Raw genomic sequence first — 115,343 nt, forward strand, 5'->3', positions numbered from 1 at the left:
GGCCGTGGAAGCGCTCATGGAGAAGAAAAAGTAACAGTACTCAATATCCTAAGCTAAAAGAGGCAGCCTGTACAACACGGGCTGCCTCTCTATTTTTACAGGTACTACTACTTTTCCAGCGCTTTGCTCAGGTGCTCTTTGAATAGCGGGAAGTTCTCGATGTGGGGGAGGTGACCAATTCCTTCCAGCTCGAGGAGGCGGCTGTTGGGTATCTCCTGAGCTACCTCCTGGTCCAGCGTGGCATAGTTGCCCATAGTTTTGGCTACGGCTTCACTGACCAGATCCTTGCCCAGCGCTGTCTTGTCCCGCTGCCCTATGATGAGTACGGTAGGTACCTTCAGGAACCTGAATTCGTGCCGTACCGGCTGTGTAAAGATCATATCGTAGGTGAGGGCGGCGTTCCAGGCGTAGCGGGGGTAGTCGGGGCTATCAAGTACCGCGGCCGATAGGTTTAGCCAGGGGTCGTACTCCGGCCTCCATTTGTTATCGTAGTAGCTGGTCAGCATGTACTTTTTGAGGCCTTCGTAGGTTTTTTTGAGCTCGCTCCTATACCAGCTCTCCACGGGCTGATAGGGTACCTTCAGTTTCCAGTCTTCCAGGCCGATGGGATTTTCCAGAATCAGCTTCTCTACCTGCTCTGGAAACATCAGCGCGTATCGCGTAGCCAGCATACCGCCCATGGAGTGTCCAAGTACTACCACTTTTCTGATGCCCAGCGAATCAATAATGCTCTTGGTGTTGAGGGCCAGCTGCTGAAAGGTGTAGTGGTAGTGATCCGGCTTGGTAGACTTGCCAAAGCCGATCTGATCTGGTACAAATACGTCGTAGCCGCTATCCAGCAGGTACTTCATGGTTTCGCCCCAGTAGGCCCCATTGAAGTTCTTGCCGTGCATCAGCACTACCGTTCCCTTACGCGCTTTGGACGTTTTCTGATGCATATACGCCATGCGCAGCGGCTGTCCCTGCGACTCCAAAAGGTGGAAATGTACGGGGTAAGGGTAGGAGTACCCTTCCAGATTGATACCCAGCGCAGGTACCTTGTTGTTTTGATTGGTCTGAGCCCCGGCGGTGAGGCTTATGCCTAGTAGGAGCAGAATTACTGTTTTCATGGGGTTGAATCGCTCGTTTGGTAGTACTGATCAGGCCCAGCGGCCCGGACAGCAGAGAGATTCAACAAAATGGTGCCAGCGCCGCCTACTCCACGAATAGCTCGCTGGTAACCCGGTCCGCGAATAGCTTGCCGGATTCGGTCAGCAGGAGGGTCTCGTCGTGGAGGTAGAGCCAGCCGCTTTCGATCAGACGGAATATCTCCTTGCCCTGGCGCGACAGGAAGCTTCCTTCCGAAAGTTCGCTGAGCATGTCCAGACGGCAGCCCCACTTGGTACGCAGGCCGGTGAGCAGGTACTCATTGACCTGGTCGGCCGGGCTGAGCTGCTCGTAGGTAGCGGGTATCTGATCCTTCTGCAGGGCCGTAAGGTACTGCGCGTTATTATTGATATTGTATTGCCGGCTCGCGCCATCGTACGAGTGAGCGCTGGGGCCCACGCCCAGGTAAGGTCGCCGTTGCCAGTAGGCGCTGTTGTGGCGGCTGTAGTGGCTGTTGCGGGCAAAGTTGGAGATCTCGTACTGCTCATAGCCTCCTTCCGCCAGCGATTCGACGACGTATTCAAATTGTCGAGCCGCGTATTCCTCGTCAATGGGCTTGATCTTTCCTTTTTTGAGCCAGTTGCCAAATACCGTCTGTGGCTCTACCGTAAGGCAATAGGCCGAAATATGAGGTACATCCAGAGCCAGTACCTTTTCTACATCTGTTTTCAGAATAGCATGGTCGGGGGCCGGTATGGCGTAGATCAAGTCTACTGAAATATTGGTAATGCCCAGGTCCTGCGCCCGCTTTACACTGTCACCCGCTTCCACGGCGGTGTGTATACGATGCAGGTGTTTCAGGTGTGCTTCGTCGAACGACTGTATCCCAATGCTCAGCCGGTTGATCCCCGCTTTCTGCAATTGTTCCAGTTTCGGGGCCGTCAGGTCGTCCGGGTTAGCCTCGAGAGTAATCTCGGCGGTAGACCGTACCGAGAAGTGCGTATGGATGGTATTCAGCAGGAGGGAGAGCTCTTCTTCATCAAGTAGGGAAGGAGTGCCACCACCAAAGTAGATCGTTTGTAGCTCGGGGGTAGGCAGGTACTCTTTCCGCAGAACAATCTCCCGGGCTATGGCTTCAGTGATTTCCCGTTTCTGTTTGGTATTGGTACTGAAATGGAAATCACAGTAGTGGCAGGCTTGTCGGCAGAAAGGAATATGAATGTACAGATGCATCGGTACTTACGAACATTTGACTGAGGAAATACGGGCAGTATGTATCTGCCAGTAACAAAGTAACAGCTTTCTTCTCAGGAGTTGTTCCTGAATGGCGATTTTTCACCAATAAAAAATAGCAACCCGGTAGGGGTTGCTATTAATACGTGTTACTTCAAAGAAAGTACTACTCTTCAGCAGGTACTACGTTGATGGTAACGTTATGCTTTACTTCTTTGTGCAGGTCGATCACGGCAGTATAAGTACCAACGCTCTTCACGTCGTCTACTGTGATTTTCTTGCGGTCGATGTCGAAACCTTTAGCTTTCAGAGCATCAGCAACCTGCGTGTTGGTAACACGACCGAAGATACGGCCGCTTTCACCTACTACTGCAGGAATATCGATGGTCATGTTGCCAATGCCGGCAGCAATCGCTGCTGCGTCATTCTTAAGTTTCTCAGCTTTGTGAGAGGCCTGACGAATGTTCTCGTTAGCAATCTTGCGATTGGTTTCGTTGGCCAGCACAGCGTAGCCCTGTGGGATCAGATAGTTACGACCATATCCAGCTTTTACGCTTACGATGTCGTTCTTGTATCCTACTCCGGCTATATCTGTCAATAGTATGATTTCCATGTGTTAGACTACCTCCTTCCTTTATTATTTCAATTGATCGGTTACGAACGGTAGCAGCGCCAGTTGACGTGACCGCTTAATGGCCTGCGATACTTTACGCTGGTACTTAAGGCTAGTACCGGTAAGGCGGCGAGGCAGGATCTTACCTTGCTCGTTCACGAGCTTCAGCAGGAAGTTAGGATCTTTGTAATCGATGTATTTGATGCCGGACTTCTTAAAGCGGCAATATTTTTTGCGGTTGACGTTCTTTTCAACCGGTTCGTTCACGAGTGTCATAGCTTAGGCTTGTTCGTTTTCGGTTTTTGTTTCAGTTGCTTCTTCCTTCTTTCTACCTACCAGGCCCTTGCGCTTCTTCTCGTTATAGGCGATAGCGTGCTTATCAAGTGCAATGGTCAAGAAACGCATAACGCGCTCATCACGGCGGAACTCAGTTTCGAGCGTATCAATCACCGGACCTTCGGCTGTGTACTCAAATAACTGGTAGTATCCAGTGTTTTTCTTTTGGATCGGGTAGGCCAGCTTGCGCAATCCCCAGTTTTCCTCATGCACCAGCTTCGCTCCATTGTTGGTGAGGATATCGCGAAACTTGTCAACGGCGTCCCTCATCTGGGCCTCAGATAAGATGGGAGTTAAAATGAACACCGTTTCATACTGCTTAGACATACGGTAATTGTTTGAAAGTAAAATAATTATACTTGTGTCTCAAAATGAGGGTGCAAAAATAGGGCTTGGAATGCATAATTCCAAGCCCTGCTCGTACTATTATTAGCTGAAACTGATCGAATTACCTGATGGTGAAGTCGCTCTGACCAATTTTGAAGCCTTCGCTGTATAGTTCTACGGTGTATTTGCCTTCTTTCAGCGGTGTACCACCCCGACCGTACAGGATATCAACGGCCTGGCGGCTGTTGGTATAGTTTACGGCTCCCTTAGAGCTATATAGGATTTCGCGGCCGTTGTGCATGAAGGCGCCCGAGCCGGTAGCCATATCCGACAGCACCGCTCCGTTGGGATCCAGGATACGCAGGTATATTTCTTTTTGATTCTGCTGGGCAATGGGGTTTTCACCCAGGCGGAAGTTTACCTTGATCTTGTCCACCCGGCGGGCCCTGAAGCTGCCGCCTTCGCGCTCCTTGCCTTTGGTCGTAATGGCATTGACCGAAATCTCTTCCGCCCGTAGGGCTGAGGCCAGGCTTACCTTTTCGCTTAGCTCCCGGTTACGGCTCGAGTAGGTAGTGACCGAGTCGCTAAGGGCCTGACGTTCGCTCTGCAGGCCGGTTACCTTCTGGCTAAGCTCTTCGTTGCGGCTGGTGACTATACCCAGTTCCTCCCGTAGTTTACGGATATCCTGGTCTTTCTGGGCCAGTACGGCTTCGTAGGAGCGGATCTTGCCCTCGTACTGTTTTATGGACGAAGCGTTACTAATTCTTAAGTTCTGTTTATCCCGTTCGAGTTGTTCTTTCAGGGCTACCAGTGAGTCCACACTGCCTCCGAGTTGCTGGATTTCCGCAATTTTGGCGTCCAATTGTACTGATATCGAGTCCAGCTTGGTTTTGGTATTGAGTACTTCTTCGGTCTTGGCGGCAATGATTGTATCTTTGTTTACATTTTCCTGTCTTTCCTGGTAGAAAAAGTACAGCAGCACCAAGTTAAGAAGAGCCAGTACAGCCAGGGCGGCCCACAGAAGATTCTTACGGTCTTGCTTCTGTTCTTGATTGTAATCCATACGGAATCAGAGGTTTTTTGGTAGTGAACTTAATATAGTTATTACTTGAGTAGAAACCATTATCCGGACAAATATAACGTAATATTTTATTATAAATTTTTAGTGCCTGCGGGCAATAACAGTAACACTGTATCAAAATGAGCATCAGAGCGAATATTGCACATATCGAAGAAGGGCTGGGCGGAAGGGCCCGGTTGGTAGCAGTCACTAAAACGAAGCCTGTAGAGGTACTGATGGAAGCGTATGAGGCGGGTTTTAAGCGGTACGGCGAAAACAAAGTACAGGAAATGGCCGCCAAGTACGAGGCGCTGCCCAAAGACATCGAGTGGCACATGATCGGGCACCTGCAGTCTAATAAGATCAAGTACATTGTGCCCTTTGTGTCGCTTATTCATTCGGTAGACAGCTTTAAACTCCTGAAAGAAATCAACAAACAGGCGGCTAAGGCAGGCCGGGTCATTGACTGTCTGCTGCAGATGTACATCGCCGAGGAGGAGACCAAATTTGGATTGTCAGAAGAGGAGGCCGTAGAGATACTTGGCTCGCCGGAGCTTGAGCAGCTTACCCACATCCGTATCGTAGGACTGATGGGAATGGCTACCAACACCGACGACGATACCCAGATCCGGAAGGAGTTCAGGCGGCTCAAAAGCCTGTTTGAACAGTTCAGGACGTACCAGAGCGAGCGGGTAACCATGCGGGAGCTATCCATGGGCATGAGCAGCGACTACCACATAGCCGTAGAGGAGGGGAGTACCCTGGTGCGCGTGGGTAGCGCTATTTTTGGGGCCCGCAACTACGCCATCTAGCCTTTGAGTACTTCTTTAGAAAGTACCTCGGCAATGGGCTGCTTTACCTTCTCGACGGGTAGCTGCGCACAGGGTTTGCCTTCCTCCCGGATCAGGACACAGTTTTCGCCCCGTCCGTAGCTGCCCGAGTACGGGTTGTAAGCCGGGAAGTCGCCCAGTGCTCCCATCAGTACGAAGCCATAGGTACCTGTGGCATTGGCCAGGTGCGAAGGACCGCTGTCGAGCCCGATAAAGTAGGCAGCGCGGCGTATTACTTCGCTCGTCTCCAGGATGGTTAACTTGCCGCACAGGTTATGGTAGCCTTCCCGCTGTATGTCCAGATTGCTGCGCAGGCCTATCTCTACGACCTGGTAGGGGTAGGTATCCAGCAGCCAGTTGACCAGCTCCACCCATCGCTCGGCGGGCCAGTCTTTGGGTGCGTAGTTGGACTGGCAATGAATGACTATAAAGGAATCAGGCAGGTTCAGTGCATCGACCTTCTGCCGGTGCCGGTCCTGCAAGTACAGGCGGGGCTGATCATCAGCCGGCATGGATGCGCCGCCCGTCTGGGCAAATACTTCGAGCAGATTTCCGTAGTTAAAGTACGTGTGAACGTTAATACCCGCCGCATCCGAAATAGGATTGTCCAGAAACACCTGACACCTGGGGCAATGATTATTATTCCGGAACTGAAGCGGGTACACCTTATCAAAGACATTGGTCTCCAGCAGCACTCTTCGCTCCGTCACACACAACTCTCCGTAGGCTTCATCCACATTTGGATTGGTCTCCACCAGCTCCCGGAAGGCTGGCTTCACAAACCACACAATGTGGGCCTTGGGGTGCAGCGCCCGGATATGCCGCGAAAGCGGCTCGGCGGCCACAATATCTCCAAAATGCTCAGTACGTACTACGGCCACCAGTTCGGAGCCTTTGGGTAGTTGCTGTTTCTTCCGGGAGAAGTAGAGCCAGGCCTGGTAGCCCATGGCGTGGGCTTTGAATATATGGGAGTACTTATGGTAGCGGTGTGTCCAGAGTTCTACGAAACGTCGGAATGTCATACGTCGGTCTTTTGACTAGGTCCGCAAGATAATGAAGTATTTTTAATGGTATAGCCTCAGCGGGCAGAAGAGTAGCGCAGGGCGGTGCAATAGATGAGCCGACGCTTAGGCATTGACAGAAATAGTGGCTGGCTGAAGGACTATAAGGTGCTACAGCTAGTTACTGCATAAGGTACTGTTGGATTAGTACGATTTTAAGAATATGTTAACAACTGGCATGCTCTTTGCTTAAAGGTACAGAGTGTGCTCAGTGAAAAGCCTACCTGTTGTATGAAGAGCACGCGCTTGATAATCTGTATGTTAATAGGGTTGGTGATGGCAAGTTGCCACCTGACGATGCCCACCGTGAAGCCGGGGAATCAAAACCTATCGTTATGTCCGCCGCTCCAGCCTATGCTCACTCCTGCTTATAGAGGAGTGTATGTTAATAATATGCTGGATATACTGGGTGATACCGCTAGGGAGGATTCGCTGCTCAGGTGGTGTGTGTGTAACGGCTTTAATGCCATCAGCCTCTATGACCTCAATACTGTGATGGCCAATGAGCAGTATGCCGTACTGGGGCGCTTTATCCGAAAGACACGGCTTACCTACGGGATCAGTCAGGTAGCGGCCGTGCGGGGCTCTCGGAATAACTTCATACAGACCAACGAGTATAATGCTTCCCGGGCTGATACGAACGAGCGCTTTACGGTATATAATCTGGAAAGGGAGTGGTGGAATGAGGGAGAAGACTGTGATTTTGCCTGCTTTGTGGATCATATGAAATCCATGCGTAGTACAACCACGCCCGTGATGGCTGAAGCGTATATAGGGTGGTTTCGCAATCCGGTTGACCAGGAAGCACAGCAGGCCGATACGCTGGTACACTGGCTGGACCGGATCATGGTACATACCTACCGGAGTACACCCGAGTTTGGCTACATGCAGAGCCGGCTCGCGCACCTGGGCCAGGCTGCCCGCCGGCAGAACAAGGTCATGGATGTTATAGTGTTGTTCAGTGCGGAGCCCGATTACATGTACTCCTATTACAGTGAGGCCGGAGGCAATTACACCTTTGGCGACGCGTATACGGATATACTTAATCAGTACAATGCGGCCGATTTTGAGGGGAAGGACAACATCAGACTAGTAGGGTATCAGGTGTTTGCCTATACCTGGGCCAAAGCGGCCCGTCCAACTGTACCGCCCCGGCTCCGGATGCAGTAGTATATGATTTGAAACGGGGCATAGCAGTACTTACCAATGCGTGCCTGACATAAGCTGATAATAACCAATACCTCTTTCTGTAACACTATTATACACTATATGTTAAAAACACTGCCGGTTCCGGTCAATGAACCTCAGCGACTAAAAGCCCTGAAAAACTACAAGATCCTGACTACCGTAGCCGAACCAGAATTTGATCGTCTGACCCATCTGGCTTCTGTCATCTGCAAAGTACCCATTTGCTTAATTACGCTGGTTGATAGGGAAAAGGTCTGGTTTAAGTCCAGGCAAGGGCTTGACCTGGATCATATAGATCGTCACCAGTTTTTCTGCCACTATACCATCGGGAGCGGCACCCTGTTTGAAGTAGAGGACGCTTCGGAGGATGATAGGTTCAAAAGTACTCCCCTGGTCGCGGGATCTTCTGCCATTCGTTTTTATGCGGGCTATCCCATCGTGGATCCTCAGGGTAATGCCTTAGGTACCTTCTGTATACTGGATCATAAAGCTAACAAGCTATCGGAAGAGCAGGAGCTTACACTTCGTACCCTGGCTCAGGAGGTCGCTTCGCACATCGTTTCCAAAAAAGAACAACGGACCCTGAAGCTGTACGAGGCGCTTATTACAACCGCTGTAAACGGGGCCAACGGAGAAACCGTTGAAGACTGCTGCACGGATTGGTCGGAGCTGACAACAATTGCTCAGGCTCCCAAAGAACTCTATCTTAAAATTACCCAATTCATACATATGGCAAATGCTGCCCCTAAGCCAGGTGTGGAGGTTGATACAGAGGCGAATGTGATTGACCTGGCTTATCTAAAAAACTTTTCGGACGGATCCAGTGAGTTTGAGAAGGAGATGATAGAGCTGTACCTCTCCAGAACACCGGAAGATATGGGCAATCTCGAAATTGCTATTCAGGAAGGAGACTATGACCTGATCATGAAGAGAGCCCATAAGCTCAGTAGTTCTTTTGCCCTGATGGGTGTAAAAGAGCAGGGCCTGCTGAAATACATGGAAGAGCAGGCCGCATCCCATGATGATTTGGCTGCCATCCGGTCTAGCTTCGATAAACTTATGCGTATATTCCTGCTATCGGTAGAGTTACTCAGGAAAGAGCTCGAAAAATAACTACTACCAGTCCAATCCTACTCAAGAGAGCTTTCAGTCACTGTGCCGAAGGCTCTCTTCTTTTTGGGGCAGAACGGGCTTCGCCGTAGGAGCCTCTTTCGTAAATCCTTTCCGGGTCATTTCGCCCCAGGTCTTCTTGCCTTCCAGAAAATCCAGATTGCCCTGAATGGCCGATATTACCAGGAAGGGATGGAACAGGATAGGCTCCAGGAAAGCCGTCAGGATAAGTTTGAACAGGTCACGAAAGCGCTTGTACTGAAAGTACGTAAACTCCTCAGCCAGCAGGGTAAACAGGTTGAACATGATGACAAAGGCATAGACCATGCCCATCAGGCTGAGAAAGAAGGTCCAGTCGACCAGGCCCAGTACCGAAAGCGTCAGGAGAATCAGAAAGCCAAAAAACTCAATGTGCGGCGCCAGGAACTCGTAAAACAGCCAGTAGGGGTAGCTGATTAGTCCCAGCTTGCCGTAGGCAGGGTTCAGAAACATTTTCCGGTGTAGGAGCAGAGTCTCGATGGTGCCCCGCATCCAGCGGTTGCGCTGACGGCTCAGGATGGTAATGCTCTCGGGGGCTTCGGTCCAGCAGAGGGGGTCGGGAATAAACCTGACCGTATGGGGGAGCTTGTTTTCAATCATGTACCTCCGCATGCGCACGACCAGTTCCAGGTCTTCGCCTACGGTTTTGGGATTATAGCCCCCGGCTTTCACTACGATCTCCCGGTCAAACATGCCGAAGGCGCCCGATATGAGCAGGAGGCCATCGATCCGTCCCCAGGCCATGCGGGCCATCAGAAAAGACCGGAGGTACTCAAGTACCTGTACCCTCGCCAGAAATGAGTCAGGTACCTTAACCTCCACTATACTACCGTGTTCTATGACGCAGGAGTTGGCGATACGTATAACACCTCCGGTGGCAATCACTCGGGTTTTACCTTCCAGAAATGGCTTTACCATCTTTAGTAACGAATCCTGCGCCAGTACACAGTCCACATCGATACACGCCACAAACCGGCCTGACGATACATTAATACCCGCGTTGAGGGCGTCCGCTTTGCCCCCGTTTTCTTTGTCTACCACTATCAGATTCCGGAAGGCGGGGAGGGAGGATTTATAAATATTCCGGATAGACTTCGACACCAGTTCTTCGTTGACGGCAAAGTCAACTACTTCCAGTTGGTAGGCTTCGATGGCTTTCTGTAAAGTGTCATCCCTGCTGCCGTCGTTTACGATGATTACCTCGTAGCTGGCGTAGTGGATCGACAGGAGCGAGCGGATGTTTTCTACGATGGTTTTGCCCTCATTATAGGCCGGTGCCACCAGTGAGATAGAGGGAGTGAGGGTAGAGAGTACTACATCGGCGTAGTCGATACGGCGGTTTTCGCGCAGGTACTTCCTGAGCGTGACAAAAGAGATGATCCCCAGTATAAGGGTAATCAGCAGCACGGTGATGCAGTAGAGCAGCAGCCCCTTGGTGTAAACTTCGGTCAGAAGAAAAGTAATGAATTCCATGACTAGATGCGGGTATCGCTAACGTGTCTGATAATTTTATCGATCTGGGTGTCCTGTAAGGAATGGAGCTGCTTCATGGCTTCGGTTCCTCCTCCGGTCTTATCGATGGCTCGGATGGCTGCCATGCGTATCCTGAAGGGCTCACGGATGGTACATTCGATCAGGAAGGGTAAGGCCGCCGGATCTCCGAACTGGGAGAGTGCTTCCAGAATGGCTAATTTTACTTCTTCGTTTTCGTGGGGGTAAATATCCATGAGGAGCGGACCTGCGTCATTAGCCTCCAGCACCCCCAGCGTCCTGACTACCTCTACCTTTACGTGAGGCGGGGTAGTGGTAACCAGTTCCTTGAGCAGGGGGATCTCGATCAGTGACTTGGTGAAGCGGATAAGCCGGCAGCCAAAGATAATCAGTGAGTCATTTTTGGTCAGCCATTTATCCAGATACGGTACATCGTAGTAGTCCTTTCGGTCCAGTAGGGCTATGATCGTCAGCTGATGCCACTCCGACAGGTACTTGTTGGCTTCGTTGAGGTACCTGAATCCCTGATCAGGGTTCAGGTTCAGGATGGCCAGGTGCACGTGGCCCTGTATCTCTTCATCTTCTTCGGTTTGTAATAGCGAGGCCAGAGCCGGAATGGCTGATGTAACGTTCATCTCCATCAACTCCTCGATCCCCATCAGAATGGCCTTCTTATCCCCGGTTTTTAGCTTATCCAGAGAAAACTCAACCAGTTCTTCCCGCTGGTAAAACTCCCGGAGCTTGTCGGCTACCTCTCCGGTAAACTGCCTTGTAAGCCCCACCAGTTCGTTCACCAGAAACTGCGTTTCGGTAGCGTCCGAAAGAAGATCATCCAGAATATCCTCCGCCTCATTGGAGAGCCGCTCTTCGAACATGATGGAGTTAAATACTGTTTCGCACAGCTCATTCAGCTCTTTGTCTCGCCGCTGCCGCATCTTCCGGCTTTTGATGCTTAGTAGGGTGAGTATAAAAAAAGCCAGGCTGATGCTGGTAAATAGCAGAATGAAGAAAATAAGTAACGAGTATTGAAAATTGTGAGCGCCTCCACCGAAGTATGTAAACCAGTAGATCATTAAGTAGTGTCAAATGGTAAGATATGGCTTATGCCAAAATTGAACTCTGGGACTATGTACTGAAACTTAAAATATGCGAAATGATATCAGGTACCTACTGCACCAAGTAGACTAAGGGTGAAGTGCAGACTCCATTGCTCACGCGTAAGCAATTCAAGTTCAGATCATTCAGCAACCTTTAAGTGGATTTGGATACGTACATAGCCTGATATATACACCTGCGGGTGCGAAATAAGGCATGTTATTTGCTTGAAAGAGGAGGCTGGTTGATCTGGTATGAATCCACATCAACAGGTGAGTTAGATCAAATTTCGTGCCCAATTCAGCTTTTGGAGTTGGACTTTTCGGAGGTGAAGCAACTTCTCTGGGTACGTGATTCTAACTACCGGGCTACTTGACATATGAGGTCCATGCTGACTTTTAGAACCAATCCACTGTGAGAAACTTTTACTCGGTACTATTTCCTGTCTTTCTTACTTTCCTGTCGGGGGTAGCCCTGGCTCAGGTAGAGCTCAGCTCCGCGGAGCTACATCGAAGGGCTCAGTTAGCCACCTATGTTCGCAAAGACTACACCGAAGCCCTGCGCCTGATCCGGCAGGCAATCCAGAAGGAACCCGGGCAGGTCCAGATGCGGGTACTGCTGGGCCGGATCTACATACTCACGGATAGTCTGGACCAGGCACGGAAAGAACTGGATCAGGTACTTGAGAAGACACCCGGAGACAGAGAGGCACTCAACAGCTACATTGGGCTGGAATACAAAGCCAAAGATCCGGATGAAGCACTTACCTACATCAACAAGGCCCTCACATTTTTTCCCGATGACGAGGGGCTTATGCTCAGGAAAGCCCAGGCGCTGTATGATCTGAAAGAATACCCGGAGGCGTTTTCGCTGATCAATGACATCCATGTCAGGTTCCCCCGCAGTACCGTGTCCAAAGAACTTGAGGTCAGGATCCGGGAGCAGGCTTCACTGCGGCAGCTTACCGTCGGGTACGATTACTTCTACTTTGACAAAAACTACAACTCAGCCCTGCACGACACGCCCTGGCACATAGCCAATATAGCCTACGGCTACCGGACCGGGCGGGGAATTATCATAGGTCGCGTCAACTATGCCAACCGCTTCGGTACCAATGGCCTGCAGCTGGAGGCGGACGCCTACCCCCGTATCAGCCCCACCTTTTATAGCTACGTCAACGTAGGGTACTCGTTCAACGAACCTATATTCCCCCGTTTCAGGGGGGGCTACTCCCTATATGCCAACCTCCCCCAAAGCTTCGAGGGGGAAGTAGGGTTCAGGTACCTCAAGTTCTCTACCGCTACCTGGATATTTACGTCATCAGTAGGTAAGTACTATAGTAACTACTGGTTCAATCTGCGGACGTACCTGGTACCTGACAACAGGAAAGTATCCCATAGCTATACCCTTACCACCCGCTACTACTTCAATACGGCTGATGATTTTGTGTCATTGGGTGTAGGGTCGGGTATATCGCCGGACGAAAACCGGAGCGTACTACTGGACCGGCAGCAGCAGCGCCTCAACTCAAGGAAGGTGGATGTATGGTACAGCCGGAGGTTCCAGAAAGTTAATGTACTCCAGCTGACGGCCACGTGGTTTAATGAAGATCTGTCCAGAGGCTCCCGGGGCTCGCAGCTTAGCGCCGGCTTTACCTACCAGCGCCGATTCTAATCAGTAGCTTCATGATGAAAATCTCTCCCGTCAGACTCCTCTTTTACTTTCTGTTCACTATTCCCTTCTGGTTGTGGCTGGCGTGGTTCCTGACTCCCAAGCGTAAGCTGGTAGCTGCCATCGTGGACAAGACAGTACTTACGCCCGATGCCCCCAAGCATAGCTCCCTGACCTGGATGCTGAGGCACAACCGCTTCACCAAAACCCGCACCCGCCTCTACGACCTCAACGACTATTTCGGTTTCTTTCCGGAAGATAACCAGCTTTATAAAGTAAAAGGTCTGGAGCGCTTCACCAACGATCAGCTGGAGCAGCTCAGCCGCGATTGTGACCTCGCCTACTATACCGATACCTACGGCGTATATAAGCAGGAATGGTTTCCCACTGATAGTGGAGCCGGACGGGCGGGTATGATCTATGGGGGGATGAGTGAGCAGGATATCTTTTTTCTGAAGAGCATGAAGAAGAACAAAAAGCTGATCCTGCTGGAGTTCAACGCCATCAACTCACCTACCAGTACCACCATCCGGGGGCGCTTTGAGCGGGAGTTTGGGATGCGCTGGACGGGCTGGATCGGCCGGTACTTCAGTTCCCTTGATTCCACCAATCCCGAAATACCCCGCTGGCTGATCAGCGACCACAAGCGCCGACACGGACACTGGAACTACAGGCGCTCAGGCATCGCCTTCGTCAAAGATACGAAGGAAGTGGTGGTGCTTGAGAACGAAACGCATCTCGACGAGGAGGTGCCGCACCTGGTACCGACACAGCAGGGGCGTGATCAGTTTGGACTGCCAGGCAGGGCCAGGTACGCGTACTGGTTTGATGTATTACTCTTTGATCCCCGCATCAACCAGGCCATCGCCCACTATGAGATCGGAGCCAATGCCCGGGGCAAAAGTCTGTTGACCCGCCACGGCCTTTCGACCCGCTTCCCGGCGGTACTGATGCATAAAGCTCCCGATTATCAGTTCTACTACTTTGCCGGTGATTACAGCGACAACCCCGTAAAGCTCCAGTCAGCCTACTTTAAGTGGATTGAGCGGGTAGTGCCGCTGTTTATGCATAGTGCCACCCTGGCCGACCGCAACGAGTTTTTCTGGAAAGTGTACCAGCCCATGATGGCGCGTATCCTGGACGAGTACTACCAGGGCGTGGTCGCAGGTACAGTCCCTAAAGATTAAACTTCACCAGTGCCGAATCAGGTACCAGCCGGCTACCATTCAGGATGCGGCTGTTCTTTTGCTTGAACAGCTCAAAGGTACTTTGCAGACTGCTTCTTTTGGACTGATCATCAATCAGACTAAGATCCATATTGGCCGATATGTCATACAGTTCGTTCCGGCTCAGCATGTAGTTGCCCATGATGTAGTCGACCATTTCGGCCTTGGTTACCATGAAGGGGTACGAATGGACATTGCGGAACTGCCGTACCGTATCAATACCCGTACCCAGCCAACTGGTAACGGCGGGGCGGCTCACAGCATAGTTATTGGACAGAAAGGCGACCAGCGATGGGGTAATGTCAAAATGGGTGGAGATGGACCGGAAATAGGCCGTGCGACTGAGTAGTGGTGAGTAGATAATGAGAGGCACGTGGTACCGGTCTATCTTGGTAGTCATCGGGATCTCGGGCATGCGGTGGTCACCCGTGATGAGGAAGATGGTGTTCTGGAAGTCGGTCCGCTGGCTGTACTTCCGGAAGAAGTCGCGCAGCGCCCCATCCGTAAACAGGATCGTCGACAGCATCTGCTTGTAGGGGCGGGTCTTTTCTTTCTGCTCTTCCGAGAAAGCCAGCTCCGTCATTCTTTGTTCTACCTTCGACATATATACCTCCTGATTATTGATCAGAAAGGGGCTGTGCATGGAGACCGTCAGGATGATGTTCAGCTTAGGGGTGCCGATAGCCTGGGAGTTTGTCCGGAAAAAATGGTTGAAAAGTTCCCGGTCGTCGTAGCCCCAGGTAAAGCCATTGCTCGATGGCATCTTGGGAATCCCGCTGCCAAAGGATGACTCGTCGTAAATCTCCCCGATGCCTGCCTTGCGCAGGAATACATTCATATTGTCAAAGCTGCTATTACCACCGTAGTAAAATGAACTACTGTAGCCATTTTTCTTCAGGACATTCATCAGGCTGAAATGGGCGGGTATCTTATCCGCCAGGTCATTGAAGCCCGATTTGGCAAAAGGGGCAGATCCCAGTATGGAAGGAAGTACCGCAAACGTACGTCCACCCTCACTCAGGAAGTTGGCCCAGACCAGACTCTTGCTGGACAGCGAGTCCAGAAAAGGCGTGAAACTTCCCAGGTAGGGATCTTCACCAGTAAATGCTCTGCCCAGCCCCTCCACCACAATGATGACAATATTAGGCTTACTGGCTGATTTTTTGAAGTAAGGCCCTAGTACATCGGGAGTTTCCTCACGATGCAGAAAAGGAAACTCCTGGGCTCCGATGTAGTTTACCGTTACAAGCTTACTCTCGCCGGAGCTCAATGTTTCGCCCACGCCCAGGTACATATCTGAGTAGATATCCACCCCCTCGTCTTTGCTGTCGTCCAAGAAGTAGGTGTAGGAGGCATTCGTAAAGTATAGCGATTTGTTATAGCTCAGATAGTTGAGGTACTCGTTGCCAAACTGTGGCGCTTCGACCATTTTTTCAGCCTCTGACCAGATAAAAGCAACCGACAGCAGGGGCAATGCCAGCGCGACCCAACGGTGTGTAGGTATACGTGGAGATACATAGTAGAAAAGAGCCCAGACCAGACCTATAAAAACCAGAAACCCTAGGACACCAAGCAGAGACACGGCACCAGCAGCTCCGGCTGTTTGTATAATATCATTGAGGGAGTAAATGAACAGGTCAGAGCCCAGGAGCGCGAGGGACGTCAGAAAGTACTTCATCAGGCTCAGCTGCATGGCTACCAGTAGCAACACAATGCCTGCAAAGACAGAACGGGCAACGCGGAGGGAAAGAAAGGTGAAAGCGCTGTGGGCAATAAAGAGGAAAAGGGTACTCTTCAGAAAGTAAAACAGGTCGTTCAGCACGGCCCGCCCTACCACCGGCCACAACGGATCCGCCAGTCCATACTCATACGCACTGTACCCCAGTTCGACAAAAGTCATCAGCAATATGACTATGGCCCAGGTGGTGGCTAGTTTTCCAAATTGTACTAATGAATCAGGGGCAAATGGAGGAGGTAACTTTACAATAGTCATGAAAGCGTACAAATCTGATGCGTAACGTAAAACTGCGTGGACTCAACCCGCGGTGGGTAAGGTCAAATATACAAAACAGGTTCTGTTTGGCCGCAGAAAACGCAAAATCAGCCATTACCCCGTAAATAGTACTACAGGGGAATGGCTGATGCAGTAATAGTAGTAAGTAGAATGACCAGCCGAGCAGGAGCCTTACGGTCTACGTCTTGTAAAGTCAATTCTATTCAGTAGGACCTTAGCTGAGGAATGAGCAGTTTCTTGATGCGCATGCACAGCTCATTCGGGCTAAATGGCTTTGTGATAAAATCATCAGCGCCTAGTTCAAAGGCTTCAAGGATTGTTTTTTCGGACCCGACGCGACTCAGTACAATGATCGGAATCCTGGAAAGAAATTTACTCCGGACTACACTGACAATCTCCAGGCCGCTGAAGAACGGAATCATAATGTCTGTAATGATCATATCGGGCATGGAGCGGCTGATCCTGTCCATGGCTTCTTTTCCGTCCCTGGCTGTAATAATGGTGTACCCTTCTTTTTTTAAGCGAAATTCAATTGCTTTCAGCAGCAGTTCATTGTCTTCAACTACTAAAATTTCCATGTGTGTATAGTCTTTAAATAGTGTGTATAGATAGTACTACACTGTTGCCACTAGGTGTGGAGTAGGTAGTACTACTTTAAAGTGAGTAAAAATACGTGTAAATATTTAAACGATTCTACGTAGTTACTACAAAAAGTGCTCAAAATTAACATTTTAATTATTGAACGGTCATAAACTATTAATCTTGAGTGATGCGAAGACACATTGCCAGCGTGTAAGATGGCTGTGGCTACAGGTGGTAGTATCAAAAAAATAGTACCAGTAAGCGGGAGCGCGTGTACGATTAATTTTTTAGGAGCAGTGTTGAAATGCCAGGTACGAGCCAGTACCTTTGGCTGTACTATTAACTACTATTCGCAGAACCATGAAACTGATGATACAGGTTGGGGCTATACTGGGAGCACTGGCCGTGACTTTGGGTGCCTTTGGGGCACACGCTCTCCGCGCCACACTGGAAGCCTCTGGACGGGCCGATACTTTTGAAACCGCCGTAAAGTACCAGTTTTACCACGCCATCATGCTCGTAGTCGTAGGATTGCTGATGCAGCGGGCGGGGGTAGATGCCACCCGCTGGCTGGGATGGTCGGGTTATGCTTTTATAGGAGGGGTACTTATCTTCTCCGGCTCTCTCTACACCATCTGCTTTACCGGTATCACGAAGTTTGGAGCGGTGGCGCCTATTGGCGGTCTGTTGCTCATTGCGGGGTGGGTACTGCTGCTTTTGGCGGCAGGCAAGCTCAGCTAGTGGTGCGAGATTAGTTCGAGGCTCGTCCGAACCAGTTGGCCCATGGTACGGCATTCCAGAAACACCTGGTGCTGGTAGTGCCGTGCCAGCTCCTGCCGTAGCTGGGCTATGTACTCGGGGCTGGAGAGCCTGTCTTCGGACATGACATCCAGGATATCATTGGCCCTGGATTTTTCGATGCGCATTCGGGTCGCTATCTGCGTACGCTCCTCGATCTGGTACTGCCGTACACTCTCAGGAGTCATGTACTTCATGCCTAGTTCAATGATGGGGTTGTTCTGCCGGAAGTACTGCGGCATGTACACCGACTTCTTTCCCTCGTAAGATTGCTGATCAAAGTCAATGGCCCGCAGGCGGTAGTAGATCTCTTCAAAATCGGGGGTAATATCTACTATGAAGTTGCTGGAGTGCATATCGCCCAGCAGCCGTATAAAGCACCTTTCATTAAACTTCACAAACTCCTTACACAGCCGGATGGGGTTCAGGCTGGGGTCCTGCAGGTGCGTCTTCATGAATATATCCCCCGGCATACCCACGATATGCTCCTCTACCAGGGAGTTGCCGCTGGTCAGGTAGCTCACCTGGTTGGGCGAGAGGACATCTTCCAGCTCCAGCCCGTATACCCGGGAGGCATCAGCATGCTTGATATAGAAGTAGTCGAAGTTGTCGTTGATCTGGTTGACGATCCGGATCCGGAACGGACGCGTATTGCCGTAGGTGCACAGGTCTACGCGGTCGACGGAGAGGTGGCTCAGGATGGACAGATCACCGTCAACTTTAAGATGGGCGTAGATGGTCTTGAGGGCATAAAAAATGTCCTGCGTATCGCCCGGCTCGTAAAACACCGACAGCCAGAGCGTATCGTGTCCCTTGGGATCGTACAGGGAGATCGCGTTCGAAAACCGGTGCAGATCCGTGTAGTGGATACTGAGGGGTACCTCCCGCTGGTACTTGGTGAGGTACTCCCGCAATTGGGGGCTGATCGGATACGGTATCTTCTTCTTGCTGATCAGCGCCATAGCTTAGGTACGCGATAGGGTGTAAGGGCGCTGTGAGTCGATTTTAAGGAAAATAAACAGTAGGATTGAAAACGACCACAACGACGAACCTCCGTAGCTGAAAAAAGGCAAGGGAATACCAATAACCGGCATGAGGCCGATGGTCATACCGATGTTGATCATGAAGTGAAAAAACATGATGCCCGCCACGCAGTAGCCGTACACCCGGGCAAAGCGCGTTCGCTGTCGCTCGGCCAGGATCACCAGCCGGGCTATAAGGCCCATAAACAGAACCACCACAATGGCTGCCCCAATAAAGCCGTGCTCTTCACCCACGGTACAGAAGATAAAGTCGGTACTCTGCTCGGGCACGAAGTCAAACTTGGTCTGGGTACCTTCCAGGAATCCTTTGCCTATGAGCCGTCCGGAGCCGATTGCAATCTTGGACTGAATCACGTTCCATCCGGCACCCCGCGGATCCGAATCCGGATCAACCAGTACCATAATGCGGCTGCGCTGGTGCTTCTGGAGGACGTTGTTGATGAAAAAGTCCACCCCGACGACTACGCCTATCATAATAAATGCCACCACCAGCGTCGCTAGTAAGCCCCCCTGCCTACGGGTAGCTTTGGGCATAAACCATATGATCAGACCGGCTATAATAACTATCCCGGCTACAATAAACCAGTTGGACACCAGCAGGGTCATGACCACCAGTACGGCCATGATGATACCCACGGCGGGGATAATACCAGGCAGCCCTTCGCGATACAGCATAATGGCAAAAGCCGCGAATACCAGCATAGACCCCGTCTCATTCGAAAGCAGGATCAGGAGCGAAGGGGCCCCAATAAAACCTGCTATGGGCAGGTACTCCTTCCACGACCGGGTGAGGCTCACCGTAGGGTCACTGAGGTACTTGGCTAGTGCCAGGCTGGTACCCAGTTTGGCAAACTCAGCGGGCTGGATAGAGAAGGCACCTATCTTGATCCAGGAGTGCGAACCATTGATATCTGCTCCGATAAAAAGTACGGCTATTAGCAACAGAATCACAAATCCGTAGATGATGTACGCGAAGGTATCGTAAAACTTATGGTCAATGACCAGAATGGCAATAATGAGGAGTACGGTAGTACCAATCCACATGAGCTGCTTTCCGGCATTGTGGGCCATATCAAAAATACTGGTAGGTACCTCCGGACTGTATACGGCTGCGTAAATATTGAACCACCCCATCATTACACACAGGATGTAAATAAGTACGGCGATCCAGTCAAGATTCTGGGTTAATGTTTGGTTGCGAGCCATTTTCTGAAAGTGGCAGTTTGGGAGGGTAAGTGGATATAAAAACTATAAACGTGATCAATACCTTTCGCTACGGAAAGTCCTAGTTTCCGGATGATGCTACGGCCACACCGGGCTTATCTGCTCCGTTCTTCTTAGTGGTAGCGATAGGAGCCGTCACCGGTGGTTTCTTTTTAACAGTATCCTTCTTGGCAGGCTCTGCTTTGGGGCCACTGCCAGGCAGTACCACGTTAGGCATGTAGTCGCGGGTCAGTACGTAGTTCTCCAGTACTTTATTCTTGGTCTTACGCTTGATGTACCGTTCAATGATCAGGTTGGCAATAGGAGCGGCAGCCACCCCACCAAATCCTGCGTTTTCAACAAACACCGCGATAGCGATCTTAGGATTGTAAGCCGGTGCAAACGCAATGAAAATAGAGTGGTCTTTTCCCTTCTTGTTTTGCGAAGTACCCGTTTTACCGGCGATCTGGATGCTGTCAATACGCGCGAGGCCCATTACAGTACCCCCTTCAACGGCACCGATCATACCGGGTATAATGGTCTCGAAGTGCTTCGGATCTATACCTGTCTCGTGTCGTACCGTATATTCAGGAAGCGGGCTGTTTTTCTGACCTATACCACTTACTACGTGAGGGGTATAGTAGTAGCCGCGGTTGGCAATAATGGCAGCCACGTTGGCCATCTTGAGGGGCGTAATCAGGATCTCCCCTTCGCCGATACTGAGTGAGTAGATATTGGAAAACTTCCAACGGCTTTCACCGTATATTTTGTCGTAGTACTTCTGGTCGGGTAGGTTACCCTTGTATTCGCTCGGAAGGTCTATTCCCAGGCGCTCTCCGATTCCGAATTTACTTACGTGATTGTTCCAGTCGGTAACCCCTTTGGCTGAGGCGGTAAAGGTATTGGTAATTTCGTTGTTATAGATAAGCCGCTTGAATACGTGGTAGAAGTAGGGGTTACACGAGTACCGCACGCCCATAGCCACGTTGGAGGTAGCGGGGTGGCCGTGGCATTTGACCGGCGAGCCGGCGTGGCTAAATCCACTATTGGGGGTGATTACTCCTTCCTGTAAGGCAACCAGTGCCTGAATCAGCTTGAACGTAGAACCCGGACGGTAGCTGGCCATAACGGGCCGGTTAAAGAGGGGCTTGTAAGGGTTCTTGGCCAGCACCGAATAGTTCTTGGAGAAGTGCCGCGTTGCCAGGATGTTGGGGTCATAGGTAGGAGCCGACACCATGGTAATGATCTGCCCCGTCTTGGGCTCAATAGCTACTACGCTACCCACCTTATTTTTCATAAGGCTATCCGCGTACTGCTGCACCATCAGGTCTATACCCGTATACAGGTTTTGACCGGCTATGGCCATGGTATCCAGCTCGCCATCTTTCCAGGAGCCTTTGGCAACGCCATTTACGTTCTGCATCACAAATCGGATACCGCGTTTCCCTCGGAGTTGCTCTTCGTAGAATTTCTCAACGCCACTCTGCCCAATGTAGTCGCCCTGACGGTAGTACTCGCCTTCCTGTTTTTCGATTTGTCCTTTGGTGATCTCACTTACGTAGCCCATGGTATTGGCCAGTACGGGAGCGGTGTAGGTACGGAGGGAGCTCTTGGCAAACTCAAAGCCCGGGTAGTCTACCATGATGTCCTGGATACGGGCAAAGTCCTCCTTCGAGAGCTGTCGCAGGAAGAGCGACGGCTTCACACGTGAGTAGGTACGGGCGGCTGTCATGAGGCTGTCAAACTCACGCCGTTCGATGCCGAGCAGGTTACAGAACGTAAGCGTATCCTGTACTTTGGCCTTGTAAGGCGTTACCATCAGGTCGTAAACCGGCGTATTGTACACGATGAGGTTGCCGTAGCGGTCGTAGATCTGGCCCCGGAACGGAATCTCTACTACTCTCTTGATCGAGTTACTGGAGGCCTCAATCGTATAACTTTCATCAAGCACCTGCAGGTAGAATAGCCTGGACAAGTAGGCAAACCCTACAAATATGAAAAAACCAATAATGATAAAGCGACGATTCTCAAGCATTCCAATCAACTCAATTTTCAGTTCTCACCAAGAAGGCCACGAAGTTCGTGATATTGAAACATTTATCAAAAGGTAATAAATAATTTAGTTTTTTACTCATAAATATCATAGAAATAGAGAGTTAGGTGCAATTTGTGTAGGTTAAAAACCCGCTCCGCGCGTATTTGTTCTGATCCGGCACAAATACCCGTCGGCTGTTATGTACAAGGTACGGCCGTCATTGCCCCAGGCGCAGTTGGCCGTAGCCTGTTTAGTATCAATCCGCCCCAGCAGCTTGCCTTCCGGTGATATCACCAGTACCCCGCCGGGGCCCGTAGCCCACAGGTTTCCGTCCTGATCCAGCTTGAGGCCATCGGGCAGGCCGGGTAGTCCCTGCCTGACCATCGGAGTTGCATCAAAAAACAACCTTCCTTTACCCAGGGTTCCATCGGTCTGTACCGGGTAGGCCATCACTATGGCCTTGTCGGGATCAGATTGAGCTACGTACAGTGTCTTACCATCCGGCGAAAAGGCCAGGCCGTTGGGCCGCGTAAGATCATTGACCAGCAGCGTCAGGTTTCCGTCGGGAGTGACCCGGTACACGCCATAATGTGGTAGCTCTTTGGAAGGATCATCCTGGCGCTTGGGGAGGCCATAGGGCGGATCCGTGAAGTAGTAGCTGTTCTGGGTGGGGTGCTGCACCACATCGTTGGGGCTATGAAAGCGCTTGCCCTGGTACCCGTCGGCCAGGGTGACCTTGCCACCACCCGTCAGGGGCATGGCCGTTACCCGCCGGTCGCCGTGTTCGCAGGCAATAAGCCGGCCCTGCCGGTCGAGGGTGAGGCCGTTGCTGCCGGGCTCCTCGCTGTAATAGCCATGGCCGGTGTAGCCGGATGGCTTCAGGTACTCCGTGAGCCCTTCCTGCTCTGTCCATTTATATATTACGTTTTGCGGTACGTCCGAGAACAGCAGGTAGTTGCCATTTTTGATCCATACTGGCCCTTCGGACCATACAAATCCCGTGGCCAGTACTTCAATGGGTGTACCCTTAGGTATTAGTTTTTCGAGCCTGGCATCCTGGTATACTACCTCACCGATGCTGGGATATACTGGTTGAGCAACGCAAGGCGCGAGCAGACTACTGGCTACACCTGCTATAATGGATAGTACCGACGTTTTCATAAACTCAAGAATCGCCTGAGACAAATAATTAGAGTGATTATACCTCTAAAAGGGCCGGAAGACTGGTTCTCTACTGCGATTGGGGTGGAGCAAAAAATGGGGTTACCGAATCGGAATGGTCAGCACCGGTATGTCTGAGTGGTTGACGGTGTCTTCGGTCATACTACCCAGAATAAGGTGCGACAAGCCCCGCCGCTGGTGGGTACCCATGGTAATCATATCAGCCTGCTGCTCCTTGGCAAACTGCAGGATCTCTATTCCCTCGTCCAGGTCCAGCGCTCCTTTGAGGTGGAAGATGGTATTCTGCAGATTACTGTCCTTCACCAGCTCTAGGTAACGTTGCTCAATGGCTTCTTCACTTCCCAGTCCTGCGGGGTCATTGATATAAAGCAGGCGGATGCTGATATCCATGCCGAGGGTCTGCTGCAGGGCCGCCAGGCGACGAAATACTACTTTCTGATCGTCCTTCAGGGTAGTAGGGAAAGCGATCACTTTAATAGGCCCCGGAATGGCCTCCTGAGGTACAGCCAGTACCGGGCAGCAGGCGCGTCTGATTACTTTCTCGGTATTGGATCCGATCAGCAGCTCTTCCAGACCACCCGCTCCCCGGGTACCCATCACGATCAGGTCCATATTATGCCGTTCAGCGTAGGTCTCTACTACCGACACCAGTGAGCCGGGGTATAGTTCAGCGCGTATTTTCAAGTCTGTGAATACCGGATACCGAACCAACTCTCTTCGTAGCTCCACCAGGTACTCATAGGGCTCATTGGTACTGATGGTGTCCGACAGCTCGTCATGGGGCACAAATTCACCCAGGGTTTTGACATGCGTGGCATTCTCATCTACATTGAGCAGTACCAGTTCGGCATTGGCCTGAGCTGCCAGCAGCGCGGCTATCTCCACTGCCGTACGGGAGCCGGGGGAAAAGTCGGTAGGGACAAGGATCGCCTGCATAGCTGGTCAAGGTTTGGGTGCTGATGATACCCTAAATTAATAAAAAATATGCCTTCCAGCTACAGACCCTATATGCTCCGTAAAAGTCTTAGACAAAAAAAATGTGGATCAGGAGCCCTGGGTAAGTATCACACTGCCGTACGCGGGCAGCTGAATAGTGTTTTTTTCGGTGATGACGGCCGGTGACGTCTGAAAGACCAGCCGCGTGTACTTTTCCATTTCGCCGGAAAGCTGTACGCTCTGAGGAGCATCAATGAGGTTGTGTATCACCAGTACCGGATGGGTAGGGTGGGTGCGGAAGTAGGTGAGCAGAGTCGTAGTATCAATGGGAGTCTCGGCTAAATTGGGGTTCTGTATCTGGCCAAGGGCGGGCTCAGCCTTCCGGACAGCGATCAACTTCCGGTAGTGATTGTACAGGGAGTTGGGGTCCTGCTGCTGAAGCGACAGGGCTCTGACGGTAGCCCGGCGGGAGTACCTAGGCTTGATCCAGAGGGCCCGCTGGGGGTCATTGCGGTCTTCGGTCCAGATAAAGGGCTCCCGGATGCGCTCGTCGGGTTTCTGACCCAGCATACCTATCTCTTCGCCGTAGTATATGTAGGGCTGTCCGGGCAGGGTGAGCAGCATAGCCGCTGCCAGTTTCATCTGGGCAATATTGCCCTCTACCACACTGCCGATCCGGTTCTGGTCGTGGTTGGTCAGCATGGTAGCATCTATGAAGGCAGGGTTATAGGTGCTGAATATCCGGTAGTCGTCCAGCAGCCGGCGGACCAGGTTCTGGTGGGTACCCTGGTAGAGTATACGCTGGAGATTGAAACTCAGGTCAAAATGGAAGTTAGCCTTAAGGCCCCTGAAGTAGGGCCCTACCTCTTCGGCCGGGGCCCACACCTCTCCGACGGTGTACGAGCCGGGCTTAATATTTTCAATCTCTTTTCCGAACTCCTCCCAAAATACCGGATTGCGCTCTTTTTCCCAGTAGGGATAGATATGGCGGGCCGCATCGAGACGGAATCCATCTACACCAATTTCGTTGAGCCAGAACTGCGTGATGCGGTACACCTTTTGCCGGAGCAGGGGCGAGTCATAGTTGAGGTCGGGCATGCTATGTGTAAACATGCCGTAGTACTTTTCGGGATCGCCGGGATTGTCATGCCACGGATTGGCTTCCCATGAGTCGGCTGTGAGTTGTCGGCGGCCTATTCTTCGGGTCTCAATCTGTTGCGGGGTCATCCACCAGTAAAACCTCCGGTACGGGTTGGCATTGCTGGCGCTGGCCTTCTGAAACCAGGGGTGGTGGGTACTGGTATGGTTAATGACCAGATCCATGTATATATGTATACCCCGCTGGTGAGCTTCTGATAGTAATCTTCTGAAATCATCCATCGTCCCGTACTCCGGCTCTATGGCGTAGTAGTCGGTGACGTCGTACTTATGGTAGGTAGGTGAGGGGTGAATGGGCGTCAGCCAGATCGCCTCTATGCCCAGTTCCTGCAGGTAGTCCAGTTTGGAAGTGATGCCATTGATATCACCGATCCCGTCACCATTGGAGTCGCAGAACGCGCGTACAAATATCTCATAACATACACGGGGCAAATGTACTGGGGCAATAAGGTCGTTCATCGCATCCGGTCGGGTATGAATGGTTGGTCTTATTACTTAACGTAAGGCTTCAGGAGCTGGTATACCTTATGTACCGGTAATCCCATAATCGTATAGTAAGAGCCTTCAATACGCTCAATACCTACCATACCAATCCACTCCTGTATACCGTAGGCTCCGGCCTTGTCGTAGGGGCGACACCGCTCGATGTAGTAGTCGATTTCCTGATCTTCCAGCTCCCTGAACGTAACATGGGCCACATCACTAACCGCCTGGTACCCATCCGGCCCTAACAGACAGATGCCGGTAATGACCTGGTGGGTACGGCCTGATAGTTGCTTGAGCATGGAGCGGGCCTCTGCCGCATCAGCGGGTTTGTTCAGGATGGTAGTATCCACTACCACGATGGTGTCGGCGCACAGCACCAGCGCCTCCCCCCGGAAGTCCCCAAACTGCTCTGCCTTATGCTGGGCCAGGTACTCGGCCACCTGAGTGGGGGGCATCGTAGCCGGAAACAGTTCATCAGTGGGTCTTACATCCACCCTAAACTCAAAGCCAGCTTCTTTCATGAGCTGATGGCGTCTGGGCGAATTAGAGGCAAGGATCAGAGGCAGCTTTAGGGCAAGCATATATCTTTCAAAATGGGGAACAGCGTAGCTGAGCAACGGGTATACTACCACCAAATCATTTCTACTGTTCAGAAGTTTTTATAAATTGTTAGGACTGAGGAACTAAATTTTCTTTAAAAGATGTTTGTACATTAAATGTAATTACATTAATATTGCATCATAATCTAAAAGAAGCTATGTCAATCGAAACTGATATAAAGCAGAAAAAATTCCGGTCACCCTACCATCGGCTGACGGTGAATTTGATCTATACCAGCAATTGGCTGATGTATCAGCAGTTGGAGACGCTTCGTGAATACGGAATCACTCCCCAGCAATACAACGTACTCAGGATCCTGAAAGGACAGTATCCCCAACCGATCAAAGTCAATGCCATAACCGAACGCATGTTGGATAAAACCTCCAATGCTTCGCGCCTGGTGGATAAGCTTCTGGCTAAGGAACTGCTGATTCGTAACTCCTGTCCTTCTGACCGGAGAGCTGTGGATGTAGTTATCACCGAGAAAGGGCTTGATCTGCTGGCACAACTGGATCCTGTGATTCTGGAAGCGGAGAAAAACCTGCAAACGCTGACACCCGAAGAAGCCGACCAACTAAGCGATCTGCTGGATCGGCTGCGTAAAACAGAAAAATAAAGCCTAACTATACATTTTTGAATTTTCACCCAAACAAATCAATCGCGTAAACCAATGAAAGTGTTCAAACAATTCGCCAGTGTAATGGCAGCAGTATTGCTGATGTCTTCAGTAGCCGTAGCCGAAGATGGTTCAAAAGCTAAGGCAGCTACCTACAAAGTAGATCCAGCTAAGAGTGAAATTAAGTGGAATGGTAAGAAAGTTACCGGCGAGCACTACGGAAAGATTAACTTGAAAGAAGGTAGCTTTACCCTGGATGGTAACAAACTGACTGGCGGTAAATTCGTAGCCGATATGACTACCATTACCAGCGAAGACGTAACTGACCAGAACTACAATGCCAAACTGGTAGGCCACCTGAAGTCGGATGATTTCTTCTCGGTAGAGAAGCACCCTACTGCTACTTTCGTAGTAACTAAGGCGACTGCCACTACTGCTAACAAATACGATGTAACTGGTAACCTGACTATCAAAGGTATTACTAAGCCCGTTACATTCCCTGTTACCGTAACTCCTACCGCCAACGGCGCTCAGGCTACTGGTACTATCACCGTTGACCGCTCTAAGTACGACATGAAGTTCCGTTCGAAGTCATTCTTCGACGCGGCTACTCTGGGTGACAACCTGATCCATGACGACTTTACTCTGGACGTGAAACTGGTTGCTACCAAGTAATTAGTACCCATAGTATATAGTATCAACAAAAGCCCGTGCGGTCATTGACCACACGGGCTTTTGCTATTTAAAAAGGCTGGTGAAGTACCGCCTGACCGTATTATCTGGCAAACTGGGGGAAATCGTTGTGGTAGTTGATCTGCCCGTCCTGCACCGAAAAGCAGAAGTGCGACATGCCATTGGTTACGGCCAGGTAGGTAGGGCGTAGCGTAAAATTGTACCGGCCTATCTGGGCGAAGGTAGCCTCCGATACGGGTATGTGCGGCGCCTTACATTCGATCAGGAGGAAGGGAGTGCCATCGGTAGACAGTACCATGATATCGGTTCGTTTGGCTAGTTTGTTGTACTGTAAGCCCGTCTCCACCGCAAAGAGCGACTTTGGATAGCCGTAGTGATTAATGAGCAGGTGAATGAAGTGCTGACGCACCCATTCTTCCGGAGTAAGTACTACGAATTTCTTACGGATCAGGTCATAGATATAGGGTTTACCATCCATGTCCTTAACTTTGTAGGCGAATGTGGGAAGGTTGAGCGATTCCATAGTCGAAAGTAAACAGCAGTTTTTATAACGCCAAATCCACCCGTCTGCTGTTTTAAAACCCTATTTATTTCTAGTTACAACCATTTTTTTATTTACTATGACTACCAAAGAACAGATCGTACAGAACTGGCTGCCCCGGTATACCGGTACGCCCGTAGAGGAATTCGGACAATATATTCTGCTTACCAACTTTATCAACTACGTAACCATGTTTGCTGAGAGGTTCGGGGTAGAGGTGAAAGGGTACGGTCGTGCCATGCAAACTGCTACGGCTGATAACATCACCATCATCAACTTCGGAATGGGAAGCCCCATGGCAGCTACCGTAATGGATCTGCTCTCGGCCATTGAGCCCAAGGCGGTGCTATTCCTGGGCAAGTGCGGTGGCTTAAAGAAAACCCAGATCGGCGATCTGGTACTTCCCATTGCGGCGATCCGGGGGGAAGGTACCAGCGACGACTACATGCCGGCCGAGATACCCGCGCTTCCCTCGTTCCGTCTGCAGCGTACGGTATCGTCCAGCATCGCCAAGCACGAGATGGACTACTGGACCGGTACGGTATACACCACCAACCGCCGCATCTGGGAGCACGACGAGGGCTTCAAGGAGTACCTGCGTGAGATACGGGCCCTGGCCATCGATATGGAAACCGCTACCATATTCATCGTAGGCTTCGCCAATGCCATACCCCACGGTGCCCTGCTCCTGGTGTCAGACAACCCCATGGTACCCGAAGGTGTAAAGACCGAAGAGAGCGACAAAAAAGTAACCTCCCAGTTTGTCGAGAAGCACCTGCTTATCGGGATTGACGCCCTTACCGAACTGGCCGAGTCGGGCGAGTCAGTTAAGCATCTGCGCTTCGAATAGCAGGTTATACCTTATTTCTTCAAGCCGTATCCGGCCCAGGTCTTGGACGCATCGTCCAGTACGAGTACCCAATCGGTACCTGGACCGGCCGCGTACGGCTTGAACTCTACTACCCCTTCGTTTTTCAGTTCACCAATACGGATACTCCGGCCATCGCGCGGATTGAACCAGTAGGCCAGCAGGCGGGGAGCCGTTGTCAGGCGGCCCAGGTCGATCTGGAGCGGCCTGCCGTAGGGGGTATAGGCGAGCAGAAAGTCGGAGTCTTCTGAAATAGCGGCTACCTGGTAGCCACCATCATCGGTGTTTTTGTTTTTGATCAGGTCCTGGTCCGGCATGAGGCGCCACCACGGGTGTGATTCCATCAGACGGCGTATGTAACCCATCTGATAAGCCCCCGGAAGGTCCATGGCTTGCCGCCAGTGAGTACGGGCAAACGAAATGGGGGGATTACGGTTCGGATCAAAAAACTGCCAGATATCGTGGCAGCCGTAGGTATGACCGGCTCCGCCCGACAGCACCGCCCACCAGGCTGCCTGCCGTACGTCAAAGTCATTGAAGTACCCCTGCTCGGGCTTCCAGTTGATGGGGTGATTTTCGTAGCGGGGCTCGGCGTCCAGCGTGGGTTTGACGGGGAACATGTTGTAGTTCTGCCGCATCATCACGTAGTTCTTCTTATCGCGGGAGGCGTGTCCCGACTGGTACATGTTAAAGTTGAGCCAGGAGTCCTGGTGGAAGAAGGCCGCCGAATTGGCATCGCCCTGCGGATGGTAGGTAATGAGTCGACTGCCTCCGTCACCGGCTTTGAGGCCCTCGGCCATAGCCCGGATGATCTTGTAGTGGGCTTCGGTCTCGGGGCTGCGGTCGCCACCCAGTATCCATATTACGTTTTTGTTGCGGTAGCGCCGCCCCAGAAACTCGCCGTAGATGCGTGCGTTCTCCGGAGTAAATACCTCCGGTCCCACGCCCCACTTCTTATTAAACTTATCCCCCCAGGTAGGCAGCAGTCCGATGAACAGGTTGTACTGGGCCGCCTTATCTACTACGTAGTCTACGTGCTTGAAGTAAGCCTCGTTGGGCTGGGTAGGGTCGTTGTTGACCAGGGGGAGCTGCCCGTACTGGTTGGGCTGGGTCAGGCCGTCAAACTCAGCCAGCGCTACGGCTTGTATCACATTGAAGCCCTTGTCCGCGCGGTTCTTGAGGTATAGGTCGGCCTCTTCACGCGTCAGCCGGTGAAATAGCTCCCAGGCGGTATCGCCCAGCCAGAAGAAAATCCGGTCGGCACCCTGCGATATAAATCGTTTGTCTTTAATGACGTATAGCTTTTGCCACGAAGGCTGCGCGGCGGTTGGACTCTTCTGGGCCTGAGCGTTAGGTCCTGAAACAAAAACAGTAGCAGCTACTAGCAAAAACAACAAGTATCTCACGTGAACCAATAGTTAGTGTTGTGGTGGCGAAGTAATAAAATTCTGGGTTGTATATCAAAAGAAAGAGCCGGATTAGGTGCAGCTACTCGGATGTGTCAGGGGCGAATAAAGGAGTGGCCCCAAGGCATTGTAAAACTTTCGCCTAGCCGCCATCGGTGGCCTGATTATTTAACCATTTATATCTAGCAGGGTTTTAATTACTACCTTTGTCCTATGAATTTAAGTGAAAAGCTACATAATTATCCTGTTTTGGAAACCGTAGCCAAAGCGGCCCGGGAGCTAGGCGTTGAGGCCTATGTGATTGGGGGCTTTGTGCGCGACCTGATCCTGAAGCGTTCCAGCAAGGATATCGATATTGTATGCGTGGGTAGCGGGATCGAACTGGCCGAACGCGTGGCTGCTGCGCTGGGTAACGGTGCCCACGTGAGTGTGTTCCGGAACTTTGGTACCGCTCAGATCCGGCTGGACGATCTGGAGGTCGAGTTTGTGGGCGCCCGGAAGGAGTCATACCGCTCCGACTCGCGCAAACCTATTGTGGAAGATGGTACCCTAGAGGACGACCAGAAACGCCGCGATTTTACCATCAACGCCATGGGCATCAGCCTGGACAGGGACAGCTACGGCGAGCTGATAGATCCTTTTGAGGGCATGCGTGACCTGCGCATGAAGATTATCCGTACCCCGCTGGAGCCGGGAATTACCTTCTCCGACGATCCGCTGCGTATGATGCGAGCCATTCGCTTCGCGTCACAACTCAACTTTGACATTGAGCCGGATACCTTTGAGGCCATCATCCAGATGAAGGACCGCATCCAGATCGTATCCGCAGAGCGAATTATCGACGAACTGAATAAGATTGTACTATCGCCCACACCTTCCTACGGCTTTAAGCTGCTGTACCACGCCGGGCTGCTGCAGATCATCTTTCCCGAGCTGGTAGAGCTACAGGGCGTAGAGCATATTGAGGGCAAGGGGCATAAAGATAATTTTTACCATACGCTGCAGGTACTTGACAACGTCGCCGAGCACTCGCAGGACCTGATGCTGCGCTGGGCGGCGCTGCTGCACGATATTGCCAAGCCGGCCACCAAGCGCTTTGATAAAAAAGTAGGCTGGACCTTCCACAATCACGAGGAGGTAGGGGCCCGGATGGTACCGGGTATTTTCCGGCGGATGAAATTGCCGCTCGATGACCGGATGCGCTTTGTGAAAAAGCTGGTAAGACTGCACCTGCGACCTATCGTGTTATCCAAGGAACAAATTACCGACTCGGCCATGCGGAGGCTGCTGTTTGAGGCGGGGGAAGATCTGGAAGCCCTTATGACCCTGTGCCGGGCCGATATCACGTCCAAGAATCCGGAGAAGGTGAAGAGGTACCTGCGTAACTTTGATATTGTACAGGAGAGGCTGCATGACCTGGAGGAGCGGGACAAGCTGCGTAACTTCCAGCCGGTTGTTACGGGCGAAATGATCATGGAGACCTTTGGGATCAAGCCTTCCCGTGAAGTAGGTCTTATTAAAGAGGCCATTCGGGAAGCCATTCTGGAAGGTATTATACCCAACGAACTGGAAAAAGCCTATGCGTTTATGGTGGAGGAAGGAAAGAAGTTAGGCCTGGAGGGAAAGGAAAATAAAGTCGGAGCGTAAAGGGCTACGGAGTACCGGTAGCCTGCCCACGTGCCACTTCAGACTTACACTATTTGCTATATAACCTACAACTAAATGGAGAACTATCGCTTCAAACGTTTCTTTGCCGCACTGCTTACGATCTTAGGTATCATCGTAGTCCTGTTTGCCTGTGTGGCTTTCTTATCAGACAACGAACCCGTTCTGGGTCTTTTTGTGACCAAGTGGGAATCTATCGTTCCCTTCCTGGTAGGTATTGTATTCCTGCTATCGGGAGTAAGTATGATCAACAACAGCTAGGAGGGGCGCAGCAGCGTTACACCCACCGAGCAATCCAGACAACGTTTGGCTGAGCAGTAGGTATTGTACCATTCGATGAGTGCCTGCGAATCAGCCGACGTTTGTACCTGCATTCCTAATTGTTCCCACTGGCGGGTCAGGTGGTTATTTTCGGCCGGTATCTGTTCCAGCCAGTGTACTGCCTTATCAAGCAGGGCCTGCTGGTCGCGCTGGCGGGCGTAGGCAACCAGCAGCGGCACCGCCGCATTGATGATCAGCAGATCGGCGGCATCGGCTCCCAGGGCAGGTACTTTTCCTTTGGCGGGTTTGCCAAACTGGTAGTGCATGGTCCAGTACTCCGACTGCTTTACCCGCAGTACCTTACGCAGGGTAGCTACATCCGGAGCCGATGTAAGCGTGCCGAATAGCCCCGCCTGCTCCCCGATCAGTACCGCCAACTGAGCCAGCCTGACCGTCGGAAAGCCCGCCGGCCGCAGCCTCATAAACTTCCACTCGTGCGCGCCCAGCTGCTTTTCTTCCAGCCGGTACTTCACCGACAGGAATTTATATTCCCTTTTTAGCACCTGTACGTACTCTTCCTCACTGGTTTCAGGCAGCAACCCCGCCGTTCCGAACAGCATGGCTTCCAGTTGTAGCCTATTGTCCCGGTGTTTCTGGAGTACTTTCAGGGGCACCTGTTGAGCCAGGCGCAGGAAAGGGGGCGCGTTGAGCTTAAAGCCAAAGTGCTGCGCCAGCCACTGGTAGGCCGTTTCCTCCCAGTCTCGCCCGTTGGCCTCCCATAGGGCCAGTACCAGCTCCGCTTTTTTATCCAGGCGTTCCAGCAGTACCCGGTCCAGCATCGACAGCTTTTTTATATCATTCACCTCACCAAACTGGGGAGCACACAGGATGGGATCATCGGGCGTCATGAGCTGTTCGTACCGCTCCCGTACTTCGGCGGGTACTCGATCCTTCAGGCTGAGGGTAGGGAGAAGGGTACCATCCTCGCGCCGGACGGGGCGGTCATCCTCCCACACTACATGCAGTACTACGCTCTCGTAGGCCATATCCTGCGCATGCCGGTGCTGCTGCCAGTCCGACGACCGCACGTGTATCTCCACGCATCCCGCCCACTCTACTTCATCAATAACTACGCGGGCATCCGTAAAATCCGGCCCCGCGTGGGTATTGCGCTGTCCCGGGTACAGTACACGCAGCGACGCGCCAGCCTGGGTAACCAGAGCAGTTCGGTCGTAGTAATGATAGCGCCACACAAAGCTCAGGAAGTCTTCGTTCATAGATGGCTGTTTTAGAGCTACTTCTTCACTTCTACTTTTAAGGCTCCGTATACTACCGTGGGGTACCCTTTCAGGCCGGCTGATGGCATGGGTACAAATTCGATGGCGCTGATCCGGGTAGTATCCGAGTCAGGAAGTGACGCGTAGGCAGTAGGAGTAAGTACCCTGTTATTGACGATGAGGGGCAGACGTACATCCCAGTGGCTGAAGGGAACTACCCTATTGTTTCGGGCCCATCTGAACACATACTCGTAGAACCCGGAAGGCTTGGAGTGGTAGAAGGTGTATGATTTACTGAAATCTTTTACCCCCAGTTCTTTTAGCTCCTGAGCGTCCTTTACCTTCTGCATCCTTACTATGGTCAGCTTGTCCGGCAGAGGGTTATTTTTATCCATCAGAAGCCCATCCAGAACTACATAATCCGTCACCATTTCCGTGCGTTTATCAGTAAAGGTATGGTTGGGAAGCCCCTGCGCGGCACTCGGTATCGAAAAGGTACTAACGAGCAGAAAACATACTATGAGGGAAAGAGTATTCATACAGTAGTTAGTTTAAGAGGAACTGTACCCGTGAAAATACGAGGTATTCTCTATTAAAGACGCTGTGATACGTCGTCTCCTGCTGATAATTACCCGTTTGTGATCGGGTTGTCTTTAGGGTAAACTAATTTTTAAGGGAAAGCGCACCGGCATCTTGTACTTTCTGTGTACACTTTGCGACATTTGCGCCTGTAATCAATAAAGACACACTGACCCAAGTACCTATGTTTCGTATCTTTTTTGCTATTTTCTTCAAGTTAGTCATGTATTTTGTCATCCTATCGGTACTGTGGGTCGTGGTGCTGAAGGTAGTGCCGGTATGGGTGACGCCGCTGATGCTGGTTCGCAAAGTAGAGGCCTCGCGGGAAGGAGAGAGTAGCAAGATCTACCATGACTGGGAGTCGTACGATAATATTTCCAGAGAAGCGGCGCTGGCCGTGGTAGCCTCCGAAGACCAGAACTTCCCCAACCACTGGGGCTTTGATTTTGATCAGATTCAGGATGCTATGTCCGAGAACAGGAAGCGCGTACGGGGCGCCAGTACCATATCGCAGCAGGTAGCCAAGAACGTATTCCTGTGGAATGGCCGTAGTTATATCCGTAAGGGACTCGAAGCCTACTTCACGGTACTGATCGAACTGATCTGGGGCAAAAAGCGCATCCTGGAAGTATACCTCAACGTAGCCGAAATGGGCAAGATGACCTTTGGCGTAGAGGCCGCCTCTCAGCGCTTCTACGGGAAGTCCGCCAAAGACCTCACCCGGTACGAAGCCGCCCGTATTGCCGCCGTGCTTCCCAATCCCATTCGTTTTTCGATCAAGAATCCTTCGTCCTACGTGCAGGGGCGCACCAGCAAAATTGCCCGGCAGATGCGGGCCCTGGGCGGGCAGAAGTACATCGCAGATCTATAGTCTCGCTACCGCACTTTCACCAGTTTATCTACGGAAATGGGTTGCCCATAGGGAGTAAGGCCCTGGATGGTGACCCGTAATGTTCGAACCTGATCAGAAAGTGGAAAGCTGATGGTAGATTTTCCCTGACTGTCGGTGGTAATGAGGGGGTTCCAGTATAACACATCCCGCAGGTCGGGGCGGGTGGCATCCCTGGTGGAGTCGGTGTAGCGGGGCACGTAGTACTGCCGCTTTGCTGGGAAGCCCGGGACGATAAAATCAGACTTGCCATCCTTACCGGCTTTTCCTGGACGCCACTTTTTGGTAAAGATCGCAATGACTCCGCCTGCTGCCCTTGCGCCATAGGCGGCCAATCCTCCGTTGACCAGAAATTCAATACGCTCTATATCACTTGGATTTAGATAGCTAAGTTCGTCACCGGCGTCGCTACTTATGATTACTCCGTCTACGATAAACAGGGGCGGAATTCTCTGCATGAAATTACCAGTTTCACGGACTATAACAGAATAACTCTCCCCCTGGCCTTTCAGTACCTTTACGGCGGGTACCTGACCCATGATCATTTCGTATACATTTGTGTAACTACGCGATTTTTCATCAAAATTTAATGAGTAGTCGGGGGTGTCGTGTATGCTGATCCGGCGGGCGTCACTTTCGGCATCTTCCTTTTTTCCTTTTATACGTACTTCCTGCAGGAGCCGGGCATCTTTTTCCCGATAAAGCTCCGGCGAAACCTCCTGTCGGTTACGGGCCTGAGTCAGGTAATTTTCCTGGCGCAGCGCCCAGTCCGCCGGATCGGTCAGCGGCAAAGGTACTTCGGTAAATGTCGCCCCCGGAGCATCCAGAAGTACCCGTCCATTCATGACCCGCAGGTTCTTGTTCATGATAACAACCCGTACCCGACTGGTATCCGTAAACGCTAACCGCTCCAGTGTAAAGGTACCTTCGGCATTGGCCTGTACTGAACTGGAGAACGCCTGGGATGAGCCGGTAAAGGTGAATAGCAGTTTGGCATCAGGAATAGGTCTGTCCCGGGTAGTCAGAGCCCGTCCCCGCAGTACTAGGGCAGTTGGGGGAGCCCCGTTAGCCGGAGTGGCTGGTAGCTGGTCCCAGCTCAGGCGTCGCCAGCCCTGCGTGAGCAGCAGGTCGTCGAGGGCCCGGCGGGTGGCAGGCAGATTGTCTTGGGTATAGTAGCGGGGCTGCTCAATAGTACCACGTAATTCACCAGACAGGAGCAGGTGTGTGTGCAGGTCTGCCGCCGTATCGGCCGGAAGCTGGTCAGCGTCGGTAACGGAAGCCGACAAAATCGCGGATAGGGGTTCATTGGTACCATCCCGAACGAGCAGGCCCAGGCTTATCTGTTCGCGGGCGGTGTACTCATTCTTGTTGGGCAATATCTCCACCCGCACGGGGCTTAACCGCTCCGGTACGTACACCAGCCGCTCGGCCCGGGGCCGTCCCTGTGCATCAAAAAGGGTTACCTGCGTAAGGCCCGGTGGTAGCTGAGCAGTAGGTACTTCAATACTGGCCTTCCCCTGCTGAAGCTGTAGTTTGGCCTGCTGCTGTAAGGTACCCCGGTTTTGCAGGACTATATACACCGGCTGATTGTGCAGGCGTTCGGAAGCCAGTATATGTACTTTCAGCATGCTACTGTCGCTGAGCCAGTCAGCGCGCAAACTCAGTCCTTCGGCATCGGCCCGGGGTATTTTATACTCGATACCACTAACGCGGGCCCGGTACGTCTGGTCAGGTACCGGCGTGAGTTCGACGCTACCCATTCCCAGCGCATTGGTATTGAATTCGGCTATTTCTTTACCCAGCTTGTCTATGACCTGACCCGATACTGCTATGCCGCGTCCCCGGCTGTCCAGCGCTTTTATACCCAACCGGGAGGGATGTCCGGCTACCCAGTGACCGCCCTCGGGCAGAAACTGTACGTCCGGGGCCACATCCCGGTGGCTGATCTCCGGGTGGGGAGGTTTAAGCCAGTTATGTACCTGTACCAGTCGTTCGAAGGGGGGAAAGGGATGGCCCCGGTCCGCTTCGGTGTAGGCCCGCAAGCGGTAAGTACCCGTGGCAAGCGTATCCGAGAGACGGAAATGTCCAGAACTACGTGCTTCTTTAGTGGGTAACCACTGGTGGGCAACGGTACGTCCCTGCGCCGTAAGCAACTCCACATGCAGAGCGGGCTGCGACTCAGGTTCGGCCGTTGCCACCGTGGCAGCGGCCACCGTGGCAACGGTATTTTGCTGCGCACCATCCTGTTTTAATAGATAGGCGCTCAGCCAAAGGGTATCTCCGGTGGTATAGAAGGGTTTGTCAATGTGCAGAAATACACCGGGTGGGGCACTTTGCTGGTAGGCACGCCACTGGTTCGTCAACGAATCAAGTACCTGGTCCTTTTCCAGTAGGGTACCCGTAGTAGCCGCTTCGGCCAGGAGGGGAGCTACTACTGTTCCGGCAGGCTTCCAGTCGGCGGGTAGTAGCCGGGCCAGCCGGTCATGGCCCAGGTAGCCCCGGATTTCCATGCCCATCGGGACCGATACCCAGCCATCGGTGGTAACTACCGCCTGCTGCTGCGGGAGCGACAGGATTGAGTAGGCATAGGGCATATCAGTATAGGGCGTATTGCGGGTGTAGATGCGGGAGTGAAAGATTTCCAGCGGCTGACTGGAGCGGAATACCCGCTCGAAGGGCAGGTCGCCCGGACGAAAGAGGCTGTCCGGGACAATAGGGTTGGACCGACGCAGCCCCGAAAACTGTACAATGGGAGCCGTGGAAGAAGCATCGGTCAAGGTCATATTGCTCTGGTACACCAGAAACCCCTCCTGCTCATAGGTGCCGGCAATCATGCTGGCCAGCAAGTGCCGCGACGAACCCCGGTAGGCTGCCTGCCGGTTGCGCTGCCAGCGCTCGGCCTGGTCCGGATTTTCTGGTATGAGTTCTTCGAAGCGGGTGGTACCAGCGTAATGGGTATTGAGCCGGTAGGTGTCAAAGAAGGTCATGTCGTAGTGGATACGATAGCCCAGGGCCCGGTTCTCAATGATCAGAGGGGCACTGGCTTTGGCCAGCAGCTTGCCTCTGTCTTCGGTAAACTGCACCACCGAATCATTTAACAGTACACAGCGGCTGGCGTAGGGGCTCTGACCCAACAGCTCGTCGATAAACTTTCGGAGCTGTCGCTGCCTGGCCCGGCTCCTGCGGCCTACTACCGTCACGCTGCGCAGTTCGTTGGCGGAGGGGCGAAGGAAGATGTTTACTGTTCGGGGAGTGGGGCCGGTTGTTCGTACTACTTCGCGGGTGGTTTCGTAGCCCAGGTAGGAGGCCACCAGTTCGATGGTACCTACGGGCACACTAGTCAACCGATACCTACCATCTTCACGGGTAGTGGTACCCCTGGTAGTGGAGTTGATGTACACAGAGGCAAACGGCAGGGGCTCACCCGTAAGTACATCCACTACTTTGCCGCTAATGGTAGCGGTTTGGTCTTCCCGTTGCGTCGCTGGAGTATACTTCCTGGGTAATGGAACAGTCTGAGTGGGAGAAGTAGCCTCATAAATGAGATAACGGCGATTCTGTTGTTTTTCTACCTTAAGGCCAAGTGGATGTAATAAATCCGCCAGGTACTGATCCAGACGAGTGTCAGCTACTGTCTGGTTATCTATGGATAGCTGTTTGTTCTGAATGGCCTGGTGATTATAGTTAAAGTAGATCCCGTGGCGATCCTGTAGCTGCCGAAGGACGACCTCAAGAGGTTGTGATCCCGTGCGGATTGCCTTCTGACCGTTGGATTGAGCCAGGGTTACCTGTACGAAAGTGGCGGGTAGTATATTACCCAAAAAGAACAGAGCCAGTACCAATCCTTTGACAGGCTTCATACGGAGTGGGAGTGGTAGTAAGTTGTGTCGAATCATGGCCGTTGTACGATAACCTGTTCACCGTTGCGCGTTATCTTTACTCCCAGGGCTTTGGCGATGGTGTCCAGTACCAGTTGTTCGTTGTCGGCGAGCATATTACCGGTAAAGGTCAGACGAGCCAGTGACGGATCAGCAATGACTACCTTATGGCCAAACTGGTCCTCAAGGGCATCGGCAATGTCCCGAAGGGTAGCCTGCTCAAATACGAGTACCTTCTCCATCCAGGCCAGGTGCCGGGCCGGATCTACCTGCTGCTTTCGCAGTGCTTTACCTGACTTAGGTAGCTCCGCCAATTCCCCCGGCTTTAGAATCATTCTTTCCTTATCACCACCATTCTTCTGTAGTTCTACCTTTCCCTCCGTGAGGAGCACCCGCACCTGATCGCGACGGTTGTGGACGTTGAACTGGGTGCCTAGTACCTGCACATCTAACCCCTCGGTATGTACGGTAAACGTAGCCGGTGTGCCAGCTATCTGCTTTTTACTGACCCGGAAGTAGGCTTCACCCTTCAGCCATACCTCCCGATTGCCTGCCCAGTCGGTTTGGTAGGATAACTGGGAGTGGCTGTTGAGAGTAACCTGCGATCCATCGGGCAGTTGCTCTGTCCGTAGTTCGCCGTAGGTAGTTTGCAATTCAGTGGGGTTAAAGGTTAAGAAGTACCAGCTCAGGAGTCCCAGCCCCACGGTCAGTACCAGTATAGCCGCGATCCGGTACCACGGAGTAAGTGAGGTCTGGGGGTGCCAGGTTTTTGTCCCGGATATTTCCCGCTCCTGCCGACGATCTAAGGCTCCCTGCCATAGGGCTTGCACTTCTGTATGCGAGAGTTCTTCTTCCGGGGGCAGACTTCGCAGTACCAGCCGTGCTTTCAGAATGACTTCACCCCGCTGTTCCGGGGCCTGCGCCAGCCAGGCTGCCCAGGTACCGTCGGCATCCGAGGCCGGATCTTTTACCCAGCGGATAAAATCAGTATGTAGAAGCAAGTCTTCAAAATTATCCGGAAGCTGACTCATAGGGAAAAGTTGATGGGTTTCTATAAGTATTAGAAACAGACCTCTCCCAACTAATCATTTTTCAGAAAATAATTTTTGCAGAAAGGGAAGTTAGTCCAAGCCACCAGAAAGGTAGTAGAGTGCAAGCATAGCCGTAGAGCTGGTGAGCAGGTCGCGTATCGCCTTGATGGCCTTTGATATAAGATTGCAGACGGCCTGGTACGTTAATGACATAACCTCGGCAATGGAGTGATTATCGAGGTCATGGTAGAATTTGAGGTAGATAATCTCCTGCTGCCGCCGGGTTAGCTTTTGGATTGCCTCCTGTACCTGCCTGATTTCTTCACCATCAGACTGCGCCTGTATTAGCTCCTGTTCGTACGAGGGGATCAGCCCGAACGCATAGTCATCAGGTACTTCACCAAAGGTATGTTTGCTACCCACCGCCAGAATCCTTCTGCGGAGAGATTTCATCAGGTAATTTCTGACATTGGGGGTCTGTGACACTGAATGAGGTTTGCTGAGTAAGTCAGCGAACAGATCCTGAATGCAATCTTTTACCAGTGCAGTTTCGGTATTGAATTTACGGCCGTAGGCATACAGACTTTTCACATAGCGCTCATAGATCACTGCCAGAGCAGCCTCGTTGCCCTGGCGGTATAGATGCCAGAGCACTTCGTCCGTTGTGTGTTGTAAGCCTTGCGCCATGGCTGCCCTTACTGATTGCTGTTGCCGGAAAATTAAAAATAATTGTCAAGAAAGTACAGTAGTGGTATAAAAAGGAGGTGCAGACAGAAAAGCTACCTATCACCGGGTACTTGCCCGACCAGATAGAGGATCCGGGATGTACAGCCACTGTCCTGGCTGGTAAAAGAAAAATAATGTAACAAAAGGTGGTGGGTCAGGAGTTAAAGGAGCGGGCGCTCCCGGGGGAATGGCGTGATTTTTTTGCGTACTCAGGGAGACTTTACCGGATAGCAGCCTAAATTTTTTTCTGAATGGAATTTAGCTAATTTGCCCGGATAAGCCTGATCAATGAATTCTGTATATACCAAAGAATTTAATCTATGGCAGAACAACCAACTTCACTCATACCCGAACACATAGAAGGTCGCAGAAGGGTAGTAATAGAGCACGTAGTCCCCGAAATTGACGGCGGAATGTACGCTGTAAAGGCTATTCCCGGAGAAACCATTACCGTCGAAGCAGATGTATTTGCCGATGGGCACGACAAGGTGTCGGCTCGTCTGCTGTACAAGCATGTGGATGATGAACAGTGGACCGAGCTATTTATGACTTTTCTGGTCAACGACCGCTGGCAGGGTAGTTTTTTAGTGGAGAGACAGGGACACTATATCTACACCATTGAGGCCTGGGTGGATCACCTGACGTCGTGGTGGCACGAAACCGAACTCAAAATAAAAGATAAGCAGCACGTAAGCATGGAGCTGCTCATGGGAGCCAAGTTCCTGGAAGGTATGCTAGACAAGGCCTCCGGCGACGACCAGGAGGCCCTGCGGAATGCGGCGGCCCTCTTCCGGGACGACAGCCGGTATGAAGACTCGCTGCAACTCTTTCATAGCTTCCGTATGCAGGAGTGGATCAACCGCTACCCGGAACGACAGTACTATACCCGCTACCGTGAGCTTCCGGTGTGGGTAGACCGGCGCAAGGCGCAGTTCAGCGCGTGGTACTCGATGTTTGTCCGCTCGTCATCCAAAGATCCCAGCCGTCCGGGTACTTTCCGTGACCAGATCGAGCTACTGCCCCGTCTGTCCGACCTGGGCTTCGATGTACTGTATCTAACTCCCATTCATCCCATCGGTCACCAGTTCCGGAAGGGAAAAAATAACTCCGTAACCAGCCAACCGGGCGATCCGGGGGTACCTTACGCCATCGGTAATGAGCTGGGCGGACACGACGCCATCAACCCTGACCTGGGTACGCTGGATGACTTCAAGGCGCTGGTAGCGGCGGCCAGGGAGTGCAATATGGAGGTAGCCATGGACCTGGCAATCCAGTGTTCACCCGATCATCCGTGGGTGAAGGAGCACCCGGAGTGGTTCAAGATACGCCCCGATGGTACCATCCAGTACGCCGAGAACCCGCCCAAAAAATACCAGGATATCTACCCGATCAACTTCGAGAGCGAAGACTGGCAGGGGCTCTGGATGGAGCTGCGCCGGATTATATTCCTGTGGGCTGAGTGGGGCGTACGCCTGATCCGGGTGGATAATCCGCATACCAAAGCCTTTAAGTTCTGGGAGTGGGTCATTGCCGAAACCCGCAAGGTATACCCCGACATGATATTCCTGTCGGAGGCTTTTACCCGTCCTAAGGTGATGCAGCAACTGGCTAAGGTAGGTTTCTCGCAGTCGTATACCTATTACACCTGGCGGATCCATAAGCAGGAACTGCAGGAGTACATGACCGAGCTGACCCAGACGGAGATGAAGTACTACTTCCGACCCAACTTCTGGCCCAATACGCACGATATCAACCCGTACATGCTGCAGTCGGGTCATGAGCCGCTGTTCCTGATCCGGTACTTCATGGCGGCTACGCTGACTTCCAACTACGGCATATTCGGACCTGTCTATGAGATGATGGTACACGAGGCTTTCCCCGGCAAGGAGGAGTACCTCAACTCCGAAAAGTACGAAGTAAAGCACTGGGACTGGAGCAAGGAAAACAAGCTTACGTACCTGATCCGGATGGTCAACCGCCTCCGTAATGAAAACACGGCGCTGCAGTTCACCAACAACATACACCTGTGTACTATCCATAATGACCAGATCATGGCCTACCTCAAGACCCACTCCGACGGAAACCGTATCCTGTGTGTGGTGAATCTGGATGGACATAACAAACAGGCTGGCATGGTACACCTGCCTTCGAACCTGATCGGCAGACAGGACTGGCAGTCGTATACAGTACATGATCTGCTAACCGGCCGAAAGTATACCTGGTCGGGTGAGTGGAACTACGTTGAGCTGGATCCTTTCGTGATGCCGTTCCACCTGTTCCGGATTGAAGATTAATACATAATGCTGAACGGTTTACCGTAGTGATGCTGAATCAGGAATACTGAATGGAGTAAAGCTGCTGGTTTAGATAGGGAGATAAGAGGTGCCTGGTTGCTCTATACTCTATGTAAGCTTTCGTAGCCATACGTACAATTCCTGATTCAGCATTATTTATAATTCAGAATTTATTACCCCCTCCTGCTATCCAAACTATTCATACACCCGCATGAAAAAAACACTACTGCTGCTGTTGCTACCTGCGTTGTCCTTTGGGCAGAAGGGGGACGACCTGGCACGTAGAGCCGCCCGTATCCATGAGAAGGCGCTGACCATCGATACCCATGCCGATGTACCTATCAACATGATGAAGGACGGCTTTGATATAGCCCGGGAGCATCAGTTTGAGCAGGACGGATCGCAGATCGACTTCCCGCGGATGAAGAAGGGAGGCATGGACGCAATGTTTTTCGCGGTGTACCTGGGGCAGGGAAGGCGCACTCCCGAGGCTACGGCCGAGGCTAAGCAGCAGGCCTTGGCGATCTTTGACAAGATTCATCAGGCCGTCAGAGACAATCCGGCTGTAGCAGAGCTGGCTACTACACCACAAGATGCTTACCGCCTGCAGAAGGAAGGGAAGCGGGCGGTATTTATCGGGATGGAGAACGGCTGGCCCATAGGCAGTGACCTGTCCAACCTCAGGCAGTTTTATGACCTGGGGCTGCGGTACATTACACTGTCGCACTCGGCCAATAACGACATCTGCGACTCATCAATGGACCCCGATGGGCCGGAGTACAACGGGCTGAGCCGGTTCGGCGAGCAGGTAGTGCGCGAAATGAACCGGTTGGGTATTATGGTGGATATCTCGCACGTATCCGACTCTACGTTCTATGATGTTATGCGCCTGACCAAAGCCCCCGCCATTGCTTCGCACTCGTCGTGCCGGGCTCTTTGCGACCATCCCCGCAACATGACCGACGACATGATCAAAGCCCTGGCCAGTAACGGAGGAGTGATCCAGATCAACTTCGTGCCTGACTTCCTGCGGAAGCCCTCGCAGCAACAGGAGATATCCATGAAAGCCCTGCGCATGAAGCTACGCCAGACCGACCTGTCGGAGGCGGACCGGAAAGCCCTATACGAAGAGCGCAAAGCCATGCGTGAGAAGTACGCATCCGACATGCCTACCGTTAAGGATGCCGTCGATCATATTGAGCATGTTATCAGGCTCGTAGGGGTGAATCACGTGGGTATAGGTATGGATATGGACGGTGGTGGTCAGGTGGTAGGTTGCCGCGACGTCAGCGAGATCGGCTCCATTACCGAAGAACTGGTACGCCGGGGCTACTCAGCCCGTGACATTGAGAAAATATGGGGCGGAAACATCCTGCGTGTACTCGGGGAGGTTCAGCGAGTAGCTGCCAAAATGTAGTCGTAGGAGCAGGAGGTGGAGCAGCAGCGAAAAAAAGACACAAAACGCCAACATTCAGCCACCGAGCCTGTTCTTAGTGGTACATTAAAACGTAATAACGAACACTATGCATAATCAGCTAACTCCACAACTTCTAGAACAATTTTTGAAAAAGTGCCGGTGGTTTGCGGGGAAAGCGCGCGAGATAGTTGACTGTTCGATCGACGAGTCCCTTCAGTTTAGGGACGCGTGGATTTGTATTGTGGTGGTCACGTACAAGGAAGGCGATAAGGAGTATTACCAGCTGCCGTTATCATTTCAGAACGATGTACCCAATGATCTGCCCGAACAAGGCTTAGTAGCGGCTTTACCCGAAGGCTATCTCATAGATGCCATATATACAGATCAGTTCCGGCGGGATCTGTACGAACATATGTATAATGCGGAAGAGGCCTCCGCGGCTAATTCGGCCCTGACATTTCGTAAGGGCAAAGGTCTCGACGATCAGGACCAGCCCGGGCAGATACCATCCAAGGTACTGCCGGTGGACTCCAGCAACTCAGCCATGATCTTTGGAGAGAATTACTTCTTCAAGCTGTACCGCAAGTTGTTTCAGGAAACCAACCCTGAGGTAGAACTGGTCGAGTTTATTACCCAGAATTCCCCCTTCCGGCAGATACCCGCCTTCTGCGGCAGCATTACCTGGCAGCGCCCCGATGTACCCGATATCACGCTGGGGATGATGCAGCGCAAGGTGGATGCGCAGAAGGACAACTGGTCCACCACGGGTGAGTACATTGATGAGTTTATGCACGGTGTACCGCTGGAAGTATTCTCGATCAAGGAAAATCTGTTTGAGCAGGTAGCCTTGCTGGGGCGGCGTACGGCCGAGATGCACCTGGCGCTCTATGCTCCCGATGCGGATGAGGCGTTTGCGCCCGAGCCCTTTACGGATGAGTACCGTCAGTTTCTGCTGAAGCGCATGACCCACCTGATCGAGTCCCGTTTCAACCTTCTGAACGACCGCTTTGATCAGCTGCCTCCCGAAACCCAGGAGATGGCTACCCGATTCAGAGACTCGCGGAAGCTGATCGAAGACTTTGCCAGAGGTATACTGGAGCGCCCGATCGAGTCTCTTCGTATCCGCATCCACGGCGATTACCACCTGGGGCAGGTTCTCAGTTCCGAAAATGATTTTATCATCATAGATTTTGAAGGCGAGCCCGAAGCCAGTATTACCGACCGTAAGGTGAAGCATTCGCCGCTGAAAGATGTGTCGGGCATGCTGCGCAGCTACCACTATGCCGTTTCGTCAAAGCTATTTGATAATACCGAAACCGAGGGAATAGATCCGCAACGGCTGCAACGAATTACCAGCCGCTGGTACAGTCTGATGAAGAGTACGTACTTTGATGCCTATCTCGAAACCTTCGGCTGGCCGCATCCGGTCTTTAAGAGTCGCGCGGAGGTAAATTACCTGATGCTGTACTACCTGCTGGAAAAAGCCGTGTACGAGCTCGGCTATGAGCTTAGCTACCGGCCCGACTGGGTCAAGATACCTCTTAAAGGTATTGTGGACGTACTGCAGGAAATTGAAATGCTGAACGGCTAACGGCCTTCAGAAATAAGTACTTAGGATGCACGGGTATTGGCAAGATACTTTTGTGCAAAATGAGTTGATAGTTAAATAGTACAGGGTACTGCCTTCTGATAGTACCCTTCATTCATAAAATCGTATAAGCGTAATGGCAAAAACATCAAATAAAAAGAATAATCCCGAAACCCTAGTAGAATCTCCTGATATCACCAAGGAGAGCATCTCTTCGTGCGATGACATGAAGCCCGTAGAGCCCCTTTCCCGATTCTCGGACCTGGATATCCATCTTTTTAGAGAAGGAAAGCATTATAAGCTGTACGATAAGCTCGGGGCTCACGTCATGGAGCATAATGGGGTAATAGGTACTTACTTTGCCGTGTGGGCGCCCAATGCCTCTCAAGTATCTGTAATAGCCAACTTCAACTGCTGGGACCGCAACAGTCATAAGCTGGCACCCCGCTGGGATAGTTCGGGTATCTGGGAAGGCTGGATTCCTAACGTCGGAAATGGGGAAGTGTACAAGTACTTCATTATTTCCAATACCGGCCAGCACCTCGAAAAGGCCGACCCGTTTGCCTTCTATTGTGAAGTAGCTCCCCAGACAGCCTCCATCGTGTGGGATACCTGGTACGAGTGGAAAGATGAGGAATGGATGAGCAACCGGAAGGAAACCAACAAGCTCAACGCGCCCATATCGGTATACGAAGTACACTTAGGGTCGTGGCGTCGTGATCCGGCTAATCCGGAGCGCCACCTGACCTACAAGGAAATAGCCGATGCTATGGTACCTTATGTGAAGGAAATGGGCTTCACCCACGTGGAGTTTATGCCCGTCATGGAGCACCCGTATACGCCTTCCTGGGGGTATCAGATTACCGGCTACTTCTCCTGTGCTTCCCGGATGGGTAATCCCCAGGAACTGATGTACCTCATCGAGCGCCTGCACCAGGAGGGTATTGGTGTGTACATGGACTGGGTACCTTCGCATTTTCCTGGTGACCCGCACGGTCTCTACCGTTTCGACGGTACGGCGCTCTATGAGCACGAAGACCCCCGCAAGGGCTACCACCCCGACTGGAAAAGCTACATATTCAACTACGGGCGCAACGAAGTACGCTCCTTCCTGATCAGTAACGCGCTGTTCTGGTTGGACCGCTACCATGCCGATGGTCTGCGGGTGGATGCGGTAGCTTCGATGCTATACCTGGACTACTCCCGTAACCACGGCGAATGGATTCCCAATGAGTTTGGCGGACGCGAAAACCTGGAGGCGATATCACTCCTACGCGAGATGAACGCCGCCGCATACGGAGCTTTCCCTGACATTCAGACCGTCGCTGAGGAATCTACGGCATTCCCGGGCGTGTCGCGTCCGGTGTTCGTGGGTGGACTGGGCTTTGGTATGAAGTGGATGATGGGCTGGATGAACGACACCCTGAAGTACTTCGAAAAAGATCCTGCTTTCCGGAAGTGGCACCAGGACCAGCTCACGTTCAGCCTGGTGTACAGCTTTGCCGAAAACTTCATGCTGCCCCTATCGCACGATGAGGTAGTATACGGTAAGGGATCGTTGGTAAATAAAATGCCTGGTGATGAATGGCAGCGTTTTGCAAACCTCCGGTTGCTGTTCGCGTACATGTTTACGCACCCGGGTACCAAGCTCCTGTTCATGGGGGGCGAGTTTGGTCAGCCGTCGGAGTGGAATTTCCAGAAGAGCCTCGACTGGCACCTGCTTGAGCAGAGTAGTCACAAAGGAGCTGCCGAGTGTATGAAAGCTCTCAACCAGCTATACCGTAACGAGCCCGCACTGTATGAGTATTCGTTCTCACCGGAAGGCTTTGAATGGATTGATACCCAGGACCGCGAAAATTCGGTACTGATCTATTCCCGTAAGGCCGTTGATCCGGCTCAGAACGTCATTGTGGCGCTTAACCTGACGCCTATGCCCCGTCAGGGCTATCGGGTAGGAGTACCTACCAAAGGAGCCTGGCAGGAGATATTCAACAGTGACTCACCTACCTTCCACGGCAGTGGCGTGCTGAATACCAAACCGGCTACTACCGAGAACAAAACCTGGCACGGCAAGCCGTATTCCATTACGGTTGATCTGCCTCCGCTGGGAGCTACTATCTTCAAAAAAGTACAATAGTATTTGTAATATTGGGCCAGATAGCGTTATCTGGCCTTTTTTTCGAAAAGCAACATTACTTTATCCATTTCTATATATCAATAATGAAAAAAGCGGTTCTATTTCTTTTCCTGTTTACGATTAGTCTTACCAGTAGTTACGCTCAGCGCGAGGTCCGGGCATCCCGTATCAATGCCGGGGTAGATCTGGGTACGGGTTTTCAGGATGGTAGCTGGGCACCTTCTATTCTTTACTACCAAAACCTGAGTGCGGCCCGGTATCGGTGGCTGCAGATAGGCTGGGGCTTACGTGGGTGGGGATATTACAGCGGAGCTACTACGCTGGAGGCACCCGACGGATCCAACGGCTTTGATCGGTTGCGGGTAGGGCGGGTATCCGCCAATGGTGCCAGTTTTGTACTGGGTTTCAACCTGCGCCTGAGCTTTATTGATGTGGGGGTCAATACCGACATCTTTGGTATCGCCTTCGGCAAGCGTCGTCAGGGGCTGTACTCGATTGCCAACGTGGCCGCCGCGCCTGATTCGATAGTAGAAGAATATCATATGACCAATCTGGGTACCGCCCCCCGCAATCTGAATGCGTTGCCTTCGGTATGGAAGGCCAACAACGGCCAGGCTGAGGCGTATGTACGGGTGAGGCTCGGCGAGCAGGTAGGCTTCAAGGTAGGCTATACGGTAGGAAGAGTAGCGTACCGCACCGATGTGGCTCTCAATAACCGCCAGAGTCGTTTCTCTAATTCCTTTGGCATGCCTTACATAGCCTTGTCAATGCCCCTCTACTGATTCTTTTTTCGGTTTTTGACATCTTCACTTTCTCCCTGATCCGTCTTGCTCAGCAGATTGAAGAGCTCAAAGCGGTTACGACCCAGCTGGTCTTCCATGTCATTGAGCTCAATCTGCAGGGCCTTGATGGAGATGGAGATTTCGACTACTGAGATCAAAAGGGCGGCGATCTGGAGTACCAGCGCGCTGATGAACAGGATACGGGCCAGCTCTATCTGATCCTGAAAGAGCAGTAGCATACAGATGGCGCTCAGGAGCAGACTCAGTACCCCCGTGGCCTGTATGGTCCGGATCAGGTGCAGGCGCGTATGCAGGTTCTTGATCTGGTCTACGACTACTTTTTCGGGGTTCTGCTGAAATTGCTTATGCAGATCGCGGATCAGGTTAGCAATGGCCAGAAAGCGATTGGTGAAGGCAATCATCAGCAATGATACCGTCGAGAAAAGCAGTGCGGGAGTACTCAGGGTAAGTTCCATCAGATATGGATTTCAATTTTAGCTAATAAACAAAAAATGCAGGAAAATCTCACCGATTCGCACAAATACAATCTCTGGAAGAACAAGCTCACTACGAACGGTCTGGATGTACACCGGGTGGATGAACTGTACAGCCGTCGCAATGGCAAAGGCGAGATTCTCTTTTCACTACTCTATACCGATGCTACTACGCCCGAGGGGGATAAGATACCGCCCATCTGCTTCCTGAAAGGAGAGGTAGTTAGCGTACTTGTATGTTTTATCGAAAAGGAAACCCGGCAGAAGTACCTGCTCCTGGTGAAGCAGCGTCGTATCTGTGATGGCTCCCACACCTACGAGCATCCGGCCGGCATGCTGGATAGCGAGAGCGATGCGGCCGCCGTAGCGGCCCGGGAGGTATGGGAGGAGACGGGTATAGAGGTCCGGAAGGAAGACCTGACACGGCTCAACAGCGACCCCTGCTACCCATCTACCGGCACCAGCGACGAAGCCATGTACTTTTTTTACTGCGAACTGGAGCTGACGGCCGAGCAGATAGCTACCTACCACGACCAGGCACAGGGAGTAGCTTCTGATTTTGAACGGATCACTACCCACGTGGCTCCCTTTGTGGAAGGCCACCGCCTGATTAACAACAGTAACGGTATATTGCTCAACTACCTGTACCTGAAAGACGTAGGCGACTGGGAGCTGCTGAAAGCCCTGTAAGAGTTAATTTAAGTTGAGAGGAATTTAGGTCCACTGTTGACAACTACAAACTTTTGCCCTTATATTTGCTGCCCATTGCTACCAGATAGCATTCTGCACCCGTAGTTCAATGGATAGAATTTCGGTTTCCGGTACCGACGATAGGGGTTCGAATCCCTTCGGGTGCACAACCCGCTGATCTTCCCGATCAGCGGGTTTTCTTTTAGGCCATTCATCAGGTATACAGCTCTCTGTACAGAGGCATTTGTATAATGTACAGCATCGTGAGGAAGAAATCTGTATCGTTTACTCAATACAGGACCCTATTTTGATCAATACGGCTGATCTGGTCGTTTATATAGTAAGGCCATAGCGTAAGCAAGGAGAGGTGCCTCTGCAATAGGAAGTAAGCGGTCAGGTTTTGAGGGATACTAAGCAGAGGAGTAGGCAGAGCGCCAGGCGTACAGGGCCCGTTACAGTAATCAGAAACACTCAAATCATAGCCAAAACAAGATGAAAAAATGCATTCCGCTAGTACTACTGGTGTGGATTACGGTAGGATGTAAGAAGGATAGGGACGCTCCGGTACCGATGGAGCAGAGCGTTCACCTGCGTCTGGGGAATCCTACTAACGCCAAAACCGATGATATTGAAAATGCCGACAACTTCTTGATGGTAAGGCAGCAGTATGCTCTGAGCTATAACAGGAGTAAGGGGCATGCTAACTGGGTATCCTGGGAGCTAACGAAGGAGTGGCTGGGAGAGGGAGCCCAGCAGCAGGACTATCTGGCTGATCCCACGCTGCCCGATGGATGGTACAAGGTACTGCCCAGTGACTATGTCAACTCAGGCTTTGTGATGGGAAACCTGTGTCCTCAGACCGACCGTTCCAAATCTGTTGTAGATATATCCGCTACCAACCTGATGACCAACATTGTGCCCCAGGCCATGGAGCTAAACCGGCAGTCCTGGACCAAGCTGGAGGAGTATTGCCGCGATCTGGCCCAGAAAGGCTACCGCCTGTATATCATAGCAGGTACCTATGGCGTAGGTGGGGTGGGTAGTAGGGGCGTGGTACTTAGGATCAGAAACCAGATAAGCGTACCCACCCGGATTTATAAGATAGTAGTGGCTATTCCGGATGGAGGTACAGTAGAGCAGATTACTGAGCATACGCCAGTGATTGCGGTTGATTTTCCCAACTGGTCCAGTGTAGTAAATAACAGAAGCTGGAATAGCTTCATTACCACCCCGGACGACATCGAAAAAAACGCAGGAGTTACCTTCTTTACCCGATTGCCAGAAGAGGTGCGCACCAAGCTTAGGACGGTCAAATTTGACCCAGCAAAATTGCCACAATAAACCCAGGTACAGGTAGGAGTAAACCTCCTGGCGGATAGTAGTACACCAACCTGATAATGATCAGGTACATTAGACCTTATTCCGGAGAAGCTGCACTACTTTGAAGCAGTAAAAACCACTCATGAAAGAGGCTACGGTGGTGATCAGATAGCAGGTAATGAGTATATTCATAGAAGTAGCCATTCGTTAGGTAGTATATCGCCAGCAGGCTGGCCACCCAGTCAACGACACGGATCTACGGGTAGCCTGCTGCCTTTTCTCCCTAAAAAATCATGCCCTTTTGCCTCTCCTCCCTATATCATTTAGTAACCGGTCGTTCTATTAGTATACTACCGCAGCGGTTGTACTCGGCGGAACCACATTATTAATCTGGTACGCGTTTTTCTTATGCTATTACATGGGGGTGAGACAGGAGGGGAGAGTAGATATCTCAAATAAAAATCTCCCTTTGTAAGCCTCCAGTTGTTATAGGTTTATATCTATTTCTTGATACCTTTAGGTAGTATTAGCTCCCTGCAGGATACAGGTAGTACGACCACACTATAAGCTTATGCATAGGCACCCCGAAAAACCACGTCCTTCCTGGCCTTATGTAGCCGCCGTTGCTGTTTTAAATTCCCTTCTTTGGATAGGTATTGGCTGGCTGGTTACCTTTTTCTTCCCTTCCGTTTCTTTTCGGATTTTTCTGATTGTCGGGCTGGTTGCTGGTCTGATCATCGCTTTCGCTCTGTATTTACTTACCAATGCCAGGTAGGTACCTGAGGAGGAAGGGAGCCTCTGAACTACCCTTTCGCTCCTAGATGTACTTCATATAGAATGTTTTGAATAATATCATTATAGCAAATATTTATTTTTAGTCAGATATAACAACTGGCATTTTGTTTGCTATTTTAGCTATTGTAAAGAAGTAACCATATCACCCTCCCTATCAACATGAACAGATTAGATGATTCGTTGGCTCTGGCCGAGAGCTTGATCAGGTACGCCATGACCCGCCGACCCAATAGCATTCAGTTTGCTATTAGCCAAAGTAACATCAGCGTCATCACCCTGGGTATCTATTTTAATGAATACCGGGGCCTGGCACTATTGTACGGACGTCCTTTCGTTGAGCAGATGATTCAGTATTTTGAAGACAGAGAAGAGTACGAGGCATGCGCCTTTATTCTGAGACAGCTGGATGATCTGCGTTTTGAGCTGAATTATATTCCACAGATGGCGGGTGCTCAGCTACAGGCCCTACTCGCCTGACCGGTTGTTCAAAACAGACTACCGGCCCAACCTGTATAGTCAACTCGTCGGCCGGTAGTCTGTTTTGTTAGTACCCGTACCATTCTCCCCACCACTGTTGTAGTTTCCTTCGGATTTCCTCCTCCCGGGCATTGTGGCCAGGCTCAAATAGTTTTGTCCCTTTCAGTTCATCGGGCAGGAAGTTCTGCAGGATGAAGTTGCCCTCGTACGAGTGGGCATACTGGTACTCTTTGCCGTAGCCAATTTCCTTCATCAGCTTGGTAGGTGCATTGCGAAGGTGAAGGGGTACGGGCAGGTGCGCCGTCTTCTGGGCCAGCGCTATGGCGTCGTCAATGGCCGTGTAGCTTGCGTTGCTCTTGGGCGAAGTAGCCAGGTACACCGCCACCTGCGATAGAATGATGCGGCTCTCGGGATAGCCGATCATCTTGACGGCCTGCATACAGGCATTGGCCATGATAATGGCCGTAGGATTGGCATTGCCGATATCTTCCGAAGCCAGGATCAGCATCCGTCGGGCTATAAACTCAGGATCCTCACCGGCTACGATCATGCGGGCCATCCAGTACAGGGCGGCATTAGGATCACTACCCCTTATGGACTTGATAAAGGCCGATATGATGTCATAGTGCTGCTCACCCGATTTGTCGTAGCGGGCTATGTTCTGCTGGGCCGTCTGGGTTACCAGCTCATCCGTAATCACTACTTCCGGCTTTTCTCCCTCGGCCAGTACTACCAGCTCGAGCAGATTGAGCAACTTGCGGCCATCCCCACCCGACAGTCTGTACAGGGCATCGTATGATTCTATCTTAATAGTCTTCTTCTGTAGCCACTCATCTTTTTCCAGAGCCCGGCTCACCAGCTCTTTTAGTTCTTTTTCGCCAAACGCCTCCAGTATATACACCTGACAACGCGATAGTAGCGCCGAATTTACCTCGAACGAAGGATTCTCGGTCGTAGCGCCTATAAGCGTGACCTGGCCCTTTTCTACGGCCCCCAGCAGTGAATCCTGCTGGCTCTTGTTGTAGCGGTGAATCTCGTCGATGAACAGAATGGGGGAGAACAGCCCGCTCGGCCTCGAAAGTACCTCCCGCAGGTCTTTGACCCCGGAGCTGATGGCACTCAGGCTATGAAAGGGGCGTCGGGTGGCCTCGGCGATCAGCAGGGCCAGGGTAGTCTTGCCGACACCCGGAGGTCCCCACAGGATCATGGAGGGGATGGTGTTGTTCTCGATGGCCTTGCGAAGTGGTTTGCCTTTGCCCAGCAGCTTTTCCTGACCTACATAGTCATCCAGGGTACGGGGGCGGAGGCGTTCGGCAAGGGGTGTGGTCATGGGGTTCATAGCTGCTTATTGGGCTGGTGGTACTCCAGCAAAAAAAAGAAGATTAATCCAACAAAACCAATCCTGCTTTCTATTGCCCGTTCTTCCACTTCCGCCACTGCCGGGCGTAGTACCACTGGTAAGGGAGCATAAGCCACTCGAACAACTGCTGGGGAAGGCGGGCAAGCCGGAAGAAAAGGGACGGGTAGATAAATCGTTGGTTCTTCCGAATACTGCGCAACATAGCCTGGGCTACCTGTTCCGGAGTCTGCGAAGGCCAGGGAGTAACGGGTACCCGGCTGGGGCTACCTGAGATGGAGTGAAGGAAAAAGGCGGTACGGGTGGCTATGGGGTAGACAAGTCCTACCGTAGGTGTACCGCTGTCCTCATAGCGGTAGGCGTCCAGAAACCGATCCAAAGCCGCCTTGGTGGCTCCGTAGACGGCATAACCGGGGATGCCAGTCTTGGCCATGGCTGAGGCTGTAATCAGCGTGTAGTGGGACTTATTTGGATTCAGCTCCTTCATCTTCTGGATGGTATACAGGGGGGCATATACGTTAAGCTCAAAGATCCGCTGCAGGTGGTCCCAGTTTGCTTGGGCGGGGTAGCTTTCGTAGTAGGCAAAGCCGGCGTTGGCTACGAAGATGTCTACCCCCTGCATTTCCCGCTGAGCCGTTTCAAAGAGGGCATCCAGCGTAGACTTTTGCGACAGATCTCCCACGAAGGGTAGTATACGCGGCGAGCCGACGGGGAGCGAGGCCAGGAGCTGGAGCAGTGTACTCTCATCCCGATCGGCGGCCAGGATGGCTAGAGGCTCGTAGTCTAGTACCTCCAACAAAAAGGCGCGGCCTATTCCTGAGGCCGCGCCGGTTACTATAATCCGTTTATTATGTATTTCCAACCTTAAGGTTTAGTATCAAATGGTTACGCGCTCCAGGGTCATGTGCTTCTTGAGGTTGCTCAGGGCACCAAATACAAGGTTGTACACCGACTGGATGTTGATTTTCATCAGATCAGCGATCTCCTGATTGTTCATATTCATATAGAATTTCAGGAAGATGGCTTCGCGCTGACGGCGGGGAAGGCGGTTAAGGGCCAGGTTGAGGTGTTGATTGGTTGAATCGAATTCTTCCTCAGAGATCAGGTGGCTTTCGTACGATGGAGTGTTGATGTGCCAGTATTCTACCGGAATGTCCTCATTGCTGGTGTGCTTTTGCTGAGCGTTGAGGTGGCGAACCAGTTTACGCTTGATAGAAGCCATCAGGTAAAAACGAACCGAAGTGGTATCACCGATGGTGGTTCTGTTGCGCCACAGTTCCACGAACAGGTCGTGAATGCAGTCTTTAATAAGGGGCTTGTCAATGGTAAACTGCGAACAATACTGGTAAAGGATGTGCACGTATGACTGGTATAGACAGGCATAAGCGCTTTCGTCACCCTTACGGAACTGATTCCAGAACCGCAGTTCTTCTTCTTGTTTGTATCGTACGTGTGCCATTTGAGAGGTTAGAAATGGTTAGGTTAGGATTAAGGGTCATTTTTACACTTGTAAATATATTCATAATAAAACGTTAAAAAAAAATATTTTCAATATATTATTTTACCGGTATACAAAAACTATACAAGTATGTATGCATATTATCCAATTTTACCAAACGTTGATACGAACTGAAACCTGTCCCCGTCAAAGAGGCCTTTATCGCTTAATTTAAGGGAAGGAATGACCAGAAGAGCCATAAATGAGAGGGTCATGAAGGGCGACTGGAGGGTACTGCCCAGTTGGTTTTTTACAAATTTGTCTATACTTGTATAGTGGTTAGCCACTTCGTAACCGGTTTGATCAGTCATGAGGCCGGCTATGGGTAGAGCCAGTACATGCTGCTCGCCCTTGCCTACTGCGGCTACGCCTCCCTTTGCTTCGATAAGGAGGTTAACTGCCTGACATATAGATTCGTCATCGCAGCCTACGGCTACTATATTATGAGAGTCGTGGCCCACTGAGGAGGCGATAGCGCCGCTCTTAAGGCCAAAGTTGCGGATGAAGGCTACGGCCGGTGCGGTATCCTGATAGCGATTCACGACGGTAATCTTAAGCAGGTCACGGGCGGGGTCGGCTTGTACAACTCCCTGTACAGGTGTAACCGGCTCCAGGAGAGCATTTGTAATGAGCTGGCCTTCCAGAGCCTCAATGACCCGTACTGCTGATGTATCACCGGGAGCTAGACAGGTAAAGTCGTCGGGACTCTTAGGTGTACAGTTAAACTGGTTGATATGTTCGCTGCGCAGGTCGGGCAGGAGTGACTGGCCGTTCTCCGCTACTATCTCGCCGTTCAGGTAGGTACGCAGTACGGTAAAGTCGGAGAGGTTGTCTACAACGATAAAGTCGGCTGCGTCGCCCTCACGCAACAGACCCACGGGCAGGCGGTAGTGCAGGACCGGGTTGAGGCAAGCTGCCTGTAGTACATCGAACAATTTGTGTCCTTTGGCCAGGGCCCGCTTCACCAGCAGGTTGATATGGCCTTCAACCAGGTTATCGGGGTGCTTATCGTCGGAGCAGAACATGATCCGGTTCGGGAACTCAGCCAACAGGGGGATCAGGGCCTCAAAGTTGCGGGCGGCACTTCCTTCCCGGATCAGGATGTGCATGCCGTAGTCTATCTTCTCCCGTGCCTCTTCGTAGGTAAAGCATTCGTGATCGGTGGAGATACCGGCTTCGGCGTATCGGCGGGCCGCCTCGCCCCGTAGGCCGGGAGCATGACCATCTATAGGTTTATTAAAGGCCTGCGCCAGCCGTAGCTTGGCCATCATGTCGGGGTCTTCATTGAGTACGCCCGGGAAGTTCATCATCTCGGCCAGGTATCCGATCTCCTTCATCCCCAGCAGTCGACGAACATCCTTCGGGCTCACGGTGGCTCCGGCGGTTTCGAAAGCCGTGGCGGGTACGCAGGAGGGCGCACCAAAGCAAAACTTAAATGGTACCCGCTTCCCGTCCTGGATCATATACTCCACCCCCGGAACGCCCAGTACGTTGGCTATTTCGTGCGGATCGGACACCGTAGCGACGGTACCATGTACTACCGCCAGGCGGGCAAACTGCGCCGGTGTGAGCATGGAGCTCTCGATATGAACGTGGGCATCCACAAAGCCGGGGAGCAGGTAGGGCAGGGATGGGTTTTCTTTGCCTCTGGCCACGATACTGACTATACGCCCATTCTCAAAACGTACTTCGGCTTGCTGGATGGTCTGGTCAAATAGGTTGAGTACGTTGGCGTTGATCATAATGAGGCAATGGTAGTATGGCTATAACAAGTTGGAATTAAACTTTCCTATCAAAGAAAAGGATTCTCCACCAATAAATAAAAAGGGAGTTTTATAAAAAAATTAGATGTTGTAAGGGTATATCCTCTACTTTCGGTCTTAATTTGTGGATTAAATGATCTATTACCTATGTCATCGTCAATTCTGAAAATTCACCCCAATGATAATGTCATTGTGGCCCTGCGTGACTTGCCGGCCAATGCTACGGCGGAGTGGGGGGGTGAGCAGTACCTTCTTCCTTACGGAGTAAACGGTAAGCATAAATTTGCTACTGAAGATATAGCGCCCGGTGGGGCGGTTATTATGTACGGCGTACTGGTGGGCCGGGCTACGCAGCCTATTCGTCGCGGTGAGCCTATTACTACCTTTAATCTTAAGCACGACTCGGAAGGGTACAGCACCGCCAAACGCCAGCCCTACTCCTGGTCTCCGCTGGACGTAAGCAAGTGGACCGACCGGACCTTTATGGGCTACCATCGTCCCGATGGCCGCGTAGGTACCTACAACTACTGGCTGGTGGTACCGCTGGTCTTCTGTGAAAACCGCAATGTACTTATTCTAAAGGATGCTTTTGAAAAAGAACTGGGCTATGCACAGTCGGATATGTACCGGCAGCAGGTCCGGGAGTTTCTGCGTGCGTACCAGCAGGGCGGAGATTTTGGCGGGGTGAATGACTACCTGTCGGGGGCGAATGCCACTGCCAACGTAGCCGGTGCCGCTGATCGCCCTTTCCGCAATGTAGATGGAATCAAGTTCCTGACGCACGAAGGAGGCTGCGGAGGTACCCGTCAAGATGCTAATACCCTCTGCGCGCTGTTTGCTTCGTACGCGGTACATCCCAATGTTGCAGGTGTGACGGTACTGAGTCTGGGATGTCAGAACTCCGAACTGCAAACGCTGGAAGATGAAATCAAGAAGCGCGATCCGCACTTCAACAAGCCCATGTACGTATTTGAGCAACAGGCAGGTACTGAGTACTCACTGATGTCCGGTGCTATCAAGCAGACGTTCCTGGGACTGGTAGAGGCCAATAAACAGGAGCGTGAAGCTGCTCCGCTGACCAAGCTCTCGGTAGGTCTCAAATGCGGTGGATCGGATGGATTCTCGGGTATATCGGCCAATCCGGTACTGGGGCATTTATCAGATATCGTGGTATCACTTGGCGGACAGACGCTGCTGGCGGAGTTTCCGGAACTACACGGCGTAGAGCAGGAACTATTGAACCGCTGCGTGACGGAGGAGAAAGCGGCTAAATTTGAAAAACTCATGCGCGACTACTCATCCAAGGCCGACGCCGTTGGGTCAGCGTTTGCGTTTAATCCTTCGCCCGGTAACATCAAGGACGGACTCATCACCGACGCCATCAAGTCGGCGGGAGCGGCCCGTAAGGGTGGTAACGCCCCCATTGCCGATGTACTCAACTACACCGAACGGGCTAATAATCCAGGCCTGCACCTGGTATGTACTCCGGGTAACGATGTGGAAGCTACCACGGGCAAAACGGCTTCGGGAGCCAATATCATCCTGTTTACTACAGGCTTGGGTACCCCAACCGGAAACCCCATCTGCCCCGTGGTGAAGGTATCTACCAATACGGCCCTGGCCAACCGTATGCCGGATGTGATCGACTTCGACAGCGGTCCGGTGGTATCGGGTGAGCAATCCATCGAGCAGAATGCCGAGGCCCTGCTGGAATGTGTGATCAAAATAGCCAGCGGCGAAGTACTTACCAAGGCCCAGCAACTCGGACAGGATGACTTTATCCCCTGGAAGCGAGGGGTATCGCTTTAAGGTAGTGAAGAGTTAAAAGTGAAGAGCGAAAAGCTTTTTTACTTGAATATATAGGGTTTATAAATAAGGGAGGAGGATGAGCCGCAAGGTCCATCCTCCTCCCTTATTTATAAATCATAAACTCACACACTCAAAAATCACTCATTCACCATTCACTCTTTCTCAGCTGCCAGCTTCATGATCTTGCCGTCGCCGTAATTGAGGATGTAGAGTTCGTTATTGGCATCTACGCCAAAGGCAGATATGGTCCCCGCCAGATTGGTGACCAGCCGGTTATCGGATGCTTTTTCTCCGGTAAACTCCAGCGCCCATACCTTTCCGCTCACAAAGTCGCCGTAGATGTACTTGCCTTTCAGGTCGGCTAGGTTGCTGCCGCGGTATACATACCCTCCCGTGATGGACTTGTCGCCGTTGCGTTGCGAGTACGTAAAGATAGGCGCTACGAGTCCCTGTTCATTACAGTTGGAAGATGGATTGAAACAATCATTACCTTCCTTAATGCGCCAGCCGTAGTTACCCCCGGCTTTGATGATATCAATCTCTTCGATGGAGTTCTGACCCACATCACCGGTCCATAACGCGCCGGTCTGGCTGTCGAAGCTCATCCGCCACGGGTTACGCAGGCCGTACGCGTAGATCTCCTCCCGCCCCTGCTGTGTATTTCCCTTAAATGGATTCCCGTCAGGTATGCCGTAGTTGCCCTTGGTAGTAGCATTTACATCCAGTCGCAGTATAGTACCCAGCAGGTTGTTGCGGTTCTGGGCGTTATTCTGCGGGTCGCCGCCGCTTCCTCCGTCACCCACCGATACGTACAGGTACCCATCTGGCCCAAACTTGACGGCCCCTCCGTTGTGGTTGGAGTAAGGCTGCGGGAAGGTAAGCAGGATAGTCTCGCTGGCCGGATCAGCCGTAGTAGGATTGGACGGATCCACTTTGTAGCGGGCTATCACCGTTTCGAGCGGACTCGATCGGGTGTAGTTGACAAAGAAGTAGCCGTTGGTCCGGTAGTCGGGGTGAAAGGCTATACCCAGCAAACCGCGCTCTCCGCCATCGGTCACTTTATTGCTAATATCGAGGAATACCTGCGCTGAACTGGCGTCGGCTTTATTCTCAAATACCCGGATGATACCTTCCTGCTCCAGCACAAAGAGGCGATTGGAGCCATCAGGCGCATAGGTTAGGTCCACCGGCGATCTGAACTTCAGTCGGGGGAATGCATCCGTAGCAGTATAGGTGGCGGCACCGTTGTCCGGACCCTGTGGTCCTGTACCCGGGTCCTGCTCGGAAGAGCTGCAACCGATCAGAAGCATGAGGCCCAGAAATGCCTTATTATACATTGAAATGGCTGTTTTCATACCTGTATTCTTTTAGGAGTACAACGTTCTGTAGAACAATTTGTTAAGCGTTGCTTTGATTTAAGGTGGAGTGTGAGGGTACCAAAAGAAATTATGCAGGATTAGCATTGTCCACAAAAAGTTATGTAGTTTCATGGTTATGTTTGAAAAACAACGTCCTCTTAATAGTTGATATAATCTAAACCTACCTAGTAGTTCACTCAGCATCTATCCTAACAATGTTCCGATTAGATAATAAAGTAGTATTGGTCACCGGTGGAGCCAGCGGCATTGGTCTGGCCATTTCCCAGACATTTGCCCGTCAGGGGGCCTATGTACACATTCTTGAGCTCAATGCTGATCTGGCCAGCCAGGTAGCTGAGCAAATAAAGCAGGAGGGGGGGCAGGCCCAGGCGCACAAGGTGGATATCTCTAAGCAAGCCGAAGTGGTAGAGGTGATCAATCAGATCTCTGAGCAGCATACCATCAACATACTGGTCAATAACGCGGGCATCGCTCACGTGGGCAAGGCTCATACTACCTCAGAGGAAGATTTTGACCGCATTCTTAATGTCAATATCAAAGGGGTATACAACTGCCTCTTTGCCGTAATTCCTCACCTGCAGCAGGCGGGTGGTGGCGTTATCCTCAACATGGCTTCTATTGCGGCTACCGTGGGTATACCCGACCGCTTCGCGTACTCTACCAGCAAGGGCGCTGTCTATACTATGACCCTATCAGTAGCCAAAGACTACCTGGCCGACGGCATCCGCTGCAACAGCATTTCGCCCGCCCGGGTACATACTCCCTTTGTGGATGGCTTTCTGGCCAAGAACTACCCCGGCCAGGAGAAAGAGATGTTCGACAAACTTTCCAAAACACAACCGATTGGACGCATGGCGAAGCCGGAGGAGATAGCCGGGCTGGCGCTGTACCTCTGCTCCGACGAAGCCTCCTTCATTACCGGCTGTGACTACCTGATCGACGGTGGTTTCGAAAAACTAAACAACTAAGTGGATTTTCGAATGCTGAATTTCGACAATCAACACTACTCATACACTCATTTACTCTAAACTCATAAACTTTACATATAATGAAACTCTTCCGCTTTGGCGCATACGAAAAGGAGAAACCAGGAGTACTACTTCCCGATGGACGAATGATTGATATCTCCGCTTTTGGAGAAGATTATAACGAGAAATTTTTTACAACCGGCGGTGTAGAGCGACTGGCTGAGTGGCTCTCCGCCAACGCGGATGCCTGTCCGGTAGTGGAAGAGGGCTTTCGCTATGGTTCCTGCGTAGCGCGTCCGTCCAAGATTATTTGTATCGGACTCAACTACGCCCGCCACGCGGCCGAGTCAGGCATGGAGCCCCCCAAAGAGCCGGTGGTATTTTTTAAGGCTACTACAGCCCTCTGCGGTCCTAATGACAATGTAGTTATCCCCCGCAATTCCGTCAAAACCGACTGGGAAGTGGAGCTGGCGGTGGTGATAGGACGCCGGGCCAGTTATGTAGAAGAGGCCGAAGCCATGGACTATGTGGCCGGGTATGCCCTGCATAATGACTATTCGGAGCGGGAGTTTCAGCTGGAGCGCAGCGGTCAGTGGGTAAAAGGCAAAAGCAACGATACCTTCGCCCCGCTGGGACCTTACCTGGTCACCAAAGACGAAGTAGCTGATCCGCATAACCTGCGCCTGTGGCTGTCGCTGAATGGTACTAAGATTCAGGATTCGTCTACGTCCGACCTCATATTCGGTATCCCAAAGCTGATCAGCTACCTCAGCCAGTTTATGACCCTGCTCCCGGGCGACGTGATATCAACGGGTACCCCCGAAGGCGTAGGCCTGGGTATGAAGCCACCCGTGTACCTCAAGCCCGGTGATGTGGTAGAGCTGGGCATTGAAGGCCTGGGTGAGCAGCGCCAAACGGCCGAAGCCTGGAAACCCCGGGTAGCCCTGGTATAACCTCTAACTTAACTGCTGACTCATGACCATTGACGCACATCAGCATTTCTGGATTTACGATCCTGAGCGTGATGCCTGGATTACTCCCGAAATGGAGGTGATACGCCGTAACTTTCTGCCGGCCGATCTGGGTCCTGTACTACAGGCCAATGGCATCGATGGCTGCGTGGCCGTACAGGCCGCGCAGTCGGAGGCAGAGACCCAGTTTCTGCTGCAACTGGCCGAAGCCAACAGCTTTGTAAAGGGCGTGGTAGGCTGGGTGGATCTGCGGGCTGATAACCTTTACGACCGTCTGGAGTTTTACTCTCAGTTTGAGGAGCTAAAAGGTTTTCGGCATGTAGTACAGGCCGAGCCGGATGATTTTCTCCGGCAGGCTGATTTTATAAAGGGAGTTCGTCAGCTGGTAGCGTTTGATTTTACCTATGACATCCTGATTTATCCAACGCAACTGGAAGCCGCTACCTACTTTGTGGAGCAGCTTCCGGAGGTGAAGATGGTCATAGACCACCTGGCGAAGCCTTACATCAAAGAGGGGAAGGTAGACGAATGGGCAGCCGCTATGCGGCGAATGGCTCAATACCCCAATGTACACTGCAAGGTGTCGGGTATGGTCACTGAGGCTGACTGGCACCACTGGAAAGCCGAAGACTTCCGGCCGTATCTGGACGTGGTGTTTGAAGCCTTCGGTACGGATCGGCTGCTCTTTGGCTCCGACTGGCCGGTATGTCTGGTGGCTGCTGACTATGGTGAAATGAAGAATATCCTGGTGGAGTACATGAAAGGTTTCTCCGCCACCGAAAAAGAAAAAATACTTGGATTGAATGCGGTCCAGTTTTATAACCTGGACCGCTAACACCACTATACAACCGACTAATCAGGTAACTGCTTCACTGAATGGATCTATACTTACAAGATAAATACATTATCGTAACCGGAGGCGCGAAAGGAATAGGGGCGGCCATCGTACGAGGGCTGGTGGCCGAAGGTGCTCACCCCATTATTTTTGATCTGGACGAAGAAGCGTCCCTAAGCCTGTCGGAGGAGCTACAGAACGTTACCTACTTTACTTTTGACCTGACGGATGTGGATATGTGCCGGAAGGCCGTCAATACCATCATCCAGAAGTACAGCCGCATTGACGGTCTGGTGAATAACGCGGGTATCAACGATGGAGTAAGCCTGCTGAATGGTACGCCGGAGGCTTTCGATAAATCGCTTCACCGGAATCTTTACCACTTCTACAACCTGACACATTTTGTGGCTCCGGAGCTCAAGGCCACCCGGGGAGCTATTGTAAACATTGCCTCCAAAACCGCCATAACAGGCCAGGGAGGTACATCCGGCTACGTAGCGGCCAAGGGAGGCGTGCTGTCCCTCACCCGTGAGTGGGCGGTGGAGTTGCTGCCTTTTGGTATACGGGTCAATGCCGTCATTCCGGCGGAAGTAATGACTCCCTTGTACGAAAATTGGCTCAACACTTTCCCGGATCCGGGGCAGCAGAGACAACTGATCGAGCAGCGTATTCCTCTGGAGAAGCGAATGACTACCGCGGCCGAAATTGCCGATACGGTGCTGTTTATGCTGTCGGACCGGTCGTCGCACACCACGGGGCAGTGGCTGTTTGTAGATGGTGGCTATACCCACCTGGATCGTGCTATTTCATAAGCTATGACCTGTACTGGCTGCTGCTGTGAGCAGGAGCCGTAAACTATAAAAAATCTGTTTTTACCCAATTACTCGTTACTAACGTATGGCATCCATTCCGCCTCCTTCTGCCAAATCCAACGTCAAGACTTCCTCTGCTTCGGGTAGTAGCTATTTTCTCCCGCTGGCCCTTGTCACCAGCCTGTTCTTTCTGTGGGGACTGGCCAACTCCCTCAACGGTACTCTTATCAAGCAGTTTCAGATCGCGCTTGATTTGAATCGTTTCCAGGCCGGTATTATCGACTTCGCCTTTTATATGGGGTACTTCTTTATGGCTCTGCCGGCGGGGTACTTCATGCGGCGCTATGGCTACAAGAAAGGTATCCTGTTTGGGCTGCTGCTGTACGCGGCCGGAGCTTTCTTGTTCTACCCGGCGGCCTCGGTGAGGGTATATGGTTTCTTCCTGCTGGCCCTCTTTACCATCGCCAGCGGACTGGCTTTTCTGGAAACGGCCGCTAACCTGTACGTAACGGTACTTGGTGACCCGGACAAGGCCGAGTGGCGTATCAACTTTGCGCAGTCGTTCAACGGCATCAGCCTCATACTCGGGCCTATCATCGGAGCCCTATTTATCTTCGCCAAAACCGAATATACCACCGAAAGCCTGGCTTCCATGCCAGCCGTCGAAGCGGAGCAGATCAGGATCCAGGAGGCACTTTCGGTGCAGGGGCCTTACCTCTTTATCGGAGCGCTGGTACTGTTTGTAGCCTTGCTCTTTACAGTTACCCGCATGCCCGAACCGGTAACAGAAGACGAGGACGATGCAGGTAACAACATCTCCATCATGTCGCTTTTCCGTCACCGCCACCTGACGCTGGGTATCATCGCGCAGTTCCTGAACGTAGGCGCGCAGACTGTACTGTGGGGGTACTTTGTGGATTTCAAACTGGATTTTTCGCGGGAGGAGCACTGGTCACTAGCCGAAGGGTACATGAACCTGATCAACTCCATCTCCGGGACTACTACCGCTCTGACTCAAACCCAGATCGCCGGTTATCATGCTTCGTTCGCGCTGGTGCTGTTTATGCTGGGGCGTTTTGTAGGTACTTCGCTGATGTCCCGTATGTCATCCAACCGGGTACTGACCTGGTACGCGGCCGGAGCTACTATACTTATGCTGGCAGCCATGCTTACCGGAGGGCTTACCGCGGTGATCTGCCTTAGCCTGACGTACTTCTGTCACTCTATTATGTTCCCGACCATATTTGCCTTATCGACCAAGGGGCTAGGGGCGGAGTCAAAGCTAGCTTCTTCGCTGGTGATCATGGCTATTGTGGGGGGCGCTATCATGCCCATGGCTGCGGGTGCCTTATTCAAACTGGGGCCTGCTTACGCGCTGGTCGTGCCGTTGCTTTGTTTTGCGTTCATTGTATACTATGCGGCCAGCGGTTCACGCGTTCGCGCTTAATCTGTAACTACCATGAAGCGATATTGCCTGGCTCTTGACCTGAAGGACGATCCTGCTATGATAGCAGAATACGAGGCCCATCACAAAAGTATCTGGCCCGAAATCCGGGAGAGCATCCTGGACTCGGGTATTATACAGATGCAGATATTCCGCCTGGGCAACCGCCTGTTCATGATCATGGACACCCGTGATGAGTTCAGCTTTGAACATAAGGCGGTAATGGACGAGAATAATGAGATAGTACAGAAATGGGAGCAGCTCATGTGGAAGTACCAGCAGGCGCTTCCAACGGCCAGGCCCGGTGAAAAATGGGTACTGATGAAAAAAATGTTTGACTTGCAGGATAGTGAATGACAGTATTACTAATGTGAGATTCTATCTTGAAAAAGTTTTGTGGAAGTGTGGTGTTGGTTGCTGTCTTGATGACAATGGTGGCCTCCCAGCCGCGGAGAGCCGTTGAAATCAAGATCCTGAGCTTTAACGTGAGGCACGGCGAAAACCGCTGGGGTAAGTCTAACCTGCGGTCTATCCTGCGGGTCATACAGGAGCAGAAGCCCCATCTGGTAGCGCTGCAGGCTGTAGATAGTACCCGGATAGACGGAGAAGTACGCTTTCAGCTGCGCCAGCTGGCCCTGCAGACGGGTATGCACTACATCTACGGAGCTGCCGACTCTACGTCGGACGGTAACCAGGGGGTAGGCATACTGTCGAGGTGGCCGATCGAGAAATCACAGAAGCTGAAGTTACCCGCTACGCCCGGGGCTGATCCGAGGGTACTGCTGTGTGGCCTGATCCGGCACTCAAAGAGCCTGACGTTCCGCTTCTGTAATGCTCGGCTTGAGTATGCTTCGGTATACGATCGGGCCTTGCAGGCTGCCTACATCAACCACATGCTGGCCGAGAGTATCCAGCCGGTACTGCTGGCGATGGATATGGGAGCCCGACCCAACGAGCAGCCGTACTTCTCGTTCCGGAAGAAGTGGCTGGATGCCGCCCGCGGCTCTCTGCTGCCTACCTGGACGGAAGGCGTACCCGGCGACCGCCTGGATTATATCATGGTACTGCAGAATACGCGGGTCAATGTAAAAAACTATAAAGTACTCAGGCAGGATCGGGATGCCTCTGATCATTTCCCGATTGTAGCCACCGTTGAATTTTGGTAAATCTAACCCAGCTCTAGCTGAATTAGTCTTGAAAGTAGGTCTATTTATTCCCTGTTACGTGGACCAGTTCTACCCCGGAGTGGCCATAGCCACGCTGGAAATACTCGAACGGGTAGGGTGTACGGTCCAGTTTCCGCTGCAGCATACCTGCTGCGGCCAGCCCATGGCCAACTCGGGCTTTGAGCATCTTACCAACGACTGCAACAATCTTTTCATCCGTAACTTTGGTGAGTTTGACTACATCGTATGCCCTTCGGGTAGTTGTACGCTGCATATCAAGGATCACCTGCATTCCGACCAGGACGAGCAGGCGGCCACGGGCGTACGCACCAAGGTGTATGAGCTGGTGGAGTTCCTGACGGATATAGTAAAGGTTACGGATCTGCAGGCGAACTTCCCCCACCGGGTAGGCCTGCACCAGAGCTGCCACGGGCAGCGGGGTCTGGGCCTGGCGCAGATGTCGGAGCTCAATGCTCCCGCTTTCTCCAAGCCCGAAGCCTTGCTCAGTAAGGTACAGGGGCTGGAGCTGGTAACCCTGGACCGCATGGATGAATGCTGTGGCTTTGGAGGTACTTTCTGCGTGAGCGAAGAGGCCGTATCGGTCAAGATGGGCAAAGACCGGGTAGCCGATCACGAACGGCACGGAGCGGAGTATATCACAGGAGCGGATATGAGCTGCCTTATGCACCTGCAGGGTATCCTGAAGCGCAAAGGCTCCCGGGTACAGGTAAAGCATATTGCTGAGATCCTGAACCACCAGTAACAAAAAGTTCCGGCGCATTCGGTGCACCGGAACCATACAAAGTTTCAAGGAAATCAAGATCTGAGAAGAAACAGCCAGTCGTTAGTTTTTGGCAGTAGCTATCCGACGGGTCTGTGTCATGATGTCGAATGACTGAGTGTACTTCTCTTTACCGTCCGTGATTTCGAAGGTATATCTACCATCCGAAAGCGGAGATAAATCAAAATACTTCAGATAATTCGCTGTGGTACTATTATATTCAGAGTACAGTACGTTATGATCAGTGTCAACAATTCGTACTGTCAATTTATTTTCCAGAGGGTTTTTGAAAGAAACCCGGAATTGCATGGGTTTCATTTCCTGAATATACAGACTCGATACATACGGAGTCTTTTCTTCAGCTTGGGTGTCGGCAGACTGAGCGAAGGCATGGGAGCCGGCTCCGGCCGAAAGGGCGCCCAACAGGGCCGCGGTGATAAGGATGTTTTTTGTTTTCATAGGAGTTTTAATTTGAATCTGTCTAAAAAAAGTTAAATTAAACTTAGTTCAGACCCCGAATCTCCGGTCGAAAAACTTTGTGATTCAAAGGTATCACATCCTCATTTACAGTACAATAGTACTTTTTGACCACTCGTTGAAAGTTGTTTGTATTGTAAAGTAACAAATTAGAATAGTGCAACGATTATGGATAGTGCTATGAAGATTGTTTTAATAGTACTATTAACTTATTGTGAAGAACTACCCAATTAACTATGTACAAGGCCGAAACTGATCATGCCAGGGCTTCAGAAGCCTTTAATCGTGATGAATCATACGTGAACTGGCACGACGAAACGCTGTGGTTTGTGCGTCAGAAACGTGATAAAGCTGCCTTTCAGATCCCGGAGTGGGAAGTACTACGCGAGACGGCTTCCCGGATCAAGCACTACGTGCTCTCCCACATGCATGAGTTGCTGGTAGAGTTTGAGAAGAAAGCCCTGGCCAATGGGGTGCAGGTACACTGGGCGGTTGATGCGGCTGAACATAACCGCATCGTGGGGGAGATCATCCGGAAGCACAACGTGACCCGCATGGTCAAGAGTAAGTCCATGCTTACGGAGGAGTGCCACCTCAACGAGTACCTGACCGACCTGGGCATCGAAGTAGTAGATACGGACTTGGGCGAGCGCATTGTGCAGCTGCGCCAGGAGCCCCCCAGCCACATAGTACTGCCGGCCATTCACCTCAAGAAAAAAGACATCGGTGACCTCTTCCACGAGCACCTGGGTACCGAAGCAGGTGCTACCGATCCGCAGTACCTGACGGAGGCGGCCCGGCAACACCTGCGCGAGAAGTTTGTGACCCGCCGGGTAGCTCTGACGGGTGTCAACTTTGCCATTGCCGAAACGGGCGGATTCATGGTATGTACCAACGAAGGCAACGCCGACATGGGCGCGCACCTGGCCGATGTACACATTGCCTGTATGGGCTTCGAGAAGCTGATCCCGCGGGCCGGGCACCTGGGCGTGTTCCTGCGCCTGCTGGCGCGGAGTGCCACCGGGCAGCCTATTACCACCTATAGTAGCTACTTTCAGCAGCCGCGTCCGGGACAGGAGATGCACATCGTAATCGTGGACAACGGCCGAAGTACTCAATTGGGCCGCCCCGACTTCCGCAACTCCCTGAAGTGTATCCGCTGTGGGGCCTGTATGAATACCTGCCCGGTGTACCGCCGCAGCGGGGGACACAGCTACCACAATGCAGTGGCTGGCCCCATTGGCTCCATACTGGCTCCTAACCTGGACATGACCAAAAATGCCGATCTGCCCTTTGCGAGTACCCTGTGTGGTAGCTGCTCCAATGTATGTCCGGTCAAGATCGACATCCACGACCAGCTCTACAAGTGGCGGCAGGTATTAGCCAAGGGAGGCTATGTGCCGACTACCAAAACTATGGGCATCAAAACCATGGCGGCCGTGCTCTCGCAGCCCCGCTTCTACCAGTGGTCGGGTAAGCTGGGGCGTACCGTCATGCGGGCCCTGCCCGGAGTAACTAACAACAGCCTGAACCCCTGGTTCAAGCAGCGCGAAATGCCCGAGCCACCGAAAGAGAGCTTCCGGGAATGGTACATACGGAACCGGGGCGGGAAGTAATATTACAACACTGGCTGAAAGAACTAGTCCGGAGTGTTTGCAACGGATGACGGAGTTTACGGGTCAGTGAGAGAAACAAACGCTTTAAGAAATGAAAATGAAACAGTACCTTTTTTTACTATTTGTAATTGTATTTGCCTTTTCCTGCAAAAAGGATAATGTGGATAATCAGATCATCATGATGGTCAGAGATACCAAAGCCAGCTGTACCGGTGCTCATGGGCCGATGGAATGTCTGCAGGTGCAGATGGGAGATAAAGTAGGCAGCCAGACCTGGGAGTTCTTTTACTCTCCTATTGAGGGCTTCAACTATGAGCCGGGCTATATTTATACATTAAAGGTAAAAACAGAACCCATTAAAAATCCGCCGGCTGACGGATCAAGTATTAAGTACACCTTGATAGAGGAGGTACTAAAGGAGAAGGTGTAGCCTGCCGGTTACCTACATGATAAATATACTTTTCATCCGTATAATTAGTAGGTAGTACGCTTTATAAGGTACCTATTCACCTACATATCTACATCTTATGAAAAAAGCCTTACCCGTACTTGTATTCGTACTGTTGTCGTACTGCTCAGCCCTGGCTCAATCCGCGCAGGAAAAGCAGGTGCTGACAGCCATTGATACCTGGAAGAATGCCCTGATTGCAAAAAATGAAGCCGCTCTGAAGGGCGTCCTGGCCGAAGAGCTTTCGTACGGGCATTCGAGTGGTCTGATGGAAACGAAAGCGGAGTTTCTGAACGCCGTCATGTCTGGTAAAACCGTGTACGAAACGATGGAGATGCCCGACATGAAGGTGAGCATAGTGGGTAACACCGCGATAGTACGCCACAAGATGATCGCTGATGTCATTGACGGAGGCAACCGGATGAAGACCAACCTGGGCGTACTACAGGTATGGACCCGCAAGGGGAACGGCTGGCAGTTGCTGGCCCGCCAGGCTTTCAAGCTTTAACTAGAAAGAGTCGCTTATGAACTCTCGTGACAACATGCTGAACAAAATAAAGGCGGCTCAGCCCGACCCTACCGAACTACCCTCTGCTCCCCAGAACCCCATCCGCTACGATGATCCGGTGGGGAAGTTTTCGGAGATGATCAACCTGAACGGGGGAGTAGCCGAACTGGCCAACGGCTGGCAGGAGATACGGGTACGCCTGGATACTACCTTCAACGACTTTAACAATAGGGCTACCACCATTCCCTTCCTGGCCGACTGGGCGGATTTCAGCCTGAACGTGGAGGATCCACACGAGCTGGAACTGATCAACGTAGCGGTGATAGAAGGAGCGTTTGGCGTGGCCGAAAATGGCGCCATCTGGGTATCTGAAAAGCACGTTACACACCGCGTGCTACCCTTCATTACGCAGTACCTGGGCATTGTGATCCGCCGCAACGAGATCGTCAATACCATGCACGAGGCCATGGAGCGGGTCAATATCTCCGAGTCGGGCTGGGGGTGCTTCATTGCTGGACCTTCGAAGACCGCCGATATTGAGCAATCGCTGGTTATTGGGGCGCACGGTGCCCGCGGCCTGAGCGTATACCTGCTCAACGATCATTGAGTCTATCAGCCCTGGTACCACTCTATCACACACTGAGCCTGGCGGCATGAGTATTCAACTGCGTCCTTACCGATTTGCTGATAAGCAGGACTTGGTACGGTTTGCCAACAACCCCCGCATAGCAGCTAATGTACGGGATGCTTTTCCGTCGCCCTATACAGAGGCCGATGCCTACCGGTGGCTGGATATATGCATCAGTGACCGCGAAAATAGTCCGCAGATCAATCGGGTCATTGCGCTGGATGATCAGCTGATCGGGGGCATAGGACTTATCAGGCAGAGGGACGTCTACCGCTACAGTGCCGAAGTGGGATACTGGCTGGCGGAGCCCTACTGGGGCAAAGGGTACGTGACGGAAGCCGTACGGCAGATCGTGGCGGAAGCGTTTGCTACTACCGACATTCACCGGATCTACGCCGGGGTGTTTAGCTTCAATACGGCTTCCATGCGCGTACTCGAAAAAGCTGGCTTTGCGCTGGAAGCCATTCATAAACAAGCCGTCTACAAAGGTGATGCGTACTGGGACGAGTATCTTTACGTGAAGTTTCGTCCCTAAAAAGGTACAACCCACCGCTTCTTTCGTTTACTTTGCAGTCCTTATTACCAAACGAAAGTATGTCTAAAATCATCGTAGCTATTGATGGCTATTCCAGCTGTGGTAAGAGTACGACGGCAAAGCTGGTGGCCAGGCAACTGCATTATGCCTACATTGATACCGGAGCTATGTACCGGGCCGTTACGCTGTACTTCTGCCAGAACCATATCTCGCATACCAATCCTAAAGAGGTACAGAAGGCCCTGGAAAACATACATATCACCTTCCGTCGCCACCCCGAAACGGGCTCTAACGACACCTACCTCAACGGACTGAATGTGGAGGATGAGATCCGCAAGATGTACATATCCGACCGGGTGAGTGATGTGAGTACCGTCGCTGAGGTACGCCATGCTATGGTGGCCCAGCAGCAGCGGATGGGCAGGAGCAAGGGCCTCGTGATGGATGGCCGTGATATAGGTACGGTGGTATTCCCGCAGGCTGAGCTTAAGATATTCATGACGTCTGACCCGCTGATCCGGGCACACCGGCGGCAGGAAGAACTACTGGCCAAGGGAGAACTGGTAGGGATCGAGGAGGTTATAGAAAATATAAAGAAGCGGGACTATATTGATACCACCCGGGCCGAGAGCCCCCTTCGCCAGGCCGACGATGCCATCCTGATCGATAACTCCATGATGACCGTGGAGGAGCAGGTGGAACTGGTGGTACGGCTGGCTGACGAGCGCATCGGGCAGGCTATTCGCCGCGGCGAATAGCCTGAGCCTACTACTACATCAACAGGTACCCATGAATTACGATTACTTAGTGGTAGGGCAGGGGATAGCCGGTACTACCCTGGCCTGGCACCTCCACCGGTCCGGCCGAAAGGTCCTGATCGTCAATGACTCCTCACGTCCGTCGGCCTCAATGGTCGCGGCGGGGATCTTTAATCCCCTGACGGGCCGGAAGCTGGTAAAGACCTGGATGGCTGACGAACTATTCCCCTACGCGCTGGACTTCTACGGTGGTCTTGAAACTGAGCTACAGGCCAGGTTTCTGTACCTCATGAATATGTACCGCCCCTACCGCTCGGTAGAGGAGCAAAACAACTACCTGGCTCAGACTGCCGAGCCGGGCATAGCTCAGTACGTGCTGGATCGTCCGGCTGACCTATCGTATAACGATTTTCTGAATGCCCGCTACGGAGGGCTGGAGGTGACCGGATCAGGCTGGGTGGATCTGCCCGTGTTTCTGCTGAAAAGCCGCGAGTACTTTATCCGGCACGAACTGTACCGGGAGTCGCTTTTCGACCCGAATGATATGGTGCTACTGGACGATGCGGTGGAGTGGCAGGGATTACGTATCGGAAAAGTCATATTATGCCAGGGGGTAGATGCCCGGGACAATTCCCTGTTCAACTGGCTTCCATTTGCGCCTGTCAAGGGGCAGCTTCTGGAAGTCAAAATAGACGAGTTTCCGGCGGAGAAAATTGTTAACCAGGGCATCTTTATCCTGCCCGACAAGTCCGGAACTCATAAGGTAGGAGCTACCTATTCGTGGCACGATCTGGACTGGGAGACGACCGAAGAGGGGCGGCAGTACCTGGAAGAAAAATTAAAAGGCTTACTGAAGGTACCTTACCAGATTATTAATCAACGCGCGGGTATCCGTCCATCATCTAAAGATCGCCGCCCCATGATTGGCTTTCACCCGCAGTTTCAGCAGATTGGGGTATTTAATGGGCTGGGTACCAAGGGGGTTACGTTGGCCCCCTACTTTGCCGGCAACTTCGTAGAGTACATGGAAAAAGGGAAAGATTTAAATTCCTTAGTGAATATTGGCCGGTATTTTTCGTTATATTACCAGTAAAGAAAGCCATTATTCAGATGAAGATACCTTTCCGATATATTACGACTGCCCTTGCAGTCGTTTTTACGTTCAGCGTTGCCGACAACGTGTTGTTTGCGCAGCGTTATCCATCCCAGGAGCAGTTTGGAAAAAACCGTATCCAGTACCGTACCTTTGACTGGAAGGTCCTCAAAACATCCAACTTCGAAATATACCATTATCAGGGAGGTACTGAACTGGCCCGCATCACTGCCCAGCTGGCCGAAACCGAATTCGACCGGATTACTGAAGTACTTGGGTATACGCCTTACAACAAAGTAAAGATATTCCTCTACAACTCACCCGGTGAGCTGCAGCAAAGCAACATGGGACTGGCCACCTTTGGTGACCTTGAAGACAAGGAGCTGGATCTGGCGCAGTCGCGGGTAGAGATCGCCTATACCGGTGAGCAGCTCAACTTCCGCAAAAAGCTGGTGAAAGATATAGCCCTGCTTTTTGTGTACGATATGCTGTACGGGGGCAATCTGCGGGATGCGCTACAGAGCTCGCTGCTGCTGACCCTGCCCGAGTGGTTTATGTCGGGTATTGCCGCCTACATCGCCGAAGGCTGGACTCCTGAGATGAACGACTACATGCGGGATGTGATTCAGAGCCGCCAGATCAAGAAGCCTTCGCTCCTGACGGGTACCGATGCGACGCTGATCGGGCAGTCGATCTGGAACTACATCGCGGAGCGCTACGGTCGTGATAATATATCCAATATCCTGAACCTGACCCGGATCATCCGTACCGAGCAGACCAGCATTACCAGTACCCTGGGTATACCTACCTATAACCGCTTCCTGCGGGAGTGGCGGGACTACTACAGTGGCTTAATGACCCAGGCGGGGCAGCACTACACCCAGCCTACACCCGACTGGCAGCACCGCATAGGAGCCCTGAGCCCCATGGCATCAGGAGCTACCATCAAGATATCACCCGACGAGAAGTGGCTGGCCTATACCGAGCTGCATAAGGAGCGATATAGAGTGGCGGTTTATAACCTTGAGAATGGGAGACGGATGATCGTCCGGCAGGGGAGTATGCTCAGCGGAGGTGTACACGGCAAAACCATGATGCCCCTGATCGGCTGGACCCGCAACAATACATTGGCTATACTGGCAGAAGAGCAGGCCAAGCAGAACTTCTATCTCTACGAGAACCTGGATACCAAAAAGCCTAAGATCCGAGTGAAGCGTACCATACGGGGCCTGGACCAAATTACTGATATGGATATCTCTGAGGATGGTACCATGCTGGTGGTGAGTGCCGACAAAGGCGGACAAAACGATATATACCTGGTAAGTATAGCCCGGGCGTCTACCATTCCGCTGACTACGGATCACTACGATGATATTTCACCGCGCTTTGTAAGTGGCTCGTCGCGTCGGGTTGTGTTCGCTTCCAACCGTACCTCTGACTCGCTTTCGATACAAAGAGCCAACGCAAAAAACGTTACAACCGCCAGTACTTCGCTGGGAATCTACGAGCACGATGGTACCCCGCGGGCCGAAAGCGTAGTAACACTGCTGGAGCCACAGGGCTACCAGATCAAGCCTGTCCATGCTACTGAGGATGCACTGTACTACCTGTCGGATGAGAAGGGCATCCCCAACCTGTTTAAGTACACTCGTGAGTCGGGTACTACTTCGCAGCTGACCAACTACCTGGTAGGTATGCGTAATGTAGATATGACAACCGGGGGAAATGGTGCGCTGGGGTATACAAGGCTGAGCGATGGTGGGTATGTCATGGCCTTCCATAACCGGCTCGATCTGAATGCCAGTCTGAATACACCGTCTGTTGCCCGTAGAGGAACTACCGGTCAGCGAACGCAGGCTGCTCCGACCCAGGCTACTCCCGCGCAGTCGGATACGCTGCAGGCCGAAAGCAGGCAGATCGAGCTGAAAGAAGGTGAGGTAGATACGGATAACTACCAGTTTGATCCTGATGTACTGAAGACCTTTGAGTACCGTCAGCGCAGAGGTACCGTAGCCAATGCTCCTACTACCGTTCCTAAGTCACGTCGGCGTGAGAATATTGCCGTCAGAGGTCCCTACGACTACCGCGGCTTGTTCATTGCCAATGACGCTACATCTGACTGGCGCATCGATCCGTTGAGAGGGTTTGGGTACGCCCAGTCTATCTCGATGAACGACCTGCTGGAAAACCACGTGATCAAGGCGGGCTTCTTCGTGTCGACTACCTTCCGTAACAGCGACCTGTTTGCCGAGTACAGCAACAACACCTACCGGGTTGACTTCGGCGCCCGCGTAGACCGCCGCAGCTTGTTTGTGGATGCCGAAAACTCCAACCAGAAGTACCGGTTCAATCAGGTAAGGCTCACCGCTTCGTATCCTTTCACCGTGAATACCCGCGTGTCGGTGTCGCCTACCTATACCGTTACCCGCATGATTGATCTGTATCAGCACGCTGAGCCTGATCTGTCTACCCAATACGGAGGGGTGATTTCCGAATTTGTGTTCGACAACTCCCGGGTCAATGGTATGAACATGATTGAAGGTACCCGCTTCAAGATCCGCTACGAAAATCAGCTGGGTATTTCGGACGGCTCGGAGAGCTTTAACCGGATCAGCCTGGACCTGCGTCGTTATCAGAAAATCCACCGCGACCTGATTCTGGCGGCTCGTTTTGCATTCAGTCATTCGGGAGGCCGCTCGCCCAAGCAGTCGATTATGGGTGGTATGGAAAACTGGATCCTGAACCGGAAAGAAAACCGTACGACCAACAACCCGCTCAATTTTGGACCTGGAATTGACAACCGCGACGTTTTCTTCTCTGAGTTTGCTACCAACCTCCGGGGCTTCAACCTGAACCGCCTGTCGGGTACCAGCTATGTGCTGGCCAATGCCGAACTACGTATCCCGCTGATCAAATACATCTACCGCGGTCCTATTACTTCCAACTTCCTGCGTAACTTCCAGTTCATCGGATTTACGGACATAGGTACCGCCTGGACAGGCAAGGGGCCGTTCAGTCAGGAGAACAGCCTGAATACTGAGATCATCGGGGGAGGGTCTGATCCTTTCCGGGCTACGGTTACCAACTTCCGCAACCCTTACCTGATGGGCTATGGAGTAGGTGCCCGTACCATGCTGTTCGGATTCTACGTCAAGTTTGACTACGCCTGGGGCGTGGACAATGGCCTGACTAATAAAGCTGTACCTTATATTACTTTAGGTTACGATTTTTAAAAAGGTCCTGAGGTACCTACCTATCTATACAACAAGCAGCAGGGGCACCCAAGTGGGTGCCCCTGCTGCTTGTCGGGGGAGCACGCGGGAGCGTTAGGTACTTATACATTTTTCCGTAGGCGTAGCGTGGATCTCAGTGGATAGTTATTTTCCTGAGTATCAATTTCTGGCACTTTTTTGGCTGTATAATAAATAACTTCTGATACACCCTCCTCATCGCCATAATTCATTTGTGAGTTATGACCTGGCTATTTATTTTATTTTCCTAAATACTTCACTATTAGCGTAGTGGCTGTGTCTCAGCCGAGTATGCCCAAAATTAGCAAAAATTGGCACAATTTATGCTGCTAAAACGCTTGCTGACCGGACTCTGCCTAATGCAAAAAATGGCGGTTGAGGCTTCTATTTTTTTGAGCGATTTCTAATACAATAGCATGGGATTATCTTTTCAATCAGCTGAAGTACCCTATATCGAAAAGGCTGACTTGGGATTATGGAGTAGTTACAGAAGTAAACTGTTATTTGTAAGGTGGCTTGCACTGAGAGGGAAGGTTGGATGATGTAGTGAGAAGATACGGATAGGAAGGGGAGAAGCCCATCTAATACTCAAACAGACATTCACACGTGTCTATATTCACACACAAATATTTCCTATATGAGTAGTCCACTTTTACTACGAAAATTTACCAACACACTATTCTTTCCAAACAAGCCTGCTACGGATGGTACACCATCAGTGGTAGAAAGTCTCTGGTATTGGATCCTCGCACTACGGCTCCAGGCTACCAGGGCTTTTTTATTTCGGTCTGAGGGGTACTTTGCAAGAGCCATCTTCTCATTAGCCTTTATACTGCTGGCGTTCACTACCGCCTCCGCTCAGATCGATTTGAGTCTGGGCAAAAGCATCGATATTTCCCGGCCTGCCATAGGGCAGACCATCACCTATACCATCACCGTCAAAAACAGCGGATTCCGTCCGGCGACCAATGTGACCGTGCGGGACAGCCTACCCATAGGTGGTGTTGAGTATATTTCCAACTCATTGGTTCGTGGTGGAGTGAGCTACACGGCCGGAACCGGTATCTGGAATGTAGGTACAGTAGCGGCCAATGACTCAGCCATTCTTCAGATCAAAGCACGGGTACTGGCACAGGGCGTGTTCTTTAATGTAGCCGAAGTACAGACTGCCACCGAAGATGATCAGGATTCGTGGCCGGGTGACCGGGCGCTGGATCAGGACGATATAGCGGTAAGCTGTTTCTCGGTACCGATAGACTGGTACCCGGGGGATGAGTTCCTGGTGGAGGTCCCGACCGGATATAAAGGAATCAAGTGGTACTACAATGGTACCGAAATAAAAGGCTCGGCGGTTGCGAATAATCAGACCGTTGCCGAAGTCAACAGCGACCAGTCCCTGACCATCAAAGGTCCGGGTTCTTTTACGTTTACCTCTATAGTAGGTATATCCTGTCCGGCTACAGGCTGCTGTGCCATCGAGATCGTACACGGAGCCTATGGCTCCATTGGTGATTTTGTATGGATAGACACCAATCAGGATGGTATTCAGAATGCGGGAGAACCAGGAGTGCCAAATGCAATGGTGGTACTACAAAATGAAAATAAAGATTCTATTAGAATCACATATACTAATTCCGAAGGCAAGTACCTATTTGACTCACTGATAAGTGGCACATATTATGTGCAGTTTTATCATGTTTTAAAGGAAATTCATCCGTCAAGAGGTTTTACAGTACCAAATCAAGGGGGGGATGACTCAAGAGATAGTAACGTAGGGACTGGTTTGATTGGAGATCTTGGTAGAACAACAGCCATTACAATTGATACATCTAAGCCCCAAGGAGATATTTTAAGAAACAATCATACGATTGACGCAGGTATAGTAGTTGAATGTCGTGTAGATCTTACAATTGAGGGATATAGAACAATATGTGAGGGAGAATCTATCACCCTGACACATACTAATAATCTTTACCCAGGGAAATCAATAAAGTGGTATACAAGCAAGGAGGGGGGAACTCCTTTTGCAACCATAATTAGTGGACAGCCAATTACTCTTAAGCCAATAACTACTACTGATTATTATATTGAAGTAGAGCTAGGAGATTACTGTAAGCCTGACACTAATCGTCGTAAGATAACGATCAATGTTAATCCGAAGCCTACGACTCCCACCATACCTAGTACAGTTCAGAATACCTGTCCGGATACTTTGGTAAATCTGACATCAATTAACCCGGCACCTTCGGTGGCAGGTGGTGTGTTTGAGTGGCGGACTGGTTCCAGCCCAGTCTCAGCACGGGTTGCGGATCCAACTAAGGTAGCCAACGGTACCTACTACCTGTTTGAGAAGTCACCTGCCGGATGCTACAGCAGCCCTGCGGTAGTTACGGTGAACATCGCTTCCTGCGACTGTCAACTGGCCTTTACTGTAGATGCCGGTTCGGATCAGGAAATATGCACGGGTGAAAGTATCAACCTAACCGCTACCATCAGTGGAGTGGCTACCGGTGTGACCTGGACGTCTGCCGGAACGGGTACCTTCACCAGCAGCACCAGCCTGCTGACGAAGTATACACCATCGGCAGCGGATATTGCCGCCGGAGTAGTGGTACTTACCGCTACCACCAACGATCCGGATGGTACGGGCTTGTGTAAGCCTAAAACGGATGCCGTCAAGATTGTTATCAATGCCCGTCCGGCTCCTGTATTCGGAGTGGCCTGTGATGATACGCTGATCTGTCAGGGTAAGAGCACCAAGCTCATCGGCTTTGCACCCGATATGACGATCAAGTGGTACACTCAGGCCACAGGCGGTAACTCCATAGGTACTACCGTGAGTGGAGGTAAGCTTACCGTGTCACCTACTGCTACCACGACGTACTACGCCGAAGCTATCAGCGACAAGGGGTGTGTGAGCGAAAGAACACCAATAACAGTAGCGGTACAGGCTTGCTATGCTGATCTGGCTGTTACTAAAACAGTCATTACACCGGCTCCGTATGTACCTGGTCAGACAGTTACGTATGCCATCACTGTTAAGAATAATGGTGTTGGCAACGCCAGAAACGTAACGGTGAATGACGTGCTGCCAGCTACACTGACCTTCGCGAGCGCGGTACCTGCCGGAGAGTACAGCAACACAACCGGTGTATGGGCCATTGGAGATATGACTGCAACGGCCAGCCGTACGCTCATCATCAATGCGACAATCAAAGGTACTGCTACCGGTAACATTACAAATGTTGCCTATGTCAGAAGCCCCGACAATGATCCTACCAAGCCTTCCAACGATACCTCTAAGGTAACTATACCAGTAACGGCGGTAGCGGATCTGATGCTGGCGAAGAAAGTATCTAAGACCAACCCTGCCCTCAACGAGGTTATTACCTATACACTGGAAGTAATCAATAAAGGACCTGCGGTAGCTACCAACGTAGAGGTGACCGATCCTCTGCCGGCGGGTCTGGAGTTTGTGTCCAGCTCTACCATGACCAAGATCGGCACTACCCTGAAAGGTACCTTTGCCAGCATTGGTGTCAACGAAACCAAGACCCTGACCTTTACGGCTAAGGTGACCGGCAGTGGAAGTGTGGTCAACACAGCCCAGATCACCAAGTCAGACCAGCCGGATCCGAACTCGACTCCGGGCAACGGCTATGACAAGGGTGAAGATGATGATTCGAAAGCAGAGATCACCATTGGCTGTCCTGCGCTTGAGCCGCCGGTGATTGCCTGTGCTACTACTAATATATGTGTAGGCGAAAGCGTAACGCTGACGGCGGTAGGGTGCCGCGATGGCTCGGTACAGTGGTCCAACGGTATGACCGGCGCCTCTATTACCGTGGGTCTGAACGCAACTACTACCTTTACCGCCATCTGTAAGAAAGACGCCTGCGTTAGTGGGGCATCCAATGCCATTACTATAAAAGTAAACAATCCGACCAAGCCGGTACTGGCCAGCAACGTTACCTCTGTGTGTGTAGGTGGCAGCGCTACGCTTACCGCGGCCAACTGCGTCGGTTCGATCATCTGGTCAAACGGCGCTACGGGTTCACCGCTGGTCGTAACACCTACCGAAACCACTACTTACACGGCCTACTGCAAGCAGGATAACTGTATCAGCGAAACGGCCTCTCTTGTCATCAATGTGACTACGCCGGGTCCTGCACCCATCGTGACCTGTGCCAAGGAGGAGATCTGTCCGGGTGAAAGTGTAACCCTGACGGCTCACGAGTGCGCCGGTCAGGTACAGTGGTCAAACGGTGCGATGGGTACTTCTATCACCGTCAACCCGACTGTGAACACCGTGTACTCGGCTAAGTGTGTCGTGAATGGATGCGTAAGTCAGGAGTCGGTGAAGCACGAGATAAAAGTGATTACGCCAAAGGCACCGCTTATTGCCGCCAACAAGACTACCGTATGTCCGGCTACGCCAGTAACGCTCACCGCCACCGGCTGTGACGGTACCGTACGCTGGTCAAACGGAGCTACCGGCAGCTCGGTCGTTGTAACGCTGAACGCTACGCAGAGCTTTACCGCTACCTGCAAGACCAGCACCTGTCTGAGCAACGAGTCCAACGTAGTGACCATCACGGTTACCACGCCGGCCGCACCGATCATTTCGGCTAATAAGACCGTCATCTGCTCGGGCGACAGTGTGCGGCTATCGGCGATCGGATGTAATGGTACCGTGCAGTGGTCAAATGGCATGACTGGTTCAAGCATCACCGTGAAGCCTACCTCTACCACCGACTACACCGCTACCTGTAAAGTGGATGCCTGCGCGAGTGGCGTATCCAACACCGTACGGGTTAACGTGAATACATCTGGTCCGGCTCCTGTCATAGCTGCTAATAAGACCAACATATGTGTAGGTGACAGTGTAACGCTCACCGCTACCGGCTGCACCGGTACCGTAAACTGGTCCAACGGCATGACCGGCGCCAGCATCAAGGTGAAGCCTACTGCTACCACTGAGTACACCGCCGTATGTAAAGGTAGCGCCAGCTGCGCCAGCGCACCTTCTAATAAGCTTACGATCAATGTAGGTCAGATGGCGGCTCCTGTGATAGCGGCTACTAAGACGAATATATGTGTAGGTGACAGCGTAACGCTGACGGCTACCGGCTGTACGGGTACCATTACCTGGTCCAACGGTATGACCGGCGCCAGCATCAAGGTGAAGCCTGCCACTACTACTATTTTCAAAGCTACCTGCGCATCCAGCACCTGTACCAGTGAGGCGGGAGTGGTTACCATCAACGTAACCTCACCACCGGCTCCGACTGTAGTGTGCTCGAAAGAAGTAGTGTGTAAAGGGGAAAGCGTAACTATGCAGATTGTAGGTTGCGCGGGTACCCCTGAGTGGTCAACCGGACAGACCGCAGGAGCCATTGTGGTAACACCATTAGTAACTACCACCTATACCGCCCGCTGTGTAGTCAACGGCTGTAAGAGCCCTGTATCGGGAAGCTACACCATCACGGTAGTAGACCCGGCCAAGCCTACCCTGACCGCTTCGGCTACTCAGGTACAGAAAGGAGTACCGGTAACTATCACGGCGGCCGGTTGTACGGGAGGTACCATCAAGTGGACCAACGGTGCCGTGGGTAGCAGCATCACCGTTTCGCCTGCGGCTACTACTACTTACGGAGCCGTATGTGCCACTACTGCCGGATGTACCAGCGATACCGCTAAGATTGCAATCAATGTATACGACTGTACCACATCGGCACCGGTTATTTCGGCCAGCACCGCTACCGTATGTAAGGGTGGTAACGTCACGCTGACCGCCGCCAACTGCACGGGTCAGGTAACCTGGTCTGGTGGCAAGACCGGCAGCAGTATCACAGTACCTGTCAATGCTACTACCACATTTACCGCCGTATGTAAGGTAGATGCCTGCATCAGCCCGGTGTCCAACTCAGTAACGGTAAGTGTGGTTGAGCTCAATGCTCCGACGCTGGCGGCTAGTTCAATGAATATATGCGCGGGTGATGAGGTAACCCTCACCGCCATGAGCTGCAGCGGTAATGTAGTATGGTCAAATGGAATGACCGGAGCCAGCATCTCTGTGAAGCCCACCGCTACTACTTCGTACACCGCTATCTGTAAGTTGGGAGCCTGCGAAAGCGTGGCATCCGCACCGGCTACGATCACCGTAGGTTCTACTCCAGCACCGGTTATCCAGGCTTCGGCAACGTCGATCTGCTTCGGGGATAATGTGACGCTGACGGCCAACGGATGCAGCAATGGAGCTGTAATCTGGTCGAATGGCCTGACCGGTAGCTCGATCACCATTTCACCGGCTGTGACGACTACTTTCACGGCGAAATGCTTCGCCTCAGGTAGCTGTAAGAGCGGTGATTCCAACGCGATCACCGTAACCGTAGGATCTAAAGTAGTGAAGCCGGTTACCACCACGCTGACCAACGCATGTCCGGTAGCTACGGTAAATCTGGCCACTGCTGTCACCAGCACTCCGACCACAACCGGTGGCGTGTTTGTGTACCGTACCGGCAATACACCTAACTCACCGGCAGTAAGCAACCCGGCGGCGGTAAGTACCTCAGGTACCTACTACGTATTTGAGAAAACTACCACCGGCTGTTACAGCGAGCCTTCTGCTATCGTGGTGACTATTATCAATTGCAACGATCAGATTGTGGCCTGCCAGACCAACCCGGCTACGGCCAACGCGGGCAATGATGCTACCATCTGTGCGGCCTTGTCGTACAAGTTGTCGGGAAGCATCGGCGGCGCTGCTACCAGTGCGGTATGGACCACTACGGGTAAGGGTACGTTTGATAACGCCAACTCACTCACCGCTACCTACTATCCGACACTGGAAGATCTGATGAGCGGCTCGGTGACGCTGACACTGACTACCAACGATCCCGATGGAGCAGGTATCTGTCAGCCGGGTAAGGCTTCGATGAAGCTGACCATTCAGGGCATCGCCTTCCGTCCGAATATCCTGATCAACGGAGTGGCTAAGACGGATACCATCCCGACGCACCTCAATATCTGCGCAGGCGACTCAGTAGTACTGACTGCAACTGATATCAAGGATGCCAATAACAATGCCTATAAATACAAGTGGAATGGTGGTACTGCCACAACCGGCAACCGCTTCGTCATCAAGCAGAGTGGTACCTACTACGTAACGCTGGTCAACAGTACCTCGTGCGTATCTGTACCGTCGGCCAAAGTAGTAGTGACGGTAGGCGATGCAGTACCAACGCCGGTAGTAGTCAATAAGCGCAATATCTGCCCATCTACTACGGTAGATCTCAGATCGGCAATAATGAGTACAGCACTGGTGGGAGGTACCTTCGAGTACCGCGTAGGATCAAGCCCGACCTCGGCCTTGGTGGCTGCACCACATGCCGTGGGCGAAGGTACGTACTACGTGTTCCAGAAGTCAGCTACGGGTTGCTACAGTGCGCCGGCCAAAGTAGATGTGAAAGTATATAGCTGTGGTACCGAAACACCGCGTGCTGATCTGGAAATCATCAAACTGGTTGACAAAGCCAACGTACAGGTGGGTGACAGTGTAGTCTACACCCTCAAGCTCCGTAACTACGGTCCGGATACTGCTACCAATATTGCGGTAATCGACATTCTGCCCGCAGGTCTGGAGTTTGTACTGGGCACGGGCTTCGAGGTCAATGGTAACATCATCAAGGCTGTGATACCTAAGCTGGCCCCGAACGACAGTATCGTTAACTCATGCGGGGTGCTGGTGACGGATACAGGACGTATTACTAATACGGTACGTATCCTGAGTCTGGATCAGGTAGATCCGGTACTGACCAATAACGAATCATCAGTAGACATACATGTGACCAATGCCGAGCGGGATTCGGTAGGCTTAGGCGTAGCCATGGGCATCATCAACATCGAGCCTTCGTTTGAGGATACCTACATAGTCGCGTACCGGATCACCCTCAAGAACTTCGGTACCAAAGCGCTCACCAACGTTCAGCTCAATGATTCGCTGACTAAGGCCTTCCCGCAGCCGGTCGAGTTCCATGTTATGGGATCGGCGGAGGTAGGTGCCGGCAGCACGCTGGTAGTTAACCCGGCCTTTAATGGTAAGGATCAGGCGGATCTGCTGCAGACCAGCAGCACCCTTCCGGCTGGTGCTACCGAGGTAGTGACCCTTTACGTACGAGTGAAGCCGAACGGCAGCTTTGGACCTTTCTATAACTCCGTAGTAGGCTCGGGTAAATCAGGTACTACCCTGGTACAGGATATCTCCAACAATGGGTTTATCCCGCTACCGGAGGGAAGTATGCCGACACCGGTACGCTTTGACATGCCGAATATCCTAGGAGTAGCTATGCTGGCGGGTACGCCGGTAGTGGTGGAAACCGGAATCTACGATATTCCGTATACCATCCGACTCAGCAACCTGGGTATGAACAACCTGGATAAGGTACAGGTAGTAACCGACCTGGCTACTACATTCGGCAACGGAGCCATGATCGTACCGGGTAGTGTATCGCTAAGTGCTGATGCCGGTCTGACGGTTAATCCTTCGTACACCGGACAGGGTACCGCTACCCAGATGCTGGTTGACTCAATGAGTAACCTGCCTAAGGCATTCACCCGCGAGATCTACATGACCGTACGGGTAGATGTACGTGCCACCAACGCCAGAACGTTTGTCAGCACGGCCATCGGAACGGCCATGGGTGGGGGTGTAATGGTAACTGACTCGTCTATGCTGGGTACTGATGTGGATCCTGACAATGATCTGGATCCTGGTAATAACAGTACTCCAACACGGGTAGATCTTGATAATTCGGGAAGTGCGTATATTGGTGTGGCCATGGCCGTATCGGATACCCTGCGCATGTCGGATGGCAGCTACAACATTACCTACAAGGTGGTAGTGAAAAACTACAGCACGCAGGTAATGACCAACGTGCAGTTGGTAGACTCACTGGCCAAGGTATTTAACAGCCAGACCGGCGCTACCTTCCGCAAGGTAGGTACCCCGACCGCGAGCAACCAGAGTACGCTGGCTATCAATCCTGACTTCGACGGTGACAAGGATGTAGAGCTTCTGCTTGCTGCCAATAGTACACTCAACGCCGGTGCGGCCGATACGCTGACCTTTATCATCAATGTATCAACGGATGGTCGTCAGGTGCCTTACATCAACCAGGTGTACGCATCAGCCAGTGTCGGTGATACCGAAGTGTCCGATCTGTCAACCAGCGGTCTGATCCCTGACCTCAACGGCAACAGCGATCCGACCGAAGCCACCGAGAATGAGCCGACACCAATCATCATTCCGGCGGGTACTGAACTATTCATACCGGAAGGTTTCTCACCCAACGGTGACGGTATCAATGATCTGTTCGTGATCAGAAACACCGGCGGCCAGACCGTGATCCTGGAAGTGTACAACCGATGGATGACCCTGGTGTATAAGAACGACGACTACAGGAATGACTGGGATGGATCATCCAACACGGGCATTCGGGTAGGTAACTCCGCGCAGGGCCTTCCTGATGGTACCTACTTCTACGTAGTCAAATTGAGCGATGGACGTCGCTTTGTACGATACCTGACAATAAGCAGATAAGAAGATGTTACAGTACCCCCGAATCAAAAAATGGACTGCTATGGCACTGCTGACCCTTGGGGTCGGCAGTACCGAAGTCCTGGCTCAGCAGGACAAGATGTACTCACAGTACATGTTCAACATGATGGCGCTCAACCCGGCCTATGCGGGTAGCCGTGATGTACTGAGTGCAACCGGCCTCTACCGCAACCAGTGGGTGAACGTAGACGGAGCCCCCAAAACCATGACCTTTACCCTGGACGCTCCCATTAATAAGGAGCGGGTAGGGCTGGGTCTGCAGGTGTACAACGATCAGATTGGTCTGCAGAACGAGACCGGCGTGTTTGCTTCGTATGCGTTTCGGATCAAGGTAGGGGATCGCTCTACGCTGGGGCTGGGACTGCAGGCCGGAGCCATCAGCTTCAAGTGGGATCTGACGGAGGCTCGCCTTAATCCGGGTGGAACCGTTGACCCGGCCTTTGCTACGAATATCTCCAAAATACTTCCCAACTTCGGAACGGGTATCTACATCAGCAACGACAAGTCTTACTTCGGCGTGTCGGTACCGCAGCTGATCGTGAATAATCTGTCTGATTACGATTCGGGGGAGCACCGGGCCAAGCAGCGTCGTCACGCTTACATGATGGCTGGCTTTGTAGTGGGCCTGAGCAACTCCCTGAAGTTAAAGCCGTCGATGCTGGTAAAGTATGCCAACGGAGCACCACTCGGCTTTGACGGAAACATCAACCTGTGGATCAACGACCGCCTGGCGCTGGGTACCTCGTACCGGCGTAACCAGTACAGTACCCTCCAGAACAGCGCCGAAATGTATACAAGCGACGCCGTGGTAGGGATGCTGGAGGTACAGCTTACGGATCAGTTCCGGATTGGATACGCTTATGATATGATGCTGAACGGCCTCAGACAATCCAACCTGAGTATCAACTCCGGCAGCCACGAAGTCATGCTGCGCTATGAGTTTGGATTCAGTAAGAGCAAAATCCTTACTCCGCGCTATTTCTAACCGGCCCGATGGGCCTGCCCCAAAGTATATCCTCTCTGTTATCTGATCAGGTAGTGGGGAGGATATACCTTTTTTAATCAATATACTGAGCCGGCAGTAGTTAGGTGCGCAGGCAAAAGGGCAGGAGAGGTTTTCTCCCGTCCTTTTTTGGTTTGTACCAAAAGGATGACTACACTTGAAACAAATTTTAGAATAATGATAAAAATAATTACCAAAGTTGCATCTAGGGCGGGCTGTGCGTTGTTAATTATGATGGGGACGGCTACCTGGTCTTTTGGGCAGCGGGAAGTACTCTACGAGCAGTACCAGCAAAATCCCATGGCCATTAATCCGGCCTTCACAGGAGTGCGCGAAGATTTTAATATGACCGTCCTGCTCCGGCGGCGCTGGTTTTTTCTGCCCAATTCACCCATAACCCAGACTTTTGCTACCGACGGTATGCTGGCCAACGGCAGGATAGGCCTGGGCCTGCAGGCACTGAACGACCGCATGAGCGTGTATGGTACTACGGGAGCATACGGATCGGCCGCTTATCACCTGGCAGCAACCGGTACCCTAAAAGTTTCACTCGGGGTTCAGGGAGGAGTCAATGTATTACCCGTCTATGATGTTGCGTCTGGTATTTCGGTCAACCGTGCCCTGGGGAGTCTGGGGGTAGGGCTGTGGCTACGTTCTGACCGCTTCTACGCCGGTATCTCCAAGCCTGAGCTCCTGGATCAGGGGTACGGTAGCCGACAGTTTGCATCGGTCTACCGGCGCCCGCTGTACCTGCTGGCCGGTGGACAGTACGATATGTCCGACGACGTCACCCTACTGCCTCAGGTACTGGTAGTTCAGGAGAGTGGCAGCCGGCTTCGGGTAGATGTGGGAGCACGTGCCTGGTTTTACGAGCGGGTGGGGCTGGGAGCTTCTTTTCGCACGGCTGTTCAAAATTATTTACAACTTTCTGCCGAAGTGCAGGTTTCAAATAATGTAAGAGTAGGATACATGTTCAATTCAAGGGCAATAGAAAGGGGAAGTTTGACATCCAATACAGCTCCTGCTGGTATGCATGAACTTATGCTGAAGTTTGTACCTAATCCGTCTGGTTTTCATCGGAACTAAGTAAGCACAAAGGCAAAAGGATAATTGGTTATGCATCCTGTAAAAAGGAGTTTTTTTTGTGTTTTGTTTAGATAACATCTCGTAACTTTGCCCCACAAAAGAAAAATCACATTTGTGATGGATAAATATTCATATATAGCTAATTCACACGGTGCTTACATAGAGGAATTGTACAATTCCTACAAGCAAGACCCTTCCTCCGTAGATGAGGGATGGCGCAAATTTTTTGAGGGCTTCGAGTTTTCATTGAAATATCCGGTCAATGGACAAGCCAATGGACATGCTAATGGAGTAGCTTCAAAAGAGGCTGCTGCAACAGGAAAAGCAGATCCTGCCCAGATACGGAAAGAAATGGAAGTCGTACACCTGATCAGAGGGTACCGCTCGCGCGGACACCTGCTGGCTACGACCAACCCTATTCGTCCGCGTCTGGATCGCAAACCCATGCTGAACCTGTCGGATTTCAACCTGACCGAAGCTGACCTGGATCAGGTCTTCGAAGCTGGGGTAGAAGTTTTCGGTCGTCCGGCCAAGCTGCGGGAGATCGTGGATGCCCTGAAGAAAATATATACTGGTAATATAGGATTCGAGTACCTCTACATTCGTGACCGCGAGCAGAAACAATGGCTTCGCGAGAAGATCGAGAAAGAGGCTTTGAATATGAATTTTTCGATAGAGGATAAAAAACACATCCTGTCGAAACTCAACGAGGCTGTCGTATTCGAAAACTTCCTGCACACCAAGTACCTTGGACAGAAGCGCTTCTCGCTGGAAGGTGGCGAAACTACCATTCCGGCGCTGGACGCCATGATCAACAAGGCTGGTGAGCTGGGCGTTAAGGAAGTAATGATCGGTATGGCCCACCGCGGTCGTCTGAACGTACTGGCCAATATCATGCGCAAGACCTACGAGCAGATCTTCAACGAATTTGAAGGTAACTTGCCCGACCAGGTATGGGGTGATGGCGACGTGAAGTACCACATGGGCTTCTCCAGCCAGATCGAAACTCCTTCGGGCCAGCAGATGTACCTCAAGCTGGCACCTAACCCATCGCACCTCGAGGCCGTAGATCCCGTGGTGGAAGGCTTTATAAGGGCCCGCGCCGATGGCATGTACAACAGCGATTACGATAAGGTACTGCCCGTACTGATCCACGGTGACGCCGCCGTAGCCGGACAGGGCATTGTATACGAAGTAACGCAGATGTCAGGTCTCGAAGGCTACTATACCGGAGGTACCATACATTTTGTCATCAACAACCAGGTAGGTTTTACGACCGACTTCGAAGATGCCCGTACGAGTATCTACAGTACGGATGTCGCCAAGATCGTGGATGCCCCTGTACTGCACGTCAACGGTGATGATCCGGAGGCAGTAGTATACTGTATGCATCTGGCGGTGGAGTATCGTCAGAAATTCAACAAGGACATCTTTATTGACATGGTATGTTACCGTCGTCACGGTCACAACGAGTCGGATGAGCCTAAGTTTACGCAACCGGTACTTTACAGCTACATCGAAAACCACAATAACCCTCGCGAGATCTACCAGAAAGTACTGGCTGAGCGTGGCTATGTGGATGCTGAGCTGGCTGCCAATATGGATAAAGAGTTTAAGGCACTCCTACAGGAGCGCCTGGATATGGTAAAGCAGAAGTCGCTGCCTTACGCTATGCCTAAACTGGAGCAGGAGTGGCGCAACCTACGCTACGCTACTGCGGAGGATTTTGAGAAATCGCCCGAAACCGGTGTTCCTCTTGAGGTACTTGAAAAGATAGGTCAGGCCCTAGTAAAAGTTCCCGAAGGATTCACCACTCTAAAGCAGATAGATAAGCTGCTCAAGGATCGGAAGCAGATGATCTTTGATACCAAGCGCATCAACTGGGCTACCGCCGAACTACTGGCTTACGGTTCTATCCTGGCCGAAGGTAAGGTGGTTCGTTTGAGCGGACAGGACGTACAGCGGGGTACTTTCTCGCACCGTCATGCCGTCCTGCGCGATGCCCAAACTAATGCAGAATACAGCAACCTGGATCATATCCAGGATGGGCAGGGACGCTTCATGATCTATAACTCGCTGCTTTCGGAGTACGGGGTACTTGGATTCGAGTTTGGCTACTCCATGGCTAACCCCAATGCGCTGGTGATCTGGGAGGCTCAGTTCGGTGATTTTGCCAATGGAGCGCAGGTCATGATTGATCAGTTTATTACATCTAGCGAAACCAAATGGGACCGTTGGACTGGACTAGTGATGCTGCTTCCTCATGGCTATGAGGGACAGGGCCCTGAGCACTCCAACGCCCGTCCAGAAAGATTCCTACAGCTATCGGCCAACAATAACATTATTGTTGCCAATGTTACTACGCCGGCCAACTTCTTCCATATGATGCGTCGTCAGCTAAACGCTCCCTACCGGAAGCCTCTGGTCGTGATGTCGCCGAAGTCGATGCTGCGTCACCCGCTTTGTGTGTCGTCACTGGAAGAACTAACTACCGGAAGGTTCCAGGAAACCATTGGGGATACCTATGCTGATCCTAACAAAGTGAAGAAAGTACTGCTGTGTACAGGTAAGATATACTACGAGTTGTTGGAAAAGCAGCAGGCTGATAAGCGTGATGATGTGGCTATCATCCGGGTGGAGCAGATGCATCCGTTCCCGAAAACCCAGCTGAATGGGCACATCGCACAGTACCCGAATGCCAAGGTATACTGGGTGCAGGAAGAGCCGTTCAACATGGGTGGCTGGACCTTTATGCTGCGCATGTATTCAGAGCAGCCGCTGGAAGTGATTGCTCGTCGCTCGAGTGCTTCGCCCTCAACGGGCTTTGCCAAGATCCACGCTCAGGAGCAGGCCGAGATCATCCGCCGGGCATTTGAATAATTTCCAATCGTGTATATAGTGACCACTTAATCTTCATAAGAAAGTTGATAATATGGCTGAAATAGAAATAAAAGTACCACCCGTAGGGGAATCCATTACGGAAGTTACCATCGGAACCTGGTTCAAAAACGAAGGCGACTTTGTTAAAATGGACGAGGTGATCTGCGGGCTGGACTCTGATAAGGCAACTTTTGAACTTACTGCCGAAGCAGAAGGAATACTACATATAAAAGCCAAGGAAGGTGATACCCTCTCTATAGGTGATCTGATCGCAACCATCGACAAGTCCGGAGCAGGTACTGCTCAGGGTAATGGTAGTGCAGTAGCTTCTGAGGCCGCTGCTACAACGGCTGCCTCAGGCTATGGTAGTCCGGCTCAGCCGGAGGCTAAGCCAGCTGCTCCTGCCGCTCCCGCTGCTCCTGTTGCTCAGGAGGCTAAGGTTATCGAGATGAAAGTACCTACTGTGGGTGAATCCATTACCGAGGTAACTATTGCCAGCTGGATTAAAAAGGACGGAGACCGGGTAGAACTGGACGAGATCCTGTGCGAACTGGAATCCGACAAAGCTACTTTCGAACTTCCTTCCGAAGCGGCCGGTACCTTGCGTATCGTAGCGGGTGAAGGCGAGACCCTTGCCATCGGAGCTACGATCTGCCGTATCGAGGCGAGTGAAGGTGCCGCATCAGCAGCTCCCGCACCAACGGCTGCTCCGGCAGCTGCTGCTCCAGCCGCTCAGCAGAGTGACGATAAAGGATTCTCGGCTGGACATGTATCTCCGGTTGCCGCTAAGATACTGGCCGAAAAGGGCATCGATCCTAAAGAAGTAAGTGGTACTGGTACCGGTGGACGCATCACCAAAGAAGATGCACTACGGGCTGAGAAGTCACAGGCGAAGCCTGCCGCTGCTGAGCCAGCCAAGGCAGCCGCTCCTGCTCAGTCGCAGGCTCCTGCAGTATCAGGCGACCGTGGACAGCGTCGTGAGAAAATGTCTTCTCTGCGTCGTACCATTGCCCGTCGTCTGGTGTCTGTCAAGAACGAGACGGCTATGCTTACTACCTTCAACGAGGTAGATATGAAGCCGATCATGGACCTGCGCGCCAAGTTCAAGGACAAATTCAAAGAGAAGCACGAAGTAGGCCTCGGCTTTATGTCGTTCTTCACCAAAGCCGTATGTGTAGCCCTGCAGGATTTCCCCGTAGTGAATGCCTACATCGACGGTGACGATATTGTATACAACGACCACTGCGATGTTTCTATCGCGGTTTCTACACCACGCGGACTGGTAGTACCCGTGATTCGCAGCGCTGAAAAATTATCATTCGCTGGTGTCGAGAAGGAGATTATCCGTCTGGCTGCCCGTGCCCGTGATGGTAAGCTGAGCATGGATGAAATGTCAGGAGGAACCTTCACCATTACCAACGGTGGTATATTCGGTTCGATGCTGTCTACGCCAATCATCAATGCTCCACAGTCGGCGATTCTGGGTATGCACAATATCGTGGAGCGCCCCGTGGTAGTAAATGGTGAAATCGTAGTACGTCCGATCATGTACGTGGCGCTGTCGTACGACCACCGTACTATCGATGGACGTGATTCGGTTAGCTTCCTGGTGCGCGTGAAGCAACTCCTGGAAGATCCAACCCGTCTGCTGCTGGAACTATAATAGCATTAGATAAATTCAAAGCCCCTGGGAGGTACCTCCCAGGGGCTTTTTTTATTGATGAATTATCCTTAGTCAGATATAAAAATCGAATAGTAAGAGCGTGGAGTAAGTGTACCGAGAATCCGGTTTTTATTCCTATTTTAGGTACTGTTATTCTACCACATCCACCCTTAATAGATCTATGACTAAACCACTACTGTACCTGGTATTCCTACTTACTTTATTAAATGGTAGTTGTAAAAAAAGAGAGCCAGAACCCGTTCTTCAGGAGTTGGGCTGCCTCATCAAAGCCGAAACTCTTAATGGCCACCCGTACCGTTCTTACGAATACGATAGTCAGAAGCGATTGTATCGGCTGCTACAGTACAAGATGGATGCTACCCGTACCCCCGAAAAACGCTTCACGTTTGAGTACGACCGGGAAGGGAAGATAAGTATTTTCAGAGAGACGGCGCTGGCCGCTCCGTTCCGGCACTTCCAGTATGAACTGGCGTACGATAGTCAGGGTAGGCTTGCAACGATTGCCAAATCAGAAATATTGAATTCAGGGCCAAAGCCGGTGCAGGAGTATAGGCTGGAATATGATGAGAAGGGGCGGGTAGCCAGATACACCTGGGACAATACCGCCTGGCGCTACGTGTACGATGAGGATAATAATATTTCGAAATGGTATGTACGAGTACCGGCTTTGCCCTTAGAGATAGCGCTGGCAGAATATAGCAACTACGATGGCAAAGCCAATCTGTACGGCAATAGCCAGGCTGCCCAGCTGATCAATCTGGTCATCGGAGGAGGAATCAGCCGGCAGAACCCCGGCAGTTTTAAGTTCTATGCACCGGATGGTACGGTGGCCCAGTCTGGTGTAGTTACGTACCAGTACAACGAGTTTGACCTGCCTACCGAGGCCAGCGTATCTTTATTCTCCCGATCCAATGCGGCCACCACGCAGGTATATGGCTTTGAATATGATTGCTTGTAAGATATCAGGAATATCATGCCGATCCCGCGCCGGAATGCGCGGGAATTTTATTTTTGTCATTGAGCAAAACTACCTCTATGTTACGATACTCTATTCTCACAATACTGATACTGCTACTACTGACTGTACGTGTACAGGCGCAGTCTGATCAAAAGGCTGATTCTTTATTTATTCGTCAGCTATTTGACAAAGCTCTCAACGAGGGCAAGTCCTACGACTGGCTTCGCCACCTCACCACGCAGATAGGCCACCGTCTGAGCGGATCGGAGGGCGCCGCCAGGGCGGTACAGTACACGCGTCAAGTTATGGAGCAGGAGGGATTTGACCGGGTTTTTCTGCAGAATGTGATGGTACCACATTGGGTACGTGGTGCTAAAGAAAAAGCCTGGATACAGGCCAGCAAGCAGAAGGTAGAGGTACCCATAGCCGCACTGGGAGGCTCGGTAGCCACGCCAAAGGCAGGTATCAGAGCCAGAGTGATTGAGGTGAAAAACTTCCAGGAACTTCGTGGGCTGGGTAAGGAGAAGGTGCAGGGAAAGATAGTATTCTTCAACCGCCCCATGGACCCTACCAGGCTGAATACCTTTGAAGCCTACAGCGGAGCCGTAGACCAGCGGGGAAATGGCGCTACCGAAGCCGCTCGTCTGGGGGCAGTAGGGGCCATCGTACGCTCCATGACTACCCGCTTAGATGATTTTCCGCATACAGGTGCTATGCGATACGGTACGGGTGTACCTATGATACCCGCGGCGGGTATTAGTACCAACGGAGCTGAACTGCTCAGCAACATGCTGAAGAGCAATCCTGACCTGGAATTTTTCTTTCAGCAAAACTCAGAAACTCTACCCGATGCTCCGTCGCATAATGTGGTTGGAGAACTCAAAGGAAACACCCATCCTGATGAAATCCTGGTCGTAGGCGGTCACCTGGATTCGTGGGACCTGGGGCAGGGAGCACATGACGACGGTGCAGGCTGCGTACAGGCGATAGAAGCGCTCCGACTGCTGAAAGCACTGGGTTACCAGCCTAAGCGAACTCTGCGGGCGGTGATGTTCATGAACGAAGAAAACGGGTTGAAAGGGGGTATTACCTACGCCGACTCGGCCCGGTCCAAAAACGAAAAGCACATAGCCGCCATTGAGTCAGACCGGGGAGGCTTTGTGCCCCGCGGATTTGGGGTGGTAGGCGATGCCGCCAAAAAGGCTAGGGTAATGTCATGGCAGCCACTGCTGGCTCCTTACGGACTCCATGAGATCGGTCCTGGTGGAGGAGGTGCTGATATAGGTCCACTAGCGCAGCTGGGGACCGTACTACTAGGTCTGGTACCTGATTCACAGCGCTACTTCGATTACCACCACGCCGCCTCGGATACCTTTGATACAGTAAGCCGACGGGAGCTTGAGATGGGAGCGGCTTCCATGGCCGCCATGCTGTACCTGCTGGATAAGTACGGCCTGTAACATCAGCTACACTAGGAGGACGCCTGCTTATTGGGATCTCCCGTAGCAATCTCGCGTCCCTGGTAGTTTTTGATCTCAATGATGTCAGCCGGGAGGTAGTAGCCTGCTTTTGCGAGTGCCTCGATGGCGTTTCGGATTGCTGTAGTTCGTACGGTCTGGGCGCTTACATCCGGATCATAGCTATTGATCCAGCAGTAGACCTTCATGTTGACGCTGCTGTTGGTCAGCTCACTTATACTTACTTCAGGGATACGCGGAGGCTCGTTGATCACTCCCTTAACGCTGCTCACGGCGGTAAGTATAATATCAATGGCTTTGGCCAGATCATCTTCGTAATCCAGCCCAATGGTAAACTCAAGCCGCAGATAGCCGTCCATGGTGTAGTTGATGAGCGGGGTTTTCAGGATGAGCCCATTGGGCATGTATACATCCTTACCGTCCAGTGTCTTAATAATGGTCTCGCGCAGGTTAAGGCCTATAACCCGCCCGTTGATCCCGTTAGTCTCGACGCGGTCGCCAATGCGGAAGGGGCGCTTGAAGGCCAGCAGGATACCGGCCAGGAAGTTCTCGCCGATGTCTTTCAGGGCAAAGCCAAGTATAAAAGCCGAAAGTCCCGCCCCTGCCAGGATCTTGGTCACAACGTCATCCAGGCCTATGAAGCCCAAGGCCATGACCGACCCAAACAACAGGATAATCCAGTAGCCCAGTTGTGCTAGAAATCCTGTCAGGAGGCTATCCTTGGTTTGCTGCAGTATCCGCATCCGTAACCACCTCCTGAGCTGTGAAGCAATGAAGAGAGTGATAAGAAAGACGAAGATGGCCAGACCGAGCCGTGGAAGTAATCTTATAAAGGAATGGTAGTAGTTTTGCAGTACCTGCCAAAGTTCATTTGCGGCTGTTTCCATACGGGTTGAGTGACAAGATCTATCTACTCACCCGCTCAAAAAATCATTCCATAGGACCTGTTACAACTTTGGGTTCTGCTTGTGCCGGTCTTTATCGCGCTGGGTCTTCTTTTCGATGTTCTTTTGCAGAGCTTCGGTCAGGTTAACGCCGGTCTGGTTGGCCAGGCACATCAGTACCCAGAGTACATCCGCCATTTCATCGCCCAGGTCTTTTTCCAGATCTGATTTCTTGAACGACTGGTCACCGTAGGTGCGGGCCATAATGCGGGCGAGCTCACCTACCTCCTCGGTCAGGATGGCCATGTTGGTCAGCTCCGAAAAGTACCGTACACCGTACGTCTTGATCCAGTCATCTACCTGTTGTTGCGCCTCGTCAATTGTCATTGGTGAATGAGTGATTTAGTGAATGAGTGAGTAAATTTTTGACTGTCGATTTCGAATTATCGATTTGACTTTGGAGATTATAAATCGACAGTCTGCAATCCAAATTTATAATTATAAATACTTTCCTCCCTTTCTCCTTTCCACCTTTCCTACTTTTATACCCTGTTCTTTGAATCAATGAGGATGGTAACGGGGCCGTCGTTGAGGAGGCGGACTTTCATATCCGCTCCGAACTGGCCGGTCTGGATGGGGGAGCCCAGCTCCTGACTCAGGAAATGGATCATCTGCTCATAAAGGGGAATGGCTACTTCCGGCCTGGCCGCTTCAATGAATGAAGGACGGTTGCCCTTTTTGGTGCTGGCGTGGAGGGTAAACTGGCTAATGAGCAGGACATTTCCTCCCACCGCTTTCAGATCCAGATTCATCTTCTTTTCCTCATCCGAAAATACGCGCATGCCCACAATCTTTTTGCCCAGCCATTCTACATCCTCCCGCGTGTCGGTATGGGTGATACCCAGCAACACCAGAAATCCGGTTTCGATTTGTCCGTGTATAGTACCTTCAATAGTGACAGAAGCTTCGGTAACGCGTTGTAGTACTGCAATCATGGGGAGGTGGTTAACTTTTAGCTAGTAGGTGTTAGGTAGCTAATGCTGAATTGTTGGTGAGTTTTTCCTACTATTTGGCTTGCGATGTATCCTCGGGTGTTAGTGTAAATGTATAAGCTAATAGCTAACACCTAATCCCTAACTGCCACTCACCTAAAGATCCAACAGCAGATGGGCCAGGCCAAAGTACACGCCGTAGCCGATCAGGTCGTTGGCGGTAGTAATAAAAGGACCCGAGGCCACGGCCGGATTGATCCCCAGCTTATTCAATACCAAGGGAGTGACAGTACCCATGAAAGACGCCAGAAATACCACCGAGATAAGCGCCGTAGATACCACTATGGCCAATTGCACCTCATTGCCTATAAGCAGGTTAAACCCAAATACGATCACGCTGATGATAAGCCCGTTGATCAAAGCAACCGCAAACATCCGGAGCAAACGGGGCCAGACGCCCGTATCCAGGCCGGATTTATCGGACAGACTTTGCAGTATGATGGAGGAGGTCTGGATACCGACGTTACCCCCCGTAGAACCGATGATGGGAATGAAGGCCGCCATAGCAGGTACTATGACCAGATCACCCTCAAAAAAACTGATAAACTTGGCCGCCAGTATTCCCCCCATGATACCTACCAGGAGCCACGGCAGACGAGCCCGGGTTTGTTCCCACACGGTGTCGTTTTCCTCTACCTCACCGGTTATACCCGCCATAGCCATGGTATCCGAACTGGCCTGTTCGGCAATGATGTCCACTACGTCGTCAATCGTGATCCGGCCCAGCAGGCGTCCCTGCACATTGACCACCGGCAACGATTCCAGGTCGTAGCGTCGCATGAGTTCGGCTACTTCCTCGGCGGGGCGATACGTTTCCACGAATATGATGTCCTTGTCGTACAGGCTCTCGATCTTGGTGTACTTCTGAGCCAGTACAATGCCTTTGAGCGAAAGTACTCCCAGCAGGCGGTCGTTGTCATCTACCACGTATACCGCGTATACCTTTTCTACGTCCTCAGCCTGTTTGCGTAGCTCTTCTATGCACTGGTTCACGGTCCAGTTGACGTTAGCTTTAACCAATTCTTTCTGCATCAATCCACCGGCTACATCTTCGTCGTAGTGCAGCAGGTCCAGGATAAAGCGGGCTTGTTCGCGGTCTTCCAGCATGGCGATCACCTCTTCCCGGATCCGGATGGGCTGCTCGTTGAGCAAGTCCACCGCGTCGTCCGAGTCAAACAGGTTAACGTATCGGGCTAACTCTTCCGAGGTAAAATGCTTGAGGAAATCACGCCGGTCGTGAGGATCAAAGCCAGCCAGGATTTCGGCGCCTACTTTCGTATCGAGCTGGTTGAGCAGGTAGCGGGCGGGCTCCGTATCAAGCTCATACAGCAGGCTTGCTACGTCGGCGGGGTACAGTTCCTCCATCTCGGCTCTGAGGGTAGCAGCGTCCTGCTTTTCGATCAGATCCTGAATGCGCTCTACGTACTCTTTGGTTAATTCAAATGTCATAGTACTCTATTCACAGGTATTCTTACTCACTAGTATCAGTGGGAGCCACGGCGGGTCCCGGTGGGGCACTCCCAATTAGCTGAGTCAGCTCCACAAACTGTGCCACACCCAGCTGCTCGGCCCGCTTATCAAGCAACGGGTGCTCAGGTACCATACCCATCGGCTTCAGCGCATTACGCAGGGTCTTGCGCCGCTGGTTAAAGGCCGTCTTGACCACCCTGAAAAATAGCTTATCGTCGCAGGGGAGGCTGGTAGTTTGGTTGCGGCGGAGCCGTATGATCCCCGAGTTTACTTTCGGGGGCGGATCAAAAGCACCCGGAGGTACACTAAACAGGTACTCAATGTCGTAGTAAGCCTGCAGGAGCACACTCAGGATGCCGTAGTCTTTGCTACCGGGCGGAGAGGCAATGCGCTGGGCTACTTCTTTCTGTAGCATACACACTACCTCAGGTACCATATCCCGCACCTCCAGTACTTTAAAGAATATCTGGGATGATATGTTGTACGGGAAGTTGCCGATAATAGCAAAGGGCTCCTGAAAAACTTCATTGATATTCCACCGCAGGAAGTCACCGCCGATGATGCGGCTTTCCAGCGAAGGGTAGTGCTCCTTGAGATAGGCAATGGATTCAGTATCAATCTCTATGACATAGGTAGTGTACTCCGGGTGTGGCAGCAGATACTGGGTCAGGACCCCCATGCCGGGGCCTATTTCCAGCACCTGGCTGTACTGTCGGTGCAGGGTCAGGCTATCTACGATGCGCTCAGCGGCACGCAGATCGCGGAGAAAATGCTGACCCAGATGTTTTTTGGCGCGTACTTTCAAAAGAATCTGGTTTTGATAATGCAGTAACAACGCCTAAAATTACGTCTAAATTCGTAGATTTATTGATTAAAGAATATAACCTAATTTAGGTTATCGCTTCATAAGAACAACAATGGAAACAATACGATCTTATGCCGATTGGCATACCATACATAGTACCTTAGAACACCTGCGGCTTATTGGCATCAGCCTCACCCCTGACTTAGTGATCAAGTCGGTGAGTCCGTACACCCTGAAGAAGACCGGATGGCTGGAGTCTGATCTGGTTGGGTACAGCCTGTTTGACAAGCTGATACCCGAAGAAGATCAGGATGAGGTACGCGATACGCTGGAGGACGCCATATTCCGGGGAGTCAAAATAGAGCGCCGGGAGATACCCATGCTGGGCCAGAATGGCAGCCCGCGTACCATGTCCGTCAACTCGGTGCTGATGCATGAGGTGGACGGTGAGCCGGGGCTGTTTACGGTAGTAGGCGAGGATATTACCCGCCGCCGACGCATGGAGTCGGCCCTGTCCAAGTCCAACTCGCAGCTGCAGGACCTGGTGGATAATACCAGTGACCTGATCCAGCTCATTACCCTCGATGGCAAGTTTATATTCGTCAACCGCGCCTGGCGGGAGGTATTGGGCTACGGACTGGAAGAGATCGCCGCCATGACCATCTCGGATATTCTGCATCCGCAGTTCAGGGACGAGGCGCTGGCGCAACTTCGGCATATTCAGGCGGGTAATCCCATGCCCGATTTTGAAACGGTATTTATCAGCAAAGAGGGCCGTAAGATATTCCTGACGGGTAGTGTCAACTGCCGGTTTGACCAGGGTAAGCCCACGGCCTTTCGCTGTATTCTGCATGATTTTACCGAGAAGATCCGGGCCGAAAAAGCCCAGAGCCTGTATTACAGCATTGCCAACTGGACCATCAGTACCCAGAACCTGGACGACCTGTACCACAACATCCACGAGGAGCTGGGCAAGATCATCGATGTCAAAAACTTCTTTATTGCGCTTTACGACCAGAACAAAAGTTTTCTGTCGTTCCCGTACTACGTGGATGAGTACTTCCAGGGCAACCTGCGCTTCACCAAGCGCAAGCTGGGCAACGGTCTGACCGAATTTGCCATTGCTTCCAACCGTCCCTTATTCCTGTACGAAGAAGATATCGAACGCCTGGCTACTACCAACAGCCTGTACCTGTACGGCGTAACGCCGAAGGTACTGCTGTGTGTACCTCTTCGGATCGGTGATCGCGTAACGGGTATCATTGGGGTGAAGTCGTACGACAATCCCAATACCTACGACGCCCGCGATCTGGAGCTGCTCGAGTTTATATCGGGGCAGGTGGCACTGGCTATAGCCCGTAAGCAAAGCGAGGAGGAACTGGCCAAGTACGCCGCCCGCCTCAACGCCATTTTTGACAGTAGCTCCCACCTGATCTGGTCGGTCAATAAGAGCCTGCAACTGACTTCATTCAACCGCAACTACGCCGATCTGATCAAGGCCCAGCTGAATATGCCGCCTTCGCTCAACGTAAGTACCGAGAAGCTGGGCTGGCGGATGATGGGCCCTGAGAACCGTCGCCTCCTTGAGCACCGCTACCGTCAGGCATTCAAGGGGGAAGCGCAGTACTTCGAGCTTAAAATCGACAAGCGGGGCGGCGGAGACCTATGGCTGGAGTTTTACCTGAATCCCATCCTGTACACCGGAGGCCTCATTGAGGAAGTATCCGGTATAGCCCGCGACATTACCCGCCGGAAAAAGGCCGAAATAGACCTGCGCCAAAGCGAGGAGGTATTCCGGGGCATATTCGAAAACCTGCAGGATATCTACGTCCGGATAGACCGGAAAGGGCAGATCACGATGGTGAGCCCGTCGGTATTCAAGCGTTCCGGCTACACCCCGCAGGAGGTACTGGGGCGCAATATTTCTGAATTCTTTATTGAGCCTCAACTAATCCACGCGGCTCTGATCCGGCTCCGCCGCGACAAGAGCCTTCGTAACTTTGAGGTACCCCTGCGGGTCAAGGATGGCTCGGAGCGGCAGTTTATGCTCAACATGCTGCTCTTCCCCGACGAAAAAGGCAAGCCGCTGGAAATAGCCGCCCTGGCCCGTGATATCACCGAACTGAAGAAAAACGAGCTGGAGCTTCGCAAGGCTAAAGAGCAGGCCGAGCACTCGCTGAAAGTGAAGGAAGGCTTCCTGGCCAACATGAGCCACGAGATCCGGACGCCTATGAATGGGGTGATCGGGATGATAGACCTGCTTGTCAATACCAGCCTCAACGAAGAGCAGCGCGACTATGTGCTGACGATCAAGCGCTCATCCGAAACGCTGCTGCACATCCTGAACGACATCCTGGACCTGTCCAAGATCGAAGCCGGTAAGATGGTACTGCACGAGGCGCCGCTGTCGCTGGCCGAGCTGCTCGAAAAGATGGTGGCGCTATTTGGGCAGACGGCTCGTAACAAGGGCAATACCCTGACCTACCACCTGGCCCCGGAGCTGCCTAAGTACATCATAGCCGACCAGACCCGTCTGCTGCAGATCCTCTCCAACCTGACATCCAACGCCCTGAAGTTTACTGAAAACGGGGCTGTCCGTATTGAGGTATGTCTGGAAGAAAGCCGGGGTAAGTACCATAAGATCAAGGTAGAGGTATATGACTCGGGGATCGGTATTTCGGAAGAAGACCAGAACCTGCTCTTTACGTCATTTACGCAATTGGATAACTCGTCCCGTAAGACATTCGGAGGTACCGGTCTGGGACTGGCCATTTCGCGCCGACTGTGCCAGCTGATGAACGGAGACATTGGTGTGGTATCTAATGTGGGAGAGGGAAGTATGTTCTGGTTTACGTTTGAAGCCAAGGAAACCAGTATTTCACCAGCCTCCATTGGGGGGAAAGACGAAGAGGTATCTTTTAATAATATATTCAGTGAGTACCACCCGCGTATCCTGCTGGTGGATGACAACCTGGTCAACCGTAAGGTGGCCAGCGAAATATTGAAAAAAGCAGGCTGTGAGGTGGATACCGCGGAGGATGGCTTTGTAGCTATCAAAAAGGTGGAAGAAGTATTTGCTAACCCCAATGGCTACTTTGATATCCTGTTTATGGATATTCAGATGCCCGATATGGATGGCGTCGAAACAACCCGTGAGCTCAGGAAGAAGTTTGGAAAACGACTACCTCCCATTGTGGCAATGACCGCCTACTCCATGAAGGAAGACCGCGACCGTTTCCTGAGCCAGGGTATGGATGATTATATACCCAAGCCCATCCGGGCCCAGCAACTGGTCAACAAGGTGAAGGAAATGATCGGAGGGGCCACCAACCGTAAGCTGGGACAAAAACAGCAGGAAATAGCGCAGGAAATGGCGCTGCCGGTACTGGATCGTGGCATTGTAGATCAGCTCAAGGCTATTGGCGGAGCAGACCTGGTACAATCGGTATACGAAGAGTTCGTGGCAGAGTCGACGGAGCTGGTCAATGAAGCTATCAGCGCCTTCAATAACGACGACATACCTACCGTTAAGAGCAACCTGCACACACTCAAAGGCAGTGCTGGTACGGTAGGTGTCATGCAGGTAGCTGAGATAGCCCGCGAGGCCGAAGGCCGCCTCAAAGTCGATGATACCAGCACGCTCTCCGAGGCCCTGCCCCAGCTCCAGAAGGCATTCAATACCTTCCTGGACTGCTATGAGCAGAAGCTGGGCGAGTGGCTGGCTTAGAGCCGTTAGCGGGCTTTGACGTAGGTCCGCTCACCGGCCTCAATCGCTACCTTGAGGTGATTTTCCTTTGGCGGAATCGGGCAGCTATAGCCGTCGCTGTACGCGCAGTAGGGGTTGTAGGCCTTGTTGAAGTCCAGCAGCAGGCGTTTGTCCTTGATGTCTTTCAGGCGGAGGTCCAGGTAGCGGCCTCCGCCGTAGGTACTCTGGCCGTTGGTCGGGTCCTTAAAGGGGATGAACAGGTAGTCGCGGTACTGCGGTAGCTGGCGTAAGCCCAGGCTTTGGTAAACGATCAGCTTCTGGAGCTTGCCCTGGATCTGAAAGTGCAGCTCCCCGTACTTGACGTAGGTCTTCTGCTTGCCGTCGTAGGTGGGCATCTCAAAAGGCGCACTCTTCGGCGTAGCGACAAAGCGGGCCTCTACCCGGTAGGCCAGGTTGGGCTCATAGAAACGCAGCCCATCCAGGTCCTCTTTCTTGAGGGGAGAATTGGGAGTAGTCAGGAATTCCTCCATGTACTCATCGCGGTGAATGGCAATGTCTTCCTCGTATTCCTGAGCCAGTAGCGGACCCGATAACAGCAGGAAAAGATACAGGTAACGTAGCATAGCAGTAGTATTACGAAATGGTATAGTTGGCATGCTAGACCCAGGCTGCCGGTACTACCGGGAGACCATGGGTATAGCTGGTAGGGTTATGAATAGTTAAAAGTGACTATGTTGAGCATCTGAGGGTAAGGTTTGGTAGGTTCAGGGCGACGATGAATAACTGTTTGTAAATCAGCTGCTGCCCATGAAATTACAGATGAATTTTACCAATTAAAGATAGCTTGCTTGCGTACTAATTCGAAATATACCTAAATTCACCATGTCAATTGTATAATCAAACCCGACAATTCAACATGTCTTATACCAAACGTGTGTTGATAGCCGAAGATAGCTCGGTTATTCAAAATCTAGCTCGTAAAATCCTTGAATTCCAGAATTACGAGATTACCGCCGTTAAAAATGGTGAGCAGGTACTCCAGCTTCTCGAAAAAGAAAACTTTGACATTATTCTTCTTGACATAAATATGCCGGTGATGGATGGTATGGAATGTGCCCGTGCCGTTCGTGCTCTTGGCGATCCTCAAAAGGCCCAGACGCCGATCGTTGCCATTACAGGCAATGCCAAAAACTACTCCGACGAAGACTTCAAAGAGGCAGGCTTCAACGACGCCCTCATGAAACCACTCAACTTTGACCGCCTGGTAGAAGTCGTGGCGCATCATACCGATAAGTAGTTTGCATGAGGGTTACTTTCCTTGGAACCGGTACGTCGCAGGGGGTACCTGTTATCGCCTGCGACTGTGCCGTTTGTCGTTCATTGGATTACCGCGACAAACGGTTACGGGTATCGGTTTGGCTGGAGGTACAGGGCAAGTCCTTTGTGATTGATACCGGTCCGGACTTCCGGCAGCAGATGCTGCGGGCGCGGGTCCGTAAGCTGGATGCCGTTGTATTTACCCACCAGCACAAGGACCACGTAGCCGGCCTGGACGATGTACGGGCCTTCAACTTCCGTCAGCGCCGGGACATGCCCCTGTACGGCCGACAGGAGGTACTTGATCAGATCGAGCGGGAATTTTATTACGCCTTTGAAGAGGACCGCTATCCAGGGGTACCTCACCTGCAGCTACTCCCTATTACCAACCAGCCTTTTGAGGTGGAAGGGGTCCTTTTTACACCCATTGAGGTCATGCACGGCAGGATGCCCGTCTATGGTTTTAGGGTGGGGGACTTTACCTACATTACGGATACTAACTACATCTCCGAGCCCGAACTCGAAAAAGTAAAAGGCTCCAAAGTACTGGTCCTGGACGCCCTGCAGCGCGAGCCGCACATTTCCCACTTTACGCTACCTCAGGCCGTTGAGCTCATCAACCGCCTCGATGTACCTGTTTCCTACCTTACCCACCTTAGCCACCGGATGGGCCTGCACGAGGCCGTCGAGGCTGAGCTCCCTTCGCACATCCGCCTGGCCTTCGACGGCCTTACGCTGGAGGTATAATATTTTATTCCCTTACTGCTCAGTATAGTTTCCGATAGAGATTTCTATGGGCACTTTATGCGTGAAAATAATGTTATTTCGTTGTATAAACGTACATTTTACTAGTATATAACCGTGCAGAAGATGAGAGGAGTAACAACCTATATAATCGCTTTGATCAGCATGCTGGCCGTAGTCTCGTGTAGCCCACGGGTGCGGGTAGTAGATGCCCACAAAGCGCAGGAGTTAAGTGCAGCTCAGTACCCCACCTTCGGGTTTGGAGAGGTAAACGTAGAGGGGGATGGCCTGCCCCTGCCGGGTCAGGTACGGCTCACCAACAGTGTAAATATGATGAAGGACGCCATTGCGCGTAACCTGCAGAGCAAGGGGATGAAGCAAAGCGCTAATCCGGATCTGAAGATCAACATCAGCCTGGCCGTGGATGAGAAAATCCAGACCCGCCAGACCAACTTTATGAACGATGGCGCTCCGCGCTATATGGGGCAGTACCGCTGGCGATGGCAGGTAGAAGAGAAGGAAGTAGGCCGCTACGATATGGGTAGACTTTCGCTGGAAATGGTGGATGCCGATAACAACACCGTAGTTCTGAAGTCGGTAGCCGAAGGCGTACTGCCTAAGAAGATGGAGAAGCTGGAGTATACGATCGATGAGGCCGTTCAGCGAATGATCGCTCAGAGTGGTAAGTAAAGGAGGAAGGGAGGAAAGAAGGAATGGAGTAAAGTGTGTTAGCAAGAATATAAAAATCCTGCATAAGATAGACTACTTCGCATGTACTTCCCAATCCCAATAGTTTATTTTTTAGACGAGGCGCAGGCAACTGCGCCTCGTTTGCTTATAGCTTAAGGCATAAAGCTTAGAGCTCAACTCAAAACCCCTACCTTTGCGGCTGAACCCAGGTACCTACTACTCGTGCACCAGAATTACTACTTTCTACGTCAGCTGGCTCCCCGTCTTCACGAAGAGATCCGTGGCAAGCGCTTCATGGAAGCCTTCAGTCAGGAAAAGGATGAGATCATCATGGTATTTGCCGAGGCGCGGGGCAAGCTCAACTACTATAAGCCCTTTTTTATTAAGGCGTCGCTACGATCCGACTTCGCCAGCCTGACTTTCCCCGATCAGTTTGACCGCGCCCGTCGCAACAGCGTGGATCTGTTTACGGATCTGTACGATCAGCCGGTTACCGGGGTAAAGTCTTACCTGAACGAGCGCGCTCTGGGTATAGAGCTGGAAGGCGGTGATACGCTGGTGTTCAAGCTCTTTGGTAACCGCTCCAACATCATCCACTTTGATACCACCGGGCAGGCCGTGGACCTGTTCAACAACAAACTCGTTGCCGATCAGCAGATACAGCTCAGCCAGCTCACCCGCCCGCTGGACCAAACCTTCGAGGCCTACGAGCAGCAGGGAGGGCGGCATGAGGCCCTGTACCCGACTTTTGGGAAAGAAGTGAATGCCTACCTGAAAGAACAGCTTGCCGATCTAGCGGAGCCCCGGGAGCGCTGGACGGTGATACAGCAGGTGGTACATGAACTAGAAAGCCCAACGGGCTACTACCTGACCATCCTCAACTATACACCCTTCCTGTCGCTGCTGCCGATGGGGGAGATCCGCGATACCTATACCGACCCGCTTGAAGCGCTGAACCGCTTCTACTACGCTCACGTCCGGATGAGCAACATCGAGCGGGAGAAGGGGGAGATGGTACGCCTGCTCCGAAAACGGATCCAGCAAACCGAACGGTACCTCGAGAACAATTTCCAGAAACTGATAGAGCTGGAAGAAGGTGGCCGGAACGAGCAGATGGGGCATATCCTGATGGCTAACCTGCACCTGGTACCTGAGCGCGCCGAGCGGGTGGAGCTGTACGACTTCTACCGCGACCAGCCCATTACCATCAAGCTCAAGAAAGACCTCACGCCGCAGAAAAACGCGGAGATGTACTACCGCAAGGCCAAGAACGAAAAGATCGAGCTTGCCAAGCTACAGGAAAGCTCCGAAGCCCGCGAGCAGGAGCTCCAGCAGCTACGCGCTCACCTCGAAGCCATCGAAGGCATAGAGCAGCTACGTGAGCTACGCGCCTACATCAAAAAACACGGCCTCAAACAGACTACTAATGCTCCGGTACAGGGAGATCTTTTTAAGAAGGTCGAGTACCAGGGCTATACCATACTCGTAGGGCGCAACGCCAAAAACAACGACCTGCTCACGCGGCAGTACGCTTACAAGGAGGACCTATGGCTGCACGCCCGCGATGTATCGGGCTCGCACGTGGTGATCAAGTACCAGGCGGGTAAGAACTTCCCGGCACCGGTGATCGAGCGGGCGGCACAACTGGCCGCCTGGTACTCCAGGCGACGAACCGATACGCTTTGCCCCGTCATTGTCACACCCAAGAAATTTGTTCGCAAGCCCAAAGGGTTGGCCGAAGGGGCCGTCATCGTGGATAAGGAAGAGGTAGTACTGGTGGAGCCGCGGGGTGAATAAATAAAAAACCGCCCCATCAGGGCGGCTCTTTACAGTCTTATTGGTCAGTTGTTGTTAATGAAATCTTAGTTCTAGCGGGAATAATCGTATGTATAACTGTGGGGGAGCCCATTTGTTTTCCTTTATCAAAGTCCTTAGCTGCTTCATTTTACTTACTACCTCACTGCCTGATCCGAGGCAGAAGGGGGCGCTTTCTCTTCCCTAAGTACCTGGGTACCCCGATCAGGCCAACTATCAGGAGCAGCGTCAGCGTGGCAATTCCTACTGTACCATACGAGTACTCCTCAATCGGATCGGTGCGGCCTACCAGTACTACTCCCGCCCAGACGTAGGGAAGCTGGTTGCCGCGGCTGGAGGTGGCGAGCCACTCGTTCTGGGCTTTCTGCAGGGCCAGGTCCAGGGGGAGTTCGTCGGCAATGTACTGGTAGAAGAGCTCATTCAGTCCGTACATGGCTTTGTTTTCGACGCTCCACAGGGTAGTAAGGGTAGTGGGGATACCCAGGCCGGCAAAGCCCCGGGCCAGGCTGAATACCCCTTCGCCCCGCTGGTGCTTGCCGATGCCGGTCTTGCAGGCCGACAGTACCATGAGCCGCGTACGGAACTCCCGGACCGCCGCCAGGTCGGGCAGGCTCAGCACCGAATCGGCAAAGTAGAGCTGAGGTGTGCGGGCGCTATCGGCGTCGGCGTGGGTGAAGAGCTGCACAATGCGGTAGTCGGGCGCCTGCTCCACAAAGGCACGGCGGGTAGCGGCCTGCCGGATAAGGCTGCGGGGAAATACAAAGTATTTCTGGATCTTTTTGAGGGCCAGGTCGGAGTCGGGTAGGGTAGCCAGTTGTAAGGTCCGGTACTCGACCGGAGCCATGCCCAGGAAGGCCTTGTCGCTCCACCAGCCGGACCGGGAACCGGGAACTGTTTCCAGAAAACGGGCCGAGTAGGTGTAGCTCAGTGCGTGGTGCCGGATGAGGTAGTCGGGCTGATGAGGCGAAAGGCTCAGCGCGGCAAACGGGATGAAATCGCCATCGGGCGAAATAATCAGGCGGGTCTCTTTCGGAATGGCAAAGGGGGCTATCAGCTGTTGGTACAGGCCGTGCGCCGCCCCTAGATACTGGTTGAAGTGGCGGTTCCGCTGCTCCCGGCTTATGAGTCGCCTGGTGAATTCCTGCTGGTGCCGGAGGTAGTCACTACGATTGAGCTTCCTGAACGTGACGCGCTCCTGACTGATGTAGATCCCGTACAAGGTACTATCACCCACAAAGTAGGTCAGGTAAGACTGACTATCCCCTCCGGAAGCAGCTAATTGTCGCCGCAATTGGTTCAGATCAGGTACGTGACGGTCGTACTTGTAGCGGTAGTACTGCGGATTGTTGCTTTCGAGGGTTTTGATGAATAGGTCCTGTTGTTTCTGGGTTTCGATGAGCCGGTTGCGGAGCCTGGGCAGGGCTGTATCCGAGGGTAGCCTCTGACTAAGCTGAATCTGCAGGTCTGCGATCTGCTTTCGTAACCCTTTTTCCTGTTCCAGTTCTTCGGGCTTGAGCAGTTGGTTAGCGTTCAGCTCGTTGAGCTTGTCGCTCAGGAGTACCGCCCGGCTTTTCTCAAAAAAGTACAGCGCCGCCTCCGGATCATTGAGCAGATAGCAGGTGTGGATGGCTTTTTCGTACATGCTCCGGGTTTTCTGCCGCCAGAACAACTTGGAGCCCTCCTGCGAATGTTCCCACCGCATATAATCGATCATGCTATCGGCCAGCATGTAAGTACGTAGCGCGTGGCGCAGTTTGGTGCGGTCGTTCCGCCGGGCCTGCGCGTAGTGGAGCCAGGTGTCGGCTTTATCCTGAACATTCACCAGAAAGTACTCCTTCTGAAACTCGGAACGGATGGTTTGGGCCGGAGGCAGCGAAGTACGCTGCGTATCGGTATAGGCTATGGAGAGTTGGGTAAGACCCTGCTGGTGGTACTGCAGTGCCTTCTCGAACTGGTTCATCCGGCTATACGTCAGGCCGATGTTGTCCAGTATGATACTTGTATTAGACTGATTTTTGTTAAGTCGTAGGGCCTCCTGGTAGTAGGTAAGTGCTTTGCTGTAGTCGCCGACAGTGTAGTAATGCTGACCCAGGGAATTAGCAAAATCAGCCAAATCTTCGTTCCCGTTCTTCCGGGCAATGTGGTAGGCCCGGAGATAGTGTTCCAGGCCTTCCTCCGCGCGTCCCATTTCTCTTAGAATACGTCCCATCAGCCGCTCCTGAGATGCATACTCCCGATTCAATTTAGGGTATTTTCGAATTAGCGCAATGGCATGCTCAAGAGTCCGTCTGGCTTCGTCATACCGTCCCAGCTCGGTCAGGGCCTGACTCTTTTGGTGAAAAAATTTTGAGGTAGCAATATCGTCCTGCATGGATACCACTATTTCTTCTCCCTGTTCGGCGTATAGGAGTGATTTTTCATAATCCCCCTTTATTGAGTAGTAGTAGATGATGTAGGGATACGCAAAGGCCGCCCAGCGCCTTGCCTCCGGGTGGCGCTGACCTATTTCGGTAGCTTTCAGTAAGGGTTGGATGGATTGCTCTTCTTCGTTGGTGTAGATCAGATTGGCTCCCAACCGATAATACGACATGGCGAGTGCGCTGGTTTTGAGCCGCAGACTTGGCTTTTTGTACAGCTCAATAGCCTCCCGTAGATAGCGAATGGCAGGGGGTAAGTCGTTAAGATGAATGTGAGTTTGGGCCAGCTGATTGAGAGCGGCTACATAGCTGGAATCGGCTCGGCCGTGGCAGCGCTGCCAGCGGCCGAGCCAGCTACGTAGTTGTGTTTGTTGCTGTACTACCGATGCACTCTCCTGTCGGTTGGACAGGAGAGGCTGCAACTCGGTGTGGAGTTGTAGGCGGGAAGGGCATTGGGCCAGCCCCGTAATTACTGTGCATAACAAACCCATACTAATCAGCAGCGTACGCATGGCAGAATCGGGTTAAGGATGTTCAAACGATACTACTCCCGGAATCGGATGGCGCAAGAGATAATCGATGGCGTCGGCTCTTGTCGCAACGTTATTGGGTGCTGTGGCCAGTACGGCGGCTGCGTAAGGCACAGCGAATGAAGTACCCTGGAGCCGTGCACCGCCTTCCATCAGAAGAACTGACAGGAAACCATCGGGAAACGCAGAACGGGCTTTTATAGAAACGGCATCGCCCCTATTACCTACTATGTTCCCATCGTTATAGGCTGACGTAACTGTGATTACCTTATCCAGGCCGCCTCTGACAGCAGGTAATCCGAAGCTGGCCGGATACAGCGGATGTTCATCAAGATTCCATCTCTGGTTGCCTGCCGCGGCTATTACCCATATTTTATGGGTTTCAGTAATGGTCTTCAATTTCTGGTAAAGCATATACCGCCCCACATTACTTAGCGATCCGCTAAAGCTGGCATTTATGATCTTGATGTCTACACCTGCTTTTTTGCTGGCTATGATGTAATTAAATCCACTCAGTACATCAAATAAAGTACCTATGCCCCCGTAGTTGAAAACCTTAACGGGTAGTACCTGATTCGTCGGCTCCGGTACATTGGGATAGGGATAATTGATAATGGCAGACACGATAGAACCGTGTCTGCCGGCCTTTTTGACCACTACGTCACCTTCTACTTTAACATCAACAAGGTTGTCGTCATAGGGACTTGCCATAATTTGGGCGGTTGTATATTGCCGTAATACTCGTAACTGGCCAATGTAGACAGGTTTGAGTAAGTAGTCGGTAACGCCACAAAAGCCAAAGTTTTTAACAGGTACACAATCGCTGTTCTGTGCCTTGGCTATAAGAAAGTCTCTTCGATGCTTGATCCTGTCAAAATGGATAAAGTACCTACCCCTCGTCCTCCTTTTGCAGGTTATCCGGCTCCATTTATAGGCTAGTCCTGTATCCATTACGGCTACAATAGGACGCTGGCTGTTTGGGGGAATTAACAAATCGCTATAGAACTGGCTGTCATTATTTTCCAGAGATCCACTGGACATGAATGGCTTAAAATCTGAGTCATAGGCGCGAATTACCTCTCCGGTTGCCTGTGGGGGATAGCTCGGCCTGGATTTGACCTCATGGTTGATAAGGAGAAGATTGTCAGCCTGTACACTTTCAAATGGGAGCTCAATGTCACCCGGAGGAGTGGCATATACTTCATCCCATTCTACAAGAATATTTACACTAGGTCCTTCAAATCTAAATTCTTCTTCTTCATTTAGGCAGTCGCTTATACGAATAACCCTGAATAGTACATCCTTCTCGCGATTGGATTCAAACCTTCCGATGAAGGTGATATCTTTACCATGAACCGGCCGTTTGGGCTCTTTCTTAAAGCCTGCTTTTTCCTCTTCACTGTGCCTGAACTCCCAGTCTATTTTGGCTTCCAGAAACTGAATCAGGCTCTTCAGGTAGTCAAGCGAGATATTCAGCGAATCAGTTAATGGAGAATTATCTTTCCGTGGAGGTTTCTGATGGTCTTCCGCTTTATCTTTTTTGGGTATCAGTTTTTCTAAATCTTCCGGATGAAAGGTTAGTATTTTTTGGTTGGGTATGACATAATAGACACTTTCAGGCTCATTACCTTTTCCACCATTGGGGTTTCCGGGTTTGCCTTGATAGGGGTCTTCCGGTCTTCCTTTGCCAGGAATACCATCAGGACGTCCTTCCAGTTTTTCAACCCTCTTTTGTACGGGCGTGAAAATGGCCAGGTCAGCAAGTTCCTCCGCACTGAGTTTGTCAAAATCTTTTTCCATCTTTCATTAAGTTTAGTGTGTGTATGTCGTATACTGGCTGATAGAAAGGGTACTGCTTTAGGTAATTTGTGTATTCTTACTCTTGCAAAGTCAGCCACCTGACTTGCTAGTTATCCTCCATTTCAGCCAGCCATTTTTTAGCCTCTGCTGCGCCATCCATGTCTTGTGCTATGACCGTCTGCAGGAGTTGCTTCGCCTTGGCTAGGTCCGAGGGCTGGCCCCGCTGTATATAGGCCAGCGCTTCGTAGAAGGTGCCGGGGTTGGCAGTCAGGTCAGGGATGGCGGCCAGGCGGTGGAAGTACGTAATGGCCTGCTCGTACTCTTTCTGGCGCAAGGCAATCACTCCTAACAGATTCAGGGCGTCAGCATTGCTGGCATTTTTTTGAAGGATGGCCTGTCCTTTGGCCCGGGCGGTGGCGTAGTCTCCGTCGTTGTAGCTATGGATTGCACTCGTCAGACTGTCCATTTCGGTATCCATGGGTACGGATAGGCTCGCCAGGTTTTCTTCAACGTAGGCGTCGGCCATCTGATGTACATCGGGAGTAAGCGAACTCAGCCAGAACCAAACCAACCCTATGGCCAGTACCAGCACGGCAGCTGCCGAGTAGTACCAGGGGCGGAGTGGCACCACCCGGCCCGGGTGCTGGCTCCTGGCAGGTGGGGGGGCTAGCTGTTGCCATTCGGCGTGCCGTTCGGCTAAGATCTCAGCCCTGAGGGCCTCTTTTACGCTGAGGTACAGGGCTACCTCTTCGGCCAGCTGGGGGTTATGGAGCAGTTCTTTCTCAAACTGTTCCTGCTCCGTAGGCGGCAGCTGCCGGTTAAAATAGTGTTCGATGCGCTCATTCATGATGCTGTGTTTCGCTTATTTGGTTTTGCTTCCCATGTGGTACAGTTCCCGTAGCTTCTCCAGACAGCGCAGGCGGCTGGTTTTGGCTACGGCCGCCGACTGGTAGTCGAGCTGGGTTGCAATCTCATCGTCCTTGTATCCTTCTCCCCACGCCCACAGTATACGCTGGCACTTTTCGCCCAGCGACCGGAGCCGGTGCCGGAGCAGATCCATGTCCTGCTGTAGCACGAGTTCCTGCACTACCGTACGTGCCTCGTCGGGCAGCAGATTCAGGGCGTCGTTTAGGCCTTCGGAACGATGGACCTGCGCCTTGTTAGTCGTATTTCGACGGATAAGGTCAACACATTTGTTCGAAAATATTTGGTAGAGGTAGGTTTTGAGCTCGGATCGCCCCTGGAATCGCTCCGCCACGAGGTGTTCGATCACAGTAAGTACCGCATCCGAATAGGCTATGGAGCTGTCATGCTCCGACAGGTTGTGCTTACGTGTACCTTCCCGAATCAGGTAGGCGTATTTTTCATAAAGCTGTCGTTCGCAGTGGCGCCGCTCGGCACCGCCACTGCAAATCCCCTCCATGATGGAAGAGTCAGGGGGAGTCCTGGAAAAAAAAGCCATACGTGGGTGCGGATCTATCTAACAGATAAATATAATAAATGTAACTGAAAATCAGAAAAATATGATTTAACGGTTGCCGCTTACCAGTGGTAGTGCGACTAATGGGGCAGACAACACACTTTTTTTTGATCAACCCAAACCATAGCGCCCCATGAAAACCTGCCTACGTACCCTGCTGGTGGCCTGCTGTGTCACCCTGGGCAGCCTGAACGCCTACGGGCAAACGCCCCCACAGGCAGCGCCCTTTCTGACCTACCATCTGGTCAATGTACCGCCCCTGGCCCCTGATGATGCTTACGTAGTACCCATGCGAAAGATGGGGCTGAACAGATCAAGCTACTCAGTACTCCTGAAGGTCCGCTTACCCGGCGACTCTGTCTACTATACCATACCCGGCGTACTCCCTACGGGTGATTCGTTTGGCTTCAGGATGAAAACGGGAAAGGGCAGAAGCAGCGATACCCTGTATGTGATCCGGCGGGGAGGGGAGAGCCCTGTACAGCTGGAGGAGATATATGTATTGGCTTTTCATCCTATAGACCGACTGGTATCTACTTACCCTAAACGTGACTTTGACGAGCTCATAGTAACCAGCTACTACGACGCCCATACCCGACGCAGTACCTCGCGAAAAACAGGGGATGCGCTGTATTATGAAAAAAAATCGTCCGACCTGTTTCCGACCCTTACGCTCTTCCCGACTAAGCAGTCACAAATGATCTCGTTTCAGGAATAACCCTTACCGGTCCGCTGAAACGTGATGGTTAAATCAATCACCTTTTAAAACCCTTAACAGCTATGGCACTTGAATTCCAAACCATTCGGATCGATTTTCCCTCAAGAAGGGATGCCGAACAGACCATCAACCGCTCGGCCACCTTTTCCCGCAACATCCGGAGCGTAGGGGCCGCCATCAACGGCTTCAACATGCGGTTCAGTAACGGCGACCACCACCTCTTGCAGGAGAAGGTGGATATAAACGAGATCACATTCAGAGATCGCACGGCGAATTTCAGTGT

The 115,343-nt window shown here is 51.9% G+C and carries 94 protein-coding genes and 1 tRNA gene (2 of these 95 running past the window's edge); 53 read left to right on the plus strand and 42 right to left on the minus strand.

What is annotated here, in order from left to right; all coding sequences use genetic code 11:
- Positions 1 to 34 carry the final stretch of a glycoside hydrolase family 9 protein gene (locus JTN23_RS00730; RefSeq protein WP_247231535.1) on the plus strand. It extends 1,721 nt beyond the left edge of the window, so only the last 34 of its 1,755 coding nucleotides appear in the window; its start codon lies off the left edge, out of view; its stop codon occupies positions 32 to 34.
- 73 nt (positions 35 to 107) lie between these two features.
- On the opposite strand, the gene JTN23_RS00735 is transcribed toward JTN23_RS00730, so the two are convergent.
- From JTN23_RS00735 to JTN23_RS00760, 6 genes are all read right to left on the minus strand, one after another.
- Positions 108 to 1,109, minus strand: a complete 1,002-nt coding sequence (locus JTN23_RS00735) for an alpha/beta fold hydrolase (RefSeq protein ID WP_247231537.1) — start codon at positions 1,107 to 1,109, stop codon at positions 108 to 110.
- Positions 1,110 to 1,194: 85 nt separating this feature from the next.
- Positions 1,195 to 2,319, minus strand: a complete 1,125-nt coding sequence (gene hemW, locus JTN23_RS00740; RefSeq protein ID WP_247231539.1) for a radical SAM family heme chaperone HemW — start codon at positions 2,317 to 2,319, stop codon at positions 1,195 to 1,197.
- Between the two features lie 166 nt (positions 2,320 to 2,485).
- Positions 2,486 to 2,932 (minus strand): 50S ribosomal protein L9, encoded by a 447-nt coding sequence (gene rplI, locus JTN23_RS00745; protein WP_247231541.1) that lies wholly within the window; start codon positions 2,930 to 2,932, stop codon positions 2,486 to 2,488.
- 24 nt (positions 2,933 to 2,956) lie between these two features.
- Positions 2,957 to 3,208 (minus strand): 30S ribosomal protein S18, encoded by a 252-nt coding sequence (gene rpsR, locus JTN23_RS00750; RefSeq protein WP_207505344.1) that lies wholly within the window; start codon positions 3,206 to 3,208, stop codon positions 2,957 to 2,959.
- A gap of 3 nt (positions 3,209 to 3,211) precedes the next feature.
- Positions 3,212 to 3,595, minus strand: a complete 384-nt coding sequence (gene rpsF / locus JTN23_RS00755; RefSeq protein WP_247231543.1) for a 30S ribosomal protein S6 — start codon at positions 3,593 to 3,595, stop codon at positions 3,212 to 3,214.
- Positions 3,596 to 3,716: 121 nt separating this feature from the next.
- Positions 3,717 to 4,658, minus strand: a complete 942-nt coding sequence (locus tag JTN23_RS00760) for a DUF8428 domain-containing protein (protein WP_247231545.1) — start codon at positions 4,656 to 4,658, stop codon at positions 3,717 to 3,719.
- 137 nt (positions 4,659 to 4,795) lie between these two features.
- Here JTN23_RS00760 and JTN23_RS00765 point away from each other — a divergent pair, with 137 nt between their 5' ends.
- On the plus strand, positions 4,796 to 5,467 hold the full coding sequence (locus JTN23_RS00765; RefSeq protein ID WP_247231547.1) for a YggS family pyridoxal phosphate-dependent enzyme: 672 nt from the start codon (positions 4,796 to 4,798) through the stop codon (positions 5,465 to 5,467).
- Here JTN23_RS00765 and JTN23_RS00770 read toward each other — a convergent pair.
- Positions 5,464 to 6,507, minus strand: coding sequence for a glycosyltransferase family 9 protein (locus JTN23_RS00770; RefSeq protein ID WP_247231549.1), 1,044 nt, complete (start codon positions 6,505 to 6,507; stop codon positions 5,464 to 5,466). The genes JTN23_RS00765 and JTN23_RS00770 overlap by 4 nt on opposite strands.
- Positions 6,508 to 6,777: 270 nt before the next feature.
- Here JTN23_RS00770 and JTN23_RS00775 point away from each other — a divergent pair, with 270 nt between their 5' ends.
- Positions 6,778 to 7,716 carry a hypothetical protein gene (locus JTN23_RS00775; RefSeq protein WP_247231551.1) on the plus strand — a complete coding sequence of 313 codons (939 nt, stop codon included), beginning with the start codon at positions 6,778 to 6,780 and terminating at the stop codon, positions 7,714 to 7,716.
- A 99-nt stretch (positions 7,717 to 7,815) separates the two neighbouring features.
- Positions 7,816 to 8,847 carry a GAF domain-containing protein gene (locus JTN23_RS00780; RefSeq protein ID WP_247231553.1) on the plus strand — a complete coding sequence of 344 codons (1,032 nt, stop codon included), beginning with the start codon at positions 7,816 to 7,818 and terminating at the stop codon, positions 8,845 to 8,847.
- A 33-nt stretch (positions 8,848 to 8,880) separates the two neighbouring features.
- Here the strand turns inward: JTN23_RS00780 and JTN23_RS00785 are convergent, their stop codons facing one another.
- On the minus strand, positions 8,881 to 10,356 hold the full coding sequence (locus tag JTN23_RS00785; protein ID WP_247231555.1) for a glycosyltransferase family 2 protein: 1,476 nt from the start codon (positions 10,354 to 10,356) through the stop codon (positions 8,881 to 8,883).
- A 2-nt stretch (positions 10,357 to 10,358) separates the two neighbouring features.
- A complete protein-coding gene (locus tag JTN23_RS00790) occupies positions 10,359 to 11,447 on the minus strand; it encodes a HEAT repeat domain-containing protein (RefSeq protein ID WP_247231557.1) in 1,089 nt (362 codons plus the stop codon).
- A 436-nt stretch (positions 11,448 to 11,883) separates the two neighbouring features.
- On the opposite strand from JTN23_RS00790, the gene JTN23_RS00795 reads away from it, so the two are divergent.
- Both JTN23_RS00795 and JTN23_RS00800 read left to right on the plus strand, forming a co-directional pair.
- The gene (locus JTN23_RS00795; RefSeq protein WP_247231559.1) at positions 11,884 to 13,143 is read left to right on the plus strand and encodes a YaiO family outer membrane beta-barrel protein; all 1,260 of its coding nucleotides are present in this window, start codon (positions 11,884 to 11,886) and stop codon (positions 13,141 to 13,143) included.
- Between the two features lie 11 nt (positions 13,144 to 13,154).
- Positions 13,155 to 14,327, plus strand: coding sequence for a hypothetical protein (locus tag JTN23_RS00800; protein ID WP_247231561.1), 1,173 nt, complete (start codon positions 13,155 to 13,157; stop codon positions 14,325 to 14,327).
- Here the strand turns inward: JTN23_RS00800 and JTN23_RS00805 are convergent.
- Both JTN23_RS00805 and JTN23_RS00810 read right to left on the minus strand, forming a co-directional pair.
- Positions 14,317 to 16,266, minus strand: a complete 1,950-nt coding sequence (locus tag JTN23_RS00805; protein WP_247231563.1) for an LTA synthase family protein — start codon at positions 16,264 to 16,266, stop codon at positions 14,317 to 14,319. The genes JTN23_RS00800 and JTN23_RS00805 overlap by 11 nt on opposite strands.
- A 317-nt stretch (positions 16,267 to 16,583) precedes the next feature.
- Positions 16,584 to 16,958, minus strand: coding sequence for a response regulator transcription factor (locus JTN23_RS00810; protein WP_247231565.1), 375 nt, complete (start codon positions 16,956 to 16,958; stop codon positions 16,584 to 16,586).
- Between the two features lie 364 nt (positions 16,959 to 17,322).
- Between JTN23_RS00810 and JTN23_RS00815 the strand changes: the two genes are divergently transcribed.
- A complete protein-coding gene (locus JTN23_RS00815; RefSeq protein WP_247231567.1) occupies positions 17,323 to 17,703 on the plus strand; it encodes a DUF423 domain-containing protein in 381 nt (126 codons plus the stop codon).
- Here JTN23_RS00815 and JTN23_RS00820 read toward each other — a convergent pair.
- The 7 genes from JTN23_RS00820 to JTN23_RS00850 all read right to left on the minus strand — a co-directional run bounded on the left by JTN23_RS00820 (position 17,700) and on the right by JTN23_RS00850 (position 26,384).
- Entirely contained in the window at positions 17,700 to 18,722 is a 1,023-nt protein-coding gene (locus tag JTN23_RS00820; protein ID WP_247231569.1) for a hypothetical protein, read from the minus strand. The genes JTN23_RS00815 and JTN23_RS00820 overlap by 4 nt on opposite strands.
- A gap of 3 nt (positions 18,723 to 18,725) precedes the next feature.
- Positions 18,726 to 20,009 (minus strand): rod shape-determining protein RodA, encoded by a 1,284-nt coding sequence (gene rodA, locus JTN23_RS00825; RefSeq protein WP_247231571.1) that lies wholly within the window; start codon positions 20,007 to 20,009, stop codon positions 18,726 to 18,728.
- A gap of 79 nt (positions 20,010 to 20,088) precedes the next feature.
- Positions 20,089 to 22,041: a penicillin-binding protein 2 gene (gene mrdA, locus JTN23_RS00830; protein WP_247231573.1), complete on the minus strand. Its 1,953-nt coding sequence runs from the start codon at positions 22,039 to 22,041 to the stop codon at positions 20,089 to 20,091.
- A 141-nt stretch (positions 22,042 to 22,182) separates the two neighbouring features.
- Complete coding sequence (locus JTN23_RS00835) at positions 22,183 to 23,202, minus strand: SMP-30/gluconolactonase/LRE family protein (RefSeq protein ID WP_247231575.1); 1,020 nt, start codon at positions 23,200 to 23,202, stop codon at positions 22,183 to 22,185.
- Between the two features lie 102 nt (positions 23,203 to 23,304).
- On the minus strand, positions 23,305 to 24,159 hold the full coding sequence (locus tag JTN23_RS00840; RefSeq protein WP_247231577.1) for a universal stress protein: 855 nt from the start codon (positions 24,157 to 24,159) through the stop codon (positions 23,305 to 23,307).
- 108 nt (positions 24,160 to 24,267) lie between these two features.
- Positions 24,268 to 25,776 (minus strand): alpha-amylase family glycosyl hydrolase, encoded by a 1,509-nt coding sequence (locus JTN23_RS00845; protein WP_247231579.1) that lies wholly within the window; start codon positions 25,774 to 25,776, stop codon positions 24,268 to 24,270.
- 32 nt (positions 25,777 to 25,808) lie between these two features.
- Positions 25,809 to 26,384 (minus strand): Maf family protein, encoded by a 576-nt coding sequence (locus JTN23_RS00850; protein ID WP_247231581.1) that lies wholly within the window; start codon positions 26,382 to 26,384, stop codon positions 25,809 to 25,811.
- Positions 26,385 to 26,560: 176 nt separating this feature from the next.
- On the opposite strand from JTN23_RS00850, the gene JTN23_RS00855 reads away from it, so the two are divergent.
- Both JTN23_RS00855 and JTN23_RS00860 read left to right on the plus strand, forming a co-directional pair.
- On the plus strand, positions 26,561 to 27,019 hold the full coding sequence (locus tag JTN23_RS00855; protein WP_247231583.1) for a MarR family winged helix-turn-helix transcriptional regulator: 459 nt from the start codon (positions 26,561 to 26,563) through the stop codon (positions 27,017 to 27,019).
- A 54-nt stretch (positions 27,020 to 27,073) separates the two neighbouring features.
- Complete coding sequence (locus tag JTN23_RS00860; protein WP_247231585.1) at positions 27,074 to 27,694, plus strand: YceI family protein; 621 nt, start codon at positions 27,074 to 27,076, stop codon at positions 27,692 to 27,694.
- 100 nt (positions 27,695 to 27,794) lie between these two features.
- Here the strand turns inward: JTN23_RS00860 and JTN23_RS00865 are convergent, their stop codons facing one another.
- Positions 27,795 to 28,235, minus strand: coding sequence for a type I restriction enzyme HsdR N-terminal domain-containing protein (locus JTN23_RS00865; RefSeq protein WP_247231587.1), 441 nt, complete (start codon positions 28,233 to 28,235; stop codon positions 27,795 to 27,797).
- 97 nt (positions 28,236 to 28,332) lie between these two features.
- Between JTN23_RS00865 and JTN23_RS00870 the strand changes: the two genes are divergently transcribed.
- Positions 28,333 to 29,103, plus strand: coding sequence for an AMP nucleosidase (locus JTN23_RS00870; RefSeq protein WP_247231589.1), 771 nt, complete (start codon positions 28,333 to 28,335; stop codon positions 29,101 to 29,103).
- 11 nt (positions 29,104 to 29,114) lie between these two features.
- Here JTN23_RS00870 and JTN23_RS00875 read toward each other — a convergent pair whose 3' ends face one another.
- Complete coding sequence (locus JTN23_RS00875; protein WP_247231591.1) at positions 29,115 to 30,527, minus strand: glycoside hydrolase family 140 protein; 1,413 nt, start codon at positions 30,525 to 30,527, stop codon at positions 29,115 to 29,117.
- A gap of 213 nt (positions 30,528 to 30,740) precedes the next feature.
- Between JTN23_RS00875 and JTN23_RS00880 the strand changes: the two genes are divergently transcribed.
- Both JTN23_RS00880 and JTN23_RS00885 read left to right on the plus strand, forming a co-directional pair.
- Positions 30,741 to 32,174 carry a CCA tRNA nucleotidyltransferase gene (locus JTN23_RS00880; protein WP_247231593.1) on the plus strand — a complete coding sequence of 478 codons (1,434 nt, stop codon included), beginning with the start codon at positions 30,741 to 30,743 and terminating at the stop codon, positions 32,172 to 32,174.
- Positions 32,175 to 32,249: 75 nt separating this feature from the next.
- Entirely contained in the window at positions 32,250 to 32,453 is a 204-nt protein-coding gene (locus JTN23_RS00885; RefSeq protein ID WP_207505364.1) for a hypothetical protein, read from the plus strand.
- Here JTN23_RS00885 and JTN23_RS00890 read toward each other — a convergent pair.
- Together JTN23_RS00890 and JTN23_RS00895 are read right to left on the minus strand one after the other, a co-directional pair.
- Complete coding sequence (locus JTN23_RS00890; RefSeq protein WP_247231595.1) at positions 32,450 to 33,730, minus strand: DUF2851 family protein; 1,281 nt, start codon at positions 33,728 to 33,730, stop codon at positions 32,450 to 32,452. The genes JTN23_RS00885 and JTN23_RS00890 overlap by 4 nt on opposite strands.
- A 17-nt stretch (positions 33,731 to 33,747) precedes the next feature.
- Positions 33,748 to 34,269, minus strand: a complete 522-nt coding sequence (locus JTN23_RS00895) for a hypothetical protein (RefSeq protein ID WP_247231597.1) — start codon at positions 34,267 to 34,269, stop codon at positions 33,748 to 33,750.
- A 224-nt stretch (positions 34,270 to 34,493) separates the two neighbouring features.
- Between JTN23_RS00895 and mtgA the strand changes: the two genes are divergently transcribed.
- Positions 34,494 to 35,180, plus strand: coding sequence for a monofunctional biosynthetic peptidoglycan transglycosylase (gene mtgA / locus JTN23_RS00900; protein WP_247231599.1), 687 nt, complete (start codon positions 34,494 to 34,496; stop codon positions 35,178 to 35,180).
- Between the two features lie 5 nt (positions 35,181 to 35,185).
- On the opposite strand, the gene JTN23_RS00905 is transcribed toward mtgA, so the two are convergent.
- The 3 genes from JTN23_RS00905 to JTN23_RS00915 form a co-directional block, all read right to left on the minus strand.
- Positions 35,186 to 39,058: a carboxypeptidase-like regulatory domain-containing protein gene (locus JTN23_RS00905; RefSeq protein ID WP_247231601.1), complete on the minus strand. Its 3,873-nt coding sequence runs from the start codon at positions 39,056 to 39,058 to the stop codon at positions 35,186 to 35,188.
- A gap of 32 nt (positions 39,059 to 39,090) precedes the next feature.
- On the minus strand, positions 39,091 to 40,107 hold the full coding sequence (locus JTN23_RS00910) for a FecR family protein (protein WP_247231603.1): 1,017 nt from the start codon (positions 40,105 to 40,107) through the stop codon (positions 39,091 to 39,093).
- Between the two features lie 90 nt (positions 40,108 to 40,197).
- Complete coding sequence (locus JTN23_RS00915) at positions 40,198 to 40,794, minus strand: RNA polymerase sigma factor (protein ID WP_247231605.1); 597 nt, start codon at positions 40,792 to 40,794, stop codon at positions 40,198 to 40,200.
- A gap of 359 nt (positions 40,795 to 41,153) precedes the next feature.
- Between JTN23_RS00915 and JTN23_RS00920 the strand changes: the two genes are divergently transcribed.
- The 5 genes from JTN23_RS00920 (at position 41,154) to JTN23_RS00940 (ending at position 49,051) form a co-directional block, all read left to right on the plus strand.
- A complete protein-coding gene (locus tag JTN23_RS00920; RefSeq protein ID WP_247231607.1) occupies positions 41,154 to 43,127 on the plus strand; it encodes an alpha-1,4-glucan--maltose-1-phosphate maltosyltransferase in 1,974 nt (657 codons plus the stop codon).
- A gap of 211 nt (positions 43,128 to 43,338) precedes the next feature.
- Positions 43,339 to 44,544: a dipeptidase gene (locus JTN23_RS00925; protein ID WP_247231609.1), complete on the plus strand. Its 1,206-nt coding sequence runs from the start codon at positions 43,339 to 43,341 to the stop codon at positions 44,542 to 44,544.
- 106 nt (positions 44,545 to 44,650) lie between these two features.
- Positions 44,651 to 46,135 carry a putative maltokinase gene (locus JTN23_RS00930; protein ID WP_262918382.1) on the plus strand — a complete coding sequence of 495 codons (1,485 nt, stop codon included), beginning with the start codon at positions 44,651 to 44,653 and terminating at the stop codon, positions 46,133 to 46,135.
- Positions 46,136 to 46,268: 133 nt separating this feature from the next.
- Entirely contained in the window at positions 46,269 to 48,269 is a 2,001-nt protein-coding gene (glgB, locus tag JTN23_RS00935; RefSeq protein WP_409049421.1) for a 1,4-alpha-glucan branching protein GlgB, read from the plus strand.
- Between the two features lie 83 nt (positions 48,270 to 48,352).
- Complete coding sequence (locus tag JTN23_RS00940) at positions 48,353 to 49,051, plus strand: hypothetical protein (RefSeq protein ID WP_247231613.1); 699 nt, start codon at positions 48,353 to 48,355, stop codon at positions 49,049 to 49,051.
- Here the strand turns inward: JTN23_RS00940 and JTN23_RS00945 are convergent.
- The gene (locus JTN23_RS00945) at positions 49,045 to 49,527 is read right to left on the minus strand and encodes a DUF2721 domain-containing protein (protein WP_247231615.1); all 483 of its coding nucleotides are present in this window, start codon (positions 49,525 to 49,527) and stop codon (positions 49,045 to 49,047) included. The two genes, JTN23_RS00940 and JTN23_RS00945, sit on opposite strands and share 7 nt — an antisense overlap.
- Before the next feature lie 36 nt (positions 49,528 to 49,563).
- On the opposite strand from JTN23_RS00945, the gene JTN23_RS00950 reads away from it, so the two are divergent.
- The 4 genes from JTN23_RS00950 to JTN23_RS00965 all read left to right on the plus strand — a co-directional run bounded on the left by JTN23_RS00950 (position 49,564) and on the right by JTN23_RS00965 (position 52,827).
- Entirely contained in the window at positions 49,564 to 50,235 is a 672-nt protein-coding gene (locus tag JTN23_RS00950; RefSeq protein ID WP_247231617.1) for an NUDIX hydrolase, read from the plus strand.
- 95 nt (positions 50,236 to 50,330) lie between these two features.
- A tRNA-Arg gene (locus tag JTN23_RS00955) sits at positions 50,331 to 50,402 on the plus strand.
- A 325-nt stretch (positions 50,403 to 50,727) separates the two neighbouring features.
- Entirely contained in the window at positions 50,728 to 51,576 is an 849-nt protein-coding gene (locus JTN23_RS00960) for a DNA/RNA non-specific endonuclease (RefSeq protein ID WP_247231619.1), read from the plus strand.
- Between the two features lie 933 nt (positions 51,577 to 52,509).
- Positions 52,510 to 52,827 (plus strand): hypothetical protein, encoded by a 318-nt coding sequence (locus JTN23_RS00965; RefSeq protein WP_247231621.1) that lies wholly within the window; start codon positions 52,510 to 52,512, stop codon positions 52,825 to 52,827.
- Positions 52,828 to 52,894: 67 nt separating this feature from the next.
- Here the strand turns inward: JTN23_RS00965 and JTN23_RS00970 are convergent, their stop codons facing one another.
- The 4 genes from JTN23_RS00970 to ade form a co-directional block, all read right to left on the minus strand.
- On the minus strand, positions 52,895 to 54,166 hold the full coding sequence (locus tag JTN23_RS00970; RefSeq protein ID WP_247231623.1) for a replication-associated recombination protein A: 1,272 nt from the start codon (positions 54,164 to 54,166) through the stop codon (positions 52,895 to 52,897).
- Between the two features lie 70 nt (positions 54,167 to 54,236).
- Positions 54,237 to 55,046, minus strand: a complete 810-nt coding sequence (locus JTN23_RS00975) for an SDR family NAD(P)-dependent oxidoreductase (RefSeq protein ID WP_247231625.1) — start codon at positions 55,044 to 55,046, stop codon at positions 54,237 to 54,239.
- 15 nt (positions 55,047 to 55,061) lie between these two features.
- Positions 55,062 to 55,643: an RNA polymerase sigma factor gene (locus JTN23_RS00980; RefSeq protein WP_207505383.1), complete on the minus strand. Its 582-nt coding sequence runs from the start codon at positions 55,641 to 55,643 to the stop codon at positions 55,062 to 55,064.
- A 140-nt stretch (positions 55,644 to 55,783) separates the two neighbouring features.
- On the minus strand, positions 55,784 to 57,424 hold the full coding sequence (gene ade, locus JTN23_RS00985) for an adenine deaminase (protein WP_247231627.1): 1,641 nt from the start codon (positions 57,422 to 57,424) through the stop codon (positions 55,784 to 55,786).
- 168 nt (positions 57,425 to 57,592) lie between these two features.
- Here ade and JTN23_RS00990 point away from each other — a divergent pair, with 168 nt between their 5' ends.
- Positions 57,593 to 59,254, plus strand: a complete 1,662-nt coding sequence (locus JTN23_RS00990; RefSeq protein WP_247231629.1) for a UxaA family hydrolase — start codon at positions 57,593 to 57,595, stop codon at positions 59,252 to 59,254.
- Positions 59,255 to 59,406: 152 nt separating this feature from the next.
- Here the strand turns inward: JTN23_RS00990 and JTN23_RS00995 are convergent, their stop codons facing one another.
- A complete protein-coding gene (locus JTN23_RS00995; protein ID WP_247231631.1) occupies positions 59,407 to 60,609 on the minus strand; it encodes a PQQ-dependent sugar dehydrogenase in 1,203 nt (400 codons plus the stop codon).
- 218 nt (positions 60,610 to 60,827) lie between these two features.
- Between JTN23_RS00995 and JTN23_RS01000 the strand changes: the two genes are divergently transcribed.
- From JTN23_RS01000 to JTN23_RS01035, 8 genes are all read left to right on the plus strand, one after another.
- Complete coding sequence (locus JTN23_RS01000; protein WP_247231633.1) at positions 60,828 to 61,601, plus strand: SDR family NAD(P)-dependent oxidoreductase; 774 nt, start codon at positions 60,828 to 60,830, stop codon at positions 61,599 to 61,601.
- A gap of 80 nt (positions 61,602 to 61,681) precedes the next feature.
- On the plus strand, positions 61,682 to 62,554 hold the full coding sequence (locus tag JTN23_RS01005) for a fumarylacetoacetate hydrolase family protein (protein WP_247231635.1): 873 nt from the start codon (positions 61,682 to 61,684) through the stop codon (positions 62,552 to 62,554).
- Positions 62,555 to 62,576: 22 nt separating this feature from the next.
- Positions 62,577 to 63,407, plus strand: coding sequence for an amidohydrolase family protein (locus tag JTN23_RS01010; RefSeq protein ID WP_247231637.1), 831 nt, complete (start codon positions 62,577 to 62,579; stop codon positions 63,405 to 63,407).
- Between the two features lie 41 nt (positions 63,408 to 63,448).
- Positions 63,449 to 64,219 (plus strand): L-fucose dehydrogenase, encoded by a 771-nt coding sequence (locus tag JTN23_RS01015; RefSeq protein WP_247231639.1) that lies wholly within the window; start codon positions 63,449 to 63,451, stop codon positions 64,217 to 64,219.
- An 85-nt stretch (positions 64,220 to 64,304) separates the two neighbouring features.
- On the plus strand, positions 64,305 to 65,666 hold the full coding sequence (gene fucP, locus JTN23_RS01020) for an L-fucose:H+ symporter permease (RefSeq protein WP_247231642.1): 1,362 nt from the start codon (positions 64,305 to 64,307) through the stop codon (positions 65,664 to 65,666).
- A 12-nt stretch (positions 65,667 to 65,678) separates the two neighbouring features.
- Positions 65,679 to 66,020, plus strand: coding sequence for an L-rhamnose mutarotase (locus JTN23_RS01025; RefSeq protein WP_247231644.1), 342 nt, complete (start codon positions 65,679 to 65,681; stop codon positions 66,018 to 66,020).
- Positions 66,021 to 66,046: 26 nt separating this feature from the next.
- Positions 66,047 to 66,829, plus strand: a complete 783-nt coding sequence (locus tag JTN23_RS01030) for an endonuclease/exonuclease/phosphatase family protein (RefSeq protein WP_247231646.1) — start codon at positions 66,047 to 66,049, stop codon at positions 66,827 to 66,829.
- A gap of 28 nt (positions 66,830 to 66,857) precedes the next feature.
- Positions 66,858 to 67,592, plus strand: coding sequence for a (Fe-S)-binding protein (locus JTN23_RS01035; RefSeq protein ID WP_247231648.1), 735 nt, complete (start codon positions 66,858 to 66,860; stop codon positions 67,590 to 67,592).
- 81 nt (positions 67,593 to 67,673) lie between these two features.
- On the opposite strand, the gene JTN23_RS01040 is transcribed toward JTN23_RS01035, so the two are convergent.
- A complete protein-coding gene (locus tag JTN23_RS01040) occupies positions 67,674 to 68,069 on the minus strand; it encodes a DUF3244 domain-containing protein (protein ID WP_247231651.1) in 396 nt (131 codons plus the stop codon).
- 254 nt (positions 68,070 to 68,323) lie between these two features.
- On the opposite strand from JTN23_RS01040, the gene JTN23_RS01045 reads away from it, so the two are divergent.
- The 15 genes from JTN23_RS01045 (at position 68,324) to JTN23_RS01115 (ending at position 95,614) form a co-directional block, all read left to right on the plus strand.
- Complete coding sequence (locus JTN23_RS01045) at positions 68,324 to 69,703, plus strand: lactate utilization protein B (RefSeq protein WP_247231653.1); 1,380 nt, start codon at positions 68,324 to 68,326, stop codon at positions 69,701 to 69,703.
- A 91-nt stretch (positions 69,704 to 69,794) separates the two neighbouring features.
- Entirely contained in the window at positions 69,795 to 70,133 is a 339-nt protein-coding gene (locus JTN23_RS01050) for a DUF4377 domain-containing protein (RefSeq protein WP_247231655.1), read from the plus strand.
- Between the two features lie 97 nt (positions 70,134 to 70,230).
- A complete protein-coding gene (locus JTN23_RS01055) occupies positions 70,231 to 70,659 on the plus strand; it encodes a nuclear transport factor 2 family protein (protein WP_247231657.1) in 429 nt (142 codons plus the stop codon).
- A 16-nt stretch (positions 70,660 to 70,675) separates the two neighbouring features.
- The gene (locus JTN23_RS01060; RefSeq protein ID WP_247231659.1) at positions 70,676 to 71,266 is read left to right on the plus strand and encodes a LutC/YkgG family protein; all 591 of its coding nucleotides are present in this window, start codon (positions 70,676 to 70,678) and stop codon (positions 71,264 to 71,266) included.
- A 46-nt stretch (positions 71,267 to 71,312) separates the two neighbouring features.
- A complete protein-coding gene (locus tag JTN23_RS01065) occupies positions 71,313 to 71,822 on the plus strand; it encodes a GNAT family N-acetyltransferase (protein ID WP_247231661.1) in 510 nt (169 codons plus the stop codon).
- 59 nt (positions 71,823 to 71,881) lie between these two features.
- Positions 71,882 to 72,580, plus strand: coding sequence for a (d)CMP kinase (gene cmk / locus JTN23_RS01070; protein ID WP_247231663.1), 699 nt, complete (start codon positions 71,882 to 71,884; stop codon positions 72,578 to 72,580).
- Between the two features lie 31 nt (positions 72,581 to 72,611).
- Positions 72,612 to 73,673, plus strand: coding sequence for an NAD(P)/FAD-dependent oxidoreductase (locus tag JTN23_RS01075; RefSeq protein ID WP_247231665.1), 1,062 nt, complete (start codon positions 72,612 to 72,614; stop codon positions 73,671 to 73,673).
- A gap of 17 nt (positions 73,674 to 73,690) precedes the next feature.
- Positions 73,691 to 76,906, plus strand: a complete 3,216-nt coding sequence (locus JTN23_RS01080) for a hypothetical protein (RefSeq protein ID WP_247231667.1) — start codon at positions 73,691 to 73,693, stop codon at positions 76,904 to 76,906.
- A 655-nt stretch (positions 76,907 to 77,561) separates the two neighbouring features.
- Positions 77,562 to 86,525 carry an Ig-like domain-containing protein gene (locus JTN23_RS01085; protein WP_247231669.1) on the plus strand — a complete coding sequence of 2,988 codons (8,964 nt, stop codon included), beginning with the start codon at positions 77,562 to 77,564 and terminating at the stop codon, positions 86,523 to 86,525.
- A 4-nt stretch (positions 86,526 to 86,529) separates the two neighbouring features.
- Positions 86,530 to 87,528, plus strand: coding sequence for a PorP/SprF family type IX secretion system membrane protein (locus tag JTN23_RS01090; RefSeq protein WP_247231671.1), 999 nt, complete (start codon positions 86,530 to 86,532; stop codon positions 87,526 to 87,528).
- A gap of 195 nt (positions 87,529 to 87,723) precedes the next feature.
- A complete protein-coding gene (locus JTN23_RS01095) occupies positions 87,724 to 88,632 on the plus strand; it encodes a PorP/SprF family type IX secretion system membrane protein (protein WP_247231673.1) in 909 nt (302 codons plus the stop codon).
- Positions 88,633 to 88,749: 117 nt separating this feature from the next.
- The gene (locus JTN23_RS01100; RefSeq protein WP_247231675.1) at positions 88,750 to 91,512 is read left to right on the plus strand and encodes a 2-oxoglutarate dehydrogenase E1 component; all 2,763 of its coding nucleotides are present in this window, start codon (positions 88,750 to 88,752) and stop codon (positions 91,510 to 91,512) included.
- A 52-nt stretch (positions 91,513 to 91,564) separates the two neighbouring features.
- Positions 91,565 to 93,175 carry a 2-oxoglutarate dehydrogenase complex dihydrolipoyllysine-residue succinyltransferase gene (gene odhB / locus JTN23_RS01105; RefSeq protein WP_247231677.1) on the plus strand — a complete coding sequence of 537 codons (1,611 nt, stop codon included), beginning with the start codon at positions 91,565 to 91,567 and terminating at the stop codon, positions 93,173 to 93,175.
- Positions 93,176 to 93,356: 181 nt separating this feature from the next.
- On the plus strand, positions 93,357 to 94,154 hold the full coding sequence (locus tag JTN23_RS01110; RefSeq protein WP_247231679.1) for a hypothetical protein: 798 nt from the start codon (positions 93,357 to 93,359) through the stop codon (positions 94,152 to 94,154).
- Positions 94,155 to 94,231: 77 nt separating this feature from the next.
- Positions 94,232 to 95,614 carry a M28 family peptidase gene (locus JTN23_RS01115; protein WP_247231681.1) on the plus strand — a complete coding sequence of 461 codons (1,383 nt, stop codon included), beginning with the start codon at positions 94,232 to 94,234 and terminating at the stop codon, positions 95,612 to 95,614.
- An 11-nt stretch (positions 95,615 to 95,625) separates the two neighbouring features.
- Here the strand turns inward: JTN23_RS01115 and JTN23_RS01120 are convergent, their stop codons facing one another.
- The 5 genes from JTN23_RS01120 to rsmA form a co-directional block, all read right to left on the minus strand.
- Positions 95,626 to 96,519: a mechanosensitive ion channel family protein gene (locus tag JTN23_RS01120; protein WP_247231683.1), complete on the minus strand. Its 894-nt coding sequence runs from the start codon at positions 96,517 to 96,519 to the stop codon at positions 95,626 to 95,628.
- Positions 96,520 to 96,579: 60 nt separating this feature from the next.
- Positions 96,580 to 96,903: a nucleotide pyrophosphohydrolase gene (locus JTN23_RS01125; protein ID WP_247231685.1), complete on the minus strand. Its 324-nt coding sequence runs from the start codon at positions 96,901 to 96,903 to the stop codon at positions 96,580 to 96,582.
- A gap of 155 nt (positions 96,904 to 97,058) precedes the next feature.
- Positions 97,059 to 97,511, minus strand: a complete 453-nt coding sequence (gene dtd / locus JTN23_RS01130; protein ID WP_247231687.1) for a D-aminoacyl-tRNA deacylase — start codon at positions 97,509 to 97,511, stop codon at positions 97,059 to 97,061.
- Between the two features lie 153 nt (positions 97,512 to 97,664).
- Positions 97,665 to 99,017 (minus strand): magnesium transporter, encoded by a 1,353-nt coding sequence (gene mgtE / locus JTN23_RS01135; protein WP_247231689.1) that lies wholly within the window; start codon positions 99,015 to 99,017, stop codon positions 97,665 to 97,667.
- A 22-nt stretch (positions 99,018 to 99,039) separates the two neighbouring features.
- Positions 99,040 to 99,843 (minus strand): 16S rRNA (adenine(1518)-N(6)/adenine(1519)-N(6))-dimethyltransferase RsmA, encoded by an 804-nt coding sequence (rsmA, locus tag JTN23_RS01140; protein ID WP_262918383.1) that lies wholly within the window; start codon positions 99,841 to 99,843, stop codon positions 99,040 to 99,042.
- Positions 99,844 to 99,955: 112 nt separating this feature from the next.
- Here rsmA and JTN23_RS01145 point away from each other — a divergent pair, with 112 nt between their 5' ends.
- The gene (locus JTN23_RS01145; protein ID WP_247231691.1) at positions 99,956 to 103,570 is read left to right on the plus strand and encodes a PAS domain S-box protein; all 3,615 of its coding nucleotides are present in this window, start codon (positions 99,956 to 99,958) and stop codon (positions 103,568 to 103,570) included.
- A 5-nt stretch (positions 103,571 to 103,575) separates the two neighbouring features.
- Here JTN23_RS01145 and JTN23_RS01150 read toward each other — a convergent pair whose 3' ends face one another.
- The gene (locus JTN23_RS01150; RefSeq protein WP_247231693.1) at positions 103,576 to 104,172 is read right to left on the minus strand and encodes a DUF1684 domain-containing protein; all 597 of its coding nucleotides are present in this window, start codon (positions 104,170 to 104,172) and stop codon (positions 103,576 to 103,578) included.
- A gap of 293 nt (positions 104,173 to 104,465) precedes the next feature.
- Here JTN23_RS01150 and JTN23_RS01155 point away from each other — a divergent pair, with 293 nt between their 5' ends.
- The 4 genes from JTN23_RS01155 to JTN23_RS01170 all read left to right on the plus strand — a co-directional run bounded on the left by JTN23_RS01155 (position 104,466) and on the right by JTN23_RS01170 (position 108,097).
- Positions 104,466 to 104,846 (plus strand): response regulator, encoded by a 381-nt coding sequence (locus JTN23_RS01155; RefSeq protein ID WP_247231695.1) that lies wholly within the window; start codon positions 104,466 to 104,468, stop codon positions 104,844 to 104,846.
- A gap of 5 nt (positions 104,847 to 104,851) precedes the next feature.
- Positions 104,852 to 105,613, plus strand: coding sequence for an MBL fold metallo-hydrolase (locus tag JTN23_RS01160; RefSeq protein ID WP_247231697.1), 762 nt, complete (start codon positions 104,852 to 104,854; stop codon positions 105,611 to 105,613).
- Positions 105,614 to 105,736: 123 nt separating this feature from the next.
- Positions 105,737 to 106,300, plus strand: a complete 564-nt coding sequence (locus tag JTN23_RS01165; protein ID WP_247231699.1) for a DUF4136 domain-containing protein — start codon at positions 105,737 to 105,739, stop codon at positions 106,298 to 106,300.
- Positions 106,301 to 106,522: 222 nt separating this feature from the next.
- A complete protein-coding gene (locus tag JTN23_RS01170) occupies positions 106,523 to 108,097 on the plus strand; it encodes an NFACT RNA binding domain-containing protein (protein WP_247231701.1) in 1,575 nt (524 codons plus the stop codon).
- Positions 108,098 to 108,257: 160 nt separating this feature from the next.
- Here JTN23_RS01170 and JTN23_RS01175 read toward each other — a convergent pair whose 3' ends face one another.
- The 4 genes from JTN23_RS01175 to JTN23_RS01190 all read right to left on the minus strand — a co-directional run bounded on the left by JTN23_RS01175 (position 108,258) and on the right by JTN23_RS01190 (position 114,324).
- A complete protein-coding gene (locus JTN23_RS01175) occupies positions 108,258 to 111,044 on the minus strand; it encodes a CHAT domain-containing protein (protein ID WP_247231703.1) in 2,787 nt (928 codons plus the stop codon).
- 12 nt (positions 111,045 to 111,056) lie between these two features.
- The gene (locus JTN23_RS01180; RefSeq protein ID WP_247231705.1) at positions 111,057 to 112,862 is read right to left on the minus strand and encodes a S8/S53 family peptidase; all 1,806 of its coding nucleotides are present in this window, start codon (positions 112,860 to 112,862) and stop codon (positions 111,057 to 111,059) included.
- A gap of 106 nt (positions 112,863 to 112,968) precedes the next feature.
- The gene (locus JTN23_RS01185) at positions 112,969 to 113,709 is read right to left on the minus strand and encodes a tetratricopeptide repeat protein (protein ID WP_247231707.1); all 741 of its coding nucleotides are present in this window, start codon (positions 113,707 to 113,709) and stop codon (positions 112,969 to 112,971) included.
- A 15-nt stretch (positions 113,710 to 113,724) separates the two neighbouring features.
- Positions 113,725 to 114,324, minus strand: coding sequence for an RNA polymerase sigma factor (locus JTN23_RS01190; protein ID WP_247231709.1), 600 nt, complete (start codon positions 114,322 to 114,324; stop codon positions 113,725 to 113,727).
- A gap of 151 nt (positions 114,325 to 114,475) precedes the next feature.
- On the opposite strand from JTN23_RS01190, the gene JTN23_RS01195 reads away from it, so the two are divergent.
- Positions 114,476 to 115,060 (plus strand): hypothetical protein, encoded by a 585-nt coding sequence (locus JTN23_RS01195; RefSeq protein WP_247231711.1) that lies wholly within the window; start codon positions 114,476 to 114,478, stop codon positions 115,058 to 115,060.
- A 62-nt stretch (positions 115,061 to 115,122) separates the two neighbouring features.
- Positions 115,123 to 115,343, plus strand: the 5' portion of a protein-coding gene (locus tag JTN23_RS01200; protein WP_247231713.1) for a hypothetical protein. The gene runs 88 nt beyond the window's last position; the window shows 221 of its 309 coding nt (coding positions 1–221); it begins with the start codon at positions 115,123 to 115,125; its stop codon lies beyond the right edge, outside the window.

Origin of the sequence: Telluribacter roseus (assembly GCF_017355915.2) — a bacterium.
Classification (GTDB): domain Bacteria; phylum Bacteroidota; class Bacteroidia; order Cytophagales; family Spirosomataceae; genus Telluribacter.

Bases quoted from the DNA above. Each gene is read 5' to 3' on its own strand.
- JTN23_RS00735 (WP_247231537.1), bottom strand. From the start codon at position 1,109: ATGAAAACAGTAATTCTGCTCCTACTAGGCATAAGCCTCACCGCCGGG.
- hemW (WP_247231539.1), bottom strand. From the start codon at position 2,319: ATGCATCTGTACATTCATATTCCTTTCTGCCGACAAGCCTGCCACTAC.
- rplI (WP_247231541.1), bottom strand. From the start codon at position 2,932: ATGGAAATCATACTATTGACAGATATAGCCGGAGTAGGATACAAGAAC.
- rpsR (WP_207505344.1), bottom strand. From the start codon at position 3,208: ATGACACTCGTGAACGAACCGGTTGAAAAGAACGTCAACCGCAAAAAA.
- rpsF (WP_247231543.1), bottom strand. From the start codon at position 3,595: ATGTCTAAGCAGTATGAAACGGTGTTCATTTTAACTCCCATCTTATCT.
- JTN23_RS00760 (WP_247231545.1), bottom strand. From the start codon at position 4,658: ATGGATTACAATCAAGAACAGAAGCAAGACCGTAAGAATCTTCTGTGG.
- JTN23_RS00765 (WP_247231547.1), top strand. From the start codon at position 4,796: ATGAGCATCAGAGCGAATATTGCACATATCGAAGAAGGGCTGGGCGGA.
- JTN23_RS00770 (WP_247231549.1), bottom strand. From the start codon at position 6,507: ATGACATTCCGACGTTTCGTAGAACTCTGGACACACCGCTACCATAAG.
- JTN23_RS00775 (WP_247231551.1), top strand. From the start codon at position 6,778: ATGAAGAGCACGCGCTTGATAATCTGTATGTTAATAGGGTTGGTGATG.
- JTN23_RS00780 (WP_247231553.1), top strand. From the start codon at position 7,816: ATGTTAAAAACACTGCCGGTTCCGGTCAATGAACCTCAGCGACTAAAA.
- JTN23_RS00785 (WP_247231555.1), bottom strand. From the start codon at position 10,356: ATGGAATTCATTACTTTTCTTCTGACCGAAGTTTACACCAAGGGGCTG.
- JTN23_RS00790 (WP_247231557.1), bottom strand. From the start codon at position 11,447: ATGATCTACTGGTTTACATACTTCGGTGGAGGCGCTCACAATTTTCAA.
- JTN23_RS00800 (WP_247231561.1), top strand. From the start codon at position 13,155: ATGATGAAAATCTCTCCCGTCAGACTCCTCTTTTACTTTCTGTTCACT.
- JTN23_RS00805 (WP_247231563.1), bottom strand. From the start codon at position 16,266: ATGACTTTTGTCGAACTGGGGTACAGTGCGTATGAGTATGGACTGGCG.
- JTN23_RS00810 (WP_247231565.1), bottom strand. From the start codon at position 16,958: ATGGAAATTTTAGTAGTTGAAGACAATGAACTGCTGCTGAAAGCAATT.
- JTN23_RS00815 (WP_247231567.1), top strand. From the start codon at position 17,323: ATGAAACTGATGATACAGGTTGGGGCTATACTGGGAGCACTGGCCGTG.
- JTN23_RS00820 (WP_247231569.1), bottom strand. From the start codon at position 18,722: ATGGCGCTGATCAGCAAGAAGAAGATACCGTATCCGATCAGCCCCCAA.
- rodA (WP_247231571.1), bottom strand. From the start codon at position 20,009: ATGGCTCGCAACCAAACATTAACCCAGAATCTTGACTGGATCGCCGTA.
- mrdA (WP_247231573.1), bottom strand. From the start codon at position 22,041: ATGCTTGAGAATCGTCGCTTTATCATTATTGGTTTTTTCATATTTGTA.
- JTN23_RS00835 (WP_247231575.1), bottom strand. From the start codon at position 23,202: ATGAAAACGTCGGTACTATCCATTATAGCAGGTGTAGCCAGTAGTCTG.
- JTN23_RS00840 (WP_247231577.1), bottom strand. From the start codon at position 24,159: ATGCAGGCGATCCTTGTCCCTACCGACTTTTCCCCCGGCTCCCGTACG.
- JTN23_RS00845 (WP_247231579.1), bottom strand. From the start codon at position 25,776: ATGAACGACCTTATTGCCCCAGTACATTTGCCCCGTGTATGTTATGAG.
- JTN23_RS00850 (WP_247231581.1), bottom strand. From the start codon at position 26,384: ATGCTTGCCCTAAAGCTGCCTCTGATCCTTGCCTCTAATTCGCCCAGA.
- JTN23_RS00855 (WP_247231583.1), top strand. From the start codon at position 26,561: ATGTCAATCGAAACTGATATAAAGCAGAAAAAATTCCGGTCACCCTAC.
- JTN23_RS00860 (WP_247231585.1), top strand. From the start codon at position 27,074: ATGAAAGTGTTCAAACAATTCGCCAGTGTAATGGCAGCAGTATTGCTG.
- JTN23_RS00865 (WP_247231587.1), bottom strand. From the start codon at position 28,235: ATGGAATCGCTCAACCTTCCCACATTCGCCTACAAAGTTAAGGACATG.
- JTN23_RS00870 (WP_247231589.1), top strand. From the start codon at position 28,333: ATGACTACCAAAGAACAGATCGTACAGAACTGGCTGCCCCGGTATACC.
- JTN23_RS00880 (WP_247231593.1), top strand. From the start codon at position 30,741: ATGAATTTAAGTGAAAAGCTACATAATTATCCTGTTTTGGAAACCGTA.
- JTN23_RS00885 (WP_207505364.1), top strand. From the start codon at position 32,250: ATGGAGAACTATCGCTTCAAACGTTTCTTTGCCGCACTGCTTACGATC.
- JTN23_RS00890 (WP_247231595.1), bottom strand. From the start codon at position 33,730: ATGAACGAAGACTTCCTGAGCTTTGTGTGGCGCTATCATTACTACGAC.
- JTN23_RS00895 (WP_247231597.1), bottom strand. From the start codon at position 34,269: ATGAATACTCTTTCCCTCATAGTATGTTTTCTGCTCGTTAGTACCTTT.
- mtgA (WP_247231599.1), top strand. From the start codon at position 34,494: ATGTTTCGTATCTTTTTTGCTATTTTCTTCAAGTTAGTCATGTATTTT.
- JTN23_RS00905 (WP_247231601.1), bottom strand. From the start codon at position 39,058: ATGAAGCCTGTCAAAGGATTGGTACTGGCTCTGTTCTTTTTGGGTAAT.
- JTN23_RS00910 (WP_247231603.1), bottom strand. From the start codon at position 40,107: ATGAGTCAGCTTCCGGATAATTTTGAAGACTTGCTTCTACATACTGAT.
- JTN23_RS00915 (WP_247231605.1), bottom strand. From the start codon at position 40,794: ATGGCGCAAGGCTTACAACACACAACGGACGAAGTGCTCTGGCATCTA.
- JTN23_RS00920 (WP_247231607.1), top strand. From the start codon at position 41,154: ATGGCAGAACAACCAACTTCACTCATACCCGAACACATAGAAGGTCGC.
- JTN23_RS00925 (WP_247231609.1), top strand. From the start codon at position 43,339: ATGAAAAAAACACTACTGCTGCTGTTGCTACCTGCGTTGTCCTTTGGG.
- JTN23_RS00930 (WP_262918382.1), top strand. From the start codon at position 44,651: ATGCATAATCAGCTAACTCCACAACTTCTAGAACAATTTTTGAAAAAG.
- glgB (WP_409049421.1), top strand. From the start codon at position 46,269: ATGGCAAAAACATCAAATAAAAAGAATAATCCCGAAACCCTAGTAGAA.
- JTN23_RS00940 (WP_247231613.1), top strand. From the start codon at position 48,353: ATGAAAAAAGCGGTTCTATTTCTTTTCCTGTTTACGATTAGTCTTACC.
- JTN23_RS00945 (WP_247231615.1), bottom strand. From the start codon at position 49,527: ATGGAACTTACCCTGAGTACTCCCGCACTGCTTTTCTCGACGGTATCA.
- JTN23_RS00950 (WP_247231617.1), top strand. From the start codon at position 49,564: ATGCAGGAAAATCTCACCGATTCGCACAAATACAATCTCTGGAAGAAC.
- JTN23_RS00960 (WP_247231619.1), top strand. From the start codon at position 50,728: ATGAAAAAATGCATTCCGCTAGTACTACTGGTGTGGATTACGGTAGGA.
- JTN23_RS00965 (WP_247231621.1), top strand. From the start codon at position 52,510: ATGAACAGATTAGATGATTCGTTGGCTCTGGCCGAGAGCTTGATCAGG.
- JTN23_RS00970 (WP_247231623.1), bottom strand. From the start codon at position 54,166: ATGAACCCCATGACCACACCCCTTGCCGAACGCCTCCGCCCCCGTACC.
- JTN23_RS00980 (WP_207505383.1), bottom strand. From the start codon at position 55,643: ATGGCACACGTACGATACAAACAAGAAGAAGAACTGCGGTTCTGGAAT.
- ade (WP_247231627.1), bottom strand. From the start codon at position 57,424: ATGATCAACGCCAACGTACTCAACCTATTTGACCAGACCATCCAGCAA.
- JTN23_RS00990 (WP_247231629.1), top strand. From the start codon at position 57,593: ATGTCATCGTCAATTCTGAAAATTCACCCCAATGATAATGTCATTGTG.
- JTN23_RS00995 (WP_247231631.1), bottom strand. From the start codon at position 60,609: ATGAAAACAGCCATTTCAATGTATAATAAGGCATTTCTGGGCCTCATG.
- JTN23_RS01000 (WP_247231633.1), top strand. From the start codon at position 60,828: ATGTTCCGATTAGATAATAAAGTAGTATTGGTCACCGGTGGAGCCAGC.
- JTN23_RS01005 (WP_247231635.1), top strand. From the start codon at position 61,682: ATGAAACTCTTCCGCTTTGGCGCATACGAAAAGGAGAAACCAGGAGTA.
- JTN23_RS01010 (WP_247231637.1), top strand. From the start codon at position 62,577: ATGACCATTGACGCACATCAGCATTTCTGGATTTACGATCCTGAGCGT.
- JTN23_RS01015 (WP_247231639.1), top strand. From the start codon at position 63,449: ATGGATCTATACTTACAAGATAAATACATTATCGTAACCGGAGGCGCG.
- fucP (WP_247231642.1), top strand. From the start codon at position 64,305: ATGGCATCCATTCCGCCTCCTTCTGCCAAATCCAACGTCAAGACTTCC.
- JTN23_RS01025 (WP_247231644.1), top strand. From the start codon at position 65,679: ATGAAGCGATATTGCCTGGCTCTTGACCTGAAGGACGATCCTGCTATG.
- JTN23_RS01040 (WP_247231651.1), bottom strand. From the start codon at position 68,069: ATGAAAACAAAAAACATCCTTATCACCGCGGCCCTGTTGGGCGCCCTT.
- JTN23_RS01045 (WP_247231653.1), top strand. From the start codon at position 68,324: ATGTACAAGGCCGAAACTGATCATGCCAGGGCTTCAGAAGCCTTTAAT.
- JTN23_RS01050 (WP_247231655.1), top strand. From the start codon at position 69,795: ATGAAAATGAAACAGTACCTTTTTTTACTATTTGTAATTGTATTTGCC.
- JTN23_RS01055 (WP_247231657.1), top strand. From the start codon at position 70,231: ATGAAAAAAGCCTTACCCGTACTTGTATTCGTACTGTTGTCGTACTGC.
- JTN23_RS01060 (WP_247231659.1), top strand. From the start codon at position 70,676: ATGAACTCTCGTGACAACATGCTGAACAAAATAAAGGCGGCTCAGCCC.
- JTN23_RS01065 (WP_247231661.1), top strand. From the start codon at position 71,313: ATGAGTATTCAACTGCGTCCTTACCGATTTGCTGATAAGCAGGACTTG.
- cmk (WP_247231663.1), top strand. From the start codon at position 71,882: ATGTCTAAAATCATCGTAGCTATTGATGGCTATTCCAGCTGTGGTAAG.
- JTN23_RS01075 (WP_247231665.1), top strand. From the start codon at position 72,612: ATGAATTACGATTACTTAGTGGTAGGGCAGGGGATAGCCGGTACTACC.
- JTN23_RS01080 (WP_247231667.1), top strand. From the start codon at position 73,691: ATGAAGATACCTTTCCGATATATTACGACTGCCCTTGCAGTCGTTTTT.
- JTN23_RS01085 (WP_247231669.1), top strand. From the start codon at position 77,562: ATGAGTAGTCCACTTTTACTACGAAAATTTACCAACACACTATTCTTT.
- JTN23_RS01090 (WP_247231671.1), top strand. From the start codon at position 86,530: ATGTTACAGTACCCCCGAATCAAAAAATGGACTGCTATGGCACTGCTG.
- JTN23_RS01095 (WP_247231673.1), top strand. From the start codon at position 87,724: ATGATAAAAATAATTACCAAAGTTGCATCTAGGGCGGGCTGTGCGTTG.
- JTN23_RS01100 (WP_247231675.1), top strand. From the start codon at position 88,750: ATGGATAAATATTCATATATAGCTAATTCACACGGTGCTTACATAGAG.
- odhB (WP_247231677.1), top strand. From the start codon at position 91,565: ATGGCTGAAATAGAAATAAAAGTACCACCCGTAGGGGAATCCATTACG.
- JTN23_RS01110 (WP_247231679.1), top strand. From the start codon at position 93,357: ATGACTAAACCACTACTGTACCTGGTATTCCTACTTACTTTATTAAAT.
- JTN23_RS01115 (WP_247231681.1), top strand. From the start codon at position 94,232: ATGTTACGATACTCTATTCTCACAATACTGATACTGCTACTACTGACT.
- JTN23_RS01120 (WP_247231683.1), bottom strand. From the start codon at position 96,519: ATGGAAACAGCCGCAAATGAACTTTGGCAGGTACTGCAAAACTACTAC.
- JTN23_RS01125 (WP_247231685.1), bottom strand. From the start codon at position 96,903: ATGACAATTGACGAGGCGCAACAACAGGTAGATGACTGGATCAAGACG.
- dtd (WP_247231687.1), bottom strand. From the start codon at position 97,511: ATGATTGCAGTACTACAACGCGTTACCGAAGCTTCTGTCACTATTGAA.
- mgtE (WP_247231689.1), bottom strand. From the start codon at position 99,017: ATGACATTTGAATTAACCAAAGAGTACGTAGAGCGCATTCAGGATCTG.
- JTN23_RS01145 (WP_247231691.1), top strand. From the start codon at position 99,956: ATGGAAACAATACGATCTTATGCCGATTGGCATACCATACATAGTACC.
- JTN23_RS01150 (WP_247231693.1), bottom strand. From the start codon at position 104,172: ATGCTACGTTACCTGTATCTTTTCCTGCTGTTATCGGGTCCGCTACTG.
- JTN23_RS01155 (WP_247231695.1), top strand. From the start codon at position 104,466: ATGTCTTATACCAAACGTGTGTTGATAGCCGAAGATAGCTCGGTTATT.
- JTN23_RS01160 (WP_247231697.1), top strand. From the start codon at position 104,852: ATGAGGGTTACTTTCCTTGGAACCGGTACGTCGCAGGGGGTACCTGTT.
- JTN23_RS01165 (WP_247231699.1), top strand. From the start codon at position 105,737: ATGAGAGGAGTAACAACCTATATAATCGCTTTGATCAGCATGCTGGCC.
- JTN23_RS01175 (WP_247231703.1), bottom strand. From the start codon at position 111,044: ATGCGTACGCTGCTGATTAGTATGGGTTTGTTATGCACAGTAATTACG.
- JTN23_RS01180 (WP_247231705.1), bottom strand. From the start codon at position 112,862: ATGGAAAAAGATTTTGACAAACTCAGTGCGGAGGAACTTGCTGACCTG.
- JTN23_RS01185 (WP_247231707.1), bottom strand. From the start codon at position 113,709: ATGAATGAGCGCATCGAACACTATTTTAACCGGCAGCTGCCGCCTACG.
- JTN23_RS01190 (WP_247231709.1), bottom strand. From the start codon at position 114,324: ATGGCTTTTTTTTCCAGGACTCCCCCTGACTCTTCCATCATGGAGGGG.
- JTN23_RS01195 (WP_247231711.1), top strand. From the start codon at position 114,476: ATGAAAACCTGCCTACGTACCCTGCTGGTGGCCTGCTGTGTCACCCTG.